The sequence below is a fragment of the Streptomyces sp. AK08-02 genome (genome assembly GCF_033795085.1).
In the GTDB taxonomy this organism is placed as follows: Bacteria; Actinomycetota; Actinomycetes; order Streptomycetales; family Streptomycetaceae; genus Streptomyces; species Streptomyces echiniscabiei.
This window is the reverse complement of sequence record NZ_JARAZV010000012.1, coordinates 172352-287694: the sequence shown is the minus strand read 5'-3', so window position 1 is coordinate 287694 and position 115343 is coordinate 172352. Positions and strand designations below refer to the sequence as shown.

Genomic DNA, 115343 nt, shown 5'->3' with positions numbered 1-115343 from the left:
GAGGGGGTGTACGGCGGTGAACGAGCCGTATCTCTTGCTGATCCCGGAGAGACGGACGTCGCCGCCGTGGTCTGTGCTGGTGCTGGTCATGATGTGGTCCTTGGGGAGTCGGAGGGGTGTCGCACCGCTGGGGGCAGACGTGGCTACGCCCCTGTCAACTTCGCGAACTTCTCCTCGTACGCCGTCTCTTCCTTCTGGCTCAGCGACCGGAAGGCGTGGGACTTCGCGGCCATCGCCGCGTCGGGAATGATCAGCGGGTTGTCCGCCGCGTCCTTGTCGAGCTTCGCGAGGTACGGCTTCACTCCGTCGACGGGACACACGTAGTTGATGTACGCGGCCAGTTCGGCGGCCGGTTCGGGCTCGTAGTAGTAGTCCATGAGCCGCTCGGCGTTCGTCTTGTGGCGCGCCCTGTTGGGGATCAGCATGTTGTCGCTCGACGTGATGTAGCCGCTGTCCGGGATGACGAAGTCGATGTCCGGGCTGTCCGCCTTGAGCTGGACCACGTCACCGGCCCAGGCGACACAGGCCGCGAAGTCGCCCGAGGTCAGGTCGGCCGTGTAGTCGTTGCCGGAGAAGCGGCGGATCTGGCCCTTGTCGACGGCCTTCTGGAGCCGGGCGATGGCCGCGTCGTAGTCGTCGTCGGTGAACTTCGCGGGGTCCTTGCCCATGTCGAGCAGGGTCATGCCGATGCTGTCGCGCATCTCGGAGAGGAACCCGACACGCCCCTTGAGCTTGGGGTTGTCGAGCATGTCGGAGACCGACTTCACCTCGACGCCGCCCAGGGCCTTCTTGTTGTAGGCGATGACGGTCGAGATGCCCTGCCAGGGATAGGAGTAGGCGCGGCCCGGGTCCCAGTCGGGGCTGCGGAACTGCTGGGTCAGGTTCGCGAACGCGTGCGGGAGGTTCGACGCGTCCAGCTTCTGCACCCAGCCGAGCCGGATCAGCCGGCCGGCCAGCCAGTCGGTGAGGACGATGATGTCCCGGCCGGTGTCCTGGCCGGCCGCGAGCTGCGGCTTGATCTTGCCGAAGAACTCGACGTTGTCGTTGATGTCCTCGGTGTACTTGACCTTGATGCCGGTCCGCTCGGTGAAGGCGTCGAGCGTGGGGTGGTGCTTCTCGCTCTTGTCGACGTCCATGTACTCGGTCCAGTTGGAGAAGTTGACGGTCTTCTCCTTGGCCGAGTGGTCGTCCGCGGAGACGCCTCCCGCGGTCTTGCCGGCCGCGGGGATGCCGCAGCCGGTCAGCGCGCCGAGGCCGCCGGCCACCAGGGCGCCGCCCGCGGAGGCGCGCAGCAGGGACCGGCGGGTCAGGGCGGCCCTGCCGTTGCGGAAGCTGCGCCGCATGGCGGCCAGCTGGGCCGGGGAGAGGCGGTCGGGCTCGTACTGCTCCATGCGCGTGATGCCCTTTCGGGAGGGTGTGCGGCCGCTGGTCGGTCGGCCTGTGTCCGGTCAGCGGTCCCCGAAGATCGTGCGGTGCCAGTCCTTGCGGGCAACCGCGGTGTTGTCGAACATGACGTGCTTGATCTGTGTGTACTCCTCGAACGAGTACGCGGACATGTCCTTGCCGAAGCCGGACGCCTTGTATCCGCCGTGAGGCATCTCGCTGATGATCGGAATGTGGTCGTTGACCCACACGCAGCCCGCCTTGATCTCGCGGGTGGCGCGGTTCGCCCGGTAGACGTCCCGGCTCCAGGCGGAGGCGGCGAGACCGTAGGGCGTGTCGTTGGCGAGCGCGATGCCGTCGTCGTCGCTGTCGAAGGGCAGGACGACGAGCACGGGCCCGAAGATCTCGGACTGGACGATCTCGCTGTCCTGGGCGGCGTCGGCGACCAGGGTGGGCCGGTAGTAGGCGCCGTTCTTCAGCTCCCCCTGCGGAGCCTCGCCGCCGGTCACCACGCGCGCGTAGGCACGCGCCCGCTCGACGAATCCGGCGACCCGGTCGCGCTGGGCGTGCGAGATGAGCGGCCCGAGGTCGGTGCCCGGGGCGAACGGGTCACCGAGCCGGACGGTGTCCATGAGGGCGGCCGTTCTCGCGACGAACTCCTCGTACAGCGGGCGTTGCACGTACGCGCGCGTGGCGGCCGTGCAGTCCTGCCCGGTGTTGATGAGCGCGCCGGCGACAGCACCGTTGACGGCGGCGTCGAGATCGGCGTCGTCGAAGACGACGAAGGGTGCCTTGCCGCCCAGTTCCAGATGGAGCCGCTTGACGGTGGCGGTGGCGACCTCGGCGACGCGCTTGCCGACGGCGGTGGACCCGGTGAAGGACGTCATGACGACATCGGGATGCCCGACGAGATGCTCACCGGCTTCCCTGCCGGTCCCGGTGACGACATTGATCACCCCGTCCGGAATCCCTGCCGCGGTGGCCGCCTCGGCGAAGAGGAGCGAGGTCAGCGGGGTCAGCTCGGCGGGCTTGAGCACGATCGTGTTGCCGGCCGCGATCGCCGGGAGGATCTTCCAGGCGGCCATCTGGAGCGGATAGTTCCAGGGCGCGATGGAGCCGACGACACCAATGGGTTCACGGCGGACGTACGAGGTGTGGTCACCGGAGTACTCCCCGGCCGACTGGCCCTGGAGGTGCCGGGCGGCGCCCGCGAAGAACGCGGTGTTGTCGATCGTCCCCGGCACGTCGAACTCACGCGTCAGCTTGAGCGGCTTGCCGCACTGGAGGGACTCGGCGCGCGCGAACTCCTCGGCACGCTCGGCGAGGACGGCGGCGAACCGGTGCAGCGCGTCGGATCGCTCACCCGGAGTGGCTCCGGCCCAGCCGGGGAACGCGGCGCGCGCGGCGGCGACGGCGGCGTCCACGTCGCCGGGACCGGCCAGCTCGTACGTGTAGACCGCGTCGCCCGTGGCGGGGTCGACGACCCTGTGCGTACGGCCGGAGGTGCCGCGGGTCAGGCGGCCCGCGATGTACTGCGCGCCGGCCGCGAGCCGCTCCTGTGCCGGGAAGCGATGGCCCGGATTGTGCATGTCGCTCTCCTCCGTGACCCTCCCCGGACTGCGGGGGTCAACGTAGCTCCAGGTCGATTTGAGTGCCGATCCTGGCAGAGTAAGTGGACTCCAACAAGGGATTCCGTTGTTGCCATTTGGTTACGCGACGAAATCTGTCGACCAGGTGTCAAGCGGGACGGGAAATGAGCAGACGCGATGTCAGTGGTGGCTGCCAGACTGGCGTGTATGGGGAAACTCGCAACGAGAACCACCGATACGGGGCAGATTGATTCACTTGAGACGCTGACCAGGGAAGTCCGTGCGGGGGCCCGGGTCAAGTACCTGCACTTCTGGGGGCACCGACCACGCCCGGACGGCCGTGTGGGGCCGAGCTGTCTCAGCCAGTGGTGGCCGTCCGCGTTCTCGGTGGACGGCGTGGAGTACGCGACGGCCGAGCACTGGATGATGGCCGCCAAGGCCCGCCTGTTCGAGGACTCGGAGGCGGAGCGCCTGGCTGTCACGGCGGCGAACCCGGCACTGGCGAAGAAGGCCGGCCGGCTCGTGCGCGGTTTCGACGAGGCCGTGTGGGAGCGCGAGCGGTTCGGCATCGTGGTCGAGGGCAGTGTCCACAAGTTCGCCGCGCACAGTGACCTGCGGGGGTTTCTGCTGGGCACGGGCGAGCGGGTGCTGGTGGAGGCGAGCCCGGTGGACCGCGTGTGGGGCATCGGCCTGGCCGCGGACGACGAGGCCGCGATGGATCCCGGCCGGTGGCGGGGGCCGAACCTGCTGGGGTTCGCCCTGATGGCGGCGCGGGAGCGCCTGCGGGCGGGTTAGGCACGCACCGCGCCCCGGAGAGGCGTTTCGCCCGCCGTCGAGACGACTACGGGCGGTCCCGGGAGGTGGGGTGCGGATTCCGCACCCCAACTGCCCGGAACTGCCCGACCGACCCGCTCCTCAGACCTGCTGGGACAGGGAGGTCGAGAAACTGCCGTCGATCTCGTTCGCCGAGCCCTCGTCGCCGAACGCGATGATGAGGACCCCGAACGCCGTGGCGATGACGATGCCGACGGCACCGCAGATGATCCCGGCCAGCGCCTGGCCCGGGTTGGTCGCCTGGCCCCGGCGGGCCCTGCCCCGGGCGATCAGGCCGAAGACCACGGCGAGGATGCCCAGGATGATCGCCAGCGGCCAGAGGCAGAAGAAGACGGCCGAAACAATGCCGACCACGAGGGAGGCCGTGCCCATCCCGTTGCTGGGCTGGGGCCCCATGGGGGCCCAGCCGTAGCCGGGACCGCCGCCGTACATCGGGGGCGCGGAGTACCCGGGGCCGGGGCCGCCGTATCCGGCTTGCGGCGGGTAGCCGTAGCCCGGTCCCGACGGGTAGGGCGGCGGGTAGGCGTACGGGGCCTGTCCGGGGCCGTCGGGCGATATCGGGGGCGGAGGCACCGGCTCGCCGGGCGCGGCGGGCTGGGCGTAGGAGGCCCCCGGGACCGGGGGTGCGAACGGGTTGTCCTGCGGGGTGCCGGCCGGGTGGGCGCCGGGTGCGGCGAAGGGGCCGGCCCAGGGCCGGGGTGTCTGGGGCCCCGAGGTGACCGTGGGGTGGTTGTGGACGGCGGGAGGTGGTGGGGTGGCGTACCCGTTGTTCCAGAACACCGTGCCCCCCGGACCGCCGGGGACGGCCCCCGGGCGAGGTGTGTCCTCCGACGGCGGCGCCCAGGGATCGAACTCGGGGTCAGGACCTGTCGTGTCGGCGGGGGCGGACGGGGCAGGCGGCTTGTCGAGCGGAACCCGCGCGGGTGTGCCGTTCGCGGGGCTGTCGCTGACGGTTTCGCCGGTCGCCGCGCCCTCGGAACTCGCCCCCTCCGCGGGGCCGTTCTCCGGTGACTGCGACGGCTGCGCGGCGTCGGACATGCGTGGGGTCCCCTCGTCGATACGTTCCGTCATGCTACGACCCGCCGATCGCCGGGCGACCGGGCACCTCCGGCATCCCGCCCCGCCCTCCACCTGCCCTCTCCCGCCTCCGGACGGAATCCACGGGCGCCTGTCCGCGCACCCGGCCTACGATGATCCCGAGTCATCGATCAGCCGATCACCCGCGTCCCGCCGACCGTCGCCCGGTCCGGGGCGCCGTTCCCGGGGAGGAACCCTTGACCGACCACCACCAGCGTGCCGCAGCAGGCGACCGTGACCCGCACGCCTTCATCGCCGGGCTGCCCAAGGCCGAACTGCACGTCCACCACGTGGGCTCGGCCTCCCCCCGGATCGTCTCGCAGCTGGCCGCCCGTCACCCCGACTCCGCGGTGCCCACCGATCCCGAGGCACTGGCCGACTTCTTCACGTTCACGGACTTCGCCCACTTCATCAAGGTGTACCTGTCCGTCGTGGACCTCGTCCGCACACCCGAGGACGTGCGGCTGCTGACGTACGAGATCGCCCGCGACATGGCACGGCAGCAGGTCAGGTATGCCGAGCTCACCATCACCCCGTTCTCCTCCGTCCGCCGCGGTATCGACGACCGCGCCTTCATGGACGCGATCGAGGACGCCCGGAAGTCGGCCGAGGCCGACTTCGGAACCGTCCTGCGGTGGTGCTTCGACATTCCGGGCGAGGCCGGGCTCGAATCCGCCGAGGAGACGCTTCGCCTCGCCACCGACGACCGGCTGCGCCCGGAGGGACTGGTGTCGTTCGGGCTCGGCGGGCCCGAGATCGGCGTACCGAGGCCGCAGTTCAAGCCGTACTTCGACCGGGCTATCGCCGCCGGACTGCGGTCCGTGCCGCACGCGGGCGAGACCACCGGCCCGGAGACGGTCTGGGACGCGCTGAACCATCTGCGCGCCGAGCGCATCGGGCACGGGACGAGTTCCGCGCAGGACCCCGAACTGCTCGCCCATCTCGCCGAGCAGCGCATCGCCCTGGAGGTCTGCCCGACCTCCAACATCGCCACGCGCGCGGTCCGCACGCTCGACGAGCACCCCCTCAAGGAGTTCGTGCGGGCCGGCGTCCTCGTCACGATCAACTCCGACGACCCGCCGATGTTCGGCACCGACCTCAACAGCGAGTACGCGGTCGCCGCCCGGCTGCTCGACCTCGACGAGTGGGGTATCGCCGACCTCGCCAAGAACGCTGTCGAGGCATCGTTCCTCGACCCGGCGGGCAAGGCCGCGCTGGCCGCCGAGATCGACACGTACACCTCGGCGTGGCTCGCCCCCTGAGAAACGTCACCGGCCCCGCCCGCGCACAATGGGCCGATGCAGAACGTGACCGCCGTGGCCCATCGCGGCGACCCCTACCGCGCCCGTGAGAACACGATCGACTCGCTGCGTTCCGCGCTCGACCGGGGCGCGGACGCGGTCGAGATCGACGTACGGCTCACCCGCGACGGCGTGCCCGTGCTGCTGCACGACGCGACCCTGAAGCGGCTCTGGGAGCGGGAACGGCCGCTGGCCGTCCTGTCGGCGGCCGAGGTGCGCGGGCTGACGGAGGGCGGGGTGCCGACGCTCGCGGAGGCCCTGGCCGTGACCGAGGGCAGCCGGGTGATGATCGATCTGCCGGGGTCGCCCGATGTGCGGGCGGTGCGGCGGGTGGTGGACGTGGTCCGGGAGTGTGCGGCGGAGGAACGCGTGTACTACTGCGCGGACGCTCCGGCGATGCTGGCGGTGCGCGCGGCGGACCCGTCCGCCGAGATCGCCCTGACCTGGAAGTCCCTCGCGCCGCCGCGGCCCGCCCTGCTGGCCTCGATCCGCCCGCGCTGGCTCAACTACCGTTTCACCCTGGTCGACCGTCAGCTCACGGCACGGGTGCACCGGGGCGGTCAGCTGCTGTCGGTGTGGACTCCGGACACCCGTCGCTCCATGCGCCGGCTGCTGGACGCGGGCGTCGACTCGATCACCACCAACCGGATCGACGCGCTGTGCGCACTGCGGAAGGGATGAGGGCGTCCGGGCCCGTGAGCACGGCGCCCTACAGGCGGGACTTCTGAGCGACCGTCGCCGGGTCGGCCGGGGTGTCCCTGGTGGCGTACTGCGGGACGGGGGTGTCGTCCGTGCCGGTGTCGCGGACCAGTCCGTAGCGGATGGCACCGTCGGGGGGCCCGGTGGTCACGTCTCCCTCCACGTTGTCCCAGGTCGTCGGGAAGACGTTCAGGTTGTAGTCGGCGCCCCGTTCGTTCACGGTGAGGGTGACGCTGCCGTCGACGTAGAAGTACTCGTTCTGCCACATCTGCTGGGTGCCGGCCGGCGGGACACTGTAGCCGGTGGTCGAGCTGCCCATGCCGGTCGCGGAACTGTCGGTGCCGCTGACCCGGTCGTCCATCCGGCGGCCACCGCCGGAGGCCACGTGGAAGAGCTTGCCCTTCAGGCCGGTCCAGGCCGGCATGACCAGACCGCCGGTTCGGTAGTACTGCGTCACGATCTGCCAGCGGACGAGGACATAGCCCTGGCCGGTGAGCGTCACGCCGTCCCCGCGGTGGTTCATGGTGGCGTGCGCACCGCCGGTGCTGGTGATCCCGGCCTCGGGCCGGTGCGGAAGGGCGGCGGGCCGCGCGTTCGGGTCGGGTGCCGTGTCGACGGCGTCGACGACCGTGCCGTACAGGTCCGGCTCGGGGCGGCTCGCCGAGGGCGAGGGTGTCGGCGACGGTGTGGGCGTGGGTGACGGCGACGCCGAGGGGGACGCGGACGGGGAGGGGGGCACGGAGGTGGTGAGTGCCTGGGGCCGAGGACGCGCCGTGGGTGCCGCCACGGCCGGCGGCGGGTTCTTCGCGGGGTACGTGACGACGTAGACGCCGCCCGCGATGATCGTCGCCCCGGCGCTCAGGGCGACGGCCGGCTTGGTCAGGGCGCCGAGCACCTTGCCCGACCAGCCGACGGAGGCGCCGGTGGTCGCGGCGACAGCCGTCTTGCCGCCGAAGGCCAGCGACAGGGTGAACCCGACGGGCACCGGGACCAGCGCGATACCGACGAGGAGCCGTTCCGCCGGTACGACGACCGCTTCGCCGGGGTTCGCGCAGTACGCGCATCCCCTGATGTGCCGGGCCAGCCGTTTGCGCCACACCGAGTCCGGGACACCGTCCCAGCGGGCGGTCGCTTCCCGCAGGTCGGGACAGGCGCCGTCGAGCGCCCGGACGATTCCGCGCGAGGCCTCCAGACGCTCCTTCATCCGCTGGACGCGTACGGCGGTGTGCTGCCGGCTGATACCGACGGCGGCCGCCAGCTCACGGCGGCTGAGTTCGCCCGCGACCTCCAGCCACCACAGCGACAGCAGTTGCCGGTCCTCGTCGTCGAGCCAGCGCACGGCCTCCGCGACCTCCCGCCGCTGCCCCTCCAACTGGAGCCTCAGCACGGTGAGTTCGGCGAAGTCGGCCGCCTCGTCGGCGGTCTCGTCCCGTAGCGCGTCGGTGGGACGGCGGCGGGCTCGGTCCCGGATCTGCCGCATCGCGATCGCGACGAGCCACGACCGGAAGCTGTCCGGGTCACGCAGTGATCCGAGGTTCTCGACGGCCCGCAGCATGGTCTCCTGCACGACGTCGTCGACGTCGGCGTGACCGTTCAGCGCCCGGCCGACGATGTTGTAGACCAGCGGCAGCCAGCCCGCGACCAACTCGTCCAGCGCCCGCCGGTCACCGGCCTGCGCCGCGGCGATGGTGGAGCGCCAGCGCTGCGTGTCCACGGGACCCTTTCGGTGGCGGTGAGGGGGGTGACGGCTGAGGCCGGTGGTCTTCTGCACGCACTCTCAGGCAGGCCGGGGCTGTTGGCTATGTCCCGGATCACAGTGCGGAGACGGCGGACAGGCCACGGGGATAACAGTTTTTCGTCGCCCTTAGGGGACGTCCCCGACAACCCCCTTGCCGGACAGGGCAGTTACTCGGGTTTTCGCCAGGGTCCGATGTCCTCCCCGCTGACGATCCGGCGATCGACGTACGCCCACAGAATGATCAACAACACACCACGTCGACCTCTGGAGCAGCCGCATGCGCACCCGCAGCCGTACGACCGTCATCGCCGCCTCCCTCGTCCTCGCCCTGGGCGCCGCCCCGCTGTCCGCCCCCGCGTTCGCCGCGTCCGGACCCGCGTCGGCGCACTCCACCACGACCGGCCCGGACACCGAGGCCCTGGAGGCCGCGATCGCGGGTCTCCCGGACCAGGACGCCACCGCGGCCGTCGTACGGGTGGGTGGCGAGGGGAGCTGGCACGGTGTCGCCGGGGTGCGCGACCTGAGGACCGGGGCGCCCGCGCTGGAGAACGCGCGGTTCCGGGCCGGTTCGACGACGAAGATCGTGACCGCGGCGCTCGTACTGCGGCTCGCCGCCGAGGGCCGGATCTCCCTGGACGGCACGGTGCAGCAGTATCTGCCCGGGCTACTCACCGAGGATTTCGCGCCCATCACCGTGCGGCAGTTGCTGAACTTCACCAGCGGGCTCCAGCCGGGGGCGTCCTTCGGCGACAGCACCGCCGAGATGTACCCACACCGCTTCGAGACGCTGACGCCCGAGGAGGTCGTGGCCGCGTCGGTCGCCAAGGGCCCGGACCCCGACCACGCACCCGGCGAGCACCAGGACTACGGCAACATCCACTACACCGTGCTCGCCATGCTGGTCGAGAAGGTCACCGGCGACTCGTACGCCCACCAGGCGGCCGTACGGATCTTCCGTCCGCTCGGTATGCGGCACACGTCGTTCCCCGACGGCCCCGACCCCCGTATCCACGGTCCCCACAACCGGGGATACGAATGGATCGACGGCGAGCTGGTGGACGTGACCGACTGGAACATGTCCGACCGATGGGCGGCCGGTGACATGATCTCGACGACCGCGGACCTCGAACGGCTGCTGAGGGGCGTGTTCAGCGGCCGGGTCGTACCCGAGCCACAGCTGAAGGAGATGTTCGCGGTACCGGCCGTGCCGGGCGCCACGATGGGCGCACCGTTCTCGCCGTTCAAGGTGAACGGCCGGACGGTCTGGGCCAAGACCGGATCCCGCCCCGGCTATCACACGGTTGTCGCGGCCACCCGCGATCTGTCCCGGACCGTGGTCTACTCCGTCAACTCGACCGACGCACGCAGCGACGGCGAGGCCATCGCCCGGCGTTTCGCCTTCCCCGCGTTCAACCGCTGACAACGGCGCCGGCGCCGGCCGGAGGCGTCGCCGTCAGCGCCTCCAGCCGCTTGATCCGCTTCCGGACGACGTACAGCGGGATCACCCCGAACACCCCGAACGACATGTCGATCACCGTCCACCAGAACGGAATTCCCCGGATCGGCCCGCAGATCAGCGCGAGCGGCACGATCCCCGTGCAGGCGATCATCCCGAACTCGACGACCCAGATGTTGCGTACGGGGTCGCGGTAGGGCCCGTAGAAGGCGACCGCGATGACGAGATGGGCGAAGGCGAGCCAGTCCGTGCCGTAGAGGACGAACGGGTAGCGCTCGTCGGTGGCGTCGAGTCCCTCGCGTACCCGCTGGATCCACTCCATCGCCCCGGGAAGGTACTCGGGTACGGACAGGGCCCTCAACAGGCTCTCGGTCCAGCGCAGTTCGTGGACGAGGGGGAAGGCCGTGGCGCCACTGAGCACCAGACACACGACGAAGAGGACCAACCAGGCGCGAATGCCCTTGAGCAGGGCGGCTCTGTCGCTCATGAGGGCAGCATACGCTCCGGTTGAACACGTTCAAAAACACTTGTGCACGCCTCGCACCAGGCGTGACACGCACGCGGCCCCGGACGGAGCACTCCCGTCCGGGGCCGCGCGTTTGTCAGGGGCAGCCGTCAGCCGCCGAGCGACGTCATGACGTGCTTGATCCGCGTGTAGTCGTCGAAGCCGTACCCCGAGAGGTCCTTGCCGTAGCCGGACTTCTTGAAGCCGCCGTGGGGCATCTCCGCGACCAGCGGGATGTGGGTGTTGATCCACACACAGCCGAAGTCCAGCACCTTCGACATCCGCATCGCGCGCGCGTGGTCCTTCGTCCAGACCGACGACGCGAGGGCGTAGTCCACGCCGTTGGCCCACCCCACGGCCTGCGCCTCGTCCGTGAAGGACTGGACGGTGATGACCGGGCCGAAGACCTCGTTCTGGATGATCTCGTCATCCTGCTTCAGGCCCGACACGACCGTCGCGGCGTAGAAGTAGCCGACGTCACCGACCCGGTGGCCGCCCGCCTCCACCTTCGCGTGCGCGGGCAGCCGCTCGATGAACCCGGAGACCTGCTTGAGCTGGTTGGGGTTGTTGAGCGGCCCGTACAGCACGTCCTCGTCGTCCGGCTGCCCGGTCTTCGTCTCGGCGGCGGCCTTGGCGAGGGCGGCGACGAACTCGTCGTGGATGGACTCCTGGACCAGAACGCGCGTGGCCGCCGTACAGTCCTGGCCCGCGTTGAAGAAGCCCGCGACCGAGATGTCCTCGACGGCCTTGGCGATGTCGGTGTCCTCGAAGACGACGACCGGCGCCTTGCCGCCCAGCTCCAGGTGCACGCGCTTGAGGTCCTTCGACGCGGACTCGGCTACCTGCATACCGGCCCGCACCGAACCGGTGATCGACGCCATCGCCGGTGTCGGGTGCTCCACCATCAGCCGGCCGGTGTCACGGTCGCCGGTGACGACGTTGAAGACGCCCTTGGGCAGGATCGAACCGATGATCTCCGCCATGAGGACCGTGGACGCGGGCGTCGTGTCCGACGGCTTCAGCACGACCGTGTTGCCGGCCGCGATCGCCGGGGCGAACTTCCACACGGCCATCATCATCGGGTAGTTCCAGGGCGCGACCTGCGCGCAGACCCCGACCGGCTCGCGCCGGACGATCGACGTCATCCCGTCCATGTACTCGCCGGCGCTGCGCCCCTCCAGCATCCGGGCGGCGCCCGCGAAGAAGCGGATCTGGTCCACCATCGGCGGGATCTCCTCGGACCTGGTGAGCCCGATCGGCTTGCCGGTGTTCTCCACCTCGGCCGCGATGAGCTCCTCGGCGCGCTGTTCGAACGCGTCGGCGATCTGGAGGAGGTACTTCTGCCGCTTGGCCGGCGTCTCGTCCCGCCAGGCGGGGAACGCGGCGGCGGCCGCCGCCATGGCGGCGTCGACGTCCGGCTGCCCGGACAGCGGCGCGGTCGCGTACGCCTCGCCCGTCACGGGGTTGACCACCTCGGTGGTCCTCCCGTCGGCGGCGTCCCGGAACTCACCATCGATGTAGTTGCGCAGACGACGCAGCTCGGTGCTCACTGCCGGCCCTCCAGGTTCGGATGTCGATCGACTCGGCGGTCGACCGGCTCGGTGTCCATTGACTGAGACACCCACCCTATTCCGGAGTCCGACGTTTTCAACACCCCCGATGCCCCGCAAGCTGCGAAATCCGCAAGACAGGCGTCCATGAACAACGAATTTCATCGATCCAGCCTTGCGAAACCGTCGACTCCTCGTGCACAGTGAGCGCGTGGCCAGTCGAAGCGCAGAGCACAGGGACTCCCGCGAGTCCAGGAACGGCACCCCCCAGCTGGACGCCGTCTCCCTCGGCATCATCGAGCAGCTCCAGGAGGACGGCCGCAGACCGTACGCGGCGATCGGCAAGGCGGTCGGCCTCTCGGAGGCGGCCGTACGCCAGCGCGTCCAGAAGCTGCTCGACCAGGGCGTGATGCAGATCGTCGCGGTCACGGACCCGCTCACCGTGGGTTTCCGCAGGCAGGCCATGGTCGGCGTCAACGTCGACGGCGACCTCGACCCCGTGGCCGACGCCCTGAGCGCCATGTCGGAAGTCGAGTACGTGGTGATGACAGCGGGCTCCTTCGACATCCTCGCCGAGATCGTCTGCGAGGACGACGACCACCTGCTGGACGTCATCAACAAACGCATACGGGCGCTGCCCGGCGTGCGCTCCACCGAAAGCTTCGTCTACCTCAAGCTCAAGAAGCAGACCTACATGTGGGGAACCCGATAACCGTGACGACCACCGACAGCCACAGCTCCAAGGACCTCAGCCGCACCGCGTACGACCACCTGTGGATGCACTTCACCCGCATGTCGTCGTACGAGAACGCCCCCGTCCCGACGATCGTCCGCGGCGAGGGCACGCACATCTTCGACGACAAGGGCAAGCGCTACCTCGACGGTCTCGCGGGCCTGTTCGTGGTCCAGGCCGGCCACGGCCGCGTGGAGCTCGCCGAGGCGGCGTTCAAGCAGGCGCAGGAGCTGGCGTTCTTCCCCGTGTGGTCGTACGCCCACCCGAAGGCCGTGGAACTGGCGGAACGGCTGGCCGGCCACGCGCCCGGTGACCTCAACAAGGTCTTCTTCACCACCGGTGGCGGCGAGGCCGTCGAGACCGCCTGGAAGCTGGCCAAGCAGTACTTCAAGCTGGTCGGCAAGCCCACCAAGTACAAGGTCATCTCCCGCGCCGTCGCCTACCACGGCACCCCCCAGGGCGCCCTGTCCATCACCGGACTGCCCGCCCTGAAGGCTCCTTTCGAGCCGCTGGTGCCCGGCGCCCACAAGGTCCCGAACACCAACATCTACCGCGCCCCGATCCACGGCGACGACCCGGAGGCGTACGGCCGCTGGGCCGCCGACCAGATCGAGCAGGAGATCCTCTTCGAGGGCGCGGACACGGTGGCCGCCGTCTTCCTGGAGCCGGTCCAGAACGCGGGCGGCTGCTTCCCGCCCCCGCCCGGCTACTTCCAGCGGGTCCGCGAGATCTGCGACCGCCATGACGTCCTGCTCGTCTCGGACGAGGTCATCTGCGCCTTCGGCCGCCTCGGCACGATGTTCGCCTGCGACAAGTTCGACTACGTACCGGACATGATCACCTGCGCCAAGGGCATGACCTCGGGCTACTCCCCGATCGGCGCCTGCATCATCTCGGACCGTCTCGCCGAGCCGTTCTACCAGGGCGACAACACCTTCCTGCACGGCTACACCTTCGGCGGCCACCCGGTGTCGGCGGCCGTGGGCCTGGCCAACCTCGACCTGTTCGAGCGCGAGAACCTCAACCAGCATGTGCTGGACAACGAGGGCGCGTTCCGCTCGACCCTGGAGAAGCTGCACGACCTGCCGATCGTCGGTGACGTCCGCGGCAACGGCTTCTTCTACGGCATCGAGCTGGTCAAGGACAAGGCGACCAAGGAGTCCTTCGACGCGGAGGAGACGGAACGCGTCCTCTACGGCTTCCTCTCCAAGGCCCTCTTCGAGAACGGCCTGTACTGCCGTGCCGACGACCGCGGCGACCCGGTCGTCCAGCTCGCCCCGCCGCTGATCTCGAACCAGGAGACGTTCGACGAGATCGAACAGATCCTGCGCGCGACGCTGACGGAGGCGTGGACGAAGCTGTAGAGCTCCGCCGGCCGCCCGATCGTCATCCGCGGGTCCGTCGTGGCTGGTCGCGCGGTTCCCCGCGCCCCTTCGGGGCGCGGGGAACCTGCATCCGTTCGAGTGGGAAGGGTGCACCCGCGCCGCGTGCTCTCCGGCGTTCCCGGCCCGGTTCCCTAGCGTGCCCTGTAACCGATCGGCCCTGTCTTCGTTCCCCCGCACGGGGGATGGACTCAGGGAATTACGGATCTGAACGAGGTGTACGCCCATGGTGGCCCCGCCGGACAACGACGTGCTCTGGGCACGCGCCCTGCACTACCAGCACAACGACGGCTCGCCGGCGCTGAGCGGCGTCTCGCTCGGTGTCCGGGAGGGCGAGATCCTCGCCGTCAGCGGCCCGCGCGGCAGCGGCAAGACGACCCTGCTGCGCTGCCTCTCGGGCCTGGTACGACCGCTGCGGGGCGAGGTCTGGTTCAACAGCGTGCCCGTGCACACGATGGGCCCGCTCACCCGTGAACGGCTGCGCCGCGACCGGTTCGGCTGGATCGACCCGGCCCCGGTCCTCGTACCGGAACTGAACGTCTGGGAGAACGCGGCCCTGCCGCTCATGCTGCGCGGCACGAGCCGCCGACGCGCCAAGACGGCGGCCCTGGAGTGGCTGGAACGCCTGGACATCGGCGACCGGGCCCGCAAACGCCCCTGCGAACTGCGTCAGTCCGAACGTCAGCGCGTCTCGATCGCCCGCGCGCTCGCCCCGGGCCCCACGGTCCTCTTCGCCGACGAGCCCACGGCGCCCCTCTACCAGGCGGACCGGGCGCACGTCCTGCGGACGCTGACGACAGCGGCCCGCTCGCACGGCATCACAGTGGTCCTCGCGACACACGACGCGGACACGGCGGCGCTCGCGGACCGCACGGTCTCGCTGCTCGACGGGCGGCGCGTGCACACCGTCCACCTGCCGCCGGTCACCACGAACGACACGGAGACCGGGGCCGGAACCGAAACCGGGACAGGAACCGGGACCGACGCGGAAGGCCGGGCCGCGTGCTCGCTCTCCGTCTAGCCCGCGGCGCCCACCCGGGCGTCCAGCTGCGGCGCCTCCTGGTCGCGACGGCGTCGGCCGCCACGGGTTTCCTGCTCCTGGGCACCCTGGGCCACGCCCTCGTCCACCAGCACACCCCCGGCGGCTCGGCCCTGCGCCTGGCCTGGTGCCTGGCCCCCCTGGCGGCCACGGTCTATTTCGCGGTGACGGTGGCCCGCACGGACCCCGGGACCAGACCGCGCCCCGGGCTGGCGGCGATCGGCCTGGGCCCGGCCCGGCTGATGGCCGTCGCGGCCACGACGACGGTCCTGTCCTGCACCCTGGGTTCGATGCTGGCCCTGCTGCTCTTCCTCCACCTGCGGGGCGACCTGACGGGCATGCCGTTCGACGGCGACGCGGCGGACTTCCTGGCCGCCGACCGCCCGCTCCCCCTCCCGGCCGCCCTGACGCTGCTGACTCTGGTCCCGGTGGCGGCGTCCGTCTCGGTCGCCCTTACCCTGCGGCCGACGGACACCCGCCCGGCACCGGGCAAGGGCACCCGCCTGCGGAGGTACGGCCGGTTCGGAGCGGAGGGCGCCCGGAGCACCCGGGAGACGCTCGGCGCGTACGGACGGTTCGGTGCCCAGCTGCGCCTCACACCCCGTCCGGCTCCGGACAGCGCGCCCGGCACTTCGGAGCCGGCCCCCGGCACCGCCGAAACCTCGGACCAGGACACCGGCCCGGCCGCCGACCCCGCCGACCTCGCCACGACCGACCCGCACGCGCTCCCCGCCCCACGCCCCACTCCCCGAGGCCTCCCCTGGGGCATCGCCGTGCTCGCGGCCGGCCTCGCCGTGGAGGCGTACGCCGCCCGCGCCCCCCACACCCGCCTCGCCATGCCCGGCGGAGTCACCGGCAGCCCCGCCGCCGTACTCGTCGGCTGGGCCCTCACTGCCCTGGGGCTCGCCCTGGCCGGACCCGGCCTCACCCATTTCTGCGGTCGCCTCCTCCAGGCGGTCCGCCCCGGCGCCCTCCGGCTGCTCGCCGGCCGCGTCCTGATGGAGGAGGCGACCCGTATCGGCCGCCCCCTGGGCGTCGTCTGCGCCGTGGCATCGGGCGCGTACGCCATGGCCGCGTTGTACGACGACGCCGCCGACGACCCGTCCCTCGGCCCTCTCACCGCCCTGGGCGCCCTGGTCGTGGTGGGCTGCGCCGTCGCCACGCTCCTCACGGCCGCCGCCGAGGCCAGACACGCCCGCGCCGACACCACCGCCGCCCTGCTCCGCCTGGGCGCACCGGCCACCACCCTGCGTACCGCCGCGGGCCTGCGCGCCGCCGCCCTCCTCGCCCTGTTCGCCCCGCTGACCTTCCTGATCGCGGAGTTGGCGGCGCTGCCGCTGACCGCCTGAGAACCCGTACGAAAAAAATCTGTACGCACCGATGAGTTCCGAACAGTCCGCGGGTCTACCCCACCGAACAGCACCACACCGACGGGAGAGACCCTCATGAGCGAGTACCAGCAGATGATCTTCGTGAACCTGGCCGTCAGCGACGTCGACGCCTCGAAGAAGTTCTTCACCGAGCTCGGATACACGATCAACCCGCAGTTCACGACGGACGACTGCGCCTGTGTCGTGATCAGCGACACCATCGTCGCGATGCTGCTGAGCAGGTCGCGCTACGCCGACTTCACGAAGAAGGAGATCGCGGACTCGACGAAGACCAGCGAGGTCCTCATCTGTCTGAGCGCCGAGAGCCGCGCCAAGGTCGACGAGCTGGTCGACGGAGCGCTCGCGGCGGGCGGCACCGAGCCGCGCGAGGCGCAGGACTACGGCCAGATGTACGGTCGCGCGTTCGACGACCTCGACGGCCACACCTGGGAGGTCATGTGGATGGACCCGGCGGCCGTCCAGGGCTGACGGTGCCCGTGCTTACATGGGCGGGTGCAGACGAGCCCCGCCCATGCGGCCCACCACGACGACCGTGAGATCGAGACGCTCCAGGAGTTCGACGCGGTCGTGTCGGCCCGCGGCACCCTCGCCGGGTTCCGCGTCCAGGCCGTCGATCTGACGGACCGTACGAAGGAACTGCTCAGCAGCAGCGCCGTCGGCGCCGTCTTCCTCGGTTGCCCGATGCGTCCGGACGCGGCGGCGAAGATCCGCGTGGACGGCGCCCTGGTCTTCCCGCCGGTCCCGGACCTGCCCTTCGACCCGTACCGCGCCCATCTCTACTCGCCGGACGAGTTGTTCGCCGGGCTCGACGACGGCTACGAGCGGACCCCGGACGCCCTCGGGTACGCCTGGTTCCGGCGCACCAAGGCCGACGGTGACATCTTCGCCTCGATGCTGCGCTCCGTCCACGACGACGCCGTCTCCGACGCCCTCGACGAACTCCTGCGCCAGGCACGGGTGGTGGGGGTGATGGGGGGTCACGCGATGGCACGTGGCACGCGGGAGTACGCCGGTGCCGCGCGCCTGGGGCGCGAGCTGACGCGCGCCGGGTTCACCGTGGCCACCGGCGGCGGCCCGGGCGCGATGGAGGCCGCGAACCTCGGCGCGTACGCGGCCCCGTTCGAGGACGCCATGCTCGACGAGGCGTGCCGACTCCTCGCAGGGGCGCCGTCGTTCACACCCTCCATCACCGACTGGGCGCGGGCGGCCTTCGAGGTCCGCGCGCGCTGGCCCGAGGGGGCCGGCTCGGTGGGCATCCCGACCTGGTTCTACGGGCACGAACCGCCCAACGCCTTCGCCTCGCACATCGCCAAGTACTTCGCCAACGCCACCCGTGAGGACGGGCTGCTGGCCCGCTCGAACGCCGGGATCGTCTTCCTGCCGGGCGCCGCCGGGACCGTACAGGAGATCTTCGACAACGCGACCCCGAACTACTACCAGTCGCGCGGCGAGCCCACGCCGATGGTCCTGGTGGACCGCGTCCACTGGACCGAGCGGCTGCCCGCCTGGCCACTGCTCCAATCCCTGGCACGGGAACGGGCGATGGAGGACCGAATCGCCCTGGTCGACCGGATTGAGGACGCTCCGGAGGCTTTGAAACGCCTCGGCGGTTAACGGGTAGGCAAAGACCGATGCCTGGAGCCTGCATACAGATTGACAGCCCTTATGCTGCGCTTATAAACCTGTGAGACTCGTGGGGGTGACGAGGTGATGAGGTCTCTTCACTCCCTCCACCCCCCTCAGTTGTGCATCCCGTGAAGGGCAACCGTGTCCATATCTTTCCGTACCGCGCGAACCGTGCGCATCCTCGGTGTTGCCTCCGCCTCGGCCGCGCTCGCGCTGGGCGTCGCGGGCAACGCGCTCGCCTGCAACATCACTGAGTTCTCCGCCGTCGCCAAGTGCGACGGCGAAAAGGGCGTCATCAGCGTCACCGACAAGGACGCATCGGGCACCCCCGCCACAGTCACCGTGTACCTGGGCGAGAAGCTCATCGGCACCCAGGACGTCGTCGGCAGCCGTGAGGGCGTCACCGTCGACTTCTCGGAGGACTGGGCGCCGAACACGACGTACCGCGTCCACGTCCAGGCCGACCGCGCTCGCCTCGACGAGGACATCAAGGGCGGCGTGACCACCCCGGACGAGGCCTGCAAGACGGAGCCGACGCCGACCCCGACCCCGACCCCGTCGGCTTCGCAGCCGGAGGAGTCCGCCACGCCGACCCCGTCGGCCTCGGAGCCCGAGGAGTCGGCCACCCCGACCCCCTCGGCCGACGAGAGCACCCCGGGCGCCCCCGCGGACAGCGTTCCGACGCCCGCGGGCGGTAGCTCCAACCTCGCCGAGACCGGCGCCAGCTCGAACACCGGTGTGATCGCCGGTATCGCGGCTGCCCTGGTCGCCGTCGGCGGCGGCGCCGTCTTCTTCGGCCTGCGCCGTCGTGGGGCGTCCAGCAACTGACGCTCCGCTAGCCGTATCCGCAGTACCCGGCTGTACGTTGTGGCCCGTCTCCTGGAAAGCACCATCAGGGGGCGGGCCACTCCGCTGTCGCCGTCAGCCGAAGGTGGCCCGCGCCAGCCAGAACTCCAGCGGCTCACGGTCCCCGAGGATTTCCAACCGCGGGCTGTCCAGCGGCAGTCGACGGTAGAAGGCGAGCATGACGTCGGTGAGCGGGCCGCGCAGGGCGACCGTCGCCTTCTCATGATCACGCCGCCAGACGAGACCGTCCTCGGCGAGCTCGACGAACCACTCGGCATTCAACTCGGGTTCGCTGTCCGTGGAATGCAGATGGATGCTGCGCCCCGGCCCGCGCAGTTCGTTCGCCGGATCGGCCGGATCGGCCCGTTGCACGAACTCGACGATCTGCGGCCACTCGTCGATAGTGTCGGCGGCGATGTCGGCCGCGACCTCGTACGGCAGCCCGGCGGCGAGCGTCGCGTCCGCGCGGTGGACGGTGACCTCGTGGGCCATCCGACGCGCCCACGACCACACGCCGACGTCGGGCCCGGCCGCACGCAGGGTGCCGACCAGCGGCACCCGATCCTCCTCGACATCCGCCTCGGCCCACTTGCACACACCAGCGGTTACACCCAGCCCAGGCGGAACCTCTCCAGCCGGTCGGACCCTCTTCAGCGCCGGCCGGCACCATCCAGCCCGTCCGGCGTTTGAGGACGAGGCCCCTTCAGGGCCGACAGCGGGGGTCTGGGGGCGCAGCCCCCAGTGGGGGTCCCCCCTCTGGGGGAGGGACGGGTAGGGGCGGCGGGGGCGAGAACAACGGGCCCCTCACCCCAGCACGACGATTTCGGCCGCGTCGAAGGCCACCCCGACCTCGTCCCCCGGCGCCGGCGCCTCACGCAACGCGCACGCCGCCTCCAGCCGGGGCGCACCCTCGGGCTGGAGCTGTACGGCGACATGCGTACCCCGGAAGGTACGCGCGGTCACGGCGCAGCGCAGGCCCTCCTCGGCGGGCACCAGACGTACACCGGCGGGCCGTACGAGCAGTGTGCGCGGCCCCTGTTCAGCGCCCTCGGGGACCGGAATCTTGCCCCAGGGGGTGTCGGCGACCTGCCCGCTCACCGTGGCCTCGACGACGTTGTCGAAGCCGAGGAAGCGTGCCACGAACTCGTCGGCGGGCTGCTGCCAGACCTCAAGTGGGGTACCGGACTGGGCGATTCGCCCGTCACGCATCACGATCACCCGGTCGGCGAGGGCGAAGGCCTCGCCCTGGTCGTGGGTGACGGCGAGCACGGTGGTGCCCAACCGACCGAACAGTTCCCTCAGTTCGACGACGAGCCGCTCGCGCAGCGAGCGGTCCAGCTGGCCGAGCGGTTCGTCGAGCATCAGCAGCCGGGGGCGCGGCGCGAGGGCACGGGCGAGGGCGACGCGCTGCTGTTCCCCGCCGGAGAGCGCGGCGACGGCCCGTCCGGCGGCCCCCGGCAGCCCGACCATGTCCAGCAACTCCCGCACCCGCTCCCCTTGTTGCCCCTTGGGTACGTGGTGCATGCGCAGCCCGAAGGCGACGTTGCCGCCGACGTCCCGCTGCGGGAACAGCTGGTGATCCTGGAACATCAGGCCCACCTCCCGCCTGTGCGCGGGCACCCCGGCGAGATCCCGGCCGTCGAGCGACACCCGCCCCGCGTCCAGGGGTTGGAGTCCGGCGACCGCCCGCAGCAACGTCGACTTTCCGCTGCCGCTGGGCCCGAGCACGCACACGATCTCGTGCTCGTCGACATCGAGGGCGACGCCGTCGAGCACGGCCCGAGCCCCGAACCGTACGGTCGCTCCGTCGAGACTGAGCATGGTCAGAACTCTCCCGTCCGGTCGGTCCGCAGCCGCTCCAGGACGAGCAGGGCCACCGCGCACACCATCATCAAGATCGTCGAAAGGGCCATCGCCTGGCCGTAGTTGAGGTCCCCGGGCCGACCCAGCAGACGGGCCACGGCGACCGGCAGGGTCGGGTTGTCGGGCCGGGCGATGAACACGGTCGCCCCGAACTCGCCCAGCGACACGGCGAACGCGAACCCGGCCGCGACCAGCAGCGCCCGCCGCACGATCGGCAGATCGACCTCGCGCCAGACCCGCCAGGGCGATGCCCCGAGCACGGCCGCCGCCTCCCTGAGCCGCCCGTCCACGGCACGCAGCACCGGCAGCATGGTCCGCACCACGAACGGCACCCCGACCAGCGCCTGCGCGAGCGGTACGAGGATCCAGCTGCCGCGCAGATCGAGCGGCGGCTCGTCGAGCGCGATGAGGAACCCGAATCCGACGGTCACCGCCGACACTCCGAGCGGCAGCATCAACAGCGCGTCGAACCCCCGTACGAGCCGCCCGGCATCGCGCCGGGTCAGCGCCACGGCCGCCAGCGACCCGACGGCGACGGCGATTCCGGTGGCGGCGAGGGCGTACTGGAGCGAGTTCCCGATGGCGGCGATCGGCGCTACGAGGAAGATGCCGGAGTCGTCGTGGGTGAGCGCCCGGTAGTAGCCGAGGCCCGTACCACCGGGCGTGTCGAACGACCGCTGCACAAGCACGGCCAGCGGCAGCACCAGCAGGACAGCGATACTCGCCAGCACCCCGCCTAGCAGCGCCCACTGGCCCCGGCCGCGCGGTCGGCGGGCGGTCGTCTCCGGCGCCACGAGCCGCAGTACGCTCTCCCGCCGCCGTACCGTCCGGGCGTGCACGGCGAGAACCGCGCCCACCGCCAGGAACTGGACGATGGTCAGTACGGCGGCCGTACCGAGGTCGAAGATCTCCGAGGTCTGCCGGTAGATCTCCACTTCGAGGGTGGCGAAGGTGGGGCCGCCGAGGATCTGCACCACCCCGAAGGAGGTGAAGGTGAAGAGGAAGACCATGAGCGCGGCGGCGGCCACGGCAGGCGCGAGGGCTGGCAGGGTGACCTGCCGCCAGGCCGCGAACCGTGAGGCGCCGAGCACCCGCGCGGCCTCCTCCTGGCGCGGGTCGAGCTGCGCCCAGAGCCCGCCGACGGTCCGCACGACGACGGCGTAGTTGAAGAAGACGTGCGCGAGCAGGATCGCCCACACCGTGGTGTCCAGCCGTACGCCCCACAACTCGTCGAGCAGCCCGCCGCGCCCGACCAGCGCCAGGAAGGCGGTACCGACCACGACGGTCGGCAGCACGAACGGCACGGTCACCACGGCCCGCAGAATCTGCTTGCCCCTGAAATCGAAGCGTGCGAAGACATACGCGCCGGGGAGCGCGACCAGCAGCGTGAGCGCGGTGGACGCGAGCGCCTGCCAGACGGTGAACCAGAGGACATGCCGGATCCCGGAGTCCCCCAGCACCTCCCCCACCTGCCCCAGCCGCCAGACCCCGTCGACGTGCAGGCCCCGCGCGACGATCGCGGCGACGGGATAGGCGAAGAAGAGCGCGAAGAAGACGACGGGCAGCACCAGCAGGGCACCCCGCAGAGCGGCGCCCCGCCGACGCGCGACCGCCGGCGCCACTTCCGCTACTTCCGCTACTTCCGCTACTTCCGCTACTTCAGTACGAGCGAGGTCCACGACTTGACCCACTGGTCACGGTGTTCGGCGATCTTCGCGGGGTCCATCGTCTCGGGGTCCTTGGCCTGCGGCCCGAACTCGGTGAACTCGGCGGGCACCTTGGCGCCCTCCCGTACGGGATACACGAACATGTTGAGCGGCATGTCCTCCTGGAAGGTCCTGCCGACCAGGAAGTCGAGCAGCGCCTTGCCGCCCGCGCTGTTCCCGGCGTTGCTGAGCAGCCCGGCGTACTCGATCTGCCGGAAGCAGGTGCCGGTCGCGACGCCGGTCGGCGCGGTGGTCGGCTTCGGGTCGGCGAAGATCACCTCGGCGGGCGGCGAGGAGGCGTACGAGACGACGAGCGGCCGGTCCCCCTTGGCCTTCTTGCCGCCGGCCGACCCGGAGAACTCCTCGTTGTACGCCTGCTCCCAGCCGTCGACGACCTTCACGCCGTTGGCCTTGAGCTTCGTCCAGTAGCCGGCCCAGCCGTCGTCCCCGTACCTGGCGGCGCTGCCGAGCAGAAAGCCGAGGCCGGGCGAGGAGGTGGAGGCGTTCTCGGTGACGAGGAGGTCCTTGTAGGCGGGCTTGACCAGATCGTCGAAGGACTGGGGCGGGGTCAGCTTGTGTTCGCTGAACCAGGCCTTGTCGTAGTTGACGCAGATGTCGCCGGTGTCGATCGGCGTGACCCGGTGCTTGTCCGCGTCGGTCCGGTACGCGGGCAGGATCGCGTCGGCGTCCTTCACCTCGTACGACTGGAACAGCCCGTTGTCGAGCGCGCGGGAGAGCAGGGTGTTGTCGACGCCGAAGAAGACATCGCCCTGCGGGTTGTCCTTGGTCAGGATCGCCTTGTTGACGGCCTGGCCGGCGTCGCCGTCCTTGAGGACCTTGACGGTGTACCCGGACTGCTTCTCGAAGGCGGCGAGGACACCCTTCGAGACGGCCCACGAGTCATGGCTGACGAGGGTGACGGTCTTGGAGTCCGCCGCCGAACCGCTGCCGCCGTCCCCGGACCCGCACGCGGACAGCGTGACGAGCCCGAGCCCGAGCCCGACGGCAAGGGCCGTGACCTGCTTGGTGATGCTCACCGGATTTTTCCTCCTGGGATGACCAGGAAGAGACGCGGCCCTGCCCGGACCCCATGACGGGTTCCGGGCAGGGCGCAACAGCTTGAGTGATGACCGAACTTCCTACCCAGAATGACCTGGGCGAGGTTCAGAGGGTCTGCGGGCTGTCCCGCACTCTCAGCGCTGTGGCGCTCCCCTGTCGGAATATGAAGATATGTAGGTACGGCGTAAGCCTACCGCTCGGTGGCCGCCAGCTGCCCGCACGCCCCGTCGATCTCCTGCCCCCGGGTGTCCCGAACGGTGACGGGCACGCCATGAGCGGCGATCGCCTCGACGAACGCCTTCTCGTCCTCGGGCCGCGAGGCGGTCCACTTGGACCCCGGAGTCGGGTTCAGCGGAATCAGGTTGACGTGCACGGGCTTGCCCCTGAGCAGCCGCCCGAGCCGGTCACCACGCCAGGCCTGGTCGTTGATGTCCCGGATCATCGCGTACTCGATGGACAGCCGCCGCCCCGACTTGGCCGCGTACTCCCACCCGGCGTCGAGAACCTCCCGCACCTTCCAGCGCGTGTTGACGGGCACGAGCGTGTCGCGCAGCTCGTCGTCGGGCGCGTGCAGGGAGATGGCGAGCCGGCACTTGAAGCCCTCGTCGGAGAACCGGTTGATGGCCGGTACCAGCCCCACGGTCGAGACGGTGATCCCACGCTGCGACAGCCCCATGCCGTCCGGCGCGGGGTCGGTCAGCGCGCGGATGGCGCCGACGACGCGCTTGTAGTTGGCGAGAGGCTCGCCCATGCCCATGAAGACGATGTTGGAGAGCCGCGCGGGGCCACCGGGGATCTCCCCGTCCCGCAGCGCACGCATCCCGTCCACGATCTGGTGCACGATCTCGGCGGTGGACAGGTTCCGGTCCAGCCCGGCCTGTCCGGTCGCGCAGAACGGGCAGTTCATCCCGCACCCGGCCTGCGAGCTGATGCACATGGTCACCCGGTCCGGGTACCGCATCAGCACCGACTCGACGAGCGTCCCGTCGAACATCCGCCACAGCGTCTTGCGGGTGGTGTCCTGGTCGGTCGACAGATGACGGACGACCGTCATCAGCTCCGGAAGCAACGCCTCCTGGAGCTTGCCGCGCGAGGCGGCCGGGATGTCCGTCCACTCGGCCGGGTCGTGCGCGAACCGCGCGAAGTAGTGCTGCGAGAGCTGCTTGGCACGAAACGGCTTCTCACCGATCGCGGCAACGGCCTCTTTACGCTCGGCAGGCGTGAGATCGGCAAGATGCCGCGGCGGCTTCTGGGCTCCGCGCGGGGCGATGAATGTGAGTTCTCCGGGCTTAGGCATGGCCATACCAGTGTCGCAGACATCCGGACACCCCCTCGCCGCCCTGTGGACAACGTCCATGAAAGGGCACAAAGACCAGCTCAGCGGGGTTTCCGCAGCCTCACCGAGGCGCTGCGGCCATCGCCCCCCGGAGCTGCTCCACCTCTCGCTCCAGTTCGCGATAGCGGTCGCTGACCTTCTGCCGGGCCGTCGGGGTGACACGGCCTGCGTCCAGTTCGGTCAGCCGGTCACCCAGGGCGGTGAGGCCCGCCTGCCAGCCGGGCCAGCCGTCGGCGCCCTCGGCAGCGGTGAGCTCGCCCTGGGCGGCGCGCAGGGCCGCGTGAACACCCTCGCGCAGGGGGGCCAGGTCGGTGCGCAGCCGTTCGGTGCGTTCGCGGAGATACGCGAAGGACTCGCCGAATCCGGCGAACGTCTCTCCCAACTCGGTCATTGACCTGGTGTGTTCCCCGAGCGCCGCCAGCCAGGGTCCGGCCGCCTCGACACCGTTCTCGGCCGCCGCGACGGTCCCGGTACGGATCTCGTCGTAGTGCCGCAGGACGCCGTCCAGGTCGGCGAAGACACCTACCGCCCCGAGCGTCTGCTCGCGGATCGTGTCCGAGGGAAGGCCGTCGCCCTTGTCGAGCAACGCCTCGATCCGTGTCAGCTCCCCCCGCAACGTACGGCGGAGCTCCAGCAGGGCCTGCTGAGCGGCGTCGGCCGCCTCGACGGGGCCGGCGACAGCGGCCAGCCCCTCGACCTGCCGCTGGCGTCTGGCCCGACTACGCCCCCACATGCACGCCACCCCTTCCGGACGGATCGACCGCACTGAAGTCGATCTTAGGTTCGAAAGGGGTGGTTTCGGGCCGACGTGGGTTCTTCACAGGAGATCCGGACTGTACTGGAACATTCCGGCCGCCCTCAGCCCACGAAGGCGACGAACAGCAACCACACCACAGGAGCGGTGGGAAGCAGCGAGTCCAGCCGGTCCATGATGCCGCCGTGCCCGGGCAACAGCGTGCCCATGTCCTTGATGCCCAGGTCCCGCTTGATCATGGACTCGCCGAGGTCGCCGAGTGTGGCGCTCACCGCGACCGCGAGACCGAGCAACAGTCCCTGCCACCAGGTGCCGTCGTCGATGGCGTACTCCATCAACAGTGCGCCCGCCACCATCGCGAACGCGACAGCGCCGAACAGACCCTCCCGGGTCTTGCCGGGGCTGATGCGCGGGGCGAGCTTGTGCTTGCCGAATCGCCAGCCGATCGCGTACGCACCGGTGTCGCTGACGACCGTGAGGAGCAGGAACGTCATGACGCGCTGTGCGCCGTCGTCGGCGGTGAGCATCATCGCGACGAACGTCGCCAGGAACGGGACGTAGAAAGCCGCGAAGACGCCCGCCGTGACGTCCTTGAGGTAGCCCTCGGGAGGTTCCGTCATACGCCAGACCAGGACCGCGAGCGCGGTGAGCGCCATCGCGACCCACGCGCCCTCGGGACCCCGGACGTAACCGGCGACGACCATCGCGGCCCCGCCGAGCGCGAGCGGCACCAGGGGTGCCCTGATGCCCTTGCGCTCCTGGAGCCGGGACGTCAGTTCCCACAGACCGACCACGACGGCGACCGCGATCACGCCGACGAACGCGGCCTTGACGACGAACAGCGACGCGATGATCACCACACCGAGCCCGACGCCGACACCTATGGCCGCGCCGAGGTCCCGGCCCGCGCTCTTCTTCTGCGGGACGGGGGCGGGCTGCTGGGCGTCGTCGGGCGTGGGCATGGAATCCGGCTTCTGCGGCGCCGCCCCGTAGGGCTGCGCCTGCGGCATCTCGTCGCGGAACAAGGGGCCGCCCGGCCGAGCGGCCCCCCGGTCGTCATCCTGGTCTCCGCCATGTGCGGGTACGTCGGGCACGATGGGCATGGGCCGAGTCTGCTGCGCGTGCTGCGCATCGTACGCGGGACCCGCCGGGGCAGCCCCCTGGACAGGCCCTCCGTCGGACGGCCCCCAGTACCCGGCGTGGGGCGGCGCCCCCCAGGAAGAGTCGTTCATCAGACTTCGAGAAGCTCCGCTTCCTTGTGCTTGAGGAGCTCGTCCACCTGCGCGACGTACTTCGCGGTGGTGTCGTCGAGCTCCTTCTCCGCGCGACGGCCCTCGTCCTCGCCGACCTCGCCGTCCTTGACGAACTTGTCGATGGTGTCCTTGGCCTTGCGGCGGATGGACCGGATCGAGATCTTGGAGTCCTCGGCCTTGGTCCGGGCCACCTTGATGTAGTCCTTGCGGCGCTCCTGGGTGAGCTCGGGGAACACCACGCGGATGATGTTTCCGTCGTTGCTCGGGTTGACGCCGAGGTCGGAGTCGCGGATCGCCTGTTCGATGTTGCGCATCGCGGTCTTGTCGAACGGGGTCACCACGGCCATCCGCGGTTCGGGTACGGAGAAAGAGGCCAGCTGGTTGATCGGCGTCAACGCGCCGTAGTAGTCGGCCACGATCTTGTTGAACATCGCCGGGTGCGCACGGCCGGTGCGGATCGCGGCGAAGTCCTCCTTGGCGACCACGACGGCCTTCTCCATCTTCTCCTCGGCCTCGAGGAGGGTCTCTTCGATCACCACTTGCTCCTGCGTGTCTTGAGTAGGCCCGGCCGCTGGTCTCGGTCAGGTCGGCGGCCGGCTGCGTCGCGTCTTCTTCCTGCACGGTTCCCGACCGGCAGGACATTGTCCATCCCCTGCTCAGGGTCCGTCCCCGGGCAGGGCTGATACCCGGTCAGTCCCGACTGCCCTGTTCACCGACGAGTGTGCCGATCTTCTCACCCTTGACGGCCCGGGCGATATTGCCCTCGGCCAGAAGCTCGAAGACCAGGATCGGGAGCTTGTTGTCACGGCACAGCGTGATCGCGGTCATGTCGGCGACCTTGAGGTCCCGGGTGATGACCTCGCCGTAGCCGAGCGAGTCGAACTTGACGGCCTCGGGATTGGCCTTCGGGTCGGAGTCGTAGACCCCGTCCACGCCGTTCTTGCCCATCAGCAGAGCCTCGGCGTCGATCTCCAGGGCTCGCTGTGCGGCGGTCGTGTCGGTGGAGAAGTACGGCATGCCCATACCGGCACCGAAGATGACCACACGGCCCTTCTCCAGGTGTCGTACGGCGCGCAGCGGAATGTACGGCTCGGCGACCTGGCCCATGGTGATGGCGGTCTGGACCCGGCTGTCGATGCCCTCCTTCTCCAGGAAGTCCTGGAGAGCGAGGCAGTTCATGACGGTGCCGAGCATGCCCATGTAGTCCGAGCGCGCCCGGTCCATGCCGCGCTGCTGGAGTTCCGCACCGCGAAAGAAGTTGCCGCCGCCGATGACGACGGCGATCTGGGAGCCGTCGCGCACGACGGCCGCGATCTCGCGGGCGATCTTGTGCACCACGTCGGGGTCGACGCCCAGGCCACCGCCACCGGAGAAGGCCTCTCCGGACAACTTCAGCATGAACCGTCCACGCACTTTGCCGTCGTCGCTCTTCTGGGCCTTGGTGGTCATCGAGATCTCGCCTCTTCACGTGTCACACATACGAAGGAGGCCATTGCCGGTGGGGTGTCGTCGCATCCCATGCTCGGCAATGGCCTCCTCGTCAGATCTGCTGTCGTCCGCCACGCGCGCGTGCACGGCGGCGTACGCGCGCGACTGTCATCGACCCTATAGGTATGCCTACGCGGGCCGCGCGTCGATCGCGGTACGGACTCAGATGCCGACCTTGATGCGCGTGAAGCGCTTCAGGGTGACACCGGCCTCGTCCAGGACCTTCTGGACGGACTTCTTGTTGTCCAGCGCGTACGGCTGGCCCAGCAGCGTGGCGTCCTTGAAGAAGCCGTTGATACGCCCCTCGACGATCTTCGGCAGCGCGGCCTCGGGCTTGCCCTCGGCGCGCGTGGTCTCCTCGGCGACACGGCGCTCGGTCTCGACGACCTCGGCCGGCACGTCCTCCTTGGAGAGGTACTTCGGCGCGAAGGCGGCGATGTGCTGGGCGATACCCTTGGCGACCTCGGCGTTGGGCTTGTCCAGCTCGACGAGGACACCGATCTGCGGGGGCAGGTCGGGCATCGTGCGGTGCATGTACGCCAGCACGAAACCGTCGGCGTACTGCGCGAAGCGGTCCAGGACGATCTTCTCGCCCAGGTTGGCGTTGGCCTCGTCGACGTACGCCTGGACCGTCTTGCCGGACTCGATCTCGGAGGCGAGCAGCGCCTCAAGGTCGGCCGGGGAGGTCTTGGCGACGTGCTCGGCGAGCGCGTTCGCGGCAGCCTGGAACTTCTCGCCCTTGGCGACGAAGTCCGTCTCGCACTTCAGCTCGACGAGGACACCGGAGGTGTTGTCGTCGGCGATGATCGAGACGACCGCGCCGTTCTCCGCGGAACGGCCCTCGCGCTTGGCGACGCCCTTCTGGCCCTTGATACGCAGGGCCTCTACGGCCTTGTCGACATCGCCCTCGGCCTCGTCCAGCGCCTTCTTACAGTCCATCATGCCGGCGCCGGTGAGCTCACGGAGCTTCTTGACGTCGGCGGCGGTGTAGTTCGCCATGATTCTCGGAGTCTCTCTCGAAGTCTGAAAGATCTGCGGATCGAACGGCGGGGGCCCCATGGAGGTGCCCCCGCCGTCGACAACCCGAAAGGGGTGAGGGTCAGGCCTGCTCGGCAGCCTCGGCCGGAGCCTCGGCAGCGGGCGCCTCGACGGGGGCCTCAGCGGCGACCTCGGCAGCGGCCTCAGCCGGAGCCTCGGCGGGGGCTTCGGCAGCAGCGGCCTCAGCGGCGGGCGCCTCGGCGTCGTCGGCCTTCTTCTCGCCCTCGAGGAGGTCGCGCTCCCACTCGGCGAGGGGTTCGGCGACGGCCTTCTCGCCCTTGTCACCGGTGTTGACGCCGGAGCGGGACATGAGGCCCTCGGCGACAGCGTCGGCGATCACGCGGGTGAGCAGGGTGACGGAGCGGATCGCGTCGTCGTTGCCCGGGATCTTGTAGTCGACCTCGTCGGGGTCGCAGTTGGTGTCGAGGATCGCGACGACCGGGATGTTGAGCTTCCGGGCCTCACCGACCGCGATGTGCTCCTTCTTGGTGTCCACGATCCAGACGGCGCTGGGCACCTTGGACATCTCGCGGATACCACCGAGGGTCTTCTCCAGCTTGGCCTTCTCGCGCGAGAGCACGAGAAGCTCCTTCTTGGTGAGACCCGACGCCGCGACGTCCTCGAAGTCGATCTGCTCAAGTTCCTTGAGGCGCTGCAGACGCTTGTAGACGGTCGAGAAGTTGGTGAGCATGCCGCCCAGCCAGCGCTGGTTCACGTAGGGCATGCCGACGCGGGTCGCCTGCTCGGCGATCGCCTCCTGCGCCTGCTTCTTCGTGCCGACGAACATGACCGTGCCACCGTGGGCGACGGTCTCCTTGACGAACTCGTAGGCGCGGTCGATGTACGACAGCGACTGGAGCAGGTCGATGATGTAGATGCCGTTGCGCTCCGTGAAGATGAAGCGCTTCATCTTCGGGTTCCAACGACGGGTCTGGTGACCGAAGTGGACGCCGCTTTCCAGCAGCTCCCGCATCGTGACGACGGCCATGGCCGTTCTCCTTGTGTTTCTCGGTTGTGCCGCGAGTGCCGGTCGGCACTCGCGCCTGACGCCCGATTGCGCCTTGCCACGAGGGACCGAGGGGCGCTGACACCGGCCTTGTACGGGCCTGATGTCGGGGCGTGCGAAGTCGACCCGGTCACCCGGATCGCCAAAGGAAGTGTACGGGAACCGCGAGGCCTCGGGTGACGCCGATATCCACAACCGGTCAGTACTCCACAGGCCGGCCCATACCGTCCCGAATCGCGCGACGCTCCGTCCATGCGAACGAATCGAGGAACGCGTCGAGGAGGCCGAGAAGGACGTCGAGGCTCTGGCGTGCTGCTGCCCCGGACACTGCCCCCGGCACTGGCGCTGGCGCTGGCACTGACGGCGTCGACAGCGCTCGGGGCCGGGGCGGCCCCGCCGACGGAACCCCGCACGCCCGACGCCCCTGCGGCGCCCGCGATCGCCCGCGCCTGGCCGGTGGGCATCCGCCCTCTGGTCCTACGCGCCTGGGAGCCTCCCCCGTCGCCCTACGCCAGGGGTCACCGGGGCGTGGACCTGGCGGCGGCCCTCGGCGCCCCGGTTCGCGCGGTGGCCGCGGGCCGCGTGCACTTCGCGGGCCGGGTGGCGGGGCGGGGAGTCGTCTCGGTGGAGTTGTCGGGCACGGGCGCCCCACCCCTGCGCACGACGTACGAACCGGTGACGGCCGCCGTGGAGAAGGGCGCGGAGGTGACGGCGGGCGAGGTGGTGGGCACGGTGGAGGTCGGGAGCGGCCACTGCGCGACGACATGCGTGCACTGGGGCCTGCTGAGAGGCGACACCTATCTGGACCCGCTGACCCTGCTGCCCCCATGGCTGCTGCACAGGGGCCCGGCCCGCCTCCTGCCGGTACTGGGCGTACCGCTGCCCGCCCAGCCGTAGACAGACGCACGCGGCCCGGCCCGGCCACCGGGCCCGCACCGACCCACGGAGCCGGTTCAGCCCCGTACGCCCCGCAACGCCATCGCCACAGCCGCGTCCGCGATCGTCTCGGGATCTTCCGTCATCCCGAACTCGATCCGCCGCACAGCCGCGTCCACGATCCCCTGCAGCAGCATCGCGGCCATCCGGGGCTGCTCGTGCCCGATGTCCCGCAGCGCTTCGACCACCATCGCGACGAGCGCCCCGTGTGCCGCCCGGATCCGCTCCCGGGCCTCGGCGTCCAGCTCGCTCGCCGAGATCGCGACCACGGCCCGGTGCCGGCGGTCACCCACCAGGGCGAGTTGCCGGCGGACATAGGCCTCGACCTTGCCCTCGGGCCCCTCGGCCGCGGCCATCGCCGCCTCGACCTCGGCCGCCCAGACCGGGAAGTCGACCGCGCACAGTTCCTCGACGACGGACGCCCGCGACCGGAAGTACTCGTAGACGGACGACCGCGCGAGCCCGGTCCGCTCGGCCAGGGCAGGGAAGGTCAGCGCCTCCGTCCCGCCCTCGGACAACAGGGACCTCGCCGCGTCCAGCAGGGCGGCTCGCTGCATCGATCGGTGCTCGGCCACGGAGGCCGCTCGAATCCTTGGCACGTCAACCACTGTACGGACGGACCGCCCCGCAGGGGAGATGCTCCGGTCACCCGGGCCACCTGACCAGGTCAGGTCAGCGACCGAAGCTCGCCAGTTTCGCGCGCAGTTGCAGGACCGACTTGGTGTGGATCTGACTGACCCTGCTCTCGGTCACGCCCAGCACGTTGCCGATCTCCGCGAGGGTGAGCCCCTCGTAGTAGTACAGCGTCACCACGGTCTTCTCCCGTTCGGGCAGCGTGTTGATCGCCCGCGCGAGGAACCGCCGCAGCTCCCGGCCCTCGGCCACCTCGACCGGGTTGTCGGCGGCGGTGTCCTCCAGCGTGTCCATGAGGCTCAGCCGGTCCCCGCCCTCGCCCCCGGCATGTAGCAGTTCCTCCAGCGCCACCACGTTCGCCAGCGACAACTGGCTGAACACCGCGTGGAGTTCGTCGACCGCGATGCCCAGCTCGGCGGCCACCTCACTCTCCGACGGCGTCCGCCGCAGACGCGCCTCAAGCGTCGCGTACGCCCGCTCCACGTTCCGCGCCTTCTGCCGCACTGACCGCGGAATCCAGTCCAGCGCCCTCAGTTCGTCGATCATGGCGCCCCGGATGCGCGTGATCGCGTACGTCTCGAACTTGATCTCCCGCTCGATGTCGAACTTCTCGATCGCGTCGATCAGTCCGAACACCCCGGAGGAGACGAAGTCCGCCTGCTCGACGTTGGGCGGCAGCCCGACGCTCACCCGCCCGGCGACGTACTTCACGAGCGGCGAGTAGTGCAGGATCAACTGCTCCCGCAGCCGCTCGTCGCCCGTCGTCTTGTACGAACGCCACAGCTCGTCGAGCGTCGAGGGAGCGGGCGGGCGCACGTTACCGCCGTCGCGGGCCGCGGGTGGGGCCGCCGCCCTGTCGGACCCGGAGGTGTGCTGGGGCATACGTCGCCTAGTGCCGTTCTGCCGTGAACCGGTGGTGCCTGGATGGGTGCCTGGGTGGGCCGTCGGTCTGTTGCGGTCTGATGTCGAATTACCCGTCTGGTCGAATTGCCTCTCCGACTGCCGGTCTGCGCCGGAATCCACGTGAGCGTAGCGTGACTGAGGTGTCGCAGTGTGCGAGGTCGAGGGGGTGGGGCGTACGCAGATACGTTCCGCTGGACGCCCTCCAGGGCCAGGCCCGTCGCCCTGTGTGACCATCGGAGCGGATCAACTGCGGGAATTCCCAAGGGCTTAGGGCGTCCCTCGGACGGCCGAACACGCTCGGTCAGCACGCGTCCCCGCCTGGCCGGACGGAGATCATCGCCTGGCGTGTCAACTTCCAGCCGTCGTCGTGTCGTTCGACGTAACCAAGTGATCGGAGCTCGTACAGTCTGGCGACCGCGTCGTCCTTCGTCGTCGAAGCGCTCAGCGCGATGTCGTCCACCGTCGCCGTCGCGGTGGCGGGCAGTACGGCCAGGACACGTCGTGCCGCCGGTTCCAGCAGGTCACGCGGAAGCACCGGCCCCCGCCGGTCCGGCGCCAGCTCGCCCATGTCCCCGACCAGTTCGGCGACTTCCGCGGCGTCGGTGACCAGCATCGCCTCGCCGCGCAGAAGTTCGTGCACACCCGCGGAGAGCCCACTGGTGGCGGGCCCCGGCACCCCCATCGTGAACCTCCCCAGCCGCTGCGCCGCCCGTGCCGTGACGAGCGAGCCGCTGCGGTACGCGGCCTCGACCACCACGGTTCCCCTGGTGAGAGCCGCGATCACCCGGTTGCGCAGCACGAACCTGCTCTGCGTCGGATGGTCACCGGGCGGCAACTCACCCACCACCAGGCCTTGTTCGGCGATTCTGGTGATCAACTGGGTGTGCCCGCGCGGATAGGGCCGGTCGACCCCGCAGGCCAGTACGGCGACTGTGGCCCCACCCGCACCGAGCGCACCCCGGTGTGCGGCTCCGTCGACCCCGTAGGCACCGCCCGACACCACCACCCATCCACGCTCCGCGAGCCCGGCGGCGAGCGTGGCCGCCATGTGGGCGCCGTACTCGGTGCACGCCCGGGCCCCCACCACGGCGACCGAGCGCAGCGCCCACATCCGCAGGCTGGGCAGCCCGCGCACCCACAGTCCCGTGGGCCGCGCGTCGCCGAGGTCGTCGAGCTGGGCCGGCCACTCCGGCTCACCGGGCCACAGGAACCGCACCCCCGCCGCCCGTGCGACGGCGAGATCCCGCTCGGGCTCGGCCTGAGCGGCCCGCGCGCACAGCCCCGACCATCTGGTCCCCGTGACCCCGGTCAGCATGGGCCCGCCGTCCCTGAGCCGCCGTACCACCTCGACAGCGCCGCGCTCCCTGAGCCATCTCCCGGCGACCTCGTCACCCGGCTCGACGACCCGGGTGAGGAGGACCCTGGCGAGCCCCTCGGCAGCCGCTCGGCCGCCCTGCTCATCACTCGGCCCCCCGCCGGTCGCGCCCCACGTCATGTCATCGCCCCGATCGCCATCGGCACCCCACGAGGCACTCCCGTTCGCAGCTGCAGCGCCAGGGCGACGTCCATCGCGTCGGGCCGGTCATGACCGACGAGGTCCGCGACGGTCCAGGCGACCCGCAGGACACGGTCGATCCCGCGCGCGGTGAGCACTCCCCGTTCCAGATTCCGCTCGGCCTCCTCCATGGCGCCGGGTACGGCGTGCCAGCGGCTGCGCAGCTCGCGTCCCGGTACCTCGCTGTTGGTCCGCCACGGGGTCCCCACGAGCCGCGCCGACGCCCGCTCCCGGGCCGCGCGCACCCGCTCGGCGACCGTCTCCGTGGACTCGCCCCGCGCCCCGCGTTCGACGAGCTGGGATCGCGTGACCCGGTCCACCTCGACCCGCAGGTCGACCCGGTCGAGCAGTGGCCCGGAGAGCCGGGACTGGTAGCGCCGGATCACGGAGGGCGGGCACTCGCAGAGGGTGTCCCGCTGGGAGAAGCGGCCGCACGGGCACGGGTTGGCCGCGAGGACCATCAGGAACCTGGCCGGGAACCGCACCACCCCGGCGCTCCGCGCGATCACCACATGCCCGGCCTCCAGGGGCTGTCGCAGGGCGTCCAGCACCTGGCTGCCGAACTCCGGGGTCTCGTCCAGAAAGAGGATTCCTCGGTGAGCCAGCGAGACGGCTCCGGGCCGCGCCACGCCCTGTCCGCCCCCGACGAGTGCCTGCATGGTGGCCGAGTGGTGCGGGGCGCAGTAGGGCGCCGTGTCGATCAGGGGTTTGCCCGGTGGCAGCAGGCCCGCGACCGAGTGGACGGCGGTGACCTCCAGCGACTCCTGCCGGGTGAGCCGGGGCAGGACGGCGGGCAGCCGCTCGGCGAGCATCGTCTTGCCGGCCCCCGGTGGACCTTCCAGGAAGACGTGGTGGCCGCCCGCCGCGGCCACCTCCATCGCCGTGCGTGCCGAGTGCTGGCCCACGACGTCGGCCAGGTCGTGGCCGTTGTCGTACTGACCGGCGCCCACCCTGTGCATACCCGTGGCCGCCCCGGTACCCGGCATCCGCAGGCCCGCCATGAGCGGGTCGGGGCGGCCGTGATCGTCCGGTTCCTCCTCCGGTACGGGCTCGTCGGTGAGTACGGCGATCAGCTGCCGCAGGCTGCGCACGCCGAGCACCGACACCCCGGGGACCAGCGCGGCTTCGGCGGCTGCGCACTCCGGCACGACCACCTGTTCGTATCCCGAGTCGGCCGCCGCCAGCACCGCCGGCAGGATGCCCCGGACCGGTCGCACCCGGCCGTCGAGGCCCAGTTCGCCGATCATCACGATGTCGGCGAGGACCCGGGGGTCGATCCGCTCGGCGGCCCCGAGGACGGCTGCCGCGATGGCGAGGTCGAACCCGCTGCCGCTCTTGGGCACCGAGGCCGGACTGAGCCCCACCGTGAGCTTCTTCTGCGGCCACGCGGCTCCGGAGTTGACGACCGCCGCGCGGACCCGGTCCTTGCTCTCCGTCAGGCTCTTGTCGGGCAGTCCCACCAGGGTGAACGCGGCGACGCCGGGTTCGAGATCCGCCTGGACCTCGACGACCACGCCCTCGACACCCACCAGCGCCACCGAACACGTACGGGCGAATCCCATCACGCCACCCCCCGCGCGTGTTCCACCACGGGTGCGCCGCGCTCGGGCAGCAGAACACCGACCAGGTCGATGCGGACGCCGCCGGGTGGTGCTCCCCCGTGTTCCTGGACCCAGCGTTCGGCGAGACCCCGCAGCCGCTCGGCCTTGGCCGGTGTGACGGCCGCCATCGGGTGCTGGAAGACACCCGCGGGACCGGCCGCCCTGCGGGTCTTGACCTCGCATACGACGAGTGCGTCGCCGTCCCGGGCCACGATGTCGATCTCACCGGTCCGGCCGGCGCGCCAGTTGCGGTCCAGGACCGTCATTCCGGCCTCGGTCAGCCGTCGCGCGGCCAGTTCCTCGCCGTACCTGCCCAGCGCGCCGCGCTGCGCGTTGCCTCGCGCCGGGCCCTGTCCGCCGCCTTGTGCATGGCGTGTGTTCATGTCGGCACCACCTCCGGCGCCAACAATGCGGACAGTTCAGCGAGCTATTGGATCTTGGTGGACAACCTCGGCATTGTGGATAACTCCGCCACCCGCACGAGTGACGGTCAGCCGCCCGGGAGCTCCAGATCGCTCTTGTTCAGCTCCTCGATGTTCACGTCCTTGAACGTGAGCACCCGCACCTGCTTCACGAACCGGGCCGGCCGGTACATGTCCCACACCCAGGCGTCCGCCATGGACACCTCGAAGAACACCTCACCCTGGACCGAGTGCACCTGCATCTCGTAGTCATTGGTGAGGTAGAAGCGCCGTTCGGTCTCGATCACGTATTTGAACAGACCGACGACATCGCGGTACTCCCGGTAGAGCTTCAGCTCCATCTCGGTCTCGTACTTCTCGAGGTCCTCGGCGCTCATGGCATGTTCCCCTTCAGCCGTGCGTCCCCCCATTGTGCGCCAGTACCGCGATTCTCTAGACGATTTCCGTGTCGAGGACCTCGGGCATGGGCGGGGGACCTTCGTCGAGCACCTTGCGCAGGAGCTCGGCGAGTCTGGTCGGATACACCGTCTCATGTGCCTGGGTCAGTTCCTGGCACGTCCATCAGCGTGCTCCGGCGACACTGCGCCGTTCCAGCTCGGTCTGGCCCGTGGCCCGGGTCTCCGTCCGGTCCGTACGGGCCAGGTAGTACCACTCGTCCTGGTCCCAGCGGCGTCCCGCGAAGGGGAAGGAGCAGCTGCGCCGCCACAGCATCGGACCGAGTTCGACCTCGGTGATGCCTGTCTCCTCCGCGAGTTCCCGCAGCGCGGCCTCCTCGCGGGTCTCGTCGCCCTCCAGGCCGCCACCGGGAGTGAACCACCAGCTGACCGTCGGATCGTCCGGCTCGTGCCCGTGCAGCAGCAGAATCCGGTCCTGGGGATCGAGGAGCACCACTCGGGACACCCTGCGGGTTCCGCCGGTGCGGGAGTCGTCCGCGGCGCCCACCGGCTCAGCGGGCACCGACCGGCTCCGCCACCGCGCGGACGCGCCGCTTGGCCGCCAGGTTGGCGATCGGCCCGTAGGCGCCACCACCCAGGACGAGCACCCCGCCCGCGATGATCGCGAAGGTGATCAGCCGCAGCGGACCCGGCGTCGACAGGGCACCCACAGGCTCGAAGCCCGTGGGGCGGGCCAGCATGCCGTTCATGGGCCACACCACGGCGTCGACACGTGCGTCCACTCCGCTGCGCGGCACCGTGCCGTTGAAGGCCTCCGTGAGGTGGGCCGTGGAGTCCAGGGACCCGGTGCGCTCGTCGCCGAGCAGGAACAGCCGCCCCGCGGGGACCGTGACCGACGGGATGGCGGTCAGCTCGGCCACCTGGCCCTTGCGCAGGTAGGGCTCCTGGATCTGCTTGCCGTTGACGACCAGCTTGCCGTCCGTGCAGCAGGAGACCGTGTCCCCGCCCACGGCCACGACCCGCTTGACCAGGGGCATGTCGCCCCAGCTCTCCTGTCTGAAGACCACGACGTCACCGCGTTTGATGTCGCCGCCGTCGATCCGCTGGGCCAGCACCCGGTCGCCGGCCACGATGGTGGGTGACATGGAGTCCGTCGGCACGGTGTAGGGCCGGTAGAGGATCGCGCCCCAGACGAAGCCGCCGAGGAAGAGGACACAGCCGAGGGCCACGGCCAGTCCCGACAGCTTGCTGCCGAGCCGTCCGCGGCCCTCGTCCGTACGTGTCGTCGTACTGCTCATCCCAGTGGTCTCCCAGATCGCGGCCTGGGACGGCACCCTACCCGGCGGTCCCGGACCCGGGAACACCGGAGTTTCCGACGGTAATGGGAGTGGTCGTACGACCGGCCGCCCGGCGCCTGCGCCACAGGACCAGCGGGACGGCGCCCGCGAGACCAAGCGCGCCCGGTGCGGCGGCGCTCAGGTTCTGGTCGAAGGTGTCGGGAATCGGCAGCGTGTTCCAGCGGGTGGGCGGCCAGGCGACCACGATGGCGCGACCGACGACGTTGCCCACGGGGACGAAGCCCTGGTTCTTGTCCTCCTGGTGATACCGGGAGTCGAGGGAGTTCTGCCGGTGGTCACCCATGACCCAGATTTTGCCCTTGGGTACCGTCACCTTGAACTGGCCGCCCTGGTCGTCGACGCTGCACGGGGTGTTTCCCGAGTAGACGAACGACGCGTCGTTGAGCGGCTGGCCGTTGACCTTCAGCGGGCCCGTGCCCTTGCACTCGACGGTGTCGCCCGCGACGCCGATGACCCGCTTGATGAGGTCCTTCTCGTTGGCGGACGGCATCAGGCCGATCCAGCCGAGGACCCGCTGCACGGGGTTCGGTTCGACGGTCGGCTCGCCGGCCAGCCAGTCGGCGGGGTCGTGGAAGACGACGACCTCACCGCGCTCGGGCTCGGAGCCGAACCACGGGGTCAGCTTGTCGACCAGCACCCGGTCGCCCTGCTCCAGCGTGTGCTGCATGGAGTCGGAGGGGATGGAGAACGCCTGGACCAGGAAGGTCTTGATCAGCAGCGCGAGTACCAGCGCGATGCCGATGAGCAGCGGCAACTCCTTCCAGAAGGAGCGCTGCTTCCTGGGCTTGTGGCCGGGCTCTTCAAGGTCCTGCGCCGTGTCGTCCCCGGAGTCCCCCGAGCCACTCCCCGAGAGCCCTGGGGCCCCGGGGTCACTCTCGGCGGGAACAGCGTCCTCTGCGGGCGGTGAACCCGGCTCCGCGGGGCGCTGTTCCTCGGGACCGTCCTGTCCGGACCGTGCGCCGACCGCCAAATCCCCCACATCCACTCCTCACTCCGAACCACCGCCCACGCCGGAAGCGACGCAGGCCCACCACTCCCATAACGAGCGGGAGTTCCGCAGGGGTCGGGAGCGGGATCGATCCATACCGATCCGCGGAAGCCACCCTATGCGACGAGCCGAGGGCGGAGGCCGACCCACCCGGCACCGTGGAGAACGTGTTCGGCTCCTGCAGACGGGTCCAGTGGCCGAACGGCCAGGCGATGACCATGGCCCGGCCCACGACGGAGCTCTCGGCCACGGTGCCGCTGTACGCCTCGGTACGGTGGTAGCGGGAGTCGGCGGAGTTGGCCCGGTGGTCGCCCATGACGAACAGGCGCCCCTCGGGGACCTTCACCTCGAAGGTGAACGACGACGGTTTGTTGCCTGGATGGATGTAGGTCGTCTCGTTGAGCGGCATGCCGTTGACCGTCACGCGGCCCTGGGCGTCGCAGCACTTGACGGTGTCGCCGCCGACGGCGACGACGCGTTTGATGAGGTCCTTCTCGTTGTCCGAGGGCAGCAGACCGATGAAGGTGAGACCCTGCTTGACCTGCTTGACGACGATGGGGTCCTCACCCTTCGCGGTGGTCGGCTCGTCGTCGAGCCAGCCGCCGGGGTCCTTGAAGACGACGACGTCACCGCGCTGGGGCTTGGAGCCGAACCAGGGCGTGAACTTGTCCACGAGAACGCGGTCACCGATCTGGATCGTGTTCTCCATCGAGCCCGACGGGATCACGAACGCCTGCACGAGGAACGTCTTCAGGACCAGGGCGATGAGAACCGCGACGCCCACCAGGAGGGGTATCTCCTTGACGGCCGAGCGCCGTCTGCGCGCCTTGACCTTGCGCTGGAGTTTGCGCCGCTCGGCCCGGCCCGGCCGCGCGGCGGCACCGGACGCCCGACGGGAGCCGGTGGGCAGCAGTTGGTCGGCGACGGTGCTGGGCGCACCGCGCGGTTTGCCGCGGTTACCCATGGACACCGTCCGACTTGCCGAGCGCGGTCGCCGCCGGAGCGGGTACACGCTCGTACGCGCCGGGCCGGTTCAGGCGGGTCCAGTGCTCGCGGGGCCAGGCGATCCAGTCGGCCCGCCCGATCACCCTCCCGACGGGGACCATCCCTCCGCCCGGCGAACCCAGGTGGTCCCTGGAGTCCCTGGAGTCGCTGCGGTGGTCCCCCATGACGAAGAGGCCCCCCTCGGGCACCACGACGTCGAAGGACACCGTGGACGGGCTGTCACCGGGGTAAAGGAACGTCGACTCGTCGACCGACCGGCCGTTCACCTCGATTCTCCCCTCCTTGTCGCAGCAGACCACGTGGTCTCTCCCCACACCCACAACGCGCTTGATGTAGTCGGCGTGCCCGAAGTAGCCGGTTCCGTCGAACACGACGACGTCACCGCGCTGCGGCTCGGCACCGAAACGGTACGCGAACTTATTTACGAGAACGCGGTCCCCGATCCTCAATCCGCCCTCCATCGAGCGGCTGGGAATTTCGAACGGCTGGACAACGAACCTGCTGAAGAGGAGCAGAAAAAGCAGGCAGACCAGCAGGGTCAGGGTGATCCGCCCACCCGGCAGCCACTCCGCCGCCCGGGACACCAACGCAAAACGCGACCGGTCCTCCGGCCCCTCGGTGTCCGAAATCTTCTCGGATCGAGCGGGGCGGGAGGAGCGGTCGCGCTCCGTCTGCTGTGCTTCGGTGTTCATCGGGGCAGGATGCTATCCGGCCCCGATGTGAGCCTTCTTTATATCGGGCTCGCCGACAGCTCAGTTGTCGCGCTTCTCCTTGATCTTCGCGGCCTTGCCGCGCAGCTCACGGAGGTAGTACAGCTTCGCGCGACGCACGTCACCACGCGTGACCAGCTCGATCTTCTCGACGATCGGGGTGTGCACCGGGAAGGTGCGCTCCACGCCGACGGAGAACGAGACCTTGCGGACCGTGAAGGTCTCGCGGACACCGGCGCCCTGACGGCGGATGACTACGCCCTTGAACTGCTGCACACGGGAGCGGTTGCCCTCGATGACGCGGACGTGGACGTTGACGGTGTCACCCGGGCGGAAGGCCGGGATGTCGGTGCGCAGCGACGCGGAGTCGACGGAGTCGAGCAGGTGAGACATTTCGTCTGCTTTCTTCGTTGATGCCACAGGTCATCAACGGGAGCTTGATTTACGGAGGAATGCTGTCCGTGCCGGGGCGGGCGTCGTGTCCCCCCGTGGCAGGGGCGCACGCCGGACGACGCACAACAGCGACCTATTCTTCCACGCCCTCGGGTCTGCGCCAAAATCGGCCGTCGGCGGAGGGGGCCCACCCCATGATGGAGAGCATCTCGCGGTCCTTCTTGTCGAAGGCCGACGCCTCGCACCGCTCGATCAGATCGGGCCGGTTGGCCGCCGTACGACGCAGTGCCTCGTCGCGGCGCCACCGTGCGATCTTTCCGTGGTGGCCGCTGAGCAGCACGTCCGGGATCTCCCGGCCTCGCCACTGGGGCGGCTTGGTGTAGATCGGCCCCTCCAGGAGGTTCGCCATCGCGCCCGGTGCGAAGGAGTCGTCCTGGTGCGACTCGGCGTTCCCGAGGACCCCGGGCAACAGCCGCGCGACGGCCTCCGTGATCACCAGTACGGCCGCCTCGCCGCCGGCGAGGACGTAGTCGCCGATGGACACCTCGTACACGGGCATCCGGGTGGCGTACTCGTCGATGACACGCCGGTCGATGCCCTCGTAACGCGCCGGCGTGAAGACGAGCCACGGCCGCTCGGACAGTTCGACGGCGAGCGCCTGGGTGAATGGACGGCCACTGGGCGTGGGCACGACCAGCGCGGGTGTCCCCGAGCCGGTCTCGTATCCGTCGGCCAGTACGTCGTCCAGCGCGTCGCCCCAAGGGTCGGTCTTCATGACCATTCCCGGGCCGCCGCCGTAGGGAGTGTCGTCGACCTTGTTGTGGCGGTCGTACGTCCAGTCCCGAAGCTCGTGCACGTGCACGTTCAGCTGCCCACGCGCGCGTGCCTTGCCGACGAGCGAGACGTTCAGGGGTTCGAGGTACTCGGGGAAGATCGTGACGACGTCGAGACGCATTACGACTCTTCTCGCGGCGAGGCACTGTGCCCGTCAGCGACTTCGTCGGGGGCGGTCTGGTCGTCGATCAGGCCGGGCGGCGGGTCGATGACCGCGCGCTGCTCCTCCAGGTCGATCTCCACCACGATCTCCTCGACGAACGGGATGTACACCTCGCTGCCGTCGGGGCGTTCCACGACGAACAGGTCCTGGGAGGGCAGGTGCGAGATCTCGGTGATGCGCCCGACCTCGGTGCCGTCGACCAGGACGACGTCCAGGTCCATCAGCTGGTGGTCGTAGTACTCGTCCTCGCCCTCGGGCATTTCCTCGGGGTCGACGTCGGCGATCAGCAGGGTGTTGCGCAGCGCCTCGGCGCCGGTCCGATCGTGCACGCCCTCGAAGCGCAGCAGGAGCCGGCCGCTGTGGACACGGCCTGTTTCGATGGTCAGCGGGCCCGCCGAGGCCGGGTCGGTGGCCAGGACGGCGCCGGGCGGGAGCCGGAGCTCCGGCTCGTCGGTACGTACCTCGACGGTTACCTCGCCCTTGATGCCGTGGGCGCGGCCCACACGCGCGACTACGAGCTGCACTTTCTGGAATCTCCTGTCGTGTGCCTACGGCATTGCTCCGCAGACGACTACGGGCCGGGGACGGCCCAAGTGGCCCTCCCCGGCCCGAGCCGGTGCTACGTGGTGATCAGCGAACCTGGTCCACGTCGACGAGGTCGACACGGACACCGCGTCCGCCGATGGCACCCACGACGGTGCGCAGGGCACGTGCGGTGCGGCCGTTGCGGCCGATCACCTTTCCGAGGTCGTCGGGGTGAACCCTGACCTCCAGAACGCGCCCGCGACGCAGATCACGCGAGGCGACCTGCACTTCGTCGGGGTTGTCGACGATGCCCTTCACGAGGTGCTCGAGAGCCTCCTCGAGCATGCTCAGGCCTCGGTCGGCGCAGCCGCAGAGGAGTCGGCCGCAGCCTCGTCCTTCTTCTCGGCCTTCTTCTTCTGGGTGATGGCCTCACCCTTGCCCTCGTTGTCGCCGCCCAGGGCCTCGAACAACGGACGCGAGGGCTTCGGAGCGGCCACGAGCAGCGGAGCCGGGGCGGGCAGGCCCTTGAACTTCTGCCAGTCGCCGGTCAGCTTGAGGATGGCGAGAACCGGCTCGGTCGGCTGCGCGCCGACACCCAGCCAGTACTGCGCACGCTCGGTGTCGACCTCGATGCGCGAGGGGTTCTGCACCGGGTGGTACAGGCCGATCTCCTCGATGGCCCGGCCGTCACGGCGGGTACGGGAGTCGGCGACGACGATGCGGTAGTGAGGCGAACGGATCTTGCCCAGACGCTTCAGCTTGATCTTGACTGCCACGGGAGTGGGTTCTCCTGAATTGGACGTGGTTGGGCACGGCGAGATTGCCGCGTGGGGTTGCGGTACCCGAGTGCCCGATGGACGCGTCAGCCGGAGGCGAGAGGGTTCCTGTGCGGCTGTCGAGTACAGCTGGCCATTCTGCCACACCCGGCGGGTCGCGCCGAACCCGGGCGCTGCTTCCCCATGCCTGTACGGGCACCCGGCGGTCCGGGTGCCCATACAGGCGCTTGCGCACGCGGCTCGCGCGCTCCCCCACGTGTTCATCCGGCACCCACGAGATGCCGGGCTCGATCACGCGACGGGACGGAGCCTCAGGCGGCGCCCGCGCCCACGATCTCGGGGATGCGGAACGGCTTGCCGCAGCCGCCGCACACGATCGGAGCCTGCGCCAGCACCGACGGGACGACGCGCACGTTGCGACCGCAGTCGCAGACGGCCTTCACGCGCACCCCTCCCCCGGAGGAACCGTGGCGGGCGGCCGGACCCCGGAAGGTGCGGGTCGTGTCGGAGGTGGTGGCGACCGTGTGCGCCTTCAGGGCACGCTGCAGCCGCTCCATGGTGGGCCGGTATCGACGCTTGGCCTCGGGGTTGAGCGTGACCAGCGAGAAACCGCTGCTGGGATGCGGTTCCTCCGGGTGGTCCAGGCCCAGCTCCTCGGCGATCGCGAGGAATCTGCGGTTGTGGTATCGGCCGGCCCGGGAGGTGTCGCGGACTCCGCGGGCGGCTGCGATGCCATGGACTGCCTCATGCAGCAGTCGCTCGAAGGAGAGCGCGTGTCCGCAGGCGGACGACGACTCTCCGATCAGGGACTCGGGCGCGGCAAGATCGGGCAGCTCGGGGTGGTACCGCTGAATGTCGGCCCACGCCTGCGCCAGCTCTGCGGCGAGAACAGGTGGTGTCTGTGTCGTGCTCACGTAATGACAACGAGCCTGAGTGCCGCTGTGTTCCGATTCCGGGCCATCCCAAATAATTTGCACGTACCCGTCAGTTGCCGCTGATGCGTCCTGACGAGGGCGGGTGCGCTGATCTGCGGAGAAGCCTCACAGCTCATACCAAGCCGGTGCGTAGCCCCACGTACGACCCGGCGCGTAGACGTCGTCCGCACGCCGGGGTACCTGTGGTCGGCCGTTGCGCAAGGGGCGTTTCGGTCGCTCTCGCCCCTGCCTCAGTAGGCGCGGGCGACGATGGCGACGTTACCGGGTGCGTCATCCGCGTCGGGGACCGACCCGTCCGCGGCGACCAGACACCGTACGGTCACCCCGTGCTCGCCGAGCGCTGCCTCGCCCTTCGCGCCGAGCACCGCCCACGGGATGCGCGCCCAGCCACCCCCGGTCGCCGCCTCGACGGCCTCCGCGAACGTCGACACGTCCGAGGTACGGGACTCCCGGCGCTCACGCGACTGGGCCAGCAGCAGCGCCTGGTCCTCTTCGAGGACGGTGGGCAACAGCCGTACGAGCGCGTCGAGGGCCACCGGCTCCTTGCCGCCCGGGATGCGGCGGGCGAGCATCACCGTGCCGTTCTCCAGGTCGCGGGGGCCGACCTCGACACGTACGGGCACGCCCTTGAGCTCCCAGTCGACGGCGCGGCGGCCGAAGGGCACATCCGTGCGGTCGTCCACGTGCACGCGTACTCCCGCCGCCTTCAACCGGTCGCCGATCTCACGGACCTTGGCCAGAACCGCTTCGTCGCCCTTGATCGCGAGGACGACGGCCTGGATCGCCGCGAGGCGCGGCGGGACCCGCAGGCCGTTGTCGTCGCCGTGTGCCATCACCAGGGCGCCGATCATGCGGGTCGTCGAGCCCCAGGACGTCTGCCAGACGAGCTCCTGCCTGCCTTCCCTCGACAGGTAGCGGGTGTTGAACGCCTTCGCGAAGTTCTGGCCCAACTCGTGGCTGGTGGCCATCTGGAGGGCCTTGCCGTCGCCCATCATGCCTTCGAGCGTGAGGGTGTTGATGGCGCCCGCGAAGCGCTCCTTGACCGTCTTGCGGCCGGGAACGGTGTCCATCGCCAGGACGTTCACCATGAAGTCCTCGTAGACGTCGCGGTGGATGTGCGCGGCGAAGTCACGGGCGTCGTCGTGAGTGGCGTGCGCGGTGTGTCCCTCCTGCCACAGGAACTCCGCCGTACGGAGGAAGAGCCTGGGGCGCAGCTCCCAACGAACCACGTTCGCCCACTGGTTGATCAACAGGGGCAGATCGCGGTAGCTCTGCACCCATTTGGAGAAGTAGTCGTTGATGATCATCTCGGAGGTGGGGCGGACCACCGCGGGCTCTTCGAGTTCCTTGCCACCGCCGTGCGTGACCACGGCCAGCTCGGGTGCGAAGCCCTCGACGTGCTCCGCCTCCCTGGCGAAGTACGACTGCGGGATCAGCAGGGGGAAGTAGGCGTTCTGCGCGCCCGTCTCCTTGATCCGCGCGTCCATCTCGGCCTGCATCCGCTCCCACAGCCCGTACCCGTACGGTCGGATGACCATCGTGCCCCGCACCGGACCGTTGTCGGCCAACTCCGCTTTGCCGACCAGATCCTGGTACCAGCGAGGGAAGTCAATTGCCTGCGGCGTGAGTACGGGTGCCTTTGCCATGGCGCGATGCTACGGGCCCACGTTGCCGGCATGTGAATTCTTTTCGTGAGCACAGCGAGCACACAACCTCGGCCCGACAACCCCTGGACGGCGGGTCGAGGGCGGAGTTACCTGGCATACGGGGGAAGTGCGATCGCGCACTGCACGGGGGCCACCACATCGGGAACAGCGGCAACTCTCGGCGGATTGGGGCGCTTTCGATGACACCTACGCTCGTGCGGCAGCACCTGCCTCACACGGGTCGGGCGACCCGCGTGGACCTGTGCACACGCGCGCGTGACTGGTCGGAGATCCAGGAGCGCATGTTCGTACCGCTCTACGAGACCGTCTACGAGCGGCTGGAAGTGGGCAGCGGCACCCGGATGCTCGGCCTCGGCTGCGGCTCGGGCCTGGCCCTGTTGATGGCGGCGTCGAGAGGTGCGGCCGTCACCGGTGTCGAGACATCGTCACCGCAGCGGCTGGGCCTCGCGCGGGAGCGTTTACTGCCCGAACCGGGGCGCACGCGCGCGCGGGGCGACGCCCGGCTCGTGACGAGCCTCCCTGAGGAGGCGGATTCGCCTCCCTACACCCTGGTGACCGCGTTCGAGCCGATCGGCTGTCTGGCGGGCGACTCCGAGGGACTCGTCGAGACCCTCGCGGCGGCCGTGCCGTCGGTCGGGCGAGGGACGCCGGTGGTACTGGTGGGCTGGGGGCCACCGGAGCGCTGCGCCACCTCGGCCGTACTGCGGGTCGCGGCCCGGCTCGCCGACCCGCTGCGCGTCGCGGGCAGTTGGCGCCCCTCGCTCCGCGACGACCTGGAGGAGGTCGCCCAGCGGGCGGGCCTGCGCCCGGACGGCTCCGGGCGGGTGGCGTGCCCGTTCGGGTACGCGAACCTGGGCAGCGCGGTGCGAGGGCTGCTGTCGACGGGGCTGTTCGACGCGGCGATCACGGCGACCGGCCAGGAGCAGGTGGACAAGGAGCTGGCGGAGGCGCTGCATCCGCACCAGCGGCGGGACGGGACGATCTGGATGCCGAACGTCTTCCGGTACCTCATCGCATTGACGGCGTGAGATCCGCCTGAGAGCCGACCCTGCCCCGGGAACGCGCGAGGGCGCCCCCACGGTGAGGGGCGCCCTGCACGACGTGGCGATTGTCAGCCCATGAACTTCTTGAACTCGTCCGGCAGTTCGAAGTCCTGGGGGGCCTGCTGGCCCGGCAGGCCGAAGGCGCCGCCCGGGGCTCCCTGGGCACCGGCGGCCCTGCGGGCGGCCTCCTCCTGCTCCTGCTGCTTGCGCTTCATCGGGTTGCCGGAACGCTGCTTGCCCTTGGCCTGCTTGGGCTGCTTCTTCGACCGGCCGGGGCCGCCGCCCATGCCCGGGATCCCGGGCATTCCCGGCATGCCGCCGCCCTGGGCCATGCGGGACATCATCTTGCGGGCCTCGAAGAACCGCTCGACCAGGCCCTTGACCGCGCTGACGTCGACACCGGAGCCCTTGGCGATACGGGCGCGACGCGAGCCGTTGATGATCGTCGGCTCGTGGCGCTCGGCCGGGGTCATCGACTTGATGATGGCCGCCGTACGGTCCACATCGCGCTCGTCGAGGTTGTTGATCTGGTCCTTGATCTGACCCATGCCGGGCAGCATGCCGAGGAGTTTGGAGATCGACCCCATCTTCCTGACCTGCTCCATCTGGGCCAGGAAGTCGTCCAGGGTGAAGTCCTGGCCCTTCTTGGACGCCAGCTTGGAGGCCATCGCCTCGGCTTCTTCCTGGCTGAACGTCTTCTCCGCCTGCTCGATCAGGGTGAGCAGGTCACCCATGTCGAGGATGCGGGAGGCCATCCGGTCAGGGTGGAACGCGTCGAAGTCGTCGAGCTTCTCGCCGTTCGACGCGAACATGATCGGCTTGCCGGTCACCGACGCGATGGAGAGCGCGGCACCACCGCGGGCGTCACCGTCGAGCTTCGACAGGACGACACCGTCGAAGCCGACGCCGTCCCGGAATGCCTCGGCCGTGTTGACGGCGTCCTGGCCGATCATCGCGTCGACGACGAAGAGGATCTCGTCGGGCGAGACCGCGTCCCGGATGTCGGCGGCCTGCCGCATCAGCTCGGCGTCGATACCGAGGCGGCCGGCGGTGTCCACGATCACGATGTCGTGGACCTTGGTCTTCGCGAACTCCATGGAGTCCTTGGCGACCTTGACCGGGTCCCCGACCCCGTTGCCCGGCTCGGGCGCGTAGACCGCGACCCCGGCGCGCTCGGCGACGACACTGAGCTGGTTGACGGCGTTGGGGCGCTGGAGGTCGGCGGCGACGAGGAGGGGCGAGTGCCCCTGGTCCTTGAGCCACTTGCCCAGCTTGCCCGCGAGGGTGGTCTTACCGGCACCCTGGAGACCGGCCAGCATGATGACGGTCGGGGGGTTCTTGGCGAAGCGCAGCCGGCGCGTCTCACCGCCGAGGATCGTGACGAGTTCCTCGTTCACGATCTTCAGGACCTGCTGGGCGGGGTTCAGTGCCTTGGAGACGTCGGACCCGAGGGCGCGTTCCTTGACGTTCTTGATGAACGTCCGCACGACGGGCAGGGCCACGTCGGCTTCGAGGAGCGCGATACGGATCTCGCGGGCCGTGGCGTCGATGTCCGCCTCGCTCAGGCGCCCCTTGCCGCGCAGGTTCTTGAAAGTCGCTGACAAGCGGTCGGAGAGAGTATCGAACACGGCGGCGTCGGTCCTCGGAGTAGGGGGCAGAGTGGGCTGTTCTCCAGGGTATCCGGCCCCGCAAGCAAATCGTCCCCGCCTGCGTATTCGGCAGGCGGGGACGGAAATCCCGCGCCGGTGGTCACCCGCGCAGCATCTCCTCCAGCTTCCGTGCCACCGTGGACACCTCGCCCGCTGGCAGGGGCACGCCCTTGGCGTTGGTCACGTAGAAGGCGTCCACGGCGTTCGAACCGAGCGTGCTGACGTGCATGCTCCGCACCCGCACCGCCGCGTCCTCCAGGGCCCGCCCGAGGCGGTGCAGCAGCCCCGGGGCGTCCTGCGCGCGCACCTCGATCACCGTGGCCAGCCGGGACGCGGCCGGATGTACGGTCACCCGGGCCGCCGGCGCCACCACGCCCCGGCGGCGCGGGTACGCCGCGTCGCGCTCGGCCAGGCGGCCCGTGATGTCCAGGGAGCCGTCCAGGGCCCGTACGAGGTCGGCGCGCAGTCGGGCCGCCTGGGGCAGGGAGCCGTACTCGGCGGCGACGCGCCAGTCCAGGAGCAGGACCGCGCCCTCGACGCCGTCGGGGAGGTCCAGTGCGCGCAGTTCCGCCGTGCGCACGGTCAGCCGGTGCATGGCGAGGACTCCGGCCACCGCGGGCAGCACACCGGGCTGGTCCGGGACGGCGATCAGGAGTTCGACGCCCAGAGGTTCGGGTTCGCCCGCCTCCGGCGCCGGGGCCCCCTCCGCCGACGCCTCCGCCGGGGATTCCGTCTGGGCACGCAGCGACAGCACCGGGCCGCCCGTGCGGAACGCCTCTATGGCGAGCCGTTCCTGCTCGGCGGTGGGCGCGGCGGCCTCGGGCTCCTCGGGGGCGTCCCCGGCGAGCACGGCACCGACCCGTTTCACCAGGTCGGCGACGAGTGAGCCGCGCCAGGACGACCAGGCGGCCGGGCCCGTCGCCAGCGCGTCGGACTCGGTGAGTGCGTGGAGCAGTTCGAGGGTGCTCTGTGTGCCGACGGCCTCGGCGACCGAGCGGACGGTGGCCGGGTCCTCCAAGTCACGCCGGGTGGCGGTGTCGACGAGCAGCAGATGGTGACGTACGAGGGTGGCCAGGACCGCCACGTCGGCGCGGTCGAAGCCGATGCGGGCGGCCACGTCCTTGGCGATGATCTCGCCCGCCACGGAGTGGTCGCCGGGCCAGCCCTTGCCGATGTCGTGGAGGAGCGCCGAGACGAGGAGGAGGTCGGGGCGGCTGACGCGGCGGGTGAACTCGGAGGCCCGGACGGCCGTTTCGATCAGGTGGCGGTCGACCGTCCAGATGTGGACGGCGTTGCGCTGCGGGCGGCAGCGGACCCGCTCCCAGTCGGGGAGGAAGTGGGTGATCAGGCCTTCGGCCTCCAGCGCCTCCCAGACCTCGATGGTCGGGCGGCCCGAGCCCAGCAGCGTGACCAGTTGTTCGCGCGCCTCGGCCGGCCACGGGGTCGGCAGCGGCCGTGCCACAGCCGCCATGCGGCGGACCGCGTGCAGGGACATCGGAAGGCCCGCCTGCGCGGCCGCGGCGGCGGCGCGCAGCGGGAGTACGGGGTCGCGGTCGGGGCGCGCGGCGCGGGCGAGGACCACCTCGCCGTCCTGCTCGACGACGCCCTCGGCCAAGGGGGAACGTTCCGGCGCCGGTTTGCCGCCGCCCAGCATGGCGCGCAGGCGCGGGCGCACGGCGCGCGATCGCAGCACGCGCCCCACCTCGCGCCAGGTCACGTCACTCGCGTACGACACGACGCGTGCCGCCTCGTACACCTGTCGCAGGAGGGTGTCGGCGTCGAGGAGTCCGAGTTCGGCGGCTACCTGGTCCTGTTCCTGGAGCGCGAGGCGGTCGGTCGCACGGCCCGTCGCCAGGTGGAGGGCGTCCCGGACGTCCAGGAGGCGGCGGCGCGCGTCGGCGAGGCCCTCACGGGGGGCGTCGGCCAGCCAGGAGGCCGCGACCGCGCGCAGGGCGGTGGCGTCGCGCAGGCCACCGCGGGCCTCCTTGAGGTCGGGTTCGAGGAGGTACTGCAGTTCGCCCTGGCGTTCGGCCCGTTCGGCGCAGAGTTCCTGGAGTTCGGGGAGCTTCTTGGGGGCCTGGTTGCGCCAGTCGGCGAGGACGGCGGTGCGCAGGCCGGCTGTGAGACCGAGGTCGCCGGCCAGGTGGCGGGCGTCCAGCAGGCCCAGCTGCACCTTGAGGTCCTCGCCCGACACCTTGCGGGCCTCGGACGGGGTCCGGACCGAGTGGTCCAGGGCGAGGCCCAGGTCCCAGACGGGGTACCAGAGGCGGTCGGCGAGGGCGGCGACGGCGGCGGAGTCGCTGCCGTCGTGCAGGAGAAGCAGGTCCAGGTCGCTGCGTGGGGAGAGCTCGCCTCTGCCGTAGCCGCCGACGGCGACCAGGGAGACTCCGCGCAGTTCCTCGGCACCGGCCGTGAAGAGGCCGCTCAGCCAGTCGTCCGTCAGTTCGGCCAGAGCCGCACGGCGCGGCGGCCCGGACCGCGCCTCCTCAGTGAGGAGGCGCAGCCGGGCCGCCGCATAGCCGCTGGGTCCCGAGTCCTCTGCATCCTTACGCACGTCCGTACTCGTCACCCAGCGACTCCTGTTCTTCTTTGCTGCCTCAGAGCGCGTCCGGGCCGCGCTCGCCGGTCCGGACCCTGACGGCCGTCTCGACCGGGAGGGACCAGACCTTGCCGTCACCGATCTTGCCGGTCCGGGCCGCCTTGACGATGACGTCGATCAGACCCTCGGCGTCGTCGTCCTCGGCGAGGACCTCGATACGGATCTTGGGAACCAGGTCGACCGTGTACTCGGCGCCCCGGTAGACCTCGGTGTGGCCCCGCTGACGACCGTAGCCGCTCGCTTCGGTGACCGTCAGACCGTGGACCCCGAAGGCCTGGAGGGCCTCCTTGATCTCGTCGAGCCGGTGGGGCTTCACAACGGCGGTGATGAGCTTCATGCGTCCACCTTCTTGCTCTCGCCACCGACGGCCGCCGTGACGGACGTACGGGCCGCGCCGCCACCGGCGCCGCTGAAGTCGTATGCGGTCTCGGCGTGCTCGGCCTGGTCGATGCCGGCGATCTCGTCGTCCTCGGGGACGCGCATGCCGATCGTCTTGTCGAGGAGGAAGGCGAGGACCGCGGAGACGACCAGGGAGTAGCCGAGGACGGCGAAGACGCCGGCGCACTGCTTCCAGAACTGGTCGAGGCCGCCGCCGTAGAAGAGACCCTCGACCTCCGACTGGCCCTTGCCGCTGGCGAAGAAGCCGATCAGCAGGGAGCCGACGACACCGCCGACCATGTGGACACCGACGACGTCGAGCGAGTCGTCGTAACCGAACTTGTACTTGAGGCCGACAGCCATGGCGCACAGCACACCGGCGATGGCGCCGACCGCGATCGCGCCGATCGGGGAGACCGCGCCGCCCGAGGGGGTGATGGCGACCAGACCCGCGACAGCGCCGGAGGCGGCGCCCAGGGTGGTGAACGCGCCGTGACGGATCTTCTCGTAGATGAGCCAGGCGAGCATGGCGGCGGCGGTGGCGACCTGCGTGTTGACGAACATCAGCGTGCCCACGCCGTCGTCGTTGCCCAGCCAGGAGCCGGCGTTGAAGCCGAACCAGCCGAACCACAGGAGGCCGGAGCCGAGCATGACCAGCGGCAGGCTGTGCGGGCGCATCGGGTCCTTCTTGAAGCCGACGCGCTTGCCGATGACCAGGATCACGCCGAGCGCCGCAGCACCCGCGTTGATGTGGACCGCCGTACCACCGGCGAAGTCGATGACACCGAGCTCGAAGGCCCAGCCGCCGGCGCCCCACACCCAGTGGGCGACGGGGAAGTACACGACGGTGGCCCACAGGGCGACGAACAGCGCCCAGGCCGAGAACTTGACGCGGTCCGCGAGGGCACCGCTGATCAGGGCGGGCGTGATGATCGCGAACATCATCTGGAAGACCATGAAGGCCAGGATCGGGATGTTGTAGCCGTCCCAGATATCGGTCGTGCCGATGTCACTGAGACCGACCCAGCCCGAGGTCCAGCCGATGAGGCTGCCCTTGTCGGTGCCGAACGCGAGGGAGAAGCCGTACAGCACCCACAGAAGGGTGACGATGCCGATGCTGATAAAGCTCATCATCAACATGTTCAGGGTGCTCTTGACCCGGACCATGCCTCCGTAGAAGAAGGCGAGACCGGGGGTCATGAGCAACACCAGGGCCGAACAGATCAGCATGAACCCGGTGTTCGCGGCAGAGAGCTTGGGAGCCTCTGCGGCTAGCGTGATGGCGGCTGATGCCATCGGCGTCTCCTCGTCATTGGTACGGCCCCGTGCGGGCGAAGCCTGAGCGGATTGAGGGGTGGGCCGGTTATGCGCCAGACATTGACGCAGCGCCGTTTCGGTCGACGCCCCTCGATGTTTCGGCGACGTGACGAAGGCACCGCCTGTGTTACGCCTGAATGAACTGCCGGATTTCGGTCACCGTGATCGTTATCGTGACGCAATCTTCGGCAAAGGCAACCGCGACCGCCGATCGGGCGCCCCCCACCGCGACCAGCCACTTCCGCGAGAATGGCGCCGTTTGGGCGCAAAAGACAGTCCGACCGCGGCCGGCCTTCCGATGACCTGGCGGGGGAGCCGAGTCGGGCTGTCGGGAGGGCCTGCCGCGGCCGGGGTTCTGGGGTGTCAGACCGCTTCGGCGGTCTCGGGCAGTTCGACCGCGAGCAGGTCGGTCAGGTCGACGACCTCGGTGAGGTCCCCGAAATCCCGTACGGCCGTGTCGACGGTCTTTCGGATACGAGTGCTGACCCGTTCGGAGCGCACCTTCTTGGCGATGACCATGGCCTCCGCGGCCAGTACCGTCGCCCGCTCGGGCTCCCGCTGAAGGAGGTGGACGGTGGCCATGCCGATCAGGTTCAGTGCGTACGACCGCTGGTGATCGGTGTCCTTCGCGAACAGGTCGACGGCGTCGCGCATCATCGGCTCGGCCAGCGAGGCGTAGGTGGGGCTGCGGCCCGCGACATAGGCCAGGTCACGGAACGAGTGGCTGTTCTCGCCGTACAGCTCGGCCTGGGAGAAGAAGCGGATCCAGTCGGGATCGGGCTCGTCCCAATCGTGTACATCCGCGAACGTGTCCTCGGCCATCCGCACGGCCCGCTTGCACTTTCCGGGTTGCCCCATATTGGCGTATGCGCGCGCCTCCATCGCATACAGCATGGCCTGCGTGCGGGGGCTGGCGCAGTCACGGCTGCCGTACTGGGCGAGATGGATCAGTTCGAGGGCGTCGTCGGGCCGTCCGAGGTGGATCATCTGCCGGCTCATGGACGACAGGACGTAACTGCCCAGCGGCTTGTCGCCGGCCTCCTTGGCGGCATGCAGGGCCAGCACGAAGTACTTCTGCGCGGTCGGCTGGAGCCCCACGTCGTAGGACATCCAGCCGGCGAGTTCGGCCAGCTCGGCGGCGACCTTGAACAGCTTGCGGGTGGTGGCCTCGGGCTGGGGCTCCTGGAGGAGGTCCGTCACCTCGTGCAGCTGTCCGACCACGGCCTTGCGGCGCAGGCCGCCGCCGCACTGCGCGTCCCACTGCCGGAACATCGCGGTGGTGGACTCCAGCAGCTCCAGTTCGGGCTTGGAGAGACGGCCGACCCGGCGGGCGGCGGACGGGTGCTCGGGCTCCTCGGGCGGCGCGGGTGGCACCGGGACGAGCCAGCGCTGCATGGGCTCGATGAGGGTGGGGCCGGCGGCGAGGGACAGCGCGGTGCCCAGGAAGCCGCGGCGCGCCAGCATCAGGTCGCTGCGTGAGAACTCGCTGAGCAGGGCCACGGTCTGGGGGGCCGTCCAGGGCAGGTCGACGCCGGACGCGGACGGCGACTGCCGGGCGGTGCGCAGCCCCAGGTCCTCGATGGAGACGACGCAGCCGAAGCGCTCGGAGAACAGCTCGGACAGGATGCGCGGGATCGGCTCGCGCGGGTTCTCCCCGTCCAGCCAGCGCCGGACCCGCGAGGTGTCCGTCGAGATGTGGTTGGCACCCAACTGGCGTGCCCGGCGGTTCACTTGGCGCGCCAGCTCGCCCTTCGACCAGCCGCTGCGCACGAACCACGAGCCGAGCAGCTCGTTCGGGCGCTTCTCGGTGCTAGCCGCGGTCGTCGCGCTTCCGCCGTTGCCGCCCACTGGAACGCCCCCATCCCTGAGACCACTTGTCGCCGAGTGCGCCAAGCCCTATCAGAATGCCGGTAAATAGGCTCCGCGTCCGGCAGTTCTCACCCTTCGAACGGGAAGTCGACTTGCCTCCGGCATACCCACAAGCGCATGTGCCCTCAGGCCTCGTGCACTCAAAGTAATCCTACGATCACGCCTCCGGCCATGGCGATCCAGGAAACGCCACCATTCGCCACCCCTTCGAATGAACTCACGGGCACCTACACAGGATTGACTTGACAGTGGACGGTCGGGAGTGGGCGGAGCGATGCGCGCGAGGGCGCACGCCGCCGAGCGCACCACCCGAAGCGCTTCTGGGCGCCGACTGGAACAGGTGATGGCGGGCAGGGGTGCGGACAGTCGGAAACGCAGGGTCACGTTCTGCTCGCAGTTCGTAACCACCGGTGCGTCGGACCCGTTGGAGGGGGCATGGGCTTCACGATCGGCAGCAGCCGGGGCATCCGCGAGATCCGGCCCGGCACGCGCCGCCGCGGCCGGTCGTCGGAGTGCACCGCCGTGGCCGAGTACACCGGTCTCTGGGGCTGGGACGTGGTCGCCGGTGCCCGCGCGGCGGGCGGCGCCTGCTCCTGCGGCCTGACCGACTGCCCCGCTCCCGGCGCCCACCCCCTGAGCTTCGCACCCCGGGTCGAGGCCGGCGCCACACTCGGCGAAGTCACGGACACCTGGGGCCAGTTCCCCGGCGCCTCGGTCATGCTCCCCGTGGGCCGCGCCTTCGACGTGATCGAGGTCGCCGAACCGGCCGGCCGGCACGCCCTGGTCCGGCTGGAGCGCATGGGCCTGCCCCTCGGCCCGGTCACCGCCACCCCCGAAGGCCGCGCCCAGTTCTTCGTCGCCCCCGGCGCCGCCGCCGAACTCCCCGCACTGCTCTACCGCATGGGCTGGGACGACGCGACACTCGACCTGCACGGCCGGGGCGCCGGTACGTACCTCACGGCGCCCCCGTCCGACCGGGGCGGCCTCGGCCCGGTCACCTGGCTGCGCCCGCCCGCCCTGGACACGGCGACGAAGCCCCCGGCGGCCAGGCTGCTGCTGGGAACGCTGGCTTACGTCGCGCACCGGTCGCGGGCTTAGGCTCGCGGGCTCATCGGCAGGGCCATACGCCGAAGCGTCCGTCCCCAACTGCTCCATGGAGACGGACGCTTCGAACCACTTCCGAAATTTCGGAGGTGATGATCACTCCCCGATAAGTGCGTCAACGAACGCCTCCGGCTCGAACGGAGCCAGATCGTCGGCCCCCTCACCGAGCCCGATCAGCTTCACCGGCACGCCCAGTTCGCGCTGTACGGCGATGACGATGCCGCCCTTGGCGGTGCCGTCGAGCTTGGTGAGCACGATGCCGGTGATGTCGACGACCTCGGCGAAGACGCGGGCCTGGACCAGCCCGTTCTGCCCGGTCGTGGCGTCCAGCACGAGCAGCACCTCGTCCAGCGGGGCGTGCTTCTCGACGACGCGCTTGACCTTGCCGAGCTCGTCCATGAGCCCGGTCTTGGTGTGCAGCCGCCCGGCGGTGTCGATCAGGACGACGTCGGCGCCGGCCTCGATGCCCTCCTTGACCGCGTCGAAGGCGATCGACGCGGGGTCACCGCCCTCGGGACCGCGCACGGTACGGGCCCCGACGCGGTCGCCCCAGGTCTGGAGCTGGTCGGCGGCGGCGGCCCGGAAGGTGTCGGCGGCGCCGAGAACGACGTTCTTCCCGTCGGCGACGAGCACACGCGCGAGCTTGCCGGTGGTGGTGGTCTTGCCGGTGCCGTTGACGCCGACGACCATCACGATGCCCGGGGTGTCGAGGTTCGAGTCGGTCTTCACCGTCCGGTCGAACTCGGGTACGAGGATCTGGAGCAGCTCCTCGCGCAGCAGCCCGCGCAGCTCGGCGGGCGTACGGGTACCAAGCACCTTCACCCGCTCGCGCAACCTCTCGACCAGGTCCTGGGTGGGCTGGACGCCCACGTCGGCGGTGAGGAGGGTGTCCTCGACCTCCTCCCAGGTCTCGTCGTCGAGGTGCTCGCGCGCGAGGAGCGTGAGCAGCCCCTTGCCGAGCGCGTTCTGTGACCGGGAGAGCCGGGTGCGCAGCCGGACCAGCCGACCGGCGGTGGGCTCCGGCACCTCGACGGCGGGAGCGGAGGGCGGTTCCTCGACGGCGACGGACGAGGCGTCGGCGCCCGGGAGATCCACCTCCTCTATGGTGCGGCGCGGTTCGTCGCGCGGCGTCTCGGCCTCGTCGCCGACATGCGGCTCGGCCGGAGGGGCGGTGAGGTCGGGTGTCGTGGGGGGCGCCGGGGGCAGCGGCTTCTTCCTGCGGCTGCCGACGACGAGCCCACCGAGCACACCGAGCACGACCACGGCGATGACTACAGCAAGGATGACGGTTTCCATAACCGCACCAGTATGCGCGACCGCCCCCTGACGCGTCCGGTCCCGGTAGGCCGCCCGGCCCCCGCTCCACACCCCTGGCGATCTGACACATCGTCAGCTAATCTCCCCCGGCACACCCGCCGGAAGGGACCCCCATGCCCGTCACCGTCGTACGTTTCAACCTGGTCGCCCCCGATGCCACCCCCGCCGAGCTCCGCGCCCGCTACCAGGCCGCGATCGAGATGGCCGCGTACGCCGACGCCCACGGCATCACCACCGTCCAGACCGAGGAGCACCACGGCGTCGCGAACAACTGGCTGCCCTCGCCGTTCGCCTTCGCGGGGGCCGTGTTCGGGGCGACGCGCCGGATCGCGGTGACGGTCTCGGCGGTGATCGGCCCGTTGCACGACCCCTTGAGGCTCGCCGAGGACATCGCCGTACTCGATCTGCTGAGCGGCGGACGGCTGGTCACGGTCGCCGGCATCGGTTACCGGCCCGAGGAGTACGCCCAGTTCGGCACCGACTGGAAGCGCCGCGGCAGGCTCCAGGACGAGCTGCTGGAGACGCTCCTGAAGGCCTGGACCGGGGAGGAGTTCACCTACCGGGGGCGCACGGTACGGGTCACTCCGCGCCCCTTTACCGACCCGCATCCGCTGCTCCTGGTGGGCGGCTCGTCGAAGGCGGCGGCCAGACGGGCGGCCCGTCTCGGGCTTCCCCTGTTCCCCAGCGCGCACCTGCCCGAGCTGGAGGCCTACTACAAGGAGCGGCTCGTCGAGTACGGCACCGAGGGCTGGACGATGATGCCGGCCGCCGAGACCCCGCTGCTGCACATCACCGAGGACCCGGACCGGGCATGGGCCGAGTACGGCCACCACTTCCTGCACGAGGCCCGGACGTACGCCTCCTGGCAGTCCGGCGACATACGGTCCGCCGTGAAGTCGGGAGCCACGACGGTCGAGGAGCTGCGCGACGAGGGCGTGTACCGGATACTGACGCCCGAGGAGTGCCTGGCGCAGGGGCTGGACAGCTACGTGCTGCATCCGCTGGCCGGCGGGATGCCGGTGGAGGAGGGGTGGCGGAGTCTGCGGCTGTTCGCGGAGCGGGTGGCGCCGCGGCCGGCGTCCTGACGCACCGACCGAAAGCCGCTTCCGGCTCGGGCAGAGGCCGAGCCTGAAGCGGCGGCGGATACGGGGAGAAGGGCAGCGGGGACTTGGCCCTTCTCCCCGAGTCGTGCGGGGGTGACGGGCTCAGCCCATCTCCTCCAGCGTCTTGCCCTTCGTCTCCTTGACGAACCGGAGCACGAACGGGATCGAGAGCACCGCGAAGATCGTGTAGATCACGTAGGTGGCGGAGAGGTTCCAGTCGGCCAGGGACGGGAAGCTCGCGGTGATGGCCCAGTTGGCGATCCACTGCGCGGCGGCGGCCACACCGAGGGCGGCGGCGCGGAGCCTGTTCGGGAACATCTCGCCCAGGAAGACCCAGACCACGACACCCCAGGACAGGGCGAAGAAGAGCACGAACACATGGGCGGCGACCAGGGCGACCCAGCCCTGCGTGGCGGGCAGCTTGCCGTCGACCAGGTCGTAGGAGAAGGCCCAGGCCTCCAGGGCGAGCCCGAGGGCCATGCCCACGGAACCGATGAGCGCGAGGGGCCGGCGGCCGACCCGGTCGACGAAGATCATGGCGATCACGGTGCCGACGATGTTGATGATCGACGTGGTGAACGAGTAGAGGAACGAGTCCGTCGGGTCGACGCCGACCGACTGCCAGAGCGTCGAGGAGTAGTAGAACGCGACGTTGATGCCGACGAACTGCTGGAAGACCGAGAGGCCGATACCGATCCAGACGATCGGCTTGAAGAAGAAGGTGCCGCCGAGCAGGTCCTTGAAGACCGACTGGTGCTCCCTCTTCATGGCCCGCTCGATCTCGGCGACCCGGGCGTCCAGGTCGATATGGTCGCCCTCGACCTCGCGCAGCACCTCACGGGCGCGCTCGTCGCGGCCTGCGGAGATCAGGAAGCGCGGCGACTCGGGGATCGCGAGGGACAGCAGCCCGTAGAGCACCGCCGGTACGACCATCACACCGAGCATGACCTGCCAGGCCTCGACGCCCAGCAGCTCGCCGCGCTGGTCGCCGCCCGCCGCGTTCAGGATGCCCCAGTTGACCAGCTGCGAGATGGCGATACCGACGACGATCGCGGCCTGCTGGAAGGAGCCGAGCCGTCCCCGGTACGCGGCCGGGGCGACCTCGGCGATGTAGGCGGGGCCGATGACGGAGGCCATGCCGATGGCGAAGCCGCCGACGATCCGCCAGAAGGCGAGGTCGTACAGCGCGAAGGGCAGCGCGGAGCCGACGGCGCTGATGGTGAACAGCACCGCGGAGATCTGCATACAGCGGATACGGCCGATACGGTCGGCCATGCGTCCCGCGGTGGCGGCGCCGATGGCACAGCCGATCAACGCGATGGCGATGACCTGCGCCAGGGCCGCGGAGCCGACGTCGTAGCGGCTCCGGATCGCCTCGACGGCGCCGTTGATCACGGCACTGTCGTAGCCGAAGAGGAAACCGCCCATCGCGGCCGCCGCCGCGATGAAGATGACGTGCCCGAGATGCTCGGGGTGAGCCGCTCCGGCTCCTGACCTGGGTTCCTGCTCAGTGCTGGTCACGTACAACTCCTCGGGCCACCGGCAACGCCGCCGGGGTGGGGGACCCTCTCAGGTAGGTGGTACCTGAAGGTAAAAACGACGTTTCCGAGACTAAGCCTTCAAGTTTCGAAGTCAATAGCGCTATTGATGTGAGAAAGAAGGCACGAACAAGGGCGTTTCCTTCAAGTCTTGAAGGATAAAAGAAGGGCTAGCGGAGCCGTTGTGAAATCACCTTCGACACGCCGTCGCCCTGCATGGAGACGCCGTACAGCGCGTCGGCGACCTCCATGGTGCGCTTCTGATGCGTGATCACGATCAGCTGCGAGGCCTCCTGAAGCTCCTGCATGATCCGGATCAGCCGCTGAAGGTTGGTGTCGTCGAGCGCCGCCTCGACCTCGTCCATCACATAGAACGGGCTGGGACGCGCCTTGAAGATCGACACGAGCAGCGCGACGGCGGTCAGCGAGCGCTCACCGCCGGACAGCAGGGACAGCCGCTTGACCTTCTTGCCCGGCGGCCGGGCCTCCACGTCCACGCCGGTGGTGAGCATGTTGTCGGGGTCGGTCAGGATCAGCCGCCCCTCACCTCCGGGGAACAGCCGGCTGAAGACGCCCTCGAACTGCACCGCCGTGTCCCGGTACGCCTCGGTGAAGACCTGTTCGACACGCTCGTCGACCTCCTTCACGACCTGAAGCAGATCAATGCGTGTCTTCTTCAGATCCTCAAGCTGCTCACTGAGGAACTTGTGACGTTCCTCCAGCGCCGCGAACTCCTCCAGCGCCAGCGGGTTGACCTTGCCCAGCTGCTGGTAGGCCCGCTCGGTCGCCTTGAGCCGCTTCTCCTGCTCGGCGCGGTGGAACTGCTTCGGCTGGTTGCGCGGATGCTCCGGATCCTCGGGCAGTTCCTCGCCCTCGGCGGGGGGCGAGGGCGGCACCAGCTGGTGCGGGCCGTACTCGGCCACCAACCCCTCCGGTTCCACACCGAGCTCCTCCAGCGCCTTGGTCTCCAGCTGCTCGATCCGCAGCCGCTTCTCGGCGCCGAGTACCTCACCGCGGTGCATCGAATCCGTCAACTTGTCGAGTTCGGCCTTGAAGTCCCGCCCGGCGGCGCGAGCGGCGGTCAGTTCCTGCTCACGCCGGGCCTTGGCCGCGTCGGCCGCGGTGCGTTCCTGATCGGCCCGGCCGAGCGAGACCTCCACGTGCGCGAGCAGTTGCCGGGCTCCCGAACCGACGGCCTCGGCGACGGCCGCCTCGTGCCGGAGCCGCGCCCTCCGCTGCTCGGCACGCGCGCGTGCCTCCCGTTCGCCACGTGCGGCGCGGTCGAGCGAGTCGGCCCGTCCGGCCAGCCCCTTCACCCGCTCCTCGTGCGTACGGACCTGGAGCCGCGCCTCCATCTCGGTCTGCCGCGCGTTGGCGCCGTCGGCGGCGAGCCTGTCCCGGACCCCCGTGTCGGGCTCCTCCTCGACGGGCATCTCCTCGGCGACAGCGAGCCGCTCCGCCAACTCCTCGGCATCCTCTACGGCCTTGTCGAGAGCTTCCTGCGCGCGCGCCGCGGCCGCGGTGGACCTCTCGGCCTCTCCGGCGGCGCCCCTGGCCTGTCCGGCGAGCCGCCCGAGTTGCTGGGCGACGGCCGACTTCTCCCGGTCCGCGGCCCGCCGCCGCTCCCCCAACTCCTCGACGAACGCGGCACACTCCTTGCGCCGCTCCCCTGCGAGCCGCTGCGCCCCGGCCAACTCCTCACACCGAACGGCCAGTTCATCGAGCTCGGCGGCGGCCTCGTCGACGGAGGCCTGCACTTCCAGCAGGCTCGGCGCCCCGGCGGACCCGCCGTGTGCGAAGTGGGCACCCAGCAAGTCTCCTTCGGCGGTCACGGCGGTCAACTCCGGCCGCGAGTACACCAGTTCCTCAGCGTCTTCGAGCGTCTCGACCACGACGATCCCGCGCAGCAACCTCCGTACGGCGGGCATGAGTTCGGCGGGGCCCCGGACCAGCTCGGCGGCAAGGGGCGACCCGCCGGGCACGCGGCGCACGACCGGCGCACGGTCGCCCGGGGAGGAGCCGCGGGCATCGACAGCCACGCCATCGCGGGCGGCGCCGGGCAAGGACCCCAGGCCGGCGACAGCCGCGCCGTCCCGGGCAGCACCGGAGGCGGTACCCACGGCCGCGCCGGAGTCGTCACCTCGGTCAGCCCCTCCGTCCGGCCCCCCGGGCTCCGAACCCGGCTCGCCCTGAGCATCGGTACCACTCACGTCCACGGCACCCGGGCGAGCGGGCTCCGACGGCCACCGCCCCGCACCGGGACCGCCCGCCCCTTCCCCGCCCTGGGGCCAACCCTGCTCGCCGGCACCAGCACCAGGAGTCCCGGGTCCCTGACCGGCCGTCCGCCCCACGCGGGCCGAACCGTCGCTCGACGCACCGCCCGACCGCCCCGCGGCATCCTCAGTGCTCAACGAACCGCGCACTCCCGTGTCCGACGCCCCCGCCACGTGCCGAGCCGCCTCCGACGAGCCGCCCGCAGGCCCCGAGCCGGTACCCACCCCGTCGCCGGACCGCGCACCGACGTCTTCGCGGTCCACCGAGTCACGCGCCCCCTCGGCCCCCTCCCCCACCGAACCACCGGGCCGCCGGAGCCCGGCCCCAGGCACTCCCTCCGCCTCCACCGGCTCCGGTGCCCCCGCCAGCAGCAGCGAAGCGCGCCCCCCGTCCTGCTTGCGCAGCAGGCGGATCGCGGCTGCCGCGGAGGCCGGTGTCGTCACCGCGACGGCGTTCGCCGCCGCGCCGAGGGCCGCGGCCACGGCGACCTCGTGGCCCGCGGTGACCGTCAGCAGTTCCGCCGCCGGGCCGAGCAGACCGGTGAGCCGGTCCCGGGCGGCCAGCAGCGCGCCCGTGCCGTCCTTGCGGCGCAGGCCCATGGCCAGGGCCTCGTGACGGGCCTGGGTGGCGGCGCGCCTGCGTTCCGCCGCCGTGACCGCCTCGCGGGCCGCGGTGAGGTCCGCTTCCGCGTCGGCGAGGGCGGCCTTGGCCGTGTCGTGCCGCTCCGCCAGTTCCGCGTCACCCGCGTCGAGGCCGTCGACCTCGGCCTGCAACGTCTCGTACTCCTCCTGCGCGGCGAATGCTCGTTCCTGCGCCTCGTCGCGGGCGGCGGCAAGGCGGCCGATCTCGGCCTGGGCGCCGGCCGCGCGCGATCGTGCGGCGTTGACCTGGCCGTTCAGCCGGGCCAGTCCCTCGCGGCGGTCGGCGATCGCACGAGCCACGTCCTTCAGGCGCCGTTCCTCGGCCGCGAGTTCACGCTCCAGCTCGGCCCGGTGCAGGGCCGTGTCCTCCAGCGCGTGTTCGGCCGCCTCCAGAGCCGCCTCCAGCTCGGCCTCCTGCTCACGGATACGCGCGGCCTCACGTTCCATGTCCTCGGGCTCACGTCCGCGCCGCTCCTCGTCGGGGGCGGAGGTGGCGCTCTTCACCCGCGCGTCGGCCAGCGAGACGGTGCCGCGCACCCGTTCGGCGAGCTGGGAGAGGTCGTACCAGGTCTGCTGCGCGCGCTGGAGGCGCGGCGTGAGCTGCCGTACCTCGTCCTCCAGGAGCGCCTCGCGCTGAAGGGCCTTTCTCAGCTCGGCCTCCGTCGCGTCCTTGCGTTCCTTGAGCGCGGCCTCGTCCGCGACCTCCGTCCGGAGCGCTCCCCGCAGCCGTACGAGATCGTCGGCTAGGAGTCGGAGCCGGGCGTCGCGCAGATCCGCCTGGATGACCGCGGCCCGGCGCGCGACGGCCGCCTGCCGTCCCAGCGGCTTCAGCTGGCGCCGCAGTTCGTCGGTGAGGTCCTGGACGCGGGCGAGGTTCGCCTGCATCGCGTCCAGCTTGCGCAGCGCCTTCTCCTTGCGCTTGCGGTGCTTCAGTACGCCGGCCGCCTCCTCGATGAACGCGCGGCGGCCCATCGGATCGGCGTGCAGTACGGAGTCCAGTTGACCTTGGCCGACGATGACGTGCATCTCGCGGCCGATGCCGGAGTCGGACAGCAGGTCCTGGATGTCGAGCAGCCGGCAGGTGTCGCCGTTGATCTGGTACTCGCTGCCGCCGTTGCGGAACATGATCCGCGTGATGGTGACCTCGGCGTACTCGATGGGCAGCGCGCCGTCGGAGTTGTCGATGGTGAGGGAGACCTCGGCGCGGCCGAGCGGCGGGCGCCCGGTGGTGCCGGCGAAGATGACGTCCTCCATCTTGCCGCCGCGCAGCGACTTGGCGCCCTGCTCGCCCATGACCCAGCTGAGCGCGTCCACGACGTTGGACTTGCCCGAGCCGTTCGGGCCCACGACACACGTGATGCCCGGCTCGAAGCGCAGCGTGGTCGCCGAGGCGAACGACTTGAACCCGCGGAGGGTCAGGGCCTTGAGGTGCACGCCGCTGGACTCTACCTTCCGCCCTTATGTCACACGATGACCGCCTGGATACCCCCCGGCGGTTTCACCGATGAACGTGCAGGGCACATCAGACGTTAAAGAGAGTGGAGAACCTGTGGAAGGACCACTCTTGACCATCGGGAAAGCTCACGGGGAAGCGCGGGGGAATAAAGAAGGGACGCCGAAGCGTCCCTTGCAATACTCTGGCCAAACTCCGACAGCTCAGCGGTTGACACGGGCAGTTCAACCACGGGGTTGCCGTGTGCGGTGCGCGGTACTGACGCAATACGTGACGATGCAGCGATCAGGTGAGCGCGGGCTCCGCCTGGCGTGCGTCGATGCTCTCGAGAAGCGAGTCGTGAGAAGCGGCAGCCGTCAGCTCGTCGTTTTCCGCCTGGATGCGTCCGAGTTCGGATTCCAGATCCTGTACGCGCTGCTGGAGCCGTCGCATCTCGGCGAGGAGTCGCGGGTCAGAGCCGCCGACGTAACCGAGAAGCGCCTTTGCCATGATGGATGGTCCTCCACACTGAGTGACCGACCGAAGCGGTGTGGGTCGTGAGGGAATCGCACCCGCGATGCTTGGCACTCTGGAGTTCTTGCTCGGGTTTTTGCTGCCGTTCTTACATGCCAAACAGCTAAGGTGCGCGGGGCTTTCAGCGTCTCACCAAAAAGTTTGACGGTCAACACGATCACGCCCTGTATTGGCGTGCGGCCCGGGGCGCGCGGCCTCCTGCGGGCGGCGCCGCGCCTTTGACGCGGCCCGAGGGCGTGGCGGCGAGCGGTTTTCGCGGAGCCTGCCACGACCTGCGCTTCTTGGCAACCACCAGCCAGTTTCCGCTGCGGACAGGTGCGCGCCGCATGCCCACCAGTCGCGGCCTGGGCCGCTTTACAGAACCGTCTCAGCGGATGGCGAAGCCGTCGTAGATCCGGCGAGGTGTGTCCCAGATCTCGGTGACGCCGTCCACGCGGCCGGGCGTGTCGTCTCCGCGCAGCCAGTCGAGCAGTCCTTCACAGCTCTGCCGAGTGCCCTCCGCGACCACCTGCACGCGTCCGTCGTCCAGATTGAGAGCAAAACCACTCAGGCCGCCGATCTCCAGGGCCCTCGCCCGCGTGAACCAGCGGAAACCCACGCCTTGCACGCGTCCGCGCACCCAGGCGACCAGTCGTACATCCTCGTTCATGGATGCACGCTAACGGGCCAATGTCTCTCTGAGCACTTCCTCCCCTTGCGCCATGGGGTACCGTCCCCACCCAACGAATCTCATATGAAACTCACTCGTTCGAGTGAGTAATCCTGACCGCAAGGACGAGGAAGGCCACAACATGGGACGGCACCGACGCTCCGCCGCCGGCCGCGCCGCCACAGGTCGCGCCACGGGGGTCACGGAACCATACGATTCGGACACGGACGGCTACGGATCCGGCCACGGACCCTACGACGCCCAGGTCCCTCACACGCCTCACACCGCCTACAGCACGCTGTGGGAGGACGCGCCCACCACCGTGGGGATCGCTCCGTACCTCCACCCGGAGGCGCACTCCGACGCCTACGCGAGGAGTGACGCCTACCTCTTCGCTCCGGACGACACCGGGGCCCACTCGACGATGACCGGCGGCTCCTTCGACGGCCCCGGCGCGGGCGGCAACCGCCGGCGCCGCAAGAAGCGGTCGTCCATGTCGGTCCGTACGGGCCTGCTGGGCGTCTCCGCCGCGGTCGCCCTGGGCACGGTCGCGGTCGCCACGGGCGTGCTGCCCGGCGGTGACAAGTACACGATCGGCGGTGGCAGCGGCGGCGACAAGGTACAGGCGGCGGACACCCCGACGAACGCCGAGACCCAGCAGGGCGGCGCGTCCGGCAACGCCGACGAAGACCGCGACAGCGGTACGTCGACGAGCCGTGACGCGGACCGCGACACGTCCTCCCCCTCCCCGTCCACGTCGCCCTCCCGGTCGACCGCGCCGACGACCCCGACGCCCAAGGCCCCGCCGAAGTCGGCGGTCACTCCCAGCGAGGCACCGAAGACGACTCCGGCGCCCACTCCGACGAAGTCGGAGGAGAAGGCGCGGCAGCAGTCCTCCGCCCCCGTCACGGTGTCCGCGCAGGCAGCCGCCGAGGCGGAGGTGCTCCAGCTCGTCAACGAGGAGCGGGCCAAGGTGGGCTGCAGCGCGGTGGCCGCGAACAGCGCGCTGCGGGACCTCGCGGAGGCGTTCAGCGAGGACATGGCAGCCCGGGACTTCTTCGACCACACCGACCCCGACGGTCTCTCGCCCTGGGACCGGGCGGACAAGGCCGGTATCACCAGCCTCGGCGGCGAGAACATCGCCCGGGGACAGGCCGACGCCGCCGCGGTGATGGAGGCCTGGATGAACAGCCCCGGCCACAAGGCGAACATCCTGAACTGCGACTTCAAGACGCTGGGTGTGGGTGTGCACTTCGGCTCGGGCGGCCCATGGTGGACCCAGGACTTCGGGTACTGACCCGGATTGCGCTAACTTCCAGTTAGCGCAATCTTCAGGTCAGCGCTGCGCTCGCGTACCCTGGGGTCATGATGAACACCACGGAGGAGCAGCCCCTCCCCTACGACGTGTTCGCCAGGGCCTGCCCTTCGCGCGGCACGCTGGAGCACGTCACGGGCCGCTGGGGCGCGCTCACCCTCGGCGCCCTGCAGGAGGGTTCCCTCCGCTTCAACGAGCTGCGCCGCCGCGTCGACGGCGTGAGCGAGAAGATGCTCTCCCAGACTCTCCAGGCCCTGGAGCGCGACGGCCTGGTCCACCGCGAGGCCCAGCCGACGAACCCGCCCCGGGTGGACTACGAACTGACGGATCTGGGCCGCGAGATCGCCGAACGCCTCTTGTCGCTTATCCACTTCGTGGAGGGCCGCATGGACTCCGTGATGGAAGCACGCCAGCGGTACGACGAGACGCGTCCCCCCCGCCAGTAGCGTCCTCGCCCGTCTAGGGCGAAGGGCGGGGAGTCCGTTGGCACTTGGGGCAGAAGTAGCTGGACCTGTTCATCCAGGGGCGGCGACGCATCGGCGTCGCACAGCGTTTGCAGGGCAGCCCCTCGCGTCCGTACGCGTCGAGCGAGCGGTCGAAGTACCCCGATTCACCGTTGACATTGACGTACAGGCTGTCGAAACTCGTGCCGCCCACGGCCAGGGCAGCGTTCATCACATCGCGTACGTGGCCCAGGAGTTCGGCCGTGCGCGGGCGGGTGAAGCCGGCGGTCGGACGTTCGTAGTGGACGCGGGAGCGCCAAAGGGCCTCGTCCGCGTAGATGTTGCCCACGCCGCTGATCAACGACTGGTCGAGCAGGGCCCGTTTGATGGTCGTACGCTTCCGGCGCAGCGCCTGATGGAAGGCCTCGTCGTCGAACAGCGGGTCGAGGGGGTCACGGGCGATGTGGGCGATGACGTCGGGCAGGCCGTCGGGGGTGTTGTCGTGCAACGACAGTCCACCGAAGGTGCGTTGGTCGACGAAGCGCAGCTCGGTCGCCAGGTCGTCGGCGAACCGGACGCGAATCCGCAGATGCTTCTCGTCGGCGGCGTCGTGCGGCTGCACCAGCAGTTGCCCACTCATCCCGAGATGCGCGAGCACCGACTGCCCGGTGTCCTCCAACGGCAGCCACAGATACTTCCCGCGCCGACTGGGTGTACCGATGCGGTGTCCTTTGAGCCGGTGCGTGAAGTCATCGGCCCCGGCGATGTGCCGCCGCACGGCCCGGGGATGCAACACCTCGGCGTCGGCGACGGTGCGTTGAGCAACCCACCGAGCCAGTCCCCGCCGTACGACTTCGACTTCAGGCAACTCGGGCATGGAACCCCCTGCTTTTAGGCTTTTAGGGGCGCGGGGAACTGCGCGACAAGCCACAACGAGCCCGCAGCCGGAGAACAAACCAAAGAACACCAGCGCCCGTCCCGCCAGGGACAAGCACTGGTGCACACAACCTCAGGCAGATGTCGAGGAAGACACGTCCGCGTCCTCATCAACAGGCACCGCAGCCTCAGCAACGGCAGCCTCGGCGGCCGCTTTGGCCCGTTCGTCCGCATCCGCGCGGATGGAACGCCAGGCCGATTCCGCGGCCTGCTGCTCCGCCTCCTTCTTGCTGCGGCCGGTGCCGGTGCCGTACGAGACGCCTCCGACGCGGGCGGCAGCAGTGAAGGTCTTCTCGTGGTCCGGGCCGGTCTCCGTGACCAGGTACTCGGGTACACCGAGCCCTTCGGTCGCGGTGAGCTCCTGGAGACTGGTCTTCCAGTCCAGGCCGGCACCGAGGTTCGAGGACTTCTCGATCAGCGGGTCGAAGAGACGGTGGACGAGTTCGCCCGCCGCGTCGAGACCCTGGTCGAGATAGACAGCGCCGATCACCGCTTCGAGGGTGTCGGCGAGGATGGACGCCTTGTCCCGCCCGCCCGTGCCCTCTTCACCCCGGCCGAGCCGGATGAAGGAGCCGAGTTCGAGCCCACGGCCCACCTCCGCGAGCGCACGAGAATTGACCACCGCGGCCCGCAGCTTGGCCAACTGGCCTTCTGGGAGGTCGGGGTGGGTCCGGTACAGCGTGTCCGTGACCACCAGGCCGAGCACGGAGTCCCCGAGGAACTCCAGCCGCTCGTTGGTGGGCAGACCGCCGTTCTCGTACGCGTACGAACGGTGGGTCAGCGCACGCACCAGAAGGGCGGACTCCAGCTGGTAGCCGAGCCGCCCTTCCAGAAGCGTGTGGGACGAGGCCGTGTCCGCCTTCTTCTTGGCGGACGAGTCCGCCTGGGCGTCAGACATGAAGCCTCTCACCGGCCGCTCAGACCTCGAGGACCTGGCGCTTGTTGTAAGTGCCGCAAGACGGGCACGCGATGTGCTGCAGCTTGGGCTCCTGGCAACGCTCGCACGCAACCAGGGTGGGGACCGCAGCCTTCCACTGCGACCGGCGGTGGCGCGTGTTGCTGCGCGACATCTTCCGCTTCGGAACAGCCACGGCTACTTCTCCTGCTTCTCGTCGACGCCCGCTTGCGCTTCGGCGCCGCTGATCTCGTCCTTCTCGCCGGGTTCGAGTGAACCTGCGAGTCCCTGCAGTGCCGCCCAACGGATGTCGACGGCGTTGTGATGGTGGTCCGGGTCGTCAGCCAGCCGCGCTCCGCACTCGGAGCACAGGCCGGGGCAGTCGTCCTGGCACACCGGCTGCATCGGCAGTGCGAGCACCACCGCATCACGCAGCACGGATTCGAGGTCGAACAAACCGTCCTCGATGAAGAGCGTGTCCTCGTCGTCCTCGGCGTCGTCGGCCGGCTCCGCCTTTACGCGGCCCCGGTCGTCGGCGTCAGGGTACGAGAACATCTCCTGGAAGTCCGCTGTGAGCTCCTGCTCAAGCGGCTCCAGACACCTTACGCACTCCCCCTTGGCCCGTGCACGGGCGGTGCCTGTGACAAGCACACCTTCCATGACGGACTCCAGACGGAGTTCGAGCTCCACCAGCGCGCCTTCCGGCACTCCGATGACTCCCTGGATCCCGAGATCCGCGGGAGCGTCGATCTCACGGGTCAGGCGCTGCAGCGCGCCAGGACGCCGCCCCAGCTCGTGTGTGTCGAACACAAGAGGGTTGCGGTGGTCGAGGCGGGCGTTCAGAGCCATTCCTGCTTTCGATCTTCGATGCTCAGCTGCTCGTCTTCCGGGCAGCGGTGATCGCAGAGGTACATGCGACCGAAGAGCCAGGATACTGGACCTTCCGCCCACGGCCCAATCCGGTCCCCGTGCGGGCACTTACTGCCCGCCTCGCCCCTGTTCGTAGGCGCGCAGCTGCTCGGCGCTGATCATGCCGGTGTCGAAGAGGCTGGTCTCGTCGAGGGCGTACGACTGCTGCTGTTCCTGCTGGGCGTAGCCCTGCTGGTCCTGGGCGGGGTCGTAGGCGGCCTGTGAGCCGTCGTACGCCTGGTAGGCATACGGGTCGGCCGACTGGTAGCCGTACTGGTCCTGCTGCTGGGCGTAGGCCTGCTGGTAGCCGCCGTAGGGGTCGGCGGGCTGCTGATAGCCGTACTGGTCCTGCTGGCCGTACTGCTGCTGCGCGGGGATGTCCGCCGCGCGGGCCTGCTCGGCGGGGGCGTCCGGGACGGCGGCGAGGCCGGCCAGGAAGTCCGCGTCGCTGGTGTGCTGCCTGGAGGTGCCGTCGTCGTCCTGGCCGAGGGCCCCGAGGTCGTCGCTGGCGATACGGCCGTGCAGGGTCTGCCGGCCGCGGCCGACGGCCTCCAGGGTCTTGGCGAGGACGGCCTCGAAGGCGCCGAGCTTCACGTCGACGTATTTGTCTGCGTTGACACGCAGGGTCTCGGGGTCGTGGCTGCGCTCGGGGGCGTCCTCGTCCTCGTATCCCTGGTCGTCGAGGCCGGGGCCGGTGCCGAGGAGCTTCTCGCGGCCGCGGCCGACCGAGCCGAGGGTCTTGGTGAGGACGACCTCGAAGTTGGCGAGCTTGGAGTCGACGTAGTCGTCGGCCTCGGCGCGGACGTCCTCGGCCTCCTTGCGGGCCTCGGTGAGGATGCGGTCCGCCTCGCTCTGGGAGCGGCGGGCGACCTCCGTGTCGGAGATCAGCGAGCCGCGCTCCTCGTGCGCGGTCCGGATGATCCGGTCGGCCTCCTGGCGGGCCTGGTCGACCAGCTGTTCCCGGTCGCCGATCAGCTCCTGTGCCTGCGCGAGGGAGCCGGGCAGGGCCGCGCGCACCTCTTCCAGCATCGCGAGCAGTTCGGCGCGGTTGACCACGCACGAGGCCGACATGGGCATCGACCGGGCACTGGAGACCGAGGAGACGATCTCGTCGAGCTTCTTCTGCACGTCCACCGTGTGCTCGCCACTCTCTACAGCTGTGATGAAGACGGACGGGTCGACTGTACGACTCCTGCCGACCCGCCCGACACCGAGTGACGGTATGTCAGTCCCTCGCCCGGCTCTCGCCAGGCCCTCGTCAGTCCTTCTTGAGGCGGCCGTCGAGGGCTTCCAGGACGAGTGGCGGCACGAGGTGGGAGACGTCCCCGCCCCAGGCGGCGACCTCCTTGACGAGCGAGGAGGACAGGAAGCTGTAGGTGGGATTGGTCGGCACGAAGAGCGTCTCGACGCCCGACAGTCCGTTGTTCATCTGGGCCATCTGGAGTTCGTAGTCGAAGTCGCTGACCGCGCGCAGGCCCTTGACGATGGCCGGGATATCGCGCTGCTTGCAGAAGTCGACGAGGAGGCCGTGGAAGGACTCGACCCGGACGTTTCCGAACTCGGCGGTGACCTGGCGGATCAGGTCGATCCGTTCGTCGACCTCGAAGAGGCCCTTCTTGGACTTGTTGATCATGACCGCGACATAGACCTCGTCATACAGACGGGAGGCGCGGGAAATGATGTCGAGGTGTCCGTTGGTGATCGGGTCGAACGACCCGGGACATACGGCGCGGCGCACTAGTGATCCCTCGCTCTCCGGTCCGGTCATCGTGCGTCATCGCACGTAGAGGCGGCGCGACCGTACCAAAACGTTCCCTCGCCGTAACGACGGGACCGGAGCGCTTCGAAGCCGTCCGGCCAGGGGAACTGACCGCCTCTGGTGCTGCGCTCCACGGTGACGAGGGCTTCGGCCGCGAGCCAGCCCCCGGCCCGGAGTGTGAGCAGAATCTCCCGAAGATCGTCGTTCTCGACGGCGTACGGCGGGTCGAGGAAGACGATGTCGTACGGCTGTGTGGCCGCCGTCTGAACAACCTGTTCCGTCTTGCCCGCCCGGACCTCGGCGCCGGGCAGCCCGAGCGACTTCACGTTCTCGCGGACGATGCGGGCGGCGCGGGCGTCGGCCTCCACGAGGAGGGTGTGCCCGGCGCCGCGGCTGAGCGCCTCCAGGCCCACGGCGCCCGAGCCGGCGTACAGGTCGAGGACGCGCTCACCGTCCAGGGGGCCGCCGAGGAGGGCTTGCCAGGTGGAGAAGAGGCCCTCGCGGGCGCGGTCGGAGGTCGGGCGCGTGCCTGTTCCCGGCGGGACGGCTAGGCGGCGTCCGCCGGCTGTGCCGGCGATCACGCGGGTCATCTGGGGTCCTTGTCCGTGAGGTGATTGCGGATCCAGTTTCGCAGGCGGGGCCGGGGGCGCGCTGTGTCGTTGGCGACTGCGGGTTCGTTGTGGTTGCTCGCGCAGTTCCCCGTGCCCCTGCAGGGGCACTCACCTCACCCCTTGTCCAAGTACTGCTCCCTTTCCTCGTCCAGCAACGCGTCCAGGGCCGTACGGAGGCCTGGGAAACTCTGCAGATCCGGATCCGCGGCCACGACCGCCGCCGCTTCCTCCCTCGCCTCCGCGATGATCTCCTCGTCGTCGATGACGGTGAGCATCCGCAGGGAGGTGCGGGCGCCGGACTGGGCCTGGCCCAGGACATCGCCCTCTCGGCGCTGTTCGAGGTCGATGCGGGAGAGTTCGAAGCCGTCGAGGGTGGCGGCGACGGAGTTCAGACGCTGGCGGGCGGGGCTCGCCTCGGGCATCTCGCTGACCAGGAGACAGAGACCGGCGGCCGAGCCACGGCCGACGCGGCCCCTGAGCTGGTGGAGCTGGGAGACGCCGAAGCGGTCGGCGTCCATGATCACCATCGCGGTCGCGTTGGGCACGTTGACGCCGACCTCGATGACCGTGGTGGCCACCAGGACGTCCGTCTCCCCTGCGGCGAAGCGGCGCATCACGGCGTCCTTGTCGTCGGGGTGCATACGGCCGTGCAGGATCTCGACCCTCAGTCCCTGGAGCGGGCCCCGGGTGAGCTGCTCGGCCACTTCCACGACGGCGAGCGGCGGGCGTTTCTCGGCCTCGTCCTCGGCGGACTTCTTCTTCCCGGCCTTCTTGGGGTCGTCCTCCTCGTCCCCGATGCGGGGGCAGACGACATACGCCTGATGACCCTTGCCCACCTCCTCGCGCACGCGCTCCCACGCGCGGGCCAGGAAGTGGGGCTTGTCAGCGGCGGGGACGACATGGCTGGCGATCGGGGAGCGGCCGGCCGGGAGCTGGTCCAGGACTGACGTCTCCAGGTCGCCGAAGACGGTCATGGCGACCGTGCGCGGGATGGGTGTCGCCGTCATGACGAGGAGGTGCGGGGGCTGTTTGCCCTTCCCCCGCAGGGCGTCGCGCTGCTCGACGCCGAAGCGGTGCTGTTCGTCGACCACGACCAGGCCGAGGTCGTGGAACTGGACCTTGTCCTCGATCAGCGCGTGCGTGCCGATCACGAGCCCCGCCTCGCCGGTGACGAGGTCCAGCAGCGCCTGACGGCGGGCCGCGGTGCCCATGGAGCCGGTCAGGAGGACCACCTTGGTGGCCTTGTCGGCACCGCCGAGCATCCCGCCTTCCGCCAACTCCCCCATCATCTCGGTGATCGACCTGTGGTGCTGCTGGGCGAGTACCTCGGTGGGCGCGAGCATCGCGGCCTGACCGCCCGCGTCGACGACGGCGAGCATGGCGCGCAGGGCCACCAGTGTCTTCCCGCTTCCGACCTCCCCCTGGAGCAGCCGGTGCATCGGGTGTTCCGCCGCCAGGTCGTCGAAGATCTCCTTGGAGACCTTCCGCTGGCCGTCCGTGAGGGTGAAGGGGAGTTTCGCGTCGAAGGCGGTGAGGAGGCCGTCCGGGGACGGTTCGCGGGGCACCGCCGGGAGTTGGGCGTCCGCGTGGCGACGGCGGGCCAGGGCGACCTGGAGGACGAACGCCTCGTCCCACTTGAGGCGGGTGCGCGCCTCCTCGATGTCGGCCTTGGTGTGGGGGCGGTGGATCTTCACAAGGGCCTCGGGAAGAGTGGCAAGGCCCCTGCCCTCCCGAAGGGAGGGGGGCAGCGGGTCGACAGCCTCCTGGGCGCGGTCCAGCACCGTCTGCACCGACTTGGCGATCTTCCAGGATTCCAGCTTCGCGGTGGCCGGGTACATCGGGATCAGGGCGCCCGCCCAGGAGTCGACGGCCTCCGCCGCCTCGTCGGTGTCGCCGCGCAGCAACTCGTACGCCGGATGGGCCAGCTGGAGGCGGCGGTTGAAGACCGAGACCTTGCCGGCGAACAGGGCGCGGGTGCCGGGGAGGAGTTCCTTGTGGGGTTTGTGGACTCCGTGGCCGAAGAAGACCAGTTGGATGCGGCCGCTGCCGTCCGTGATGGTGACTTCCAGGCGCTGGCCCTTGCCCCGGGGGGCCTTGGAGGAGGCGAAGGTGTGCAGACGGGCGTCGGCCACCTGGGCGACCACGGTCACGTGCTCGTCCATGGGGAGTTCGGCCAGGTGGGTGAGCTGGCCCCGCTCCTCGTACCTGCGCGGATAGTGGTGCAGGAGGTCGCCGACGGTGTGCAGGCCGAGGTGCTCGGCCATCACCTTCGCGGTGGCGGGGCCGAGCACTGACTTCAGCTGTTGTTTCAGGGGTTCTTCCAGTGCGGGCACGAGATCCATTGCACACCACGCCACTGACATTGCCGTATACGTACTCAGAATCCGCTGGTCAGACGGCTCGTTCGGGGCCTAGGATGGCGCGCCCGGCCATCCCCCGCGGTCACCGCCTCACCGGGACCGCCCGACCCCGCGCCGTCGCCAGAACCTGGTCCCCCCTCCGGCGCTGCGACGATGGACTCCCAGACCTCACAGTCATCCCAGGCATCCCAGTCCCCGCATACGTTCCAGGTCGACCTGCGCGGCCTCGTGGACCTGCTCTCCCATCACCTCTACTCCAGCCCCAGGGTCTATCTGCGCGAGCTGCTGCAGAACGCCGTGGACGCGATCACCGCCCGGCGCGCCGAGCAGCCCGACGCCCCTGCGCGGGTACGGCTGTACGCGGAGGGCGGCACCCTGCGGGTCGAGGACTCCGGGGTCGGTCTCACCGAGGCGGACGTGCACAACCTGCTGGCGACCATCGGCCGCAGTTCCAAGCGGGCGGACCCGGGCGGCATCCAGGAAGCCCGTTCGGAGTTCCTCGGCCAGTTCGGCATCGGGCTGCTGGCCTGTTTCGTCGTCGCCGAGCGGATCAGGGTCGTCAGTCGGAGTGCCCGTACGCCGGACGCGCCGCCCGTGGAGTGGACGGCGGCGGACGACGGTTCGTACACCGTGCGGACGCTGCCCGACGAGGCCCGGCCGGAACCGGGCACCACCGTGCACCTGGTGGCGCGGCCCGGCGCCGGCGAGTGGCTCACCGAGGCGCGTGTGCTGGCGCTGGCGCGGGACTTCGGGTCGCTGCTGCCGTACGACGTGCGCGTGGGCGACGAGGCGGTCACCGATCTGCCGGCGCCCTGGAACCGTCCGTACCCGTCGCCCGCCACCCGCCGGGTGGCCCTTCAGCGGCACTGCCACGACCTGTTCGGGTTCACGCCGTTGGACTCGATCGACCTGGACGTGCCGCTCGCCGGGATCCGCGGGGTGGCGTACGTCCTGCCGTCCTCCGTGAGTCCGGCGCAGCGCGCGAGTCACCGGGTGCATCTGAAGGGCATGCTGCTCACCGAGCGGGCCGAACAGCTGCTGCCCGACTGGGCGTTCTTCGTGCGGTGCGTGCTCGACACCGACAGTCTGCGGCCGACGGCCTCACGCGAGTCGCTGTACGAGGACGAGACGCTGGCCGCCGTACGGGAGGCGCTGGGCGAAAGGATTCGCTCCTGGCTGACGGGGCTCGCCGCCGGGGACCCCGAGCGGCTGGCCGCGTTCCTGTCGGTGCACCATCTGGGCGTCAAGTCGCTGGCCAGGCACGACAAGGAGATGCTTCGCACGATGCTGCCGTGGCTCCCCTTCGAGACCACCGACGGGCAGCTGTCGCTGGAGGAGTTCGCGCAGCGGCACCCGGTGATCCACTTCACGCGGACCGTCGAGGAGTACCGGCAGGTCGCGCCGATCGCGTCCGCGCAGGGCGTCGGTGTCGTCAACGGCGGCTACACGTACGACAGTGAGCTGATCGAGGCGCTGCCGTCGGTGCGCCCGGGGTCCGTGGTCGCCGAGCTGGACGCCGACACCGTGACCGCGCACCTGGACTCGGTCGACCCGACCGAGGAGCTGGCCCTGGCGGCGTTCCTGGGGGCGGCGCGCGCCAAACTCGACCCCTTGGGGTGCGATGTCGTCCTGCGCGCCTTCCACCCGCTGTCGGTGCCCGCGCTGCATCTGGACGACCGGGCGGCCCGGCACGAGCAGGCCCGCGCGGAGGCCGAGGAGCAGGCCGACGACCTGTGGGCCGGCATCCTCGGCTCGCTGCGGGGCAGCGCCCCGCGCGCGCGGCTGGTGCTCAACCATCTCAACCCGCTGATCCGGCGGATCAGTTCGCTGGAGGACCGGGAACTGATCGGCACCGCCACGGAGTCCCTGTACGGACAGGCTCTGCTCATGGCGCAGCGCCCGCTGCGGCCCGCGGACTCCGCGCTGCTGAACCGTGCGTTCATCGGCCTCCTGGAGTGGGCCACCCACAGCGATCCCACGGAGCCCACGGAGGACGGCCGGCGATGAGCGAGATCAAGGACTTCGACGCCCTCCGCGAGGCCATGGCGCTGAACTCGGAGCAGCCGGAGGGACCGGCCCGCAACGCGCGCGCGGAGCAGTTGCTGGTCGAGGCCGAGAGGCTGAACATCCCGCTCGCCGTGATCGAGGCGCTCGGGCACCAGCTGAAGGCCTACAACTACAGCTCCGAGAAAGACAGGATGTTCGTCCCCTTCGCGCGTCTGCTGCGCATGTGGGACGAGCGGCCCGAGGACTTCGACGAGTACGAGGTCCACACGCTGCACTGGGTCTTCAAGTGGATGACCACCGGCATGCTGGACCAGCCGCACATCCCGCTGGCCTCCATCGAGAAGTGGCTCGGCGAGATGGAGCACCGCTACCGCCTCGCCGGCCACTCCGAACGGGCCGTGCGGAGCGCCGAGTTCAGTGTCGCCGCGCATGTCGGTGACCTGCCGCGGGCCGAGCGGGCGTACGCCGCCTGGCTGGCCGCCGACCGCGACAGCATGGCCGACTGCCACGCCTGCGAGCTGCACAGCCAGGGCTGGTGGCGGACCGAGCGGGGCGCGGACGCCGAGGCGCTCGACCTGTGGCGGCCGGTCCTGGAGGGCGAGTTCACCTGCGCCCACGAACCGCACACCGTCCTGGCGTCCTCCCTGGGCCCGCTGCTGCGTCTGGGCCGGCTGGACGAGGCCCGCGCGCATCACCTGCGGGGTTTCCGGCTGGTCCGGCCGATGGAGAGCATGCGGGCCGCGTACGCGGACCATGTCGAGTTCTGCGCGCTGACCGGCAACGAGGCGCGCGCGCTGGAGCTGCTCGCGGAGCGCCCCGCGTACTTCACGGACTCCGGGCAGCCGCGCAGCCAGATGGACTTCCTGGCCGCTGTGGCCCTCCTCATGGACCGGCTCACCGACCTCGGCATGGGCACCCAGTCGGTGCCCGGACCGGCCGGGCGGGCCTGGACCGCCGATGAACTCGCCGTCCACGCGCGCGCGGAGGCCCTTTCCCTGTCGGCGCGTTTCGACCTGCGCAACGGCACGTCGTCCGTGGGTGACGGTGTTCGCGCGCGTATGGACCAGGCTCCCCTGGTGGTCCGCCTGCCACTGGGTGTGCGCGCGGCGAGGGGCGTCCCCGCGCCCCGCAGGGCTCCCGCCGAGTCCCTGGTGGCTCCGGACGCGGTGGAGAAGCAGGCCGTCGCCCCGGACGATCTGCCCGCGTTGCTCTCCGACGCGCGCCGGATGTCCCACGCGCTGCTGCCGCACGCGATGGAGGCATGGGCGGCCGTCTGGCGGGCCGCCGAGGGCGTGGACCTACCGGCGGCCGACAGGGCGGAGATCGTCGACCACAGGGCCATGGAGGGCGGTCCCGAGGGCATCGCGCTCTTCGAGCGGGCCGCCGAGCTGTACGCCGAGGCGGGCGATCCCGGCGAGGCTCTGGCCGCCCGCGCACGCGCCGCGTACGCCCGCGCCCTCGACGGCGACCTCGACGCGGCCCTGGAAGCCGTCTCCGAGCCGTACGAGGCGGTCCTCGCGCTCTACTCCGACGAGAGCACCGGCGTGCGGCAGGCCGCGGCCGTCCTGATGGGACGCGCCCGCATTCTCATGCGGCGCGTGGAGGAGGACGGCACGGACCAGTTCCTGGCCGCCGCCGAGAACGCCGTACGGGAGCTGCTGGCACTCGTCGACGGACACGCCGGGGACGATGTGCGGCTCGCCTCGCGCGGCGCGGAGGCACAGGCCATGCTCGGGGAACTGGCGACGCGCACCGGGGACCTCGCGGGTGCGGCGGAACTGTTCACGTGGGCCACGGACGCGTTCGTCGCGGCCGGGCTGCCGTGGTTCGCGGTGGAGTACGAGGCCCGGCTGGCCGGGCTCGCCCACCACCTCGGCGACATCGCCGGGGCCGAGCGGGCGCTGCGCGGGGCCCTGGAGCACGGCGGCGCCTATCTGGAGGCGGCCGGCCAGGCCCAGCTGAACCTGCAGCTCGCCGAGATCCTCGGGGCGCGCGACGAGGTCGGCGAGGCCGCGGACCGCGCCCTGGAGGCCGCGCACTGGGCCGACGAGGCGGGCGAGGGCCCGACCCTGGGCGCCTGGGCGCGGCATCTGCTCGGCGGTTTCCTGCTGCGGCAGGGCCGGTGGGCGGAGGCGGCCGAGGTGCTGGAGTCCGCGCTGCCGGACCTCAGCAGCGAGACGCACGGTGACGGCGCGGTCGTACAGACTTTGTGGTGGCTCGGCGACTGTCTGGGCGAACTGGGCGAGCACCGGGAGTCCGCCGAACGCCGGCTGAAGGCCGCGGAGATCGCCCGGCACTGGCCCGAGCAGCAGGATCACGCGACGCTCGCCCATCTCGCCGCCGAATCCCTCGGCCAGGCCGGGCTGCCGGCCGAGGCGGACCAGGCCTACGAACGCGCCGGCGAACTGTGGCGCTCGCTCGGCAACGTGCACGGCCTGGTGCGTGCCCTGCGCGCCCGCGCGTGGCTCGCGCTGCGCATGGAGGCGGGTCTCGGCGGGGCCCGGCAGCGGATGGCGGACGCGGTGCGGGAGTGCGCGCAGGCCCTGTCCGAGGCGGAGGAGCTGGAGTCCCGCGAGCGGCTCGGCGCCGAACTCGCCCACACCCACCGCCAGTTCGGCGACCTGCTGGGGCGCTCCGCCGCCGAGGACGCCGAGGACGGCGCGATCGAGGCCGCGTTCGAGGAGGCACTGGCCCAGATGACGAGGGCGATCGCCGTGTTCTCGTCCCTCGGCGAGGACGGTCTGCACGGCCGCACCGGCGCCGAACTGGCCGCCGGCTGGCTGGAGGCGGACCTGAGCCGCCCGTCGGAAGCGGCGGCCCGCGCGCGGGGGGTACTGATCGCGTACGAGAGCTTCGAGGCCCACGACGACTCCGACGAGGAGCAGGCCGAGACGGTACGGGCCCGGCGTGCGGAGGCGGAACAGATGCTGCAGCTCATGGAGGAGCAGGAGACCGACTAGGTCCAGGCTTGTTCAGCCCGTCCGGCGTTCGAGGACAAGGCCCCTTCAGGGCCGATGGGGGGTCTGGGGGCGCAGCCCCCAGTGGGGGTCCCCCCTCTGGGGGAGGGATGGGACGGGTAGGGGCGGCGGGGGCGAAACCCCTCCCGCGCCCCCTCACTCCACCCCGATGAGCAGCAACGCCCCCTGCCGCCCGCCCCGGTAGACCACGGTGTCGACCGCGAGGTACCCCTCACGGACACGCCCTTCGAGATGCGCCGCGATCGTCTCCGGCGCCTCGTCACCGAGCACGAGGGTGACCATCTCGCCGCCCGCCTGGAGCATCCGGTCGATGACCGCCTCGGCGGTGGCCGTGACGTCCGAGCCGATCACGGCGACGTCGCCGTCGATGAGGCCGAGGACGTCGCCGGCCTGGCAGATGCCGGCCATCGTCCAGGACTGGCGTTCCGCGACGGCGAGTTCGGCGTAGCGGGTCGCCCCGGCCGCGGACGTCATCGCGACGACGTCCTCGTCGAACCGGCGTTCCGGTTCGTGCACGGCGAGCGCGGCGATGCCCTGGACCGCCGAGCGGGTCGGGATCAGGGCCACCCGGATGCCCTCCGTGCGGGCCTGTTCGGCCGCCGCGGCGGCGGTGTGGCGCAGGTCGGCGTCGTTGGGCAGCAGTACGACCTCGCGCGCGTGCGCCCGCCGTACCGCCTCGACGAGCTCCCCGCTGGCGGGCGGCTCCCCGGGCCGTGCGAGCACGGTGGTGGCCCCGGCCTCGATGTACAGCCCGGCCAGCCCCTCCCCGGGCACGACGGCGACGACAGCCCGCTGCACCCGCTCCCGGGGCGGGCGTCCGACGCCACCGGTGTGGACGTCACCGACCGCGAAGTGCGTGATCCGGATCCGGTGGGGCCGCCCCGCCTCGACACCTGCCTCCACGGCGGCGCCGGCGTCGTCGACATGGACGTGGACGTTCCACAGCCCGTCGCCCCCGACCACCACGAGCGAGTCCCCGAGCCGGTCGAGCCGCTCCCGGAGCCGCACGACGGCCGCGTCTTCGGCCTCCAGGAGGTAGATGACCTCGAACGCGGGCCCCGAGGAGTCGTCCGCGTGCTCGTCGGGTCCGCCGGGAGCCGGCGCCTCGACCACCTCGGAAACGGCCTCGGACCGCGTCGGCACGCGCACGCGTACCGCCCCCGCCGCTCCTGCCGTCCCCGTGGAGCCACCTCCCGGCGCCTCCCCCGTGAACGTCTCCACCAGGGCCCCGATGACCGAGACCAGCCCCCGTCCGCCCGCGTCGACGACGCCCGCACGCCCCAGGACGGCCAGTTGGTCCGGGGTCGCGGCCAGCGCGGCCGCGGCACCCTGGTACGCGGCTCTGGCCACCGTCCCGCAGTCGCCCCCCGCCTCCGTCGCGGCGTCGGCGGCGGCCTCGGCGACGGTGAGGACCGTGCCCTCGACCGGATGGGCCACGGCCTGCCGGGCGGCGTCGGCCGCGTGCCGCAGGGCCAGGCACAGGCCGGCGCCGTCGAGTCGGGCGTCCGGACCGTCCGCCTCGGCCGCCAGCACCTGGGACATGCCGCGCAGCAGCTGCGCCAGGATCGTGCCGGAGTTGCCACGCGCCCCTATGAGCGCGCCGTGGGCCATCGCCCGGGCCGCGTCGGCCGCCGTCGGAGCCCCGGCGGTACCGGCCGGTCCGGCCCCCGTCTCGTGGCCGGCGAAGGCCGCCTCGACCGCCGCGTACGCCGATTCCAGCGTCAGATAGAGGTTGGTGCCGGTGTCGCCGTCGGCCACCGGGTAGACATTGATCGCGTCGATCTCCTCGCGCGCCCGCCCGAGCGCGGCCAGCGCGAGTCCGCACCAGGTGCGGACCGCGAGAGCATCGAAGAATGTCTGCGGCACCTGCGGCACCTGCGCCTCCTTGAGCTGCTGGACGTGGCACGCAGCGTAGACCCCGGGTGAATGCCGGGTGGCCCGGGGCCGGGAGTGGAGCCCTGATCAGCCATGGTAGTTTCGTTGTACTGGCGCAGCCGTTGTATGCTGCTCCGGTTGCCCGATCGAGACAGCCATCCCAGATGGTCGTCGCACATCGGGCCTTCCTCCTGGCAACGCCACTCAGATCCTCCGATCCTGATCCCGGCATGCCGGGATCAACCCGTAAGAGCATCTGAAGTCTTTGGAGTGACCCGTGGCTGCCAACTGCGACGTCTGCGGCAAGGGGCCGGGCTTCGGCAACAGCATCTCCCACTCGCACCGCCGTACACCCCGTCGCTGGAACCCGAACATCCAGCGCGTACGTACCGTGGTCGGTGGGACGCCGAAGCGCGTGAACGCTTGCACCTCGTGCATCAAGGCCGGCAAGGTCTCGCGCTGACGATCAGCTAGCGCGCGGCCACTGCTGGTTCGCTGCACAGAGCCGGTCCACCTCGGTGGACCGGCTTTTTGCCGTACCCGTGGAGCGGATTCCCGCTAGCCACGGAACCGCCAGCCGTGGTCCACCGGTCCGATCCCGCCGCCCAGCGCGAACCCGGCCGCGACAGCCCCGGTGACGTACTCCTTCGCCTTCGCCACCGCCTCCGGTACCGACTCGCCCTTCGCCAGCCCCGACGCGATGGCCGACGCCAGTGTGCAGCCCGTGCCGTGCGTGTGCCGGTTGTCGTGGCGCGGGGCACGCAGCCAGTGCTCCTCGGATCCGTCCGTGAGCAGGTCCACGGCCTCCCCGGGCAGATGCCCGCCCTTGATCAGCGCCCATTGCGGCCCATAGGCCAGCACGGCCGCCGCGGCCTCGCGCAACTGTCCCTCCGACTCGACGCGTACGCCCGTGAGCTGTGCCACCTCGTCGAGGTTCGGGGTCGCCACGGTCGCCGCCGGCAGCAGCAGTGTCCGTACGGAATCCAGCGCGGACGCGGCGAGCAGCGGGTCCCCGTGTTTGGAGACGCCCACCGGGTCGACGACCGTCGGCACGCCCGTCCCGGCGATCAACTCGGCGACCGCCTCGACCAGTTCGGCCGAGGCGAGCATCCCCGTCTTCACCGCCTGTACGCCGATGTCGTCGACGACGCTGCGGTACTGGGCCCGCACCGCCTCCACCGGCAGTTCCCAGGCACCCTGTACACCCAGGGAGTTCTGCGCCGTGACGGCCGTGAGCACGCTCATGCCGTGCACGCCGAGCGCCAGCATCGTCTTCAGGTCGGCCTGGATCCCGGCGCCGCCGCCTGAGTCGGAGCCCGCGACCGTGAGGACGCGCGGAAGCACGGTCACGACTCGATGTCCGCGAAGTGGTCCCAGCCGCCCTTGCTGGTCCACGGCGCCCCGTCGACCGTCACCTGGGGCAGCGCGGAGGGGTTGAGGACCTCGCCGATCACCTTCCAGCGGGCGGGCAGCTTCACGTCGGGCGGGAAGGTCGCCACGATCGCGTGGTCCTCGCCGCCGGTGAGCACCCACTGCATGGCGTCGACGCCGACCGCCTGCCCGATGTCGTTCATCTGGGACGGGATGTCGATCGCGCCCGACCGGATGTCGATCCGGACCTTGCTGGCCTCCGCGATGTGCCCGAGGTCGGCGATCAGGCCGTCGCTCACGTCGCACATCGCGGTCGCGCCGAGGCCGGCCGCCGCCGGGCCCGCGTGGTAGGGCGGTTCGGGACGGCGATGGGCCTCCACGAAGGCGCGCGGCGAGCGGAAGCCGCGCGAGAGCACCGCGTGCCCGGCCGCCGACCAGCCCAGCCAACCCGTCACGGCGACGACGTCACCGGGCTGCGCGCCGCTCCGGACGACCGGCTCGTGGTTGCGCAGATCGCCGAGCGCGGTGATGGAGACCATGATCGTGTCCCCTCGTACGACATCGCCGCCGACCACGGCCGCGCCCGCGACCTGCGCCTCGTCACGTAGACCGTCCATCAGTTCGACGGGCCAGGTGACCGGAAGGTCGGCGGGGACGACCAGCCCGAGCAGCAGAGCGGTCGGTACGGCGCCCATGGCGGCGATGTCCGCCAGGTTCTGTGCGGCTGCCTTGCGGCCCACGTCGTACGCGGTGGACCAGTCACGGCGGAAGTGCCGCCCTTCCAGGAGGATGTCGGTGCTCGCCACGACCCTGCGGTCGGGCGCGGCGACCACGGCGGCGTCGTCGCCGGGGCCTACCCGGACCGCCGGGGTGGTGGTGAGCCGGGAGGTGAGCTCCCTGATGAGCCCGAACTCCCCCAGTTCGCCCACAGTGCCCTTCATAGTCGTACGTCCCCTTCTGGTGCTGTCCCCGTTGCTGCCCTTGCCCGATCGCGAGACCGCGCGGGTCTCTGTACGGTCGAGGTGACCGTCAACCTGTGCTGCGTGTGCGCCCCGGCTCGGGTGTCCCGTCGCCGCAGGTCTCCCCGTGGTGCACGGCGACGCGATACCGTGGCGTTCCTTTTCCCCACATGATCCTCGTGGCCGCCCTGGAGGTTCCGTGGTACAGGCGTACATCCTGATCCAGACCGAGGTCGGTAAGGCGTCGACCGTCGCCGAGACGATCAGCAAGATCCCGGGGGTGACCCAGGCCGAGGACGTGACAGGACCGTACGACGTGATTGTCCGCGCCCAGGCCGACACCGTGGACGACCTCGGCCGCATGGTGGTCGCGAAGGTCCAGCAAGTGGACGGCATCACCCGCACCCTGACCTGCCCGGTGGTGCACTTGTAGCCCCCGTCTACCCTGTGCCGGTGAACTTGTTCCGCCACCGGCCGCTCGCTCTGCCCGCGCTTGCCCTGTTGATCGTCGTCACGGGTTGCTCCTCAGCAGACGACAGCGCCGCGGTCACGGTTCCCGAGCCGGACGGGAAGGCCACGAAGCTGTGCCGGAACCTGGACAAGGCGCTGCCGGCGAAGGTGGACGGCCAGAGCCGCGACGACCCCGAGCCCCGGTCCGCACTGACCGCGGGCTGGGGCAGCCCGGCGATCATACTGCGCTGCGGTGTCGTACGGCCGCCCAAGATGACCGATCCTCGGGTCTCCACCGGTGCGGATCCGGATGCGGTGGGGGGTGAGGTGAACGGAGTTGGCTGGCTCATGGAGAAGCGGGACGACGGGTCGTCCCGCTTCACCACGTCCTCGCGGCTCGCCTATGTGGAGGTGACCGTTCCGTCGGGTCGGGACACCTCGGGGGCGCTCGTTGATCTGGCTGCCGCCATTAAGAAGACGGTGCCTGAGGGGATTGCCGACTAGGCGCCGTAGGGGGTCTGTCGCGTTGTCGAGTACCGGTTCGCCGTGGCTGGTCGCGCAGTTCCCCGCGCCCCTTCAGGGCGCTCTACCTCAGGCCCGTTGAACGACGCAGCGCTGCCTGCACCAGGCTGTCCACCAGCTCGGGATAGCCGACGCCCGTCGCCTCCCACATCCTCGGGTACATGGAGATCGGGGTGAAGCCGGGCATCGTGTTGATCTCGTTGATGACGAACTCGCCGTCCTCGGTGAGGAAGAAGTCCGCGCGGACGAGGCCCTCGCAGGACGCCGCGTCGAAGGCCTCGATCGCGAGGCGACGGACCTCTGCGGTCTGCTCCTCGGTGAGGGGGGCCGGGACGATGCCGTCGGCCGAGTCGATGTACTTGGCCTCGAAGTCGTAGAAGGCGTGCGCCTGTACGGGCGGGATCTCGGCCGGTACGGAGGCACGCGGGCCGTCCTCGAACTCCAGTACCCCGCACTCGATCTCGCGTCCGCGCAGCGCGGCCTCGACGATGATCTTCGGGTCGTGGCGCTGGGCCTCGGCGATCGCCTCGTCGAGGCCGCTCAGCTCGTCCACCTTGGTGATGCCGAACGACGATCCCGCGCGCGCGGGCTTCACGAACAGCGGCCAGCCGTGCTCGCCGGCGAAGTCGATGATCTTCTTGCGGGCCGCCGACTCGTCGCGCTCCCACTCACGCGGGCGAATCACCACGTAGGGGCCCACCTTGAGGCCGAACGAGGTGAACACCCGCTTCATGTACTCCTTGTCCTGGCCGACGGCCGAGGCGAGCACACCCGCGCCGACGTACGGGACGCCGGACAGCTCCAGCAGGCCCTGGAGGGTGCCGTCCTCGCCGTACGGGCCGTGCAGCACGGGGAAGACGACGTCCACCTCGCCGAGGGCCTTGGGCACCGATCCCGGTTCGCTGTAGACGACTTCGCGGTTCGCGGGGTCGACGGGGAGGACCACGCCGCCCTCGCTCGACTCGGCGAGATCGTCGACGTTCGGCGCCTTGCGGTCGACGATCGCCATGCGCTCCGGTTCGTCCGCGGTGAGCGCCCAGCGGCCGTCCTGGGTGATGCCGATCGGCAGGACGTCGTACTTCGTCCGGTCGATGGCACGCAGCACGGCGCCGGCGGTGACCACGGAGATCCCGTGTTCGGAGCTGCGACCGCCGAAGACGACGGCCACGCGCGGCTTGCGGGACGGCTGCTCGGGGCTCTGGGGCAGGTTCTCGGTGCTCATATCGGGTTGAGGGTACCCGGTGGTAGGGCGCTGAGTCAGCGCCCGCAGACCCCTGTTGCTCAGCGTCGTTCGGGCTTGGCGCTGCGCGACATCAGTTCCTTGAGGGCCACGACGGGCGGCTTGCCCTCGTGCACGATGCTGACGACCGTCTCCGTGATCGGCATGTCGACGCCGTGCCTGCGGGCCAGATCCAGCACGCTCTCGCAGGACTTGACGCCCTCGGCGGTCTGCTTGGTGACCGCAATGGTCTCCTGGAGGGTCATTCCCCTGCCGAGGTTGGTGCCGAAGGTGTGGTTGCGGGAGAGCGGCGAGGAGCAGGTCGCGACCAGGTCGCCCAGGCCCGCCAGGCCCGCGAAAGTGAGCGGGTCGGCGCCCATCGCGAGGCCGAGGCGGGCGGTCTCGGCGAGGCCGCGCGTGATGAGCGAGCCCTTCGTGTTGTCGCCGAGGCCCATGCCGTCGGCGATACCGACCGCCAGACCGATCACGTTCTTGACCGCGCCGCCGAGTTCGCAGCCGACGACGTCGGTGTTGGTGTAGGGGCGGAAGTACGGCGTGTGGCAGACGGTCTGGAGGCGCTGGGCCACGGCGTCGTCCGTACAGGCGACCACGGCGGCGGCCGGCATCCGGGCGGCGATCTCCTTGGCGAGGTTGGGACCCGTGACGACCGCGATGCGGTCCTGGCCCACCTTGGCGACGTCGTCGATGACTTCGCTCATCCGCATCGCGGAGCCGAGTTCGACGCCCTTCATGAGGGAGACGAGGATCGTGTCGGGGGCGAGCAGCGGCGTCCACTCGGCGAGGTTCCCGCGCAGGGTCTGCGAGGGGATGCTGAGTATCGTGAAGTCGGCGTCGCGGGCGGCCTCGGCGGGGTCCGTGGTGGCGCGGAGGTTCTCCGGGAGTTCGACGCCCGGGAAGTAGTCGGGGTTCGTCCGCGTGGAGTTGATCGCCTCGGCGAGTTCGGGGCGGCGGGCCCACAGGGTCACCTCGCAGCCGGCGTCGGCGAGCACCATGCCGAAGGCGGTGCCCCATGATCCAGCGCTGAACACCGCCGCCTTGACCCGCTCGCTCACTTGCCCTGCCCCTCTTCCTGAACTTCCCGTGCTTCCGCTGCTTCTTGCACCGGTGCCTGTCGTACGGCGGCCGTCCGCGACCGGGATGCTTCACCGGCCGCCTCGGCCGTGGCGGCCCTGGCCTGCGCGTCCAACGCGTCCTGCGCCTCTTCCTCGGCCGTGCGGCGGCGCTGCTCGATCCGCTCCCGGCGCGGGTCGTACGGCGTCGCGGGCGCCTTCCCGCCGCGGATGACCTCCAGCTGGCGGGTGACGGCGGCCATGATGACCTCCGTCGCCTCCTTCAGGAGGTCGGGGCTCATTTCCCTGTCGTAGAACCGCGTCAGGTCCACGGGCGGGCCCGCGAGGACGTGGTGGGTCTTGCGCGGAAGGACGTTGACCTTCTTGGAGTACGGCGGGAGCAGTTCGTTCGCTCCCCACTGGGCCACCGGGATCACCGGGCACTTGGTCTGCAGGGCGACCCGGGCGGCACCGGTCTTGCCGGTCATGGGCCACTGGTCCGGGTCCCGGGTGATGGTGCCCTCGGGGTAGAAGACGACGCATTCGCCGCGTTCCACGGCGTCGATCGCGGCACGGAAGGCGCTCAGCGCGTCGGTGGTCTCGCGGTAGACGGGGATCTGTCCGGTGCCGCGCATCATGACACCGCTGAATCCCTTCTTGAAAAGCCCGCTCTTCGCCAGAAAACGCGGAACCCGACCACTGTTGTACTGGTAGTGACCGTAGGCGAAGGGGTCCGCATGCGAATTGTGGTTCACCGCGGTGATAAATCCACCGGCCGCCGGAATGTGCTCCATTCCACGCCAGTCCCGCTTGATGAGAAGCACGAGCGGCGGTTTGCAGATGACCGCAGCGAGGCGGTACCAGAAGCCGATTCTGCGGCTGGGCACGCGGACACCTTCCTCTAAGGCCTGGACCAGGACCTCTGCCGGTGACCTGGGGGCCGCACAAGTGTCGCCCCGGGCTTCCGGTCTGTCGAGAACACCGTACGCCCCGGTACCGACACCGCCGGATGGGCTTTGATGACAGCCAGGTGACAATGGTTGCCGCAGGAAGAGCGCCGGGTGAGTGACCGGGTGGGCGAGGGAGGGACGGAACGCTCGTGCAGTGGACGGTGGTCATACCCCTCAAACCCCTGGCGCGGGCCAAGAGCAGGCTCGCGGACACCGCCCGCGACGGCCTCCGCCCGGGTCTCGCTCTCGCCTTCGCACAGGACACGGTGGCAGCGGTGCTCGCCTGCGTGGCGGTGCGCGATGTGGCGGTAGTCACGAACGACGCCCTGGCCGCCCGTGAACTGGCGGCCCTGGGAGCCGCGATCGTCTCCGACGAGCCCCTGGGCGGCCTGAACGCCGCTCTGACGCACGCAGCGGCGGCCGTACGGACTCGGCGGCCCGACAGCCCCGTGGCGGCCCTGAACGCCGATCTGCCGGCGTTGCGCCCCCTGGAACTGGCCCGCGTCCTGGACGCCGCCGCCGAATTCCCGCGCGCTTTCCTCGCGGACGCGGCGACCGTAGGCACCACTCTGCTGACCGCCCGCCCCGGTCAGGAATTGCTCCCGCGTTTCGGTCCGCGTTCCCGAGTCCGCCACCACGAGTCCGGCGCCGTGGAACTCGGCCTCACCTCGGTGAATTCCGTACGCCAGGACGTGGACACCGGCGACGATCTACGGGCGGCGCTCGCCCTCGGGGTGGGGACACGGACGGCGACCGCCGTCGAGGGGCTGTTGATCGCGGGCCAGTAGGCTGCCGCCATGCAGGCGACCGCGTACACGTACGACGCCGGGACACGCAGCGGCAGTGTGCTGCTCGACGACGGCACCCCCGTTCCCTTCGACGCCCCCGCGTTCGACGCGGGCGGGCTGAGGCTGCTGCGACCCGGACAGCGGGTGCGCATCGAGGTCGAGGAGCCCGAGCCGACGACCGAGGCGGGGAACATCCCCCGGATCACGCTCATCACCCTGCAGACGTTCTGAAGCTCCGGACACGCCGCGGGCCGGACTCCCTCGGGGAGTCCGGCCCGGCGCGTGAGTGCCCTCGCACCTCTACTTGCTGCGAGCGGTGGCCTTCTTGGCGGTGGTGGTGGTGCGAGCCGCCGACTTGCGGGCCGGAGCCTTCGTCGCCGTCGCCTTCTTGGCCGCCGGGGCCTTCTTCGCGGCGGTCTTCTTCGCCGTGGCCGTGGTCTTCTTGGCCGCCGCGGTCTTCGCGGTGGTCTTCTTGGCGGTGGCCTTCTTCGCCGTCGCCGTCGCCGTGGTCTTCTTCGCCGGCGTCGCCTTCTTCGCCACGGTCTTCTTCGCGGCCGTCGCCCTCTTGGCGGTGGTGGCCTTCTTCGCCGCGGCCTTCTTGACCGTTGCTGCGGCACCGCCGCCGGTCAGGCTGCCCTTGGGCGCCTTCTTGACCGCGACCTCGCCACCACGGGGGAGCTTCTTCGAGCCGCTCACCAGGTCCTTGAAGCCCTGGCCCGCACGGAAGCGGGGGACGGAGGTCTTCTTGACCCGAACCCGCTCACCCGTCTGCGGGTTGCGGGCGTAACGGGCCGGACGGTCGACCTTCTCGAACGAACCGAAGCCCGTGACCGAGACCCGGTCCCCGCTGACGGTCGCGCGGACGATGGCGTCCAGGACCGCGTCGACCGCCTCGGCGGCCTGCTGACGGCCACCGACCTTGTCCGCAATGGCTTCTACGAGCTGCGCCTTGTTCACGTCTTCCCCTTCGGAGACATTGCCAGAACGAAAGTGTTCAAGCTTTTTCGCACGTTAGGCAGATATATACCGCAAATCAAACACGAAACGGGCTAATCACCCTTGTGCCGCAACGAACTCGGGCTGTCATGGAGTTCCTCAGTGGTCCTCGTCGGGGAATCGACCCTCGTCGAGGTCCGCCGTGAAGCGTTCCAGCCGCCTTGTCGCGTCGGCGAGATCGTGCTTGGCCGCGGCCGTAATGACCAGCAGCTTCCGGGTCAGCGCCATCCGTACGCCCTCCGGGACTTGCAGTGCGCGCACTGTTGTGTGCGCTTCCTTGAGTTGGGCCGCGACCGCCGTGTAGAGCTCGAGTTGGCCGTCGTGTTCCATGCACAGATTGTGCCATCTGGGGCGAGTTGTCGCCTGCCCAGGGGGCAACTGCTGCCTCAAACGGCCTTCCGTGCTCAGTCGGGAGCTGTGTTGTCAAGGCCCGGGTACCCCATCAACACCCTTTCTAACATGGGAAGTTGAGGAGCTCTGGTGCAGTGCGTGAGGGAGCCCGGAGGCAGAAACAGCTGTACCCCCAATCGTGGCGATCGGGGGTACAGACGGGGTGTTGCAGTGGCCGAAACTCTACTTGCGAAGGGCGTTGCGGCTCAGACCTTGAGCGTCCACGGCTTGTGCGAGGGCCGCTTCGCCTCGTACGCCGAGATCTCGCCCTCGTTCTGCAGGGTGATGGAGATGTCGTCCAGCCCGTTCAGCAGCCGCCAACGGGCGTTCTCGTCGAGCTCGAAGGCCGCGGTGATGCCCTCGGCGCGCACCTCGCGGGCCTCCAGGTCGACCGTGATCTCGGTCTCCGGGTCGTTCTCCGTCAGCTCCTGGAGCGCGTCCACGATCTTCTGCTCCAGAACCACCGTGAGCAGGCCGTTCTTGAGCGAGTTGCCGCGGAAGATGTCGGCGAAGCGTGACGAGATGACGGTCTTGAAGCCGTAGTTCTGCAGCGCCCAGACCGCGTGCTCGCGCGAGGAGCCCGTACCGAAGTCGGGGCCGGCGACCAGGACCGTGGCGCCCTTGCGCTCGGGCCGGTTGAGGACGAAGTTCTCGTCCTTGCGCCAGGCCTCGAACAGCCCGTCCTCGAACCCGTCCCGCGTGACCTTCTTGAGCCAGTGAGCAGGGATGATCTGGTCGGTGTCGACGTTGCTGCGGCGCAGCGGGACGGCCCGGCCGGTGTGCGTGGTGAATGCTTCCATGGCTGATCAGACTCCAGCGGGCGTACGGGTGTCGGCGTCGGACAGGTCGGCCGGGGAGGCCAGGTGGCCCAGTACGGCCGTCGCGGCGGCGACCTGCGGCGACACCAGGTGCGTACGGCCGCCCTTGCCCTGCCTGCCCTCGAAGTTGCGGTTGGAGGTGGACGCGGAGCGCTCACCGGGGGCCAGCTGGTCGGGGTTCATGCCCAGGCACATCGAGCAGCCCGCGTGCCGCCATTCGGCGCCGGCCTCCTTGAAGACCACGTCCAGGCCCTCGGAGACGGCCTGCAGACCGACCCGGACCGAGCCGGGGACGACCAGCATCCGTACGCCGTCGGCGACTTTGCGGCCCCCGACGATCTCGGCGGCGGCGCGCAGGTCCTCGATGCGGCCGTTGGTGCAGGAACCTACGAAGACGGTGTCCACCTTGATGGAGCGCAGCGACTGTCCGGCCTCCAACCCCATGTATTCCAGGGCCTTTTCGGCGGCGAGGCGCTCCGAAGCGTCTTCGTACGAAGCGGGGTCGGGGACGTCCGCCGAAAGCGGTGCGCCCTGACCGGGGTTGGTGCCCCAGGTGACGAACGGCGACAGGGCGGCGCCGTCGATGACGACCTCCGCGTCGAATTCCGCGTCGTCGTCGGTGCGCAGCGTCTTCCAGTACTCCACCGCCGCGTCCCAGTCCGCGTCGGCGGGGGCGTGCGGGCGGCCCTTGAGGTACTCGAAGGTGGTCTCGTCGGGGGCGATCATGCCCGCGCGGGCGCCGGCCTCGATCGACATGTTGCAGATGGTCATCCGGGCCTCCATCGAGAGCTTCTCGATGGCGGAGCCGCGGTACTCCAGGATGTAGCCCTGGCCGCCGCCCGTACCGATCTTCGCGATGATCGCGAGGATCAGGTCCTTGGCGGTGACGCCGTCGGGCAGTTCGCCCTCGACCGTGATGGCCATGGTCCTGGGACGGGCCAGCGGCAGCGTCTGGGTGGCCAGCACATGCTCGACCTGCGAGGTGCCGATGCCGAACGCCAGCGCGCCGAAAGCGCCGTGCGTGGAGGTGTGGGAGTCACCGCAGACCACGGTGGTGCCCGGCTGGGTCAGGCCCAGCTGCGGTCCCACGACGTGGACGACACCCTGCTCGACGTCACCCAGCGGGTGCAGCCGCACACCGAAGTCGGCGCAGTTCTTGCGCAGCGTCTCCAGCTGGACCCGGGAGACCGGGTCGGCGATGGGCTTGTCGATGTCGAGGGTCGGGGTGTTGTGATCCTCGGTGGCGATGGTGAGGTCGAGGCGCCGCACCTTGCGGCCGGCCTGCCGCAGCCCGTCGAAGGCCTGCGGGCTGGTCACCTCGTGCAGCAGATGCAAGTCGATGAAGAGGAGGTCGGGCTCGCCCTCGGCGCGCCGGACGACGTGGTCGTCCCAGACCTTCTCCGCGAGTGTCCTACCCATCGCTTTCCCTCCGGCCGGCCGGTGCGGGCGCCGGCCCATCTAGATAGAGATCTTGTGGAGGCGTCCGCCCGTACCCCTTGTCCGGGCATCCGCCGCCGGGCCCGTTGGTCGGCGGGCCGCTGTGTCTTCCAGAGTGGCGCGTTCCACCGGAAAATGAACTTGCGTTTCACAGAGTGAGACGCGAGTATCGTTTCATGGACAACAGTAGCGGCGTCGGCGTTCTGGACAAGGCAGCCCTTGTCCTGAGCGCTCTGGAGTCCGGTCCGGCCACCCTCGCGGGTCTGGTCGCGGCGACCGGACTCGCACGACCCACGGCACATCGTCTCGCCGTGGCCTTGGAACACCACCGCATGGTGGCGCGAGACATGCAGGGCCGTTTCATTCTCGGCCCCAGGCTGGCGGAACTGGCGGCGGCAGCCGGCGAGGACCGTCTGCTCGCGACCGCCGGCCCGGTGCTCACCCACCTCCGCGACCTGACGGGCGAGAGCGCGCAGCTCTACCGCCGCCAGGGCGACATGCGTATCTGCGTCGCGGCGGCCGAGCGCCTCTCGGGCCTCAGGGACACGGTCCCGGTCGGCTCGACGCTCACGATGAAGGCGGGCTCGTCGGCCCAGATCCTGATGGCGTGGGAGGAGCCGGAGCGTCTGCACCGCGGCCTCCAGGGCGCCCGCTTCACGGCGACAGCGCTCTCGGGCGTACGACGCCGGGGCTGGGCCCAGTCGATCGGTGAGCGTGAACCGGGCGTCGCCTCGGTCTCCGCGCCGGTCCGGGGCCCGTCGAACCGCGTGGTGGCGGCCGTCTCGGTCTCCGGCCCCATCGAGCGCCTGACCCGTCACCCCGGTCGTATGCACGCCCAGGCGGTCATCGACGCGGCCGGCCGTCTCTCGGAGGCCCTGCGCCGCACGGGCTGACCACAAGGACGTACGCCCTCGGGAAACCGGCAGGCCTCAACGCCGCGGCGGGCCGGTTCCCGAGGGCACTTCCATGTCCGGGGCTTCTCCGGCGGTACCTCTACGACGCCGACCGGTGACGGAACCGTGCTTCGCCGGAGCGCCCCCGCTTCTCCACGGGCAGCACCCCGTGCGCCGCCGCCAGCCCGAACGCCGGCATGTCGGCGTAGATCGACTCGTACGACCCCTCGGGCACGACATAGGTCTCGTGCCACAACCCCACGTGCTGCCGCACCTTCCCCTCCCGCTCCTTGCGGTTGAGGGCGCCCCACGCCTTGTGGTGGAACATGTCGGGCGCCGCGGCGTACGCGTACAGCTTCTCCTTGGACTCCCAGTACTGGACGACGTAGTACGTCCGTGGCGACGCCGTCAGCAGCACGTGCTTGAGCAGCCCGCGCGAGGGATCCCCGGCCAGCTCCCGCAGCATCCGAGGCATGGCCGTGAGCACCGGGAACCAGTGGTGCACGGCCCAGAAGTGGTTGATGCGCATCCCGATGAGCAGCACGACGACATCTCCCTCAGCGGCCGCTGTCGTCCGGCCGGCGTTGGGCTTCGCGAACATGACGCCTCCCCCTGGGGCGGTGGACCCCCGTTGGCTAGCGGCGCTATCCGACCACCGCGTGCTTGGATCGTGCCGTTGTCCGACGAAAGGCGCAAGACATGCGGCTGGCGGAGCTGAGCGAGCGCAGCGGTGTCTCCACCGCGACCATCAAGTACTACCTGCGCGAAGGCCTGTTGGCGCCCGGCCGGCCGATCAACACGACGACCGCGGAGTACGACGAGGGACATCTGCGCCGGCTGCGACTGGTGCGCGCGATGATCCAGGTGGGCCGCATCCCGGTGGCCACCGCCCGTGAGGTGCTCGGCCACGTCGACGACGAGTCCCTGGGCCGTACGATCCGCCTGGGCGCGGCCCTGTGGGCGTTGCCGCAGGGTGCCGAGCCGGACGAGGAGGACCCGGCCGTGGTCGCTGCCCGCCGGGAGGTGGACCGGCTGCTGGTGAGCCTCGGCTGGGAGACCGCGCGCGAACTGAGCCCCCTCTCCCCCGTGCACCGCTCGCTGGTGACCGCGGTGGCCGCGCTGATCCGGCTGGGGTACTCCTGGGACGCCGAACTGATGGCGCCGTACGCGGAGTTGATGCACCAGGTGGCGAGACGGGACCTGGACTATCTGGAGACGCACGCGTCGGACGCGGAGCGGGTCGAGACGGCGGTCGCGGCGACCGTGCTCTTCGAACCGGTGCTCACGGCACTGCACCGGCTGGCGCAGGAGGAGGAGTCGGCGCGGCGCTACGGGCTGTAGGAACGTCCGCCCGGGCATCTGGCCGGACGTGGCCGCACATGCAGAGTGGCCCCCCGCCGAAGCGGAGGGCCACTGTGCACTGACGTACCCCCGACCGGATTCGAACCGGCGCTACTGCCGTGAGAGGGCAGCGTGCTAGGCCGCTACACAACGGGGGCGAGGATCCTGCAGGCGTTCAAACCACATTGCCGCAGATCCGAGCTGGTCTACCTGGACTCGAACCAAGAATGACGGTACCAGAAACCGTAGTGTTGCCAATTACACCATAGACCAAGGCGATTCAAGGTAAAGCGTACCCCCGACCGGATTCGAACCGGCGCTACTGCCGTGAGAGGGCAGCGTGCTAGGCCGCTACACAACGGGGGCCCTAGCGATCCTGCATGAGAGTCAGAGGGTGCGACCCGAACTGACCCTCCGGGAAGGATCTGTACCCCCGACCGGATTCGAACCGGCGCTACTGCCGTGAGAGGGCAGCGTGCTAGGCCGCTACACAACGGGGGCTTGTGTGGAGCTGGTCTCCACGGGTGCAGATTTGAAGCAATCTGCGAGCTGGCCTACCTGGACTCGAACCAAGACTAACGGAACCAGAAACCGTCGTGCTGCCAATTACACCATAGGCCACTGGAACGCGAGCCCCTGCGGAGCTTCTGTTCTAGCTTGCGCCTCCGGTTCCCGGCCTTTCGGCCCGCTCTCCGGCGGCGCAGGAAGAACATTACCCGAAGGTGGACGGCGCTCCAAAACGGGTATCGGCGCCGAGGATCGCGGGCAGTTCGGCGAGGGAGGCGATCCGGTGCGGGCCGGCGGCGGCCCGCTCGGCGGCTCCGAGGCCGCCGCGGTCGATCCACACGGAGAGCATTCCGGCGTCGGCCGCGCCCCGTCCGTCGATCTCCGGATGATCACCGACGTACGCCACCTGCTCCGGAGACAGGCCCAGGGCGTCGCAGGCGGCGTGGAATGCCTGGACGTCCGGTTTGTGGACGCCCAGCTCGGCCGCGCACAGAACGGCCTCGAAGCGGTCGCGTACGCCGAGGACGCGCAGCTTGCGGTCCTGCACGAGGAGGCTGGAGTTGGAGAGCACCCCGTGCCGGTGGCTGGCGGCGAGCAGGTCGAGGACGGGCAGCACGTCCGGGAAGAGCGCCCAGGCGGCCTCGTAGTGCCCGATGTAGCGGTCGAACCAGGCGTCGGCCCGGGCGTCGGTCAGCTCCTCGCCCAGGAACACCCGTACACGGTCCCGGCGCTGCCCCTGGAAGTCGGTCTCCCCCGCAGCGAACCGCGCCCACTGCCGGTCGGTGACCTCCCGCCAGCGCAGAAGGGCCTCGTCGACGGTCCCGTACCCGTCGAGCAGGCCCTCTGCCACGAGCTGTTCCCGCATGCCGGCGCGGTCGGCCGTGGTGTAGTCGAAGAGGGTGTCGTCGATGTCCCAGACCACGGCTCGGATCGTCATGCCGTCCACGGTACCGACCGAGCGGCCGGGGCCGGAGGGTGGCGGAGTCGCGGGGACCCCGCCACCGTCCGTCAGCCGACCGTCGTGGTTCCGGTGAGGTTCAGGGCCGGGCCCTGGGCGTCGTCCGGTTGGGCGGTCAGTTTCCAGGTGTAGGTGCCGGAGGCGCGGCGGCCGTCGGACCACAGGCCGTCCCAGGATGCGCGCACCGCGGCCGCCGTGGTGCTGCCGGTGAGCGTGCGGACCGTCGTTCCCGCGCTGTTGGCCAGGGTCAGGGTCCAGGTCGCGGGCTTGTTGAGCTGCCAGACCGGCAGCCAGGGGGACCCGGTGGTGGGGCCGCCCGGCCGGGGGTCCGTCTGGGCCTCCAGCTGTGCGAGCGACGACGCCGGGACCCCGCTGTCCACGAGCGCCACCTGGCCGTAGGTGGAGGTGAGGTAGGCGATGTCGCCGCCGAACCGGTCCACGGCCCAACGGCCGTTGCTGCCCCCGGTGTTCTGGTCCGCCGTGGGCAGGGAGGCCACGATGCGGGTGGTCGCCGCGCCGGTGTGGAAGTCGGTGAGCAGCAGTTGGTGGGCGGTGCGGTTCTCGCGCAGGAGATAGCCGTCGGCCAGACGGGCCGGCGCCTGGTCGGAGGGGACCGGGATGTTGCGGTTGGTCGCCCGGTCGTAGACGCCGGCGGGTCCCGCGGTGCCGCAGGTCCAGTACAGCCAGGTGTTGACGGCCTGGATGTCGGTCGGGGTGCAGGGCGCGCCGGTCGCGAGGGTGGCCACGGTCTGCTGGGTCTTGAGGTGGGTGCCGACGACCGTCCCCTGGGTGCTGCCGGTCGTCCACAGGACCTGGCCCCAGACGGCCGCGGGCGTGCGGGTGCGGGTCAGCGCGGTCGTGCCGGCGGTGGCGGCGCGCGGGAAGTCGAAGACCTGCTGTACGCCGGGGGTGCCGCCGTTGTAGAGGACGTAGCGGCCGGTGCCGCTCGGGATGCGGCCCGCGGAGTCTCCCGTGCGCACGCTGGTGATCGTGACGGTGTCCAGGCCGACCACCGTCATCGACTGCTCGCCGTCCGCCGTGCTCCACAGGGAGGCGACCCGGCCGTCGCCAAGCGCCTCCAGCTGGGGGCAGGCGGCGTCGCCGGGCAGGCAGGTCACCTGGCTCAGTGCCGGGCCGCGCTTCGTCTGCCCGCCGACCGGCTCGGCCGAGGGGTCCAGTTGGAAGCTGTTGTAGCGGTAGGAGCCGAGTCCCCCGGGGGTACCTCCGTACAGCATCAACTCGCCGCCGGCGAGGGCGAGTCCGTCCACCCGGGTCGAATAGGCGGGGATGTTGACGACCTTCTCGGTGGCCGTCCGGCCGTCTTCGGTGGGGGTGACGCGGTGGACGTTCCAGTCGAGGCTCGACGGCCCGGCCGTGGCGAGCGCGCCGCCGTCCGGGGTCGGGGCGAAGTTGCCGGACGACTCGGCGAGGACGGTGTAGGTCGCGCCGCTGACGAGTGAGCGGGCGGTCAGTGCGGGCTTGGTGCCGCCCAGGACGAAGTCCGGGTTGCCGATGAGGAGTTGGTCACCGACGACGGCTTCGAGCTCGGCGCCCCACCTGGTGAGAGCGGTGGGCTCGGTGCCGGGCTCGGCGTCGACGCGTATGGACTCCCAGTCGGCCACCAGCCAGCGGTCGTTGAAGCGGACCGGGGGGCTGGTCGCCACGCCGGTGACATAGGTGCGGAAGGTGCCGTCCGCGAGGTCGACGAGGCCCACGGAGGTCACCCCGTCCAGGGTGTAGACGACCGCGATGCGGCGGACCGAGCCGCCCTTGACGTAGGTGGTCGGTTCGGCGCCCGCGGGGAGGCCGGTGACCGGTACATCGCTGGTGGTGCCGTCCGCGGCGGCGCGCAGGACGTGCAGGGTGCCGGCGGTGTCGAGGGTCAGCACGCTCCAGCCGGGGGCGGACCTGACGCTCTGCCCGGCCGGGATGGTGAAGGTGGCGGTCACGCCCGTGGAGCGGTGCTTCTGCGTGACGGTGGAGCCGCTGAACGTGGTGATGACGTCGGTGCCGCTGGCCAGGTCGTCCGGGCCCGCGTGGTCGGGCGGGACGGTGCCCGGGTAGTCGACCGACAGGACGGGATCGGTGCCGGTCGACGTGTACTGGAAGCCGGACGAGCCGACCCACCGGTAGGCGACGGTGGCCGGCTTCTCGGAGGCCAGCCGGACGGTGCCGACCGGCGGATCGACGGCGGGCGCCGCCTGTGCGGGCACGGTCAGTGCGGCGCAGGACAGCGCCACCGCTCCGCCGAGTACAGCGTTGGCAAGTCTTCGTGAACGGCTCATCTTTCCTCGTCTGTGAATCCTGCGCCGGAGTGCGTACGCACGTCATGCGCACAGACCCTCCCCGGGAGCGGAGAGTTGCACGGAGGGACCGGCTCCGTTTGGGCGGAAGCTGCGGGAAGCCGGGGAACGAGTGCCGGGCCGGGCATGCGGGAGGGCGGCGCCCGGATCGGACGCCGCCCTCCCAAGTGCCTTGGCTACGCGGCCAGTCGGGCCAGTGCCGCGTCGATCCGCGCCAGCGTCTTCTCCTTGCCCAGGATTTCCAGGGACTCGAAGAGGGGCAGGCCGATGGTGCGGCCGGTGACGGCGACGCGGACCGGGGCCTGGGCCTTGCCGAGCTTGAGGCCGTGGGCCTCGCCGGCGGCCAGGACGGCTTCCTTGAGGGAATCGGCGGAGGACCAGTCGGCGGCCTCCAGCTTCTCCCTCGCCGTGATCAGCAGCGCGTCGCTGCCCTCCTTCATCGCCTTCGCCCAGGAGGCCTCGTCGGAGGCGGGCTCGGGCAGGAAGAGGAAGTCGACGTTGTCGGTGATCTCGGAGAGGACCTTGAGGCGGGTCTGGGCGTGCGGGGCGATCGCCTGCCACTTCGCCTCGTCGAAGTCCTCCGGCGCCCAGGGGGCGAAGGGGGCCGCGAGCCAGGGGGCGCAGCGCTCCGTGAAGTCCTTCACGTCCAGCATCCTGATGTGGTCGGCGTTGATCGCCTCGCACTTCTTCAGGTCGAAGCGGGCCGGATTGGGGTTCACGTCCGACACGTCGAAGGCGGCGACCATCTCCTCGATGCTGAAGATGTCCTGGTCGGCCGAGAGCGACCAGCCCAGCAGGGAGAGGTAGTTGAGGAGGCCCTCGGGGAGGAAGCCGCGCTCCCGGTAGAGGTTCAGCGACGACTCCGGGTCGCGCTTCGAGAGCTTCTTGTTGCCCTCGCCCATCACGTACGGCAGGTGGCCGAAGGAGGGGATCGACTTCGCGATGCCCAGTTCGGTCAGCGCCTTGTACAGGGCGATCTGGCGGGGCGTGGACGACAGCAGGTCCTCGCCGCGCAGGACGTGCGTGATCTCCATCAGCGCGTCGTCGACCGGGTTGACCAGCGTGTACAGGGGTGCGCCGTTGGCCCGGACGATGCCGTAGTCCGGGACGTTCTCCGGGGTGAAGGTCAGTTCGCCGCGGACCAGGTCCGTGAAGGTGATCGTCTCGTCGGGCATGCGGAAACGGACGATCGGCGTGCGGCCCTCGGCGGTGTACGCCGACACCTGCTCGTCGGTCAGTGCGCGGCAGTGGCCGTCGTAGCCGGAGGGCCTGCCGGCCGCGCGGGCGGCGTCGCGGCGGGCGTCCAGCTCCTCGGTGGAGCAGTAGCAGTAGTAGGCGTGGCCCGCTTCGAGGAGCTTGGCGGCCACGTCCTTGTAGATGTCCATGCGCTGCGACTGGCGGTACGGGGCGTGCGGGCCGCCGATCTCCGGGCCCTCGTCCCAGTCGAAGCCCAGCCAGCGCAGCGAGGCCAGCAGCTGCTCGTACGACTCCTCGGAGTCGCGGGCCGCGTCGGTGTCCTCGATGCGGAAGACGAACGTGCCGCCGGTGTGGCGTGCGTACGCCCAGTTGAACAGGGCCGTACGGACCAGGCCCACGTGGGGGTTACCGGTGGGCGACGGGCAGAACCGTACTCGGACGGCGGGGGCGGGTGCGCTAGCCACGCTTGACAACCTTGTTGGTGAGAGTGCCGATGCCTTCGATGGTGACGGCGACCTCGTCGCCGACGGTGAGCGGTCCGACGCCTGCCGGGGTGCCCGTGAGGATCACGTCGCCGGGGAGCAGCGTCATGGCCTCGGTGATGTTGACGATCAGGTCCTCGATGGAGTGGATCATCTCGCTGGTGCGGCCCAGTTGACGTTGCTCGCCGTTGACCGTGAGCTGGATGGTGAGGTCGGACGGGTCGAGGTCCGTCTCGATCCAGGGGCCGAGGGGGCAGCTGGTGTCGAAGCCCTTGGCCCGCGCCCACTGCTTCTCGCGCTTCTGGACGTCCCGCGCGGTGATGTCGTTGGCGCAGGTGTAGCCGAGGATGACGTCCTTGACGCGCTCACGCGGGACCTCGCGGCACATCCGGCCGATGACCACGGCGAGTTCGGCCTCGTGGTGCAGCTCCTCGGAGAAGGAGGGGTACTGGATGTCGTCGCCGGAGCCGATCACCGAGGTGGACGGTTTGAAGAAGGCGAACGGGGCGTCGGGCACCTCGTTGCCGAGTTCCCTCGCGTGTTCCGCGTAGTTGCGGCCGTAGGCGACGACCTTGTTGGGCAGCACCGGCGGCAGCAGCCGGACCTTGTCGAGGGGGACCTTCGTGCCGGAGAGCTCGAAGTCGGCGAACGGGATGCCCTTGATGATGTCGAGGACTAGTTCGTCCGGCCTGTCGCCCTCGACAGCGCCGAAGGCGACGTTCCCGTCGATGGAGAATCTGGCGATGCGCACGGGATTCCTGCGCCCCTTCGCTGGTCCGGCTGGAGTCTGACGGTCCAGGCTAACGCGCCGCGGGCGGGCGCCTCGCGCAATAAACGCGAGGGCGCCCATGACCTTCGTACGGCCGGGAACCGGGTACGCGGGGCAGAGGCGCCCTTGACAGGCTGACATTCATGACATCCGCCCTGAGTGACCGGGCGGTGCTCGCGCGTACTACTCCGCGACGGAGGCCGCGACCGGGGCGTCCATGAGGATGGTGCGACGGGGGTTGGCGGTCTGCGTGGGGAGGTCTACGGAGTGCTCCGGCTGCTCGACGGGCGTCAGCTCGTCGGCGTCCGTCAGGTGCGCCAGCGTCGTGCGCCGCGGGTTTGCGATGTTGCGGAACATCGTCGTCGTCTTCACTGTTGTAGTCCTCGACCCTGTCGTGTCCGGGCGCTCGGCGGGGCGGGAAGCCGCCGTCCGCGCGCGGGTTGTCGGATTTGCCATCTCTGTAAAGCGTCAGGCTAAACATGCGATTCCCTGGGGAAGTCACGGAGACCCCTTGAACAGCGTGTGAGTTTGCTCACGAATCAGTGGGCAAACCGGTCAATTCCGGCTCCCGGCCCACCTCCACGAAACGGACATTGCTTTACTGAAGCCCTCATTCCGCTCCTGATCATGGCGACCTGGACACCCCGACAATCCATGCGACTCGTGGAATTTCGTCCGGTATGTAACGAATCGCTTTCTACGCCTCGTGACACAGCGCTCACGAGGCGTCATCGTCGTCACACCGTGACCCATTGGCCTTGTTGGAGATCCGGCACTGTGTTGGAATTCCACGGACCGCCGCGGGACACGAGCAGGCGCACAGGGGGCGCGAAGCAGCGCCGAGCGGCGGCACGTGAGAGGGGAACCGCGCCAGGTCACTCACGACCACCATGAGGGGCGTTTTTCAGGGCGCCTCTTATACGCCGACACCGTCCGTCCGTTCACGCGGAAGGGCGCCTGGTCCAGAGGTTGCGACGCTAGTGCAGGGACGTTTCAAGAGGGATGGCAGCGCTTCGGCGGAGCCGGAGCCACACAACGGAGCCGGTAACGGTTCCTCCCCCCAGCACGCCCAGAACGCGGGCCAGGCAGCTCTGACCGGCGACAACGGCGAACGCTCGGCACGCCTTGGCAGTGGTGCGCCCGGCGGCAAGGGCGCGGTCACCGGCTCTACCGCCGCCACACCGCCCGCGAAGCCCGCCAAGGGCCCGAACGGCCCCGGAGCGCGAATAGCGCTCCGGAACTGGCGTATCTCGACCCGTCTGGTCTCGCTGCTCGCGCTCCCCGTGGTGGCGGCGACCTCGCTGGGCGCCCTGCGCATCAGCGACAACATGGACGACATCCAGCAGCTCGACAACATGCGGCTGCTGACCGACATCACCAAGCAGGCCACCGAGCTCTCCGCCGCGCTCCAGGAAGAGCGCGACCAGTCGGCCGGTCCGCTCGCGCACGGCCAGTCGGCGAACGACTACAGCGTCAAGGGCGTACGCGACAAGACCGACCGCGCCCTGGCCAACTTCCTCGACGGCTCGGAGGAGATCGACTCCGCCAGCCGCAGCGGCAACCTGGAAGGTGTTCGCGAGAGTCTCGTCGGTCTCGTCGCTCAGCTGACCGACATCAGTGAGATCCGCAGCAACGCCTACGAGGACAAGCAGAACTCGACACAGACCGTCGAGTCCTATCACCGGCTCGTCACCCAGCTGCTCGAACTCTCCCAGGACATGGCCGAGGCGACCAGCAACCCCGAGATGATCACGCGCACGCGCGCCCTGGCCGCCTTCTCCTCGGCCAAGGAATACGCGTCCGTCCAGCGCGCGGTCATCGCCGCGGCGCTGCCCGAGGACAACAAGTCGGCCGGTCGGCTGTCGGAGAACGACCGGCTCTACGCCGAGTCGGCGCTGAGCAGCCAGGACTCCGACCTCGACAGCTTCATCAGCATCTACGGCAACGGCGCGGAGGACCTCCTCAAGCCGATCGACGACGGCAGCCCGACGATCACGGCGGCCGACCTCTACGCCAAGCGCGTCCTGACGAGCAAGGACGGCCTCCAGACGCAGCAGCGGCGCTCCTACAAGGACTGGGTCGACGCCGACTCGTCGAAGATCCAGCAGATGAAGACCATCGAGATCACGCTGCTCAGCGAGATGGAGCAGAAGGCTCGTGAGCTGCGCAACGAGGCCGAGCGGGAAGCGATCATCTCGGGTGCGCTGATCCTTCTCGTGCTCGGTGTCTCGCTGGTCGGCGCCTTCGTCGTCGCCCGGTCCATGATCCGCTCGCTGCGCCGGCTCCAGGACACGGCGACCAAGGTCGCCCAGGACCGGCTGCCCGAGCTGGTCAAGCAGCTGTCCGAGTCCGACCCCCAGGACGTCGACACGTCCGTCGAGTCCGTCGGTGTGCACTCCCGGGACGAGATCGGCCAGGTGGCCGCGGCCTTCGACGACGTGCACCGCGAGGCCGTCCGGCTCGCCGCCGAGCAGGCCCTCCTTCGAGGCAACGTCAACGCGATGTTCACCAACCTCTCGCGCCGTTCCCAGGGCCTCATCCAGCGTCAGCTGTCGCTCATCTCCGAACTGGAGTCCCGCGAGGCCGACCCGGACCAGCTGTCCTCCCTCTTCAAGCTCGACCACCTCGCGACCCGTATGCGCCGGAACGGCGAGAACCTTCTCGTCCTCGCCGGTGAGGAGCCCGGCCGTCGCTGGACCCGCCCGGTCCCGCTGGTCGACGTGCTGCGTGCCGCCGCCTCCGAGGTGGAGCAGTACGAGCGCATCGAGCTCTCCTCGGTCCCGACCACCGAGGTCGCCGGCCGAGTGGTCAACGACCTCGTGCACCTGCTCGCCGAGCTGCTGGAGAACGCCACGTCGTTCTCCTCCCCGCAGACCAAGGTCAAGGTCACGGGTCACGCGCTGCCCGACGGCCGCGTCCTGATCGAGATCCACGACACCGGCATCGGCCTCTCGCCCGAGGACCTCGCGGCGATCAACGAGCGGCTCGCCGCACCGCCCACCGTGGACGTGTCTGTCTCCCGCCGCATGGGTCTGTTCGTGGTCGGCCGCCTCTCGCAGCGTCACGGCATCCGTATCCAGCTGCGTCCGTCCGACTCCGGTGGGACGACCGCGCTGGTCATGCTCCCCGTCGATGTCGCCCAGGGCGGCAAGAAGCCCGCTCCGGGCAAGGCCGGCCAGGGCGGTGCCCCCGCGGGCGGTCCCGCCGCCGCGCAGGCCGCCGCCGGTGTGGCCGCGGCTCGCCGGGGCGGTGGCCAGGGCGCTCCCGCCGGTGGCGGGCTCCTCGGCGCCGGTGCCGCGCCGCGCGGTCAGGTCGGTTCGGGCCAGGGTGCGCGCGCCGCGCTGCCCGGCCGCGACGCGGGCGGTCGCCCGGGGGGATCGGGCGGAGCGCCCCGTGGACCGCAGGGTCCGGGTGCCCCTCAGCAGAACAGCAGGCCGGCTCCCGCGGGCGCGGGCGGCTTCGGCGGCCAGGCGCCGGGTGCTCCGCAGGGCCTCCAGGCCGCGGGCGGCTTCGGTGACGGCTCCGGCGCACGTCAGGGCCAGGACGCCTTCGGCAACAGCACCGGACAGCAGGACGCGTTCGGCGGTTCGCGCGGCCCCGTACCCCCGCAGCGCGCGGAGGGACAGGGCGGCGGGCGTCGTCCGCAGCTTCCGCCGCGTGGCGGTGCGCGTCCGGAGCTGCCCGGCGGCAACGCGCCGTCGCGTCCGAGCTGGAGCGACGAGAACGCGCAGCCCCCGGTGCCGCGTGCCTCGCTGGACACCCCGCGCGGTCACGAGGAGCCGGACTCCACCTCACGGATGCCGCGCATCGACGACCGGCACGGCCCGGCCTCGACGTCGGAGCTGCCCGCGGTTCCGCGGCTGGACAGTCTCCAGAACCCGGCCGCCACCTCCGAGTTCGCCCGCCCCGACTACAACGCCCCTCGTCCCGGCGGCCCTTCGGACACCGGTCAGTTCCCGCTGCCCGGCTACAACGGCTCCGGTGACGGCAACAGCAACGGCCAGCAGAACAACGGCTCGTACGTCCGCTCGGACGTCTTCGGCACCCCGCCCGGCGGACAGCAGAACCCGCAGGGCAACGGGCAGTTCACGCCGTCGTCCTACGACAACGGCTCCACGGGCCAGTTCCCCGCGCCGACCGGATACACCTCCGGCTCGACCGGCCAGTTCCCCGCACCCTCCGGCTTCGACGGCCGGGGCCCGGTGCCGCGCCGTCAGCAGGACGCCTCGTCGACCGGCCAGTTCGAGCGTCCGCAGCCGGGCGCCGGGCGTGGTCCTGCCGACTTCGGCGGCCCCCGCCCGCCGGTCCCGCCGCAGCCGGAGGCCCTGCCCCCGGCCAGCGGTCCCGGTGACGGACGGACGCCGCTGTACGACACCCTGGAGACCAACTGGTTCCACGGGCAAGGACAGCAGGGGCAGTCGCAGGGCGGTCGGCCGCAGGCCAACGGCACCAGCAACGGCGCCAGCAGCAGCAACGGCAACGGCACCAACGGTTCGGCGCTCTCGCAGCCGTCCTCCGTGCCGGCTCCCCCGCGTCCGGTGGCCGCGCCGGCCGCGACCGGCTCCTGGCGTACCTCGCCGAACGACGAGCTGGTCCGGCAGGCCGAGCGCGTCCGCCAGCCGGCCGCCGGTGGCGTCACGACTTCCGGCCTTCCGCGCCGGGTCCCGCGTGCGAACCTCGTACCGGGTACGGCTCAGCAGCAACAGCACCAAAGCGGTCCGGCGGTCTCGCGTGCGCCCGATGACGTGCGCGGCCGGCTGACCAATCTCCGTAGGGGCATCGCCCAGGGTCGGCAGGCCGGTACCGGCTCCGACCAGACGGGCAGCTTCCCCAGCCCCACTCACCAGCAGGAGCGTTAGTTGAGCCAGATGAGCCAGGCGGCACAGAACCTCAACTGGTTGATAACCAACTTCGTGGACAACACCCCAGGTGTGTCCCACACAGTCGTCGTGTCCGCCGACGGCCTCCTTCTGGCCATGTCGGAGGGCTTCCCACGGGACCGCGCCGACCAGCTCGCCGCCGTCGCCTCCGGGCTCACGTCGCTCACCGCGGGTGCCTCGCGCATCTTCGAGGGCGGCACGGTGGCTCAGACGGTCGTCGAGATGGAGCGGGGCTTCCTCTTCCTCATGTCCGTCTCGGACGGATCGTCCCTGGCGGTCCTCTCCCACCCGGACTGCGACATCGGCCTTGTCGGCTACGAGATGGCGCTCCTGGTCGACCGGGCGGGCGCGGTGCTCACCCCTGACCTGCGTGCCGAACTACAGGGCAGTCTGCTCCACTGACCGCTCAGCATCCACCCGTCTCACCAAAACACCGTCCGGCCGCCACATCTCCCCCACCGGCCCTGTCAGACGGCACGACTGACCGACGCTGTCCCGCCCGGAGGATTCATGACCCCGCCCACCGCCTCTCATGATCCGTACGCTCATACGTACGAGGATGAGGGCGACCAGCCGCTGGTAAGGCCCTACGCCATGACCGGTGGCCGGACCCGGCCGCGCTACCAGCTCGCCATCGAGGCGCTGATCAGCACGACGGCCGATCCGGCCCAGCTGATGGGACTCCTGCCGGAGCACCAGCGCATCTGCCACCTCTGCCGTGAGGTCAAGTCGGTGGCAGAGGTGTCGGCACTCCTGGCCATGCCCCTCGGTGTGGCCCGCATCCTCGTCGCGGACCTCGCCGAGGCCGGACTGGTCGCCATCCACCAGCCGGGCGGCGACGAGAACAACGGCGGTGCACCAGCGGTGACACTGCTCGAAAGGGTGCTCAGTGGACTTCGCAAGCTCTGACGGCGGGGGCCGGGCGACCACCTCCGCGAAGATCGTGGTCGCGGGTGGGTTCGGCGTGGGCAAGACCACGTTCGTGGGCGCCGTCTCGGAGATCAACCCGCTGCGTACCGAGGCCGTCATGACGTCGGCCTCGGCGGGTATCGACGACCTCACCCACACCGGGGACAAGACCACCACCACGGTGGCCATGGACTTCGGCCGTATCACCCTGGACCAGGACCTGATCCTGTACCTCTTCGGTACGCCGGGTCAGGACCGCTTCTGGTTCATGTGGGACGACCTGGTGCGCGGCGCGATCGGCGCCGTGGTCCTGGTCGACACCCGCCGGCTCGCGGACTGTTTTCCCGCGGTCGACTACTTCGAGAACAGCGGCCTGCCCTTCGTCATCGCCCTCAACGGCTTCGACGGGCACCAGCCGTACAACCCCGAAGAGGTGCGCGAGGCGCTCCAGATCGGCCCGGACGCCCCGATCATCACGACGGACGCCCGTCACCGCTCGGATGCGAAGAGTGCGCTGATCACCCTGGTCGAGCATGCGCTCATGGCGCGTCTTCGGTAACCAAATCAACGATGCCCTACGGCAGTTGTCGTAGATACACCGGAGCCGACTGTGGCCTTTGACACGGTCGGCCTCGGCGTTCATAACGTTTCGACAGAGATATCTGGTGGTATGGACACGCGTCGCGGTCGCGTGGTCTCGCTGTGCTCACCTTGGCCCCGCCTTTTGGCGGGGCTCGTTCTTTATGACCGTTTTATCTGGGGCTTACATCGCTATGGATCTTCGCATTCCGGTGTTTGGAAGAGCGAAGGCTGACGTGCTGGAATGCCTGAACTGCCTAATAGTCAAAGACGTACTCCTGTTGAGGGTCTTTGGCTTACCGGCTCTGAGAGACTGCGGCACAACGTTGGTGCCTTCCGCCGAGAGGTTGTTGGTCGAGTGAGGCGAAGCAAGAACGGTCCCGAGCCGTCGGCCCGGGGCAACTTCACCCCGCCGCCGCGCGGAGCGGCGTCCGCCGCTGTGCCCGGCTCGGAGCCGATGGCGCCACCCGCTCCGAGCGGCAGTCGCTTCTCGCCGCGCAACTGGCGCGTGCCGACCAGGCTGAACGCGATCCTGCTCATACCCGTGGTCGTCGGCCTCATCATGGGCGGCTTCCAGGTGAAGAGCTCGATCGACACCTGGCAGGAGGCCGAGGACGCGGAGCAGACCGCCCGCCTCGTGCAGGCCGCCCTGGTCTACGGCGACGCCCTCTTCCAGGAGCGCGACATCACCGCGGCGCCCCTGCTCCAGGGCAAGGGCGAGGACGACGCGACGGTCGTCAAGGCGCGCGCCGCCACCGACAAGGCCGCCGACGCCTTCGACGCGGCCGCGCAGAAGATCCCGGACAAGCCGAGCGTCGAACGCCGGCTGAAGCTGTTCCGCGAGGTCGAGCCGCAGCTGGCGGCGGTCCGCGCGGCCGCCTACTCCTCCAAGCTCACGGGTGTGCAGTCCGAGGAGAGCTACACCGCCATCACGCACACCCTGATGGAGTTCTCCAACGAGCTGGGCCTGGGCACCGGCAACATCACCAGCTACGGCCGGACCGTCTACGCCATCTCGCTCACCAAGGCCTCCGTGTCGCTGGAGCGCGCCATCGGCATGCACGTGCTGATCAAGCCCGGCCCGACCGAGAGCAGCTTCCAGAGCCAGCGCATCGCCCTCTCCTCGTACGCGTACCTGGAGCGAATCGCCATCGCGGAGTACATCGCGGGCGGTACCGAGGCGGACGCCAAGAAGCTTCAGGACGCGTCGGCCAAGGTCACGGCCGACGGCAAGGCGATGGCCGAGCAGGCCGCCCAGAGCGCCGCGTCCAAGGGCGAGACGTACGTCCCGCCGCCGTCCGACCCGAGCCAGATGATCGCGGCCCTGGCCGCGCTCCCCTCGACGGACGCCAGTGAGCGCGCCGACCTCGCGGCGAAGGGCATCACGCCCCAGAACTGGTGGGCGGTCAACACGCTGAAGTACAACGCGTACCTCAAGCTGGAGTCCGACCTCTCCAAGACGGCCGTGAACGAGGCGTCCACCATCTCGGACGACGCCAAGCGCGACGCCATCATCGTGGGTGCCGCCGTCCTGGTGGCCCTGCTCGCCGCGTTCATCCTGGCCGGCATGGTGGCCCGCCAGATGAGCCGCGCGATGCGCCAGCTGCGCAACGCGGCCTTCGGTATCGCCGAGCAGCGGCTGCCGATGCTGGTCGACCAGCTCTCGCGTACCGACCCCGGTCGCGTCGACACCCGTGTCGCCGCGATCCCCATCAACACCACGGACGAGATCGGCGAGGTCGCCCGCGCCTTCGACCAGGTCCACCGCGAGGCGGTCCGACTGGCCGCCGAGCAGGCTCTGCTCCGGGGCAACATCAACGCGATCTTCACCAACCTGTCGCGCCGCAACCAGTCCCTGATCGAGGGCCAGCTGACCCTGATCACGGACCTGGAGAACAACGAGGCCGATCCGGACCAGCTGGAGAACCTCTTCCGCCTGGACCACCTCGCGACCCGTATGCGCCGCAACGGCGAGAACCTCCTCGTCCTCGCCGGCGAGGAGCCGGGCCGCCGTTGGGACCAGCCGGTCCCGCTCGTCGACGTCCTGCGCGCCGCCTCCTCCGAGGTGGAGCAGTACGAGCGCGTCGAGCTGTCCGGCGTACCGGAGGCCGAGATCCACGGCCGCGCGGTCACCGACCTCGTGCACCTGCTCGCCGAGCTGCTGGAGAACGCGACGACGTTCTCGTCCCCGCAGACCAAGGTCCGGGTGACGGCGACCCGGCTGCCCGACGGCCGCATCATGGTCGAGATCCACGACAAGGGCATCGGCCTCACCGCCGAGGACTTCGCGGACATCAACCACAAGCTGGCCAACCCGCCGACGGTGGACGCCGCGATCTCCCAGCGCATGGGTCTGTTCGTGGTCGGCCGGCTGTCCGACCGGCACGGTATCCGCGTCCAGCTCCGCCCCTCGGGCGAGCAGGCCGGCACCACCTCTCTGGTCATGCTCCCGGACGCCATCACCCACGGTGGCGGTGGCGAGCAGCAGCTGCAGCGCGACGAGTTCACCGTCTCGCAGATCATCCCCGAGCAGCAGCAACACCAGCAGCAGCAGTACGTCGGCGAGAACTTCCAGGCCGCCCAGATGCAGCCGATGCGTACGGCGGCCGAGCTCGGCTTCGACGACAGCCGCTACACCGAGGTCCCGGACGACATCCGCGAGCTGGACCCGGTGGGCCGCTCCCTGATGCGTGAGGAGCGCCGCGCACAGCTGGAGGCGCAGGCACACCCCGAGGCGGGCCGGCAGGAGGCCATCGAAGCCCCCGCGTACGGCGACGACTTCAGCGCGCCGGACGGCCAGGCCCCGGCCCTGAACGAGCCCTTCGCGAACTACGACCAGCAGACCGCGTACGAGGAGCGGCAGCAGCCGTCGTACGAGGAGCCGTACTTCAACGGGAACAACGGTTTCCCTCAGACGGACGACTTCCCGGCGACCGGCAGCGAGTACCCGTCGACGAACGGCGGCTACCCCTCCTCGAACGGCAACGGCGGCTACCCGGAGCCCGCGTACCAGGAGCCCGCCCCGGAAGAGCCCGCCCCGGTCCACGCCGCGGCCCCGGAGAGCTTCTCGGCCTTCGAGGAGCGGCGGTACCAGGATGACTGGCCGCAGCCGGACGGTTACCAGAACGGGCACCGCTCCGAGTACGCTCCGGAGACGGAATCCACGCAGGCCGCTGACGTGAGTGAGCGGAACCACGTAGGCTTCGAACGTCCGGGACCGGCGCCCTCCGCCGCCCACGCGCTGACCGATGCCGGGCTCCCCCGCCGTGGATCCACCACGAGCGGCACCAGCAACGGCACCTCCCGGCAGCACGTGGACCAGGAGACACCGGCCCCGGCCCCCGCGGAGCAGAACGGCAACGGGAACGGAAACGGCAAGGGTCCCGACGACTGGCGCTCGGCCAACGACGAGCGCTGGCAGCAGGCCGCACAGCTCCGTAAGCCCAAGGCGGGCGGGGTGACCTCCTCCGGTCTGCCCCGCCGGGTACCGAAGGCCAACCTGATCGAGGGTGCCGCGGAAGCGACTCTCCAGGGCGGTCCCTCGGTGTCCCGCGCTCCCGAGGACATCCGGGGCAGGTTGAGCAACCTGCGCCGGGGCGTCCAGCGGGGACGCACCGCAGGTAGTGAGACGAACGGCCAGGCCACCAGGAATCACCACGGTGGGCCTGACAGCACCTACAACCAGGAGCGTTAGTGTGAGTCCGATGAGCCAGGCGGCGCAGAACCTGAACTGGTTGATCACCAATTTCGTGGACAACACCCCCGGGGTGTCGCACACGGTGGTGGTCTCCGCCGACGGACTCCTGCTGGCGATGTCCGAAGGCTTTCCGCGAGACCGTGCGGACCAGCTCGCCGCTGTCGCCTCCGGTCTGACCTCCCTCACCGCGGGTGCCTCGCGCATCTTCGAGGGCGGCAGCGTGAATCAGACGGTTGTGGAGATGGAACGGGGATTCCTGTTCATCATGTCCGTTTCCGACGGTTCCTCCCTCGCGGTGCTTGCACATCCGGAGGCGGACATCGGTCTCATTGGGTACGAGATGGCGCTTCTGGTCGACCGTGCCGGCACGGTCCTGACACCCGATCTGCGTGCGGAGCTCCAAGGGAGCCTTCTCAACTAACAGTCAGACGGTGCGTTTTGGCGTCTCGGGGCGGTAGGTTTCGGACGCGGCTCCACAGTGATGCGGTGCCCGGCACAGTCGGAGGAGGAGAAGAAAGTGGCAACACCCCCAGGCGGTTCGCCCTCGGGTAATTGGTCGTACGGTCCTGGCCAGGGTCAGGGCCAGGGCGACCAGAACCGGTACAACTTCCCCTCCGCACCGAGCCACCGTCGGCAGCAGCCGTACACACCCCAGAACCCGCAGGGTCCCGGGCCGTCGCCGTACGACCAGCCGGCGGCGCCGCGTATCCAGCCTGTGCAGCCGCAGCGCCGCTCTCCGGAGTCGTCCCCCGCCGGGGGCGCGAGTAATCCCCTGGTGCGTCCCTACGCCATGACCGGCGGCCGGACGCGCCCGCGTTACCAGCTCGCCATCGAGGCGCTGGTGCACACCACTGCGCAGCCGCACCAGATGCAGGGGCAGTTGCCCGAGCATCAGCGAATCTGCAACCTCTGCCGAGAGATCAAGTCGGTGGCCGAAATCTCGGCGTTGCTGACCATCCCTCTCGGTGTGGCCAGGATCCTCGTCGCCGACTTGGCGGAGGCAGGCCTGGTCGCCATCCATCAGCCCGGCGGCGACGAGAGCGCCGGCGGCCAGCCAGACGTGACTTTGCTCGAAAGGGTGCTCAGTGGACTTCGCAAGCTCTAGCGGAGGGCCTTCCCGCTCCACCACGTCCGCGAAAATCGTGGTGGCGGGCGGCTTCGGCGTGGGCAAGACCACGTTCGTCGGGGCCGTCTCGGAGATCAATCCGCTGCGTACCGAGGCCGTGATGACGTCCGCCTCCGCGGGCATCGACGACCTGACGCACACCGGAGACAAGACGACGACGACCGTCGCCATGGACTTCGGCCGCATCACCCTGGACCAGGACCTGATCCTGTACCTGTTCGGTACGCCCGGCCAGGACCGCTTCTGGTTCATGTGGGACGACCTGGTGCGTGGCGCGATCGGCGCGATCGTCCTGGTCGACACGAGGCGTCTCGCCGACTGCTTCCCGGCGGTCGACTACTTCGAGAACTCGGGTCTTCCCTTCGTGATCGCCCTGAACGGGTTCGACGGCAGCCAGCCGTACAACCCGGACGAGGTACGGGAGGCGCTTCAGATCGGCCCGGACACGCCCATCATCACCACGGATGCCCGTCACCGTGCCGATGCCAAGTCCGCGCTGATCACCCTTGTGGAGCATGCGCTGATGGCTCGGCTCCGGTAGGTAGACGGTTTTTTCGGCCAATGGGCTGCCACGGACGGTTTCATGCCGTCTGCGGCAGCCCATTGGCTTGTCGCGCAGTTCCCCGCGCCCCTGAAAGCACCCCCGCTCCTCAGGGGCGCGGGGAACTGCGCGACAAGCCCCCACGGGCCCGCAGCCGAAGCACACACGACAGGGCCCCCTTCCCGCACCTCGGGAAGGGGGCCCTGTCAAAGCTCAGGCTCAGTGCCAGCTGTGGGGCGCCCGGAACCCACCCTCGCGCTCCAGTCGGCGCCAGCCGGCCTTGGGGCGCCGGTGGGCCGGCGGAGCCGCCGGTGCGGCTGCCGCACGAGCCAGCAGGATCGCCGTGATAGCGGCGACCTCCTCGGGCTCGGCATGGCCCTTCTCGACGCGAATGTCAGAGGTGTTCATAGGTCACAGTCTCCGTGAGAGAGGTTTCCGCGGATGGACCGCGAAGGATCCGCTGGGTTACCGAGCGGGATCACTGAGGGGGGTTGCCGTGCTTTCGCGAGGGCAGGTCGGCGTGCTTGGTGTGCAGCATCGCGAGTGACCTGATGAGCGCCGAACGGGTCTCGGCCGGGTCGATGACGTCGTCGACCAGACCGCGCTCAGCGGCGTAGTAGGGGTGCATCAGCTCGGACTTGTACTCCTTGACCATCCGAGCCCTCATCGCCTCGGAGTCTTCGGCATCCGCGATCTGACGGCGGAAGATGACATTGGCGGCACCTTCCGCGCCCATCACGGCGATCTCGTTCGTCGGCCAGGCGTAGGTGAGGTCGGCGCCGATGGACTGGCTGTCCATGACGATGTACGCGCCTCCGTACGCCTTGCGCAGGATCAGCGAGATCCTCGGAACGGTCGCGTTGCAGTAGGCGTACAGCAGCTTCGCGCCGTGCCGGATGATTCCGCCGTGCTCCTGGTCGACGCCCGGCAGGAAGCCGGGGACATCCAGCAGCGTGACGATCGGGATGTTAAAAGCGTCACACATCTGGACAAAGCGCGCAGCTTTTTCGGATGCCTCGATGTCCAGGACGCCCGCGAGGCTCTGCGGCTGGTTGGCCACGATGCCCACGACCTGGCCGTCCAGCCGACCGAGCGCGCAGATGATGTTGCGGGCCCAACGCTCGTGAATCTCAAGGTAGTCGCCGTCGTCGACGATCTCCTCGATGACCTTGGTCATGTCGTACGGCCGGTTGCCGTCGGCCGGGACGAGGTCGAGCAGAACGTCGCTCCGCCTGTCGGCGGGGTCCTCGGACTCGGCGCGCGGCGGGTTCTCGCGGTTGTTCTGCGGGAGCATCGCGAGGAGGTAGCGGACCTCGGCGATGCAGGTCTCCTCGTCGTCGTACGCGAAGTGCGCCACGCCGCTCGTCTCGGCGTGCACGTCGGCGCCACCGAGGCCGTTCTGGGTGATCTCCTCGCCGGTGACCGCCTTGACGACGTCCGGGCCCGTGATGAACATCTGCGAGGTCTCGCGGACCATGAACACGAAGTCGGTCAGGGCGGGGCTGTAGGCGGCGCCACCGGCGCACGGGCCGAGCATCACGCTGATCTGCGGGATGACACCGGACGCCTTGGTGTTGCGCTGGAAGATGCCGCCGTATCCGGCGAGGGCGGAGACACCCTCCTGGATACGGGCGCCGGCGCCGTCGTTGAGCGACACCAGCGGGGCCCCGGCCGCGATGGCCATGTCCATGATCTTGTGGATCTTCGTGGCGTGGGCCTCGCCCAGCGCTCCGCCGAAGATCCGGAAGTCATGGGCGTACACGAAGACCGTACGGCCCTCCACCGTGCCCCAGCCGGTGATCACACCGTCCGTGAACGGCCGCTTCGCCTCCAGACCGAACCCCGTCGCCCGGTGCCGGCGCAACTGCTCGACCTCGTTGAAGGAGTCCGGGTCGAGGAGCAGGTCGATGCGCTCCCGGGCGGTCAGCTTGCCCTTGGCGTGCTGCGCCTCGGTGGCCTTCTCACTGGGGCCGGCCAGGGCCTGCGCACGGATCTCGTGCAGCTCGGCCACGCGCCCGCGTGCGTCCGTGGGCTCCCCCGCCGACTCGCCCGCGAACTCACCCTGCGCCTCATCCAAAACGGTCATGTAGCGACCATACGAAGCCGAGCAAGAAAACTGGCCCGTCGACTCCGTACAGTCTCCGGCGAGTTTTCCTGGTACCCCTGAACAGAACCGCGTCCGCATGCAGCCGACCCGACTGCTCA

At 70.1% G+C, this 115343-nt stretch carries 104 protein-coding genes, 5 tRNA genes, 2 pseudogenes and 1 riboswitch (1 of these 112 cut by a window edge); of the genes and pseudogenes, 34 read left to right on the top strand and 77 right to left on the bottom strand.

Features of this window, described 5'->3' with window-relative positions; translation table 11 throughout:
• The 3 genes in view from PV734_RS26025 to PV734_RS26015 are tightly spaced (at most 57 nt apart) and all read right to left on the bottom strand, a layout consistent with a single transcriptional unit that may run on beyond the window.
• Window positions 1-90: the 5' portion of an ABC transporter ATP-binding protein gene (locus PV734_RS26025; RefSeq protein WP_319292139.1), read on the bottom strand. It extends 1074 nt beyond the left edge of the window; only the first 90 of its 1164 coding nucleotides appear in the window; it begins with the start codon at window positions 88-90; its stop codon lies off the left edge, out of view.
• A gap of 53 nt (window positions 91-143) precedes the next feature.
• On the bottom strand, window positions 144-1391 hold the full coding sequence (locus PV734_RS26020) for a spermidine/putrescine ABC transporter substrate-binding protein (protein WP_319292136.1): 1248 nt from the start codon (window positions 1389-1391) through the stop codon (window positions 144-146).
• A 57-nt stretch (window positions 1392-1448) separates the two neighbouring features.
• The gene (locus tag PV734_RS26015; protein ID WP_319292133.1) at window positions 1449-2972 is read right to left on the bottom strand and encodes a gamma-aminobutyraldehyde dehydrogenase; all 1524 of its coding nucleotides are present in this window, start codon (window positions 2970-2972) and stop codon (window positions 1449-1451) included.
• A 177-nt stretch (window positions 2973-3149) separates the two neighbouring features.
• Between PV734_RS26015 and PV734_RS26010 the strand changes: the two genes are divergently transcribed.
• Complete coding sequence (locus tag PV734_RS26010) at window positions 3150-3767, top strand: NADAR family protein (RefSeq protein WP_415924267.1); 618 nt, start codon at window positions 3150-3152, stop codon at window positions 3765-3767.
• A gap of 120 nt (window positions 3768-3887) precedes the next feature.
• Here PV734_RS26010 and PV734_RS26005 read toward each other — a convergent pair whose 3' ends face one another.
• Complete coding sequence (locus PV734_RS26005) at window positions 3888-4877, bottom strand: DUF4190 domain-containing protein (RefSeq protein ID WP_319095161.1); 990 nt, start codon at window positions 4875-4877, stop codon at window positions 3888-3890.
• A 203-nt stretch (window positions 4878-5080) separates the two neighbouring features.
• On the opposite strand from PV734_RS26005, the gene PV734_RS26000 reads away from it, so the two are divergent.
• Window positions 5081-6145, top strand: coding sequence for an adenosine deaminase (locus PV734_RS26000; protein WP_319095160.1), 1065 nt, complete (start codon window positions 5081-5083; stop codon window positions 6143-6145).
• Between the two features lie 36 nt (window positions 6146-6181).
• Window positions 6182-6865 carry a glycerophosphodiester phosphodiesterase gene (locus tag PV734_RS25995; RefSeq protein ID WP_319095159.1) on the top strand — a complete coding sequence of 228 codons (684 nt, stop codon included), beginning with the start codon at window positions 6182-6184 and terminating at the stop codon, window positions 6863-6865.
• 28 nt (window positions 6866-6893) lie between these two features.
• Here the strand turns inward: PV734_RS25995 and PV734_RS25990 are convergent, their stop codons facing one another.
• Window positions 6894-8597: a sigma-70 family RNA polymerase sigma factor gene (locus PV734_RS25990; RefSeq protein ID WP_319292128.1), complete on the bottom strand. Its 1704-nt coding sequence runs from the start codon at window positions 8595-8597 to the stop codon at window positions 6894-6896.
• 301 nt (window positions 8598-8898) lie between these two features.
• Between PV734_RS25990 and PV734_RS25985 the strand changes: the two genes are divergently transcribed.
• Complete coding sequence (locus PV734_RS25985) at window positions 8899-10041, top strand: serine hydrolase domain-containing protein (protein WP_319095157.1); 1143 nt, start codon at window positions 8899-8901, stop codon at window positions 10039-10041.
• On the opposite strand, the gene PV734_RS25980 is transcribed toward PV734_RS25985, so the two are convergent.
• Complete coding sequence (locus PV734_RS25980) at window positions 10031-10564, bottom strand: hypothetical protein (protein WP_319095156.1); 534 nt, start codon at window positions 10562-10564, stop codon at window positions 10031-10033. The genes PV734_RS25985 and PV734_RS25980 overlap by 11 nt on opposite strands.
• A gap of 128 nt (window positions 10565-10692) precedes the next feature.
• Window positions 10693-12132, bottom strand: a complete 1440-nt coding sequence (locus PV734_RS25975; protein WP_319095155.1) for a gamma-aminobutyraldehyde dehydrogenase — start codon at window positions 12130-12132, stop codon at window positions 10693-10695.
• A 196-nt stretch (window positions 12133-12328) separates the two neighbouring features.
• On the opposite strand from PV734_RS25975, the gene PV734_RS25970 reads away from it, so the two are divergent.
• The 7 genes from PV734_RS25970 (at window position 12329) to PV734_RS25940 (ending at window position 19131) form a co-directional block, all read left to right on the top strand.
• Window positions 12329-12844: an Lrp/AsnC family transcriptional regulator gene (locus PV734_RS25970; protein WP_319095154.1), complete on the top strand. Its 516-nt coding sequence runs from the start codon at window positions 12329-12331 to the stop codon at window positions 12842-12844.
• Complete coding sequence (locus PV734_RS25965) at window positions 12829-14229, top strand: aspartate aminotransferase family protein (protein ID WP_319292125.1); 1401 nt, start codon at window positions 12829-12831, stop codon at window positions 14227-14229. Before PV734_RS25970 ends, PV734_RS25965 begins: the two co-directional genes overlap by 16 nt.
• A 244-nt stretch (window positions 14230-14473) precedes the next feature.
• Window positions 14474-15268, top strand: a complete 795-nt coding sequence (locus PV734_RS25960) for an ABC transporter ATP-binding protein (protein WP_319095152.1) — start codon at window positions 14474-14476, stop codon at window positions 15266-15268.
• Window positions 15250-16635 (top strand): hypothetical protein, encoded by a 1386-nt coding sequence (locus PV734_RS25955; protein ID WP_319292122.1) that lies wholly within the window; start codon window positions 15250-15252, stop codon window positions 16633-16635. The genes PV734_RS25960 and PV734_RS25955 overlap by 19 nt, the downstream gene beginning before the upstream one ends.
• 96 nt (window positions 16636-16731) lie before the next feature.
• The gene (locus tag PV734_RS25950; RefSeq protein ID WP_319292120.1) at window positions 16732-17145 is read left to right on the top strand and encodes a VOC family protein; all 414 of its coding nucleotides are present in this window, start codon (window positions 16732-16734) and stop codon (window positions 17143-17145) included.
• Between the two features lie 24 nt (window positions 17146-17169).
• Window positions 17170-18291: a Rossmann fold nucleotide-binding protein gene (locus PV734_RS25945; RefSeq protein WP_319292117.1), complete on the top strand. Its 1122-nt coding sequence runs from the start codon at window positions 17170-17172 to the stop codon at window positions 18289-18291.
• A 153-nt stretch (window positions 18292-18444) separates the two neighbouring features.
• Window positions 18445-19131: an LAETG motif-containing sortase-dependent surface protein gene (locus PV734_RS25940; RefSeq protein ID WP_319095148.1), complete on the top strand. Its 687-nt coding sequence runs from the start codon at window positions 18445-18447 to the stop codon at window positions 19129-19131.
• A gap of 93 nt (window positions 19132-19224) precedes the next feature.
• On the opposite strand, the pseudogene PV734_RS25935 reads toward PV734_RS25940, so the two are convergent.
• The 11 genes and pseudogenes from PV734_RS25935 to rpsB form a co-directional block, all read right to left on the bottom strand.
• A pseudogene (locus tag PV734_RS25935) lies at window positions 19225-19770 on the bottom strand (hypothetical protein); the annotation flags it as partial.
• A 183-nt stretch (window positions 19771-19953) separates the two neighbouring features.
• Complete coding sequence (locus PV734_RS25930; protein ID WP_319292113.1) at window positions 19954-20970, bottom strand: ABC transporter ATP-binding protein; 1017 nt, start codon at window positions 20968-20970, stop codon at window positions 19954-19956.
• 2 nt (window positions 20971-20972) lie between these two features.
• The gene (locus tag PV734_RS25925) at window positions 20973-22691 is read right to left on the bottom strand and encodes an ABC transporter permease (protein WP_415924266.1); all 1719 of its coding nucleotides are present in this window, start codon (window positions 22689-22691) and stop codon (window positions 20973-20975) included.
• Entirely contained in the window at window positions 22667-23755 is a 1089-nt protein-coding gene (locus tag PV734_RS25920; RefSeq protein WP_319095145.1) for a thiamine ABC transporter substrate-binding protein, read from the bottom strand. Before PV734_RS25920 ends, PV734_RS25925 begins: the two co-directional genes overlap by 25 nt.
• An 81-nt stretch (window positions 23756-23836) precedes the next feature.
• Window positions 23837-23942: riboswitch (TPP riboswitch) on the bottom strand.
• Window positions 23943-23967: 25 nt separating this feature from the next.
• On the bottom strand, window positions 23968-25074 hold the full coding sequence (gene rlmN, locus PV734_RS25915) for a 23S rRNA (adenine(2503)-C(2))-methyltransferase RlmN (RefSeq protein ID WP_319095144.1): 1107 nt from the start codon (window positions 25072-25074) through the stop codon (window positions 23968-23970).
• Window positions 25075-25174: 100 nt separating this feature from the next.
• Window positions 25175-25846, bottom strand: coding sequence for a hypothetical protein (locus PV734_RS25910; RefSeq protein ID WP_319095123.1), 672 nt, complete (start codon window positions 25844-25846; stop codon window positions 25175-25177).
• Between the two features lie 125 nt (window positions 25847-25971).
• Complete coding sequence (locus PV734_RS25905) at window positions 25972-27099, bottom strand: phosphatidate cytidylyltransferase (protein ID WP_319095122.1); 1128 nt, start codon at window positions 27097-27099, stop codon at window positions 25972-25974.
• Window positions 27099-27656: a ribosome recycling factor gene (gene frr, locus PV734_RS25900; protein WP_006373551.1), complete on the bottom strand. Its 558-nt coding sequence runs from the start codon at window positions 27654-27656 to the stop codon at window positions 27099-27101. The genes PV734_RS25905 and frr overlap by 1 nt, the downstream gene beginning before the upstream one ends.
• 154 nt (window positions 27657-27810) lie before the next feature.
• Complete coding sequence (pyrH, locus tag PV734_RS25895) at window positions 27811-28569, bottom strand: UMP kinase (RefSeq protein ID WP_319095121.1); 759 nt, start codon at window positions 28567-28569, stop codon at window positions 27811-27813.
• A gap of 201 nt (window positions 28570-28770) precedes the next feature.
• Window positions 28771-29607: a translation elongation factor Ts gene (tsf, locus tag PV734_RS25890; RefSeq protein WP_319095120.1), complete on the bottom strand. Its 837-nt coding sequence runs from the start codon at window positions 29605-29607 to the stop codon at window positions 28771-28773.
• A 100-nt stretch (window positions 29608-29707) separates the two neighbouring features.
• Entirely contained in the window at window positions 29708-30634 is a 927-nt protein-coding gene (rpsB, locus tag PV734_RS25885) for a 30S ribosomal protein S2 (RefSeq protein ID WP_319095119.1), read from the bottom strand.
• A gap of 270 nt (window positions 30635-30904) precedes the next feature.
• Here rpsB and PV734_RS25880 point away from each other — a divergent pair, with 270 nt between their 5' ends.
• The gene (locus PV734_RS25880) at window positions 30905-31549 is read left to right on the top strand and encodes a M23 family metallopeptidase (RefSeq protein WP_415924265.1); all 645 of its coding nucleotides are present in this window, start codon (window positions 30905-30907) and stop codon (window positions 31547-31549) included.
• A gap of 56 nt (window positions 31550-31605) precedes the next feature.
• Here the strand turns inward: PV734_RS25880 and PV734_RS25875 are convergent, their stop codons facing one another.
• From PV734_RS25875 to proS, 18 genes and pseudogenes are all read right to left on the bottom strand, one after another.
• Complete coding sequence (locus tag PV734_RS25875) at window positions 31606-32163, bottom strand: TetR/AcrR family transcriptional regulator (protein ID WP_319095240.1); 558 nt, start codon at window positions 32161-32163, stop codon at window positions 31606-31608.
• Window positions 32164-32260: 97 nt separating this feature from the next.
• Window positions 32261-33103, bottom strand: coding sequence for an RNA polymerase sigma factor WhiG (gene whiG / locus PV734_RS25870; RefSeq protein WP_319095117.1), 843 nt, complete (start codon window positions 33101-33103; stop codon window positions 32261-32263).
• Window positions 33104-33425: 322 nt separating this feature from the next.
• Window positions 33426-34619 (bottom strand): DNA-processing protein DprA, encoded by a 1194-nt coding sequence (gene dprA, locus PV734_RS25865; RefSeq protein WP_319095115.1) that lies wholly within the window; start codon window positions 34617-34619, stop codon window positions 33426-33428.
• Window positions 34616-36241, bottom strand: coding sequence for a YifB family Mg chelatase-like AAA ATPase (locus PV734_RS25860; RefSeq protein WP_319292110.1), 1626 nt, complete (start codon window positions 36239-36241; stop codon window positions 34616-34618). The genes dprA and PV734_RS25860 overlap by 4 nt, the downstream gene beginning before the upstream one ends.
• Window positions 36241-36663: a YraN family protein gene (locus tag PV734_RS25855; protein WP_319292107.1), complete on the bottom strand. Its 423-nt coding sequence runs from the start codon at window positions 36661-36663 to the stop codon at window positions 36241-36243. Before PV734_RS25855 ends, PV734_RS25860 begins: the two co-directional genes overlap by 1 nt.
• 107 nt (window positions 36664-36770) lie before the next feature.
• Complete coding sequence (locus tag PV734_RS25850; RefSeq protein ID WP_003965949.1) at window positions 36771-37079, bottom strand: DUF2469 domain-containing protein; 309 nt, start codon at window positions 37077-37079, stop codon at window positions 36771-36773.
• 55 nt (window positions 37080-37134) lie between these two features.
• Window positions 37135-37659, bottom strand: a pseudogene (locus tag PV734_RS25845) (NUDIX hydrolase).
• Complete coding sequence (gene lepB, locus PV734_RS25840) at window positions 37649-38395, bottom strand: signal peptidase I (RefSeq protein ID WP_319292104.1); 747 nt, start codon at window positions 38393-38395, stop codon at window positions 37649-37651. Before lepB (PV734_RS25840) ends, PV734_RS25845 begins: the two are co-directional and overlap by 11 nt.
• 37 nt (window positions 38396-38432) lie before the next feature.
• Window positions 38433-39434, bottom strand: a complete 1002-nt coding sequence (gene lepB / locus PV734_RS25835) for a signal peptidase I (RefSeq protein ID WP_319095110.1) — start codon at window positions 39432-39434, stop codon at window positions 38433-38435.
• The gene (gene lepB, locus PV734_RS25830) at window positions 39325-40407 is read right to left on the bottom strand and encodes a signal peptidase I (RefSeq protein WP_319292208.1); all 1083 of its coding nucleotides are present in this window, start codon (window positions 40405-40407) and stop codon (window positions 39325-39327) included. The genes lepB (PV734_RS25835) and lepB (PV734_RS25830) overlap by 110 nt, the downstream gene beginning before the upstream one ends.
• Window positions 40400-41140, bottom strand: a complete 741-nt coding sequence (gene lepB / locus PV734_RS25825; RefSeq protein WP_319095108.1) for a signal peptidase I — start codon at window positions 41138-41140, stop codon at window positions 40400-40402. The genes lepB (PV734_RS25830) and lepB (PV734_RS25825) overlap by 8 nt, the downstream gene beginning before the upstream one ends.
• Window positions 41141-41200: 60 nt before the next feature.
• Window positions 41201-41551: a 50S ribosomal protein L19 gene (gene rplS / locus PV734_RS25820; protein ID WP_046258836.1), complete on the bottom strand. Its 351-nt coding sequence runs from the start codon at window positions 41549-41551 to the stop codon at window positions 41201-41203.
• 133 nt (window positions 41552-41684) lie between these two features.
• On the bottom strand, window positions 41685-42506 hold the full coding sequence (gene trmD / locus PV734_RS25815; protein WP_319095107.1) for a tRNA (guanosine(37)-N1)-methyltransferase TrmD: 822 nt from the start codon (window positions 42504-42506) through the stop codon (window positions 41685-41687).
• A complete protein-coding gene (gene rimM, locus PV734_RS25810; RefSeq protein ID WP_319095106.1) occupies window positions 42506-43072 on the bottom strand; it encodes a ribosome maturation factor RimM in 567 nt (188 codons plus the stop codon). Before rimM ends, trmD begins: the two co-directional genes overlap by 1 nt.
• 106 nt (window positions 43073-43178) lie before the next feature.
• Window positions 43179-43418: an RNA-binding protein gene (locus PV734_RS25805; protein ID WP_006373563.1), complete on the bottom strand. Its 240-nt coding sequence runs from the start codon at window positions 43416-43418 to the stop codon at window positions 43179-43181.
• A gap of 2 nt (window positions 43419-43420) precedes the next feature.
• A complete protein-coding gene (rpsP, locus tag PV734_RS25800; protein WP_319095105.1) occupies window positions 43421-43849 on the bottom strand; it encodes a 30S ribosomal protein S16 in 429 nt (142 codons plus the stop codon).
• Between the two features lie 311 nt (window positions 43850-44160).
• Window positions 44161-44763: a hypothetical protein gene (locus PV734_RS25795; protein ID WP_053739767.1), complete on the bottom strand. Its 603-nt coding sequence runs from the start codon at window positions 44761-44763 to the stop codon at window positions 44161-44163.
• A 251-nt stretch (window positions 44764-45014) separates the two neighbouring features.
• On the bottom strand, window positions 45015-46430 hold the full coding sequence (proS, locus tag PV734_RS25790; protein ID WP_319095104.1) for a proline--tRNA ligase: 1416 nt from the start codon (window positions 46428-46430) through the stop codon (window positions 45015-45017).
• Between the two features lie 200 nt (window positions 46431-46630).
• On the opposite strand from proS, the gene PV734_RS25785 reads away from it, so the two are divergent.
• On the top strand, window positions 46631-47479 hold the full coding sequence (locus tag PV734_RS25785) for a class I SAM-dependent methyltransferase (RefSeq protein ID WP_319095103.1): 849 nt from the start codon (window positions 46631-46633) through the stop codon (window positions 47477-47479).
• Window positions 47480-47562: 83 nt separating this feature from the next.
• Here the strand turns inward: PV734_RS25785 and ffh are convergent, their stop codons facing one another.
• From ffh to PV734_RS25760, 5 genes are all read right to left on the bottom strand, one after another.
• Window positions 47563-49122, bottom strand: a complete 1560-nt coding sequence (ffh, locus tag PV734_RS25780) for a signal recognition particle protein (protein WP_319095102.1) — start codon at window positions 49120-49122, stop codon at window positions 47563-47565.
• 121 nt (window positions 49123-49243) lie between these two features.
• The gene (locus PV734_RS25775) at window positions 49244-51712 is read right to left on the bottom strand and encodes a [protein-PII] uridylyltransferase (protein ID WP_319095101.1); all 2469 of its coding nucleotides are present in this window, start codon (window positions 51710-51712) and stop codon (window positions 49244-49246) included.
• A 28-nt stretch (window positions 51713-51740) separates the two neighbouring features.
• Window positions 51741-52079 carry a P-II family nitrogen regulator gene (locus PV734_RS25770; protein ID WP_006379495.1) on the bottom strand — a complete coding sequence of 113 codons (339 nt, stop codon included), beginning with the start codon at window positions 52077-52079 and terminating at the stop codon, window positions 51741-51743.
• Window positions 52076-53416 (bottom strand): ammonium transporter, encoded by a 1341-nt coding sequence (locus tag PV734_RS25765; RefSeq protein ID WP_319095099.1) that lies wholly within the window; start codon window positions 53414-53416, stop codon window positions 52076-52078. The genes PV734_RS25770 and PV734_RS25765 overlap by 4 nt, the downstream gene beginning before the upstream one ends.
• 384 nt (window positions 53417-53800) lie before the next feature.
• Complete coding sequence (locus PV734_RS25760) at window positions 53801-55285, bottom strand: hypothetical protein (RefSeq protein ID WP_319095098.1); 1485 nt, start codon at window positions 55283-55285, stop codon at window positions 53801-53803.
• Between the two features lie 456 nt (window positions 55286-55741).
• Here PV734_RS25760 and PV734_RS25755 point away from each other — a divergent pair, with 456 nt between their 5' ends.
• A complete protein-coding gene (locus PV734_RS25755) occupies window positions 55742-56404 on the top strand; it encodes a bifunctional DNA primase/polymerase (RefSeq protein WP_319095097.1) in 663 nt (220 codons plus the stop codon).
• A gap of 102 nt (window positions 56405-56506) precedes the next feature.
• Here PV734_RS25755 and ftsY read toward each other — a convergent pair whose 3' ends face one another.
• Entirely contained in the window at window positions 56507-57706 is a 1200-nt protein-coding gene (ftsY, locus tag PV734_RS25750; RefSeq protein ID WP_319095096.1) for a signal recognition particle-docking protein FtsY, read from the bottom strand.
• Between the two features lie 134 nt (window positions 57707-57840).
• Here ftsY and PV734_RS25745 point away from each other — a divergent pair, with 134 nt between their 5' ends.
• Window positions 57841-58812 carry an LLM class flavin-dependent oxidoreductase gene (locus tag PV734_RS25745; RefSeq protein ID WP_319095095.1) on the top strand — a complete coding sequence of 324 codons (972 nt, stop codon included), beginning with the start codon at window positions 57841-57843 and terminating at the stop codon, window positions 58810-58812.
• Between the two features lie 120 nt (window positions 58813-58932).
• Here the strand turns inward: PV734_RS25745 and PV734_RS25740 are convergent, their stop codons facing one another.
• The 4 genes from PV734_RS25740 to PV734_RS25725 form a co-directional block, all read right to left on the bottom strand.
• A complete protein-coding gene (locus PV734_RS25740) occupies window positions 58933-60351 on the bottom strand; it encodes a sugar porter family MFS transporter (protein WP_319292101.1) in 1419 nt (472 codons plus the stop codon).
• 187 nt (window positions 60352-60538) lie between these two features.
• Window positions 60539-64717 carry an AAA family ATPase gene (locus PV734_RS25735; RefSeq protein WP_319292098.1) on the bottom strand — a complete coding sequence of 1393 codons (4179 nt, stop codon included), beginning with the start codon at window positions 64715-64717 and terminating at the stop codon, window positions 60539-60541.
• A gap of 304 nt (window positions 64718-65021) precedes the next feature.
• The gene (locus PV734_RS25730) at window positions 65022-65225 is read right to left on the bottom strand and encodes a hypothetical protein (protein WP_006375438.1); all 204 of its coding nucleotides are present in this window, start codon (window positions 65223-65225) and stop codon (window positions 65022-65024) included.
• A 391-nt stretch (window positions 65226-65616) separates the two neighbouring features.
• Window positions 65617-65898: an acylphosphatase gene (locus tag PV734_RS25725; RefSeq protein WP_319095092.1), complete on the bottom strand. Its 282-nt coding sequence runs from the start codon at window positions 65896-65898 to the stop codon at window positions 65617-65619.
• Between the two features lie 142 nt (window positions 65899-66040).
• Here PV734_RS25725 and PV734_RS25720 point away from each other — a divergent pair, with 142 nt between their 5' ends.
• Window positions 66041-67195: a CAP domain-containing protein gene (locus tag PV734_RS25720; protein WP_319292205.1), complete on the top strand. Its 1155-nt coding sequence runs from the start codon at window positions 66041-66043 to the stop codon at window positions 67193-67195.
• A 68-nt stretch (window positions 67196-67263) separates the two neighbouring features.
• The gene (locus tag PV734_RS25715; RefSeq protein WP_415924264.1) at window positions 67264-67659 is read left to right on the top strand and encodes a winged helix-turn-helix transcriptional regulator; all 396 of its coding nucleotides are present in this window, start codon (window positions 67264-67266) and stop codon (window positions 67657-67659) included.
• Between the two features lie 13 nt (window positions 67660-67672).
• Here PV734_RS25715 and mutM read toward each other — a convergent pair whose 3' ends face one another.
• The 8 genes from mutM to recG form a co-directional block, all read right to left on the bottom strand.
• A complete protein-coding gene (gene mutM, locus PV734_RS25710) occupies window positions 67673-68533 on the bottom strand; it encodes a bifunctional DNA-formamidopyrimidine glycosylase/DNA-(apurinic or apyrimidinic site) lyase (protein ID WP_319095091.1) in 861 nt (286 codons plus the stop codon).
• Between the two features lie 132 nt (window positions 68534-68665).
• Window positions 68666-69490, bottom strand: a complete 825-nt coding sequence (gene rnc / locus PV734_RS25705) for a ribonuclease III (RefSeq protein ID WP_319095090.1) — start codon at window positions 69488-69490, stop codon at window positions 68666-68668.
• 19 nt (window positions 69491-69509) lie between these two features.
• A complete protein-coding gene (gene rpmF, locus PV734_RS25700) occupies window positions 69510-69683 on the bottom strand; it encodes a 50S ribosomal protein L32 (protein ID WP_030753522.1) in 174 nt (57 codons plus the stop codon).
• Window positions 69684-69685: 2 nt separating this feature from the next.
• Entirely contained in the window at window positions 69686-70336 is a 651-nt protein-coding gene (locus PV734_RS25695) for a DUF177 domain-containing protein (protein ID WP_319095089.1), read from the bottom strand.
• 129 nt (window positions 70337-70465) lie between these two features.
• On the bottom strand, window positions 70466-71530 hold the full coding sequence (locus PV734_RS25690) for a cell division initiation protein (protein WP_319095088.1): 1065 nt from the start codon (window positions 71528-71530) through the stop codon (window positions 70466-70468).
• Window positions 71531-71654: 124 nt separating this feature from the next.
• Window positions 71655-72134, bottom strand: coding sequence for a pantetheine-phosphate adenylyltransferase (coaD, locus tag PV734_RS25685; RefSeq protein WP_006375441.1), 480 nt, complete (start codon window positions 72132-72134; stop codon window positions 71655-71657).
• A 26-nt stretch (window positions 72135-72160) separates the two neighbouring features.
• Entirely contained in the window at window positions 72161-72745 is a 585-nt protein-coding gene (gene rsmD / locus PV734_RS25680; RefSeq protein ID WP_319095087.1) for a 16S rRNA (guanine(966)-N(2))-methyltransferase RsmD, read from the bottom strand.
• A gap of 134 nt (window positions 72746-72879) precedes the next feature.
• On the bottom strand, window positions 72880-75108 hold the full coding sequence (gene recG, locus PV734_RS25675; protein WP_319095086.1) for an ATP-dependent DNA helicase RecG: 2229 nt from the start codon (window positions 75106-75108) through the stop codon (window positions 72880-72882).
• 171 nt (window positions 75109-75279) lie between these two features.
• Between recG and PV734_RS25670 the strand changes: the two genes are divergently transcribed.
• Together PV734_RS25670 and PV734_RS25665 are read left to right on the top strand one after the other, a co-directional pair.
• Window positions 75280-77133: an HSP90 family protein gene (locus PV734_RS25670; RefSeq protein ID WP_319095085.1), complete on the top strand. Its 1854-nt coding sequence runs from the start codon at window positions 75280-75282 to the stop codon at window positions 77131-77133.
• The gene (locus tag PV734_RS25665) at window positions 77130-80093 is read left to right on the top strand and encodes a tetratricopeptide repeat protein (protein WP_319292094.1); all 2964 of its coding nucleotides are present in this window, start codon (window positions 77130-77132) and stop codon (window positions 80091-80093) included. Before PV734_RS25670 ends, PV734_RS25665 begins: the two co-directional genes overlap by 4 nt.
• A gap of 153 nt (window positions 80094-80246) precedes the next feature.
• Here the strand turns inward: PV734_RS25665 and PV734_RS25660 are convergent, their stop codons facing one another.
• A complete protein-coding gene (locus tag PV734_RS25660) occupies window positions 80247-81986 on the bottom strand; it encodes a DAK2 domain-containing protein (protein ID WP_319292091.1) in 1740 nt (579 codons plus the stop codon).
• A gap of 277 nt (window positions 81987-82263) precedes the next feature.
• On the opposite strand from PV734_RS25660, the gene rpmB reads away from it, so the two are divergent.
• Window positions 82264-82449 (top strand): 50S ribosomal protein L28, encoded by a 186-nt coding sequence (gene rpmB / locus PV734_RS25655; RefSeq protein WP_073491182.1) that lies wholly within the window; start codon window positions 82264-82266, stop codon window positions 82447-82449.
• Window positions 82450-82544: 95 nt separating this feature from the next.
• Here the strand turns inward: rpmB and thiD are convergent, their stop codons facing one another.
• Both thiD and PV734_RS25645 read right to left on the bottom strand, forming a co-directional pair.
• Window positions 82545-83330, bottom strand: a complete 786-nt coding sequence (thiD, locus tag PV734_RS25650) for a bifunctional hydroxymethylpyrimidine kinase/phosphomethylpyrimidine kinase (protein ID WP_319095237.1) — start codon at window positions 83328-83330, stop codon at window positions 82545-82547.
• A gap of 2 nt (window positions 83331-83332) precedes the next feature.
• A complete protein-coding gene (locus tag PV734_RS25645; RefSeq protein ID WP_319095082.1) occupies window positions 83333-84298 on the bottom strand; it encodes a thiamine-phosphate kinase in 966 nt (321 codons plus the stop codon).
• Between the two features lie 217 nt (window positions 84299-84515).
• Here PV734_RS25645 and PV734_RS25640 point away from each other — a divergent pair, with 217 nt between their 5' ends.
• The gene (locus PV734_RS25640; RefSeq protein WP_006376792.1) at window positions 84516-84749 is read left to right on the top strand and encodes an Lrp/AsnC family transcriptional regulator; all 234 of its coding nucleotides are present in this window, start codon (window positions 84516-84518) and stop codon (window positions 84747-84749) included.
• A 20-nt stretch (window positions 84750-84769) separates the two neighbouring features.
• Window positions 84770-85270, top strand: coding sequence for a DUF3515 domain-containing protein (locus tag PV734_RS25635; protein WP_319095081.1), 501 nt, complete (start codon window positions 84770-84772; stop codon window positions 85268-85270).
• A gap of 82 nt (window positions 85271-85352) precedes the next feature.
• On the opposite strand, the gene PV734_RS25630 is transcribed toward PV734_RS25635, so the two are convergent.
• Genes PV734_RS25630 through PV734_RS25620 form a run of 3 tightly spaced genes read right to left on the bottom strand, consistent with a single transcriptional unit; the run spans window position 85353 to window position 88464 of the window.
• On the bottom strand, window positions 85353-86510 hold the full coding sequence (locus PV734_RS25630; protein ID WP_319095080.1) for a D-alanine--D-alanine ligase family protein: 1158 nt from the start codon (window positions 86508-86510) through the stop codon (window positions 85353-85355).
• Window positions 86511-86569: 59 nt separating this feature from the next.
• The gene (locus PV734_RS25625) at window positions 86570-87580 is read right to left on the bottom strand and encodes an NAD(P)H-dependent glycerol-3-phosphate dehydrogenase (protein ID WP_319095079.1); all 1011 of its coding nucleotides are present in this window, start codon (window positions 87578-87580) and stop codon (window positions 86570-86572) included.
• Window positions 87577-88464 carry a lysophospholipid acyltransferase family protein gene (locus tag PV734_RS25620; protein ID WP_319095078.1) on the bottom strand — a complete coding sequence of 296 codons (888 nt, stop codon included), beginning with the start codon at window positions 88462-88464 and terminating at the stop codon, window positions 87577-87579. Before PV734_RS25620 ends, PV734_RS25625 begins: the two co-directional genes overlap by 4 nt.
• Before the next feature lie 212 nt (window positions 88465-88676).
• Between PV734_RS25620 and cofC the strand changes: the two genes are divergently transcribed.
• A complete protein-coding gene (cofC, locus tag PV734_RS25615; protein WP_319095077.1) occupies window positions 88677-89315 on the top strand; it encodes a 2-phospho-L-lactate guanylyltransferase in 639 nt (212 codons plus the stop codon).
• Between the two features lie 9 nt (window positions 89316-89324).
• On the top strand, window positions 89325-89546 hold the full coding sequence (locus PV734_RS25610) for a hypothetical protein (RefSeq protein ID WP_319292087.1): 222 nt from the start codon (window positions 89325-89327) through the stop codon (window positions 89544-89546).
• A 69-nt stretch (window positions 89547-89615) separates the two neighbouring features.
• Here the strand turns inward: PV734_RS25610 and PV734_RS25605 are convergent, their stop codons facing one another.
• The 4 genes from PV734_RS25605 to leuC form a co-directional block, all read right to left on the bottom strand.
• On the bottom strand, window positions 89616-90272 hold the full coding sequence (locus PV734_RS25605) for an HU family DNA-binding protein (protein WP_319095075.1): 657 nt from the start codon (window positions 90270-90272) through the stop codon (window positions 89616-89618).
• Between the two features lie 138 nt (window positions 90273-90410).
• Window positions 90411-90641, bottom strand: a complete 231-nt coding sequence (locus tag PV734_RS25600) for a hypothetical protein (protein WP_044474126.1) — start codon at window positions 90639-90641, stop codon at window positions 90411-90413.
• A 266-nt stretch (window positions 90642-90907) separates the two neighbouring features.
• Window positions 90908-91501 (bottom strand): 3-isopropylmalate dehydratase small subunit, encoded by a 594-nt coding sequence (gene leuD, locus PV734_RS25595; protein ID WP_006383664.1) that lies wholly within the window; start codon window positions 91499-91501, stop codon window positions 90908-90910.
• Between the two features lie 6 nt (window positions 91502-91507).
• Window positions 91508-92938, bottom strand: coding sequence for a 3-isopropylmalate dehydratase large subunit (gene leuC / locus PV734_RS25590; protein ID WP_319095074.1), 1431 nt, complete (start codon window positions 92936-92938; stop codon window positions 91508-91510).
• 194 nt (window positions 92939-93132) lie between these two features.
• Here leuC and ndgR point away from each other — a divergent pair, with 194 nt between their 5' ends.
• Window positions 93133-93849, top strand: a complete 717-nt coding sequence (ndgR, locus tag PV734_RS25585) for an IclR family transcriptional regulator NdgR (protein ID WP_006383662.1) — start codon at window positions 93133-93135, stop codon at window positions 93847-93849.
• 100 nt (window positions 93850-93949) lie between these two features.
• On the opposite strand, the gene PV734_RS25580 is transcribed toward ndgR, so the two are convergent.
• A complete protein-coding gene (locus PV734_RS25580) occupies window positions 93950-94450 on the bottom strand; it encodes a DUF4188 domain-containing protein (protein WP_319095073.1) in 501 nt (166 codons plus the stop codon).
• 98 nt (window positions 94451-94548) lie between these two features.
• Here PV734_RS25580 and PV734_RS25575 point away from each other — a divergent pair, with 98 nt between their 5' ends.
• Window positions 94549-95190 (top strand): MerR family transcriptional regulator, encoded by a 642-nt coding sequence (locus tag PV734_RS25575; RefSeq protein ID WP_319095072.1) that lies wholly within the window; start codon window positions 94549-94551, stop codon window positions 95188-95190.
• 85 nt (window positions 95191-95275) lie between these two features.
• Here the strand turns inward: PV734_RS25575 and PV734_RS25570 are convergent.
• From PV734_RS25570 to PV734_RS25525, 10 genes are all read right to left on the bottom strand, one after another.
• Window positions 95276-95348: transfer RNA gene (locus PV734_RS25570), tRNA-Glu, on the bottom strand.
• A gap of 43 nt (window positions 95349-95391) precedes the next feature.
• A tRNA-Gln gene (locus PV734_RS25565) sits at window positions 95392-95463 on the bottom strand.
• A 20-nt stretch (window positions 95464-95483) separates the two neighbouring features.
• Window positions 95484-95556, bottom strand: a tRNA-Glu gene (locus PV734_RS25560).
• Between the two features lie 62 nt (window positions 95557-95618).
• A tRNA-Glu gene (locus PV734_RS25555) sits at window positions 95619-95691 on the bottom strand.
• A gap of 48 nt (window positions 95692-95739) precedes the next feature.
• Window positions 95740-95811: transfer RNA gene (locus PV734_RS25550), tRNA-Gln, on the bottom strand.
• Between the two features lie 91 nt (window positions 95812-95902).
• On the bottom strand, window positions 95903-96634 hold the full coding sequence (locus tag PV734_RS25545; protein WP_319095071.1) for an HAD family hydrolase: 732 nt from the start codon (window positions 96632-96634) through the stop codon (window positions 95903-95905).
• A gap of 71 nt (window positions 96635-96705) precedes the next feature.
• Window positions 96706-98940, bottom strand: coding sequence for a FlgD immunoglobulin-like domain containing protein (locus PV734_RS25540; protein ID WP_319292084.1), 2235 nt, complete (start codon window positions 98938-98940; stop codon window positions 96706-96708).
• 194 nt (window positions 98941-99134) lie between these two features.
• Entirely contained in the window at window positions 99135-100619 is a 1485-nt protein-coding gene (gene gltX, locus PV734_RS25535; protein ID WP_319292081.1) for a glutamate--tRNA ligase, read from the bottom strand.
• On the bottom strand, window positions 100612-101388 hold the full coding sequence (locus tag PV734_RS25530; RefSeq protein WP_319095068.1) for a fumarylacetoacetate hydrolase family protein: 777 nt from the start codon (window positions 101386-101388) through the stop codon (window positions 100612-100614). The genes gltX and PV734_RS25530 overlap by 8 nt, the downstream gene beginning before the upstream one ends.
• A gap of 201 nt (window positions 101389-101589) precedes the next feature.
• Window positions 101590-101778 (bottom strand): hypothetical protein, encoded by a 189-nt coding sequence (locus tag PV734_RS25525; RefSeq protein WP_006379594.1) that lies wholly within the window; start codon window positions 101776-101778, stop codon window positions 101590-101592.
• Between the two features lie 608 nt (window positions 101779-102386).
• Here PV734_RS25525 and PV734_RS25520 point away from each other — a divergent pair.
• The 8 genes from PV734_RS25520 (at window position 102387) to PV734_RS25485 (ending at window position 113138) form a co-directional block, all read left to right on the top strand.
• Window positions 102387-106265, top strand: coding sequence for a nitrate- and nitrite sensing domain-containing protein (locus tag PV734_RS25520; RefSeq protein ID WP_319292079.1), 3879 nt, complete (start codon window positions 102387-102389; stop codon window positions 106263-106265).
• Window positions 106266-106274: 9 nt separating this feature from the next.
• Window positions 106275-106688, top strand: a complete 414-nt coding sequence (locus PV734_RS25515; protein WP_044471908.1) for a roadblock/LC7 domain-containing protein — start codon at window positions 106275-106277, stop codon at window positions 106686-106688.
• A 108-nt stretch (window positions 106689-106796) separates the two neighbouring features.
• The gene (locus tag PV734_RS25510; RefSeq protein WP_006375303.1) at window positions 106797-107195 is read left to right on the top strand and encodes a DUF742 domain-containing protein; all 399 of its coding nucleotides are present in this window, start codon (window positions 106797-106799) and stop codon (window positions 107193-107195) included.
• Window positions 107176-107754 carry a GTP-binding protein gene (locus PV734_RS25505; protein WP_319095066.1) on the top strand — a complete coding sequence of 193 codons (579 nt, stop codon included), beginning with the start codon at window positions 107176-107178 and terminating at the stop codon, window positions 107752-107754. The genes PV734_RS25510 and PV734_RS25505 overlap by 20 nt, the downstream gene beginning before the upstream one ends.
• Window positions 107755-108132: 378 nt before the next feature.
• On the top strand, window positions 108133-111468 hold the full coding sequence (locus PV734_RS25500; RefSeq protein ID WP_319292076.1) for a nitrate- and nitrite sensing domain-containing protein: 3336 nt from the start codon (window positions 108133-108135) through the stop codon (window positions 111466-111468).
• A gap of 10 nt (window positions 111469-111478) precedes the next feature.
• Window positions 111479-111892: a roadblock/LC7 domain-containing protein gene (locus tag PV734_RS25495; protein WP_005479603.1), complete on the top strand. Its 414-nt coding sequence runs from the start codon at window positions 111479-111481 to the stop codon at window positions 111890-111892.
• A 96-nt stretch (window positions 111893-111988) separates the two neighbouring features.
• On the top strand, window positions 111989-112576 hold the full coding sequence (locus PV734_RS25490; RefSeq protein ID WP_319095064.1) for a DUF742 domain-containing protein: 588 nt from the start codon (window positions 111989-111991) through the stop codon (window positions 112574-112576).
• Window positions 112557-113138: a GTP-binding protein gene (locus PV734_RS25485; protein ID WP_006375305.1), complete on the top strand. Its 582-nt coding sequence runs from the start codon at window positions 112557-112559 to the stop codon at window positions 113136-113138. The genes PV734_RS25490 and PV734_RS25485 overlap by 20 nt, the downstream gene beginning before the upstream one ends.
• A gap of 219 nt (window positions 113139-113357) precedes the next feature.
• Here PV734_RS25485 and PV734_RS25480 read toward each other — a convergent pair whose 3' ends face one another.
• Window positions 113358-113546 (bottom strand): acyl-CoA carboxylase subunit epsilon, encoded by a 189-nt coding sequence (locus PV734_RS25480; protein WP_319095063.1) that lies wholly within the window; start codon window positions 113544-113546, stop codon window positions 113358-113360.
• Window positions 113547-113616: 70 nt separating this feature from the next.
• A complete protein-coding gene (locus PV734_RS25475) occupies window positions 113617-115149 on the bottom strand; it encodes an acyl-CoA carboxylase subunit beta (protein WP_319292202.1) in 1533 nt (510 codons plus the stop codon).
• Window positions 115150-115343 lie beyond the last annotated feature (194 nt).

Bases quoted from the DNA above. Each gene is read 5' to 3' on its own strand.
- PV734_RS26020 (WP_319292136.1), bottom strand. From the start codon at position 1,391: ATGGAGCAGTACGAGCCCGACCGCCTCTCCCCGGCCCAGCTGGCCGCC.
- PV734_RS26015 (WP_319292133.1), bottom strand. From the start codon at position 2,972: ATGCACAATCCGGGCCATCGCTTCCCGGCACAGGAGCGGCTCGCGGCC.
- PV734_RS26010 (WP_415924267.1), top strand. From the start codon at position 3,150: ATGTCAGTGGTGGCTGCCAGACTGGCGTGTATGGGGAAACTCGCAACG.
- PV734_RS26005 (WP_319095161.1), bottom strand. From the start codon at position 4,877: ATGACGGAACGTATCGACGAGGGGACCCCACGCATGTCCGACGCCGCG.
- PV734_RS25995 (WP_319095159.1), top strand. From the start codon at position 6,182: ATGCAGAACGTGACCGCCGTGGCCCATCGCGGCGACCCCTACCGCGCC.
- PV734_RS25985 (WP_319095157.1), top strand. From the start codon at position 8,899: ATGCGCACCCGCAGCCGTACGACCGTCATCGCCGCCTCCCTCGTCCTC.
- PV734_RS25980 (WP_319095156.1), bottom strand. From the start codon at position 10,564: ATGAGCGACAGAGCCGCCCTGCTCAAGGGCATTCGCGCCTGGTTGGTC.
- PV734_RS25960 (WP_319095152.1), top strand. From the start codon at position 14,474: ATGGTGGCCCCGCCGGACAACGACGTGCTCTGGGCACGCGCCCTGCAC.
- PV734_RS25950 (WP_319292120.1), top strand. From the start codon at position 16,732: ATGAGCGAGTACCAGCAGATGATCTTCGTGAACCTGGCCGTCAGCGAC.
- PV734_RS25930 (WP_319292113.1), bottom strand. From the start codon at position 20,970: ATGCTCAGTCTCGACGGAGCGACCGTACGGTTCGGGGCTCGGGCCGTG.
- rlmN (WP_319095144.1), bottom strand. From the start codon at position 25,074: ATGCCTAAGCCCGGAGAACTCACATTCATCGCCCCGCGCGGAGCCCAG.
- PV734_RS25910 (WP_319095123.1), bottom strand. From the start codon at position 25,846: ATGTGGGGGCGTAGTCGGGCCAGACGCCAGCGGCAGGTCGAGGGGCTG.
- PV734_RS25905 (WP_319095122.1), bottom strand. From the start codon at position 27,099: ATGAACGACTCTTCCTGGGGGGCGCCGCCCCACGCCGGGTACTGGGGG.
- pyrH (WP_319095121.1), bottom strand. From the start codon at position 28,569: ATGACCACCAAGGCCCAGAAGAGCGACGACGGCAAAGTGCGTGGACGG.
- tsf (WP_319095120.1), bottom strand. From the start codon at position 29,607: ATGGCGAACTACACCGCCGCCGACGTCAAGAAGCTCCGTGAGCTCACC.
- rpsB (WP_319095119.1), bottom strand. From the start codon at position 30,634: ATGGCCGTCGTCACGATGCGGGAGCTGCTGGAAAGCGGCGTCCACTTC.
- PV734_RS25880 (WP_415924265.1), top strand. From the start codon at position 30,905: ATGCGAACGAATCGAGGAACGCGTCGAGGAGGCCGAGAAGGACGTCGA.
- whiG (WP_319095117.1), bottom strand. From the start codon at position 33,103: ATGCCCCAGCACACCTCCGGGTCCGACAGGGCGGCGGCCCCACCCGCG.
- dprA (WP_319095115.1), bottom strand. From the start codon at position 34,619: ATGACGTGGGGCGCGACCGGCGGGGGGCCGAGTGATGAGCAGGGCGGC.
- PV734_RS25860 (WP_319292110.1), bottom strand. From the start codon at position 36,241: ATGGGATTCGCCCGTACGTGTTCGGTGGCGCTGGTGGGTGTCGAGGGC.
- PV734_RS25855 (WP_319292107.1), bottom strand. From the start codon at position 36,663: ATGAACACACGCCATGCACAAGGCGGCGGACAGGGCCCGGCGCGAGGC.
- PV734_RS25850 (WP_003965949.1), bottom strand. From the start codon at position 37,079: ATGAGCGCCGAGGACCTCGAGAAGTACGAGACCGAGATGGAGCTGAAG.
- lepB (WP_319292104.1), bottom strand. From the start codon at position 38,395: ATGAGCAGTACGACGACACGTACGGACGAGGGCCGCGGACGGCTCGGC.
- lepB (WP_319292208.1), bottom strand. From the start codon at position 40,407: ATGGGTAACCGCGGCAAACCGCGCGGTGCGCCCAGCACCGTCGCCGAC.
- lepB (WP_319095108.1), bottom strand. From the start codon at position 41,140: ATGAACACCGAAGCACAGCAGACGGAGCGCGACCGCTCCTCCCGCCCC.
- rplS (WP_046258836.1), bottom strand. From the start codon at position 41,551: ATGTCTCACCTGCTCGACTCCGTCGACTCCGCGTCGCTGCGCACCGAC.
- trmD (WP_319095107.1), bottom strand. From the start codon at position 42,506: ATGCGTCTCGACGTCGTCACGATCTTCCCCGAGTACCTCGAACCCCTG.
- PV734_RS25805 (WP_006373563.1), bottom strand. From the start codon at position 43,418: ATGCTCGAGGAGGCTCTCGAGCACCTCGTGAAGGGCATCGTCGACAAC.
- proS (WP_319095104.1), bottom strand. From the start codon at position 46,430: ATGGCAAAGGCACCCGTACTCACGCCGCAGGCAATTGACTTCCCTCGC.
- PV734_RS25785 (WP_319095103.1), top strand. From the start codon at position 46,631: ATGACACCTACGCTCGTGCGGCAGCACCTGCCTCACACGGGTCGGGCG.
- PV734_RS25770 (WP_006379495.1), bottom strand. From the start codon at position 52,079: ATGAAGCTCATCACCGCCGTTGTGAAGCCCCACCGGCTCGACGAGATC.
- PV734_RS25765 (WP_319095099.1), bottom strand. From the start codon at position 53,416: ATGGCATCAGCCGCCATCACGCTAGCCGCAGAGGCTCCCAAGCTCTCT.
- PV734_RS25755 (WP_319095097.1), top strand. From the start codon at position 55,742: ATGGGCTTCACGATCGGCAGCAGCCGGGGCATCCGCGAGATCCGGCCC.
- ftsY (WP_319095096.1), bottom strand. From the start codon at position 57,706: ATGGAAACCGTCATCCTTGCTGTAGTCATCGCCGTGGTCGTGCTCGGT.
- PV734_RS25745 (WP_319095095.1), top strand. From the start codon at position 57,841: ATGCCCGTCACCGTCGTACGTTTCAACCTGGTCGCCCCCGATGCCACC.
- PV734_RS25730 (WP_006375438.1), bottom strand. From the start codon at position 65,225: ATGGCAAAGGCGCTTCTCGGTTACGTCGGCGGCTCTGACCCGCGACTC.
- PV734_RS25725 (WP_319095092.1), bottom strand. From the start codon at position 65,898: ATGAACGAGGATGTACGACTGGTCGCCTGGGTGCGCGGACGCGTGCAA.
- PV734_RS25720 (WP_319292205.1), top strand. From the start codon at position 66,041: ATGGGACGGCACCGACGCTCCGCCGCCGGCCGCGCCGCCACAGGTCGC.
- PV734_RS25715 (WP_415924264.1), top strand. From the start codon at position 67,264: ATGATGAACACCACGGAGGAGCAGCCCCTCCCCTACGACGTGTTCGCC.
- mutM (WP_319095091.1), bottom strand. From the start codon at position 68,533: ATGCCCGAGTTGCCTGAAGTCGAAGTCGTACGGCGGGGACTGGCTCGG.
- rnc (WP_319095090.1), bottom strand. From the start codon at position 69,490: ATGTCTGACGCCCAGGCGGACTCGTCCGCCAAGAAGAAGGCGGACACG.
- PV734_RS25695 (WP_319095089.1), bottom strand. From the start codon at position 70,336: ATGGCTCTGAACGCCCGCCTCGACCACCGCAACCCTCTTGTGTTCGAC.
- rsmD (WP_319095087.1), bottom strand. From the start codon at position 72,745: ATGACCCGCGTGATCGCCGGCACAGCCGGCGGACGCCGCCTAGCCGTC.
- recG (WP_319095086.1), bottom strand. From the start codon at position 75,108: ATGGATCTCGTGCCCGCACTGGAAGAACCCCTGAAACAACAGCTGAAG.
- PV734_RS25670 (WP_319095085.1), top strand. From the start codon at position 75,280: ATGGACTCCCAGACCTCACAGTCATCCCAGGCATCCCAGTCCCCGCAT.
- PV734_RS25665 (WP_319292094.1), top strand. From the start codon at position 77,130: ATGAGCGAGATCAAGGACTTCGACGCCCTCCGCGAGGCCATGGCGCTG.
- PV734_RS25645 (WP_319095082.1), bottom strand. From the start codon at position 84,298: ATGAAGGGCACTGTGGGCGAACTGGGGGAGTTCGGGCTCATCAGGGAG.
- PV734_RS25630 (WP_319095080.1), bottom strand. From the start codon at position 86,510: ATGAGCACCGAGAACCTGCCCCAGAGCCCCGAGCAGCCGTCCCGCAAG.
- PV734_RS25610 (WP_319292087.1), top strand. From the start codon at position 89,325: ATGCAGGCGACCGCGTACACGTACGACGCCGGGACACGCAGCGGCAGT.
- PV734_RS25600 (WP_044474126.1), bottom strand. From the start codon at position 90,641: ATGGAACACGACGGCCAACTCGAGCTCTACACGGCGGTCGCGGCCCAA.
- leuD (WP_006383664.1), bottom strand. From the start codon at position 91,501: ATGGAAGCATTCACCACGCACACCGGCCGGGCCGTCCCGCTGCGCCGC.
- leuC (WP_319095074.1), bottom strand. From the start codon at position 92,938: ATGGGTAGGACACTCGCGGAGAAGGTCTGGGACGACCACGTCGTCCGG.
- ndgR (WP_006383662.1), top strand. From the start codon at position 93,133: ATGGACAACAGTAGCGGCGTCGGCGTTCTGGACAAGGCAGCCCTTGTC.
- PV734_RS25580 (WP_319095073.1), bottom strand. From the start codon at position 94,450: ATGTTCGCGAAGCCCAACGCCGGCCGGACGACAGCGGCCGCTGAGGGA.
- PV734_RS25575 (WP_319095072.1), top strand. From the start codon at position 94,549: ATGCGGCTGGCGGAGCTGAGCGAGCGCAGCGGTGTCTCCACCGCGACC.
- PV734_RS25545 (WP_319095071.1), bottom strand. From the start codon at position 96,634: ATGACGATCCGAGCCGTGGTCTGGGACATCGACGACACCCTCTTCGAC.
- PV734_RS25540 (WP_319292084.1), bottom strand. From the start codon at position 98,940: ATGAGCCGTTCACGAAGACTTGCCAACGCTGTACTCGGCGGAGCGGTG.
- PV734_RS25515 (WP_044471908.1), top strand. From the start codon at position 106,275: ATGAGCCAGGCGGCACAGAACCTCAACTGGTTGATAACCAACTTCGTG.
- PV734_RS25510 (WP_006375303.1), top strand. From the start codon at position 106,797: ATGACCCCGCCCACCGCCTCTCATGATCCGTACGCTCATACGTACGAG.
- PV734_RS25495 (WP_005479603.1), top strand. From the start codon at position 111,479: ATGAGCCAGGCGGCGCAGAACCTGAACTGGTTGATCACCAATTTCGTG.
- PV734_RS25480 (WP_319095063.1), bottom strand. From the start codon at position 113,546: ATGAACACCTCTGACATTCGCGTCGAGAAGGGCCATGCCGAGCCCGAG.